This window comes from Gluconacetobacter entanii (assembly GCF_003206495.1).
GTDB classification, from domain to species: domain Bacteria; phylum Pseudomonadota; class Alphaproteobacteria; order Acetobacterales; family Acetobacteraceae; genus Novacetimonas; species Novacetimonas entanii.
This window is the reverse complement of the sequence record NZ_NKUF01000008.1, coordinates 1-107,257: the sequence shown is the minus strand read 5'-3', so window position 1 is coordinate 107,257 and position 107,257 is coordinate 1. Positions and strand designations below refer to the sequence as shown.

Genomic DNA, 107,257 nt, shown 5'->3' with positions numbered 1-107,257 from the left:
AGCGAACCATGTTCGGAAGAGCAGGCTTCGAACTCCTCAGGGCTCGTGTCCTCCAGCCCGCATAATCAAAAACATCATCACGAAAAGTGCGGAAGAACCTTATTTCTTGCGGATCCACCACTTCACGGGTTCGTCTTCATCCTCCTGCGTCTCCACATCCTCTGCGGGCGCAGGGGTGGGCGCGCGGCGTGGCTGTGCCGTCAGGCGGGTCTTGCGTGCGGCGGCGTTTTCTTCCTTCAGGCGCTCGATCTGTGCCTGTGCCGCGTACAGTTCCGTCTTGAGGCCGAGGATTTCCTCGTTCTTCTGCGCAATCGTGTTCTTGGCTTCGCCAAGCATGATCTCCGCATGGCCGATGCGGGTTTCAAGCCCGCGCAGGTTGCCCTGTATTTCCTGACGCTGGCGTTCGGCGGTTTCACGCAGTTTCTGCTCGATCTGGAGCCTGTTGCGTAGCTGTTCTACTTCGCCATTACTGTCGGACTGTATGTGAAGCGTGCGTGTGGAGGTCGGGCGTGTTGAAATGTTCTGGTGTTCGACCCGTACTTCGCCATCCTGTACGAACTTGCGGCGGCGTGCGCCGACTTCGGGCAGGCGCTGCTGGCGCTTGAGTTGGGTGGGGCGCCGGGGCATCGGGGACGCAGACGAAGGCCTGGCCTTCTCCGGTTCCTTGCCAAGGCGGTCAAGCGCCTCACGCGCTTCACTGACTTCGTCGCGGTGGGGGGAAGCGTCCTGATCTTCTTCACCGGGGAAGGACAGGAATTCATTATATGATGACATGGTCAGACTCTTTGATAGATACAAAGCCGAGGATCTGGAGGAAAAACATCAACCACAGGAATAGGAAATTATTCCTAATGGAGATATTCCAAGATTTCGCACCTGAAAATGACTTCGCGACTATGTAGCCTTTATTCTGGCAGGAATGCAAGCATCCATCAGGATATTGCGGCGTATTCATATTTTGTATGGATCATGGTCTTTTTTTTATGAAGGAGGTGCTGCAGTCTCCCAGTTTTCAACTATTCATCCCTGTATGGTCTGTATTTAGGTATATATTCATGTGCGGGAATGAATGTTTCGATCTGGTTACGCCATGTATCCATCACATGTTCTTGCGATGGGACTTTTTGTGGCCTGCTGTATTGAACCCCGCTGTAACTGGGCGATAACATCGCATGTGTTCCTGTATTATGCAGGTTGAGATGAGGTGTGCGCGGTGATGCACACGCAGAAACCGGTGGACCCTCAGGCGGCACCGCAAAGGGGATGGGAAAGTGATATCGGGCAACACGACCATCACGGCAGGGACGCTGGCGCGTCCGTCCTCGGTCCTGAAACGGGCGGGGGTACCGCGCGTCCTGGTGGTGATGGGGGTTTCGGGATGTGGAAAATCCACCTTCGCCCGGATGCTGTCGGAACGTCTGGGATGCCCCCTTGTGGAGGGGGACGACCTGCATCCTGCGACCAATATCGCCAAGATGGCATCGGGCACGCCACTGACGGATGTTGACCGGCAGCCATGGCTGGAACAGATCGGACAGCAGGTGGCGCAATGGATCGGCGCGCGCCAGCAGGGCGTGGTGACCTGTTCCTCCCTGAAGCATGCATATCGCACGACCATTTCGGGACGGCACGAGCAGGTCTGCTTTGTCTACCTGAAGGGCAGTCGTGACGGCGTGGGCGCGCGTCTGCGTGAACGCACGGACCACTTCATGCCGGCAAGCATGCTCGACAGCCAGTTCGCGACGCTTGAAGAACCGCGCGATGACGAGGTCGTGCTTGAACTCGACGCCAGCGCAACGTGCGAGGACCTGCTCGACGCCGCATGCGCCGCATTGCGGGCGCTTGAAAAAGAAGCCGGCGGGGATGAGGCCACGGTGGTGGTCGATTGTGTTCCCGCCGACCGCGCCCCAGGCTGATCAGGTGGAAAAGCTGCCGGGCAGCCACGTGATGTCATCGTGCCCGTCGGCATTGAAATGCCGGCCCAGCACAAAGAAATAATCCGATAGCCGGTTCAGGCAGGCCGGGATGGCCGGGGCGAGGGGGGCCGTGCGATGCAGGCTGATCATCCGGCGTTCCGCGCGACGGATGACCGTGCGTGCCAGATGCGCCTGTGCCGCCGCAGGCGTGCCGCCCGGCAGGACAAAACTGCGCAATGGGGGTTGGTGCGCACGCAGGCGCTCGATCTCGGTTTCCAGGACATCCATTGCCTCTTTCCCGGCGGGAAAGGCGTCGATGCCCCTGTCTGGCTGGCAGACGATGCCGCCGATATCAAACAGCAGTGACTGGATACGGCGCAGGAACCGCGCGTCGTGCGTCTCAGGCGGGCAGGCCGCGCGCAGCACGCCGATGACGGCATTGGCCTCATCCAGCGTGCCCAGCGCCTCGATACGTGGGTCGTCTTTTTCAACACGCGCGCCATTGCCCAGGGAGGTCTGTCCCCTGTCGCCGCCCCGGGTCACGACCCGGTCGATCCGAATGGCCATAAAATCTTTCCCCGGAATCATGCGTCAGGTCTAAGGTAAAGTCCGAAGAAGGCAGGCCTGCCCCCCGGTGGTGGCGGGGCAGGCGATGCGGACGCCGTTCAGTGCGTGGCGGTCGGCTTCTTCGCGCCGAGCTTGAGCGCTTCGTTCAGGTGCGCCTGCGTCGCGTCCGCCGTGGCGGAGGAATAGGCCTTCAGGTCCGGGTCGCTGGCGGATTCGGCTTCGTTCTGGAACATCGCCAGGGCGTCGCTGTGGGCCTGCGCCTCGATGTCGAGGTAGTCGCGGTCGAACTTGTGACCCTTTTCGGTCTTCAGCCGGTCGATGATCTGCTGTTCGTCGGTGCTCATGTCCTTGTTCAGTTCAAGCCCGTGCTGCAGGGCCAGCGCGGAGAGCTTGTTCTGGTTGTCGGTATGCTGCTTGACGAGGTCGGCGGCCATGTCCTTCACCTTCTGGCGCTTTGCCTGCGTGGTGGCCAGCTGGGAAATCTCGATTTCAAACGTGTTCACCTCGGTGGCGTTCTCGGCGAAGGTCGTGTCTGAATCGGTGAAGGGCGGCGGGGCCGGGGGTGCTGCGGTCTTCGGGGCACGGGCGAAGGAAGAGACAGGCAGCGCCGCGACCGAAGCGCAGAGAAACCAGGCAGCGTATTTTTTCATGTATCATTTTCCTAACGAGAAATATGCGAACGACCCGCTGAACGTGTGAAAAAGTCTAGCAGTTTTGCCCCTGCCGACAAACCCGCATTAAGGGGTTTATCCGCTTTTTACCGATCTTCGGGCATGGCCTGCGCTGCGGGGCGGGGGCAGCACATGGCGCGGGTGCGGGGCGCCACAGCATCTGCCTCCATGCGTGCCGGGCATGGAACATGGCGTCATGACCTGTATGGGCCATGTGGCGTTTATAGGCTACATGCTCGGGGGACACACGGGACTTTTTCGCCCGTGGCGTCCGTATTCCCTGTCATGGATGGCCCGATGCCGACTGTTATTCGCTTTTTACTGTCCCTGGCCGCGTTTGCCGCGCTGCTTGGCGTGGTTGCCGGTGCGTTTGTCGCCCACCTGCCGGACCAGTTCTTTGCACAGGGGGGGCGGGACATGGCGCGGCAGGCCATACAGATGGAAATGTGGCACGCGCTGGCGCTGCTGGGCATCGGGGTGCTGATGATGCAGGCCGGGTGCCAGCGGCTCATCTCGCTGGCGGGATGCGCGATGGCGCTGGGGATGTGCCTGTTCTGTGGCGCGGTCTATTTCACGGCCATTACGGGCGTGCATCTCGGGCCGGTGGCGCCGACGGGGGGCAGTATCCTGATGCTGTCATGGCTGCTGCTGGCGGTGGGGATCCTGCGTTCATGACATCCGCGCACACGGGCACGACGCCGGAGGGGATGTCGCCCGCCGACCTGACGGACCTGCAGGTGGGCGCGGCCTATCTTGCCCCGCCGGGGTTCGAGGAAACGCTGGAACACGAACTCGGCCGCCAGGGCGTGGCGGTGCGCTGGCACGGGCGCCTTGCCCTGACGGCGCAGGCACCGGTGCGCAGCGCATGGGCGCTGGAGACATGGACCGCACCGCAGTTGCGCGACATCGCTTCCATCAAGGGCGCGGCGCGCGACCTGCGCGCCATACAGCGCAACTGGGCCGGATACGCGCCGGACCTGCACCGCCGTTCCGCCCTGATCACCCAGAACCTGCCGCCGCTGCGTGCGCGTCCACTGGTGTTTCCCGCCCTTCCGCCGCAGGGGCACCTGGGGGCATGGACGCTGCTGTCGGCGGAGCGGATGCTGCTCTCCCCCACCAAGACGTCGCCCTTCATCAATGGTGAGGTCCATTTCGTCGAAGACCGCGAAGGCCCGCCCTCGCGCGCGTACCTCAAGTTGTGGGAGGCATTCACGCGCCTTGGGCAGTGGCCGCAGGCGGCCCAGACCTGCCTTGACCTCGGGGCGTCGCCGGGGGGATGGACGTGGGTGGCCGCCCGGTGCGGCGCGGATGTGATCGCGATTGACCGCGCCGACCTCGACCAGCGTGTCGCGGCGCTGCCCGGTGTGACGACCCGCCGTGAAAGCGCCTTTGGCCTTGATCCCGAGAGCATGCCGCATGTGGACTGGCTGCTGTCGGACATCATCGCCTATCCCGCGCGCCTGCTGACGCTGGCGCGGCGCTGGATCGACAGCGGGCGCGTGGCGCGCATGGTCCTGACCATCAAATTCCAGGGCGGGACGGACCATGACACGGCGGAGCAGTTCGCCGCCCTGCCCGGCGGGGTGGTGCGCCATCTGTGGCACAACAAGCATGAACTGACATTCTTCTGGATGCGTGAGGGGACGCCGCACGTCGCCTGATGGCGCGCGCGGTTCAGGACCGTTCTGCCCGCCGCCGGCGCAGGCGTTCGAGTCCATACTCCCCGAGTTGCACGATCCCGATGGCAAGCAGGCAGCATACCAGCGCCACGCCCATGATGATGGTGCGTTCGCGGTCGGTTTCATCCGCGGCCCCCGTCAGGCGATAGACCGCAAGCCATGTGTCCGACCCCGCCACATGGTCCACAAGTCCCGCGACCGTCGCACTGTAGCGCAGGCTGGCCATCAGCAGCATCGTGACGATCACGACGCTGCCGGTCTTCACCAGCGTGCGCGTCAGGGAGGTACTGGTTGTTGCGTCGGTGTTCTTCATGTGGATAGGCTACCTTTCCTCAAGGGGCGAGCAGGTCATGTCCGGCTCGTTGCCGGGAAGATGCGTAAGGGGAGTGAACGCAATGTATGGACGTTCCGGGCATATGTCGCGCCTGTGGCGTGCGGGACTGGTGGCGGGTGCGTGCGTTGGCGCGGCCCCCGGCGGGGGGCAGGCCGCGGCCGTGGATACGCCACCCCAGATCGGTGACCTGACACCGGCGGTTCCGGCGGAACCCTATGGCCCGACGGCAGGGGCGCGCGAACAGATCGCCGCCGCATTTGACACCGCGCGGGCCACCGGACGCAAGGTACTGCTGGATTTCGGCGGCAACTGGTGCCCCGACTGCCGCATCCTTGCCGGATTGATGGACGACCCCGCTGTCGCCCCCTGGATCGCGCGGCATTTCGTGGTGGTGATGATCAATGTCGAACGCATGAACACCAACCTCGAGTTCCTTGAACAGCACGGGCTGAAGATCTCGGCGGTGCCGACCGTGCTGATCGTCACGGCGCATGGCAAGGTGCTCAATGCCGATGGGCTGACGGCGCTGGGCAATGCGCGTGCGATGTCGTCGCAGGCGGTGATCGACCTGCTGGCGCAATGGGATGCACGCACCTGATAATCACCAGCGGACAAAAGTTTTTGGGTGCCGCCTTTTTTCAAAAAGGCGGTGTCTTTCGAAGCTTTTTGGAAAAAAGCTTCACCAAAAACGTCTTCTATTTTTCTGATGGCAGGGGAATGTTGAGGTAACGCGCGGCCTCGCGCACCGTGTCCTCAAGTGCGCCGGGCTGGAACGGGGAGGTCAGCCCCGCCTCCAGCACCAGCCCGGTAAAGGGCCGCGATCCCCCCCGTTCGCACAGCGCGACATAATCGTGCAGCGCACGGTCGTAATCGGTGCGGCTACGCTGCCAGAACTGCAATGCGCAGCACAGCGCGAGCGCATAGTCGATGTAGTAGAACGGCGAGCGGTAGATATGCCCCTGCGCCTGCCACCGTCCGCCGGCGGACGGGTGGGCGATGCCGCCATAATCGCGCCACGGCAGGTAGCGGCGCTCCATCTCCCGCCACAGTTCATGGCGTTCGGCGGGCGACATGTCGGGCCGGGCATAGATCTCGTGCTGGAAATGGTCCACGCACACGCCATAGGGCAGGAACGACAGCGACCCGATCAGGTGCATCTGGCGAAAGCGCTCGGCCTCCTCGGGCACGACCATCAGGTCCATGTGTGGCCATGTCAGGAATTCCAGCGCCATGGAATTGATTTCCGCCGCATCCATCGTCGGCCACAGCAGGTCCACCGCAGGCAGGTTGCGGCTTTTCCAGTTCTGGTAGGCATGGCCCATTTCATGGGTAAAGACATTGATGTCGTGCTGCGTGCCGTTGAAGTTGGCAAAGATGAACGGCATGCCCACCGTGGGGAAGGAGGTGCAGAACCCGCCCCCGGCCTTGCCATCGCGGTTGCGCAGGTCAAGGAACCCGCCTTCGCGCATCTGGCGGTAGAACCCGCCAAGGTCGCCGCCCATGCGGTCGAACATCACCTGCGCCTGCGCCACCAGCATGTCATGCCCGCCGATGGGGCGCGGGTTGCCGTGCGGGTCGATCAGGGGTTCGTCCCACGAATACACGCACTCCCACCCCATCGTGGCGCGGCGGCGCTCAAGGATACGCTGCACCAGCGGGACGACATGGGTGCGCACCTCCTCGCGAAAGCGCGCGACTTCGCGCGGGCCGTAATCCACCCTGCGCATCCGGCGGTAGGCCAGCGAGGTATAGGCATCATACCCCAGTGCCGCGGCCATGTCGGCGCGCACATGCACCAGTCGGTCGAACAGCGTGTCGAGTTGCCGCGCATTGTCGGCAAAGAATGCCCAGCGCACGCGCTCCGCCTGTTCGCGTACAGTGCGGTCCGTGCTTTCGGCATAGGGGGCAAGGCCGGACAGGTTGACAGTCCGGTCCTCGATCGACAGCCGGGCGGAGGCGATCAGCGCGGTATATTCACCGCTCAGCCGGGCTTCCTCCTCCAGCGCATCGGCGATTCGCGAATCGAAGGTCGTGATGTCCGTGCGCCACAGTTCCAGCGTATGCGGCGTCAGTGCGGCGCGCACCGCCTGCTGGTCCGGGGCGTTGAGCAGCCGTCGCTTGATCGCGACCTCGAACGCGGTGACATGCGGCGTCAGCGAATCCGCGTAATCGCGTTCCGCCCGGTTGGCGGCCGACGTCGTATCCTGCGAAAACCGCAGGTCCGTCATCGCCGACCAGCTTTCGTAATCGCGGCGGATCGTATCGAACAGGCCCAGCGCCTCAGGAAGCCGGTTCTGGTCCAGCAGGGTGGAAACCTGCCCGAACCGCAGGGACAGCCTTTCGCGGGTCGGGCGCGGGAAATCAAGTTCGCTGAATCGTGGTGCCATGCCCCGAGTCTGCCACCATAGGCGGGCGAGGTCTATTGCCCGATGCAGCCATCCCGGCATGGCCGCCGCCCGGCGCGATGGGCGCCGGAGGGCCGGATATGGCGATTCGCCGCCCTATCGCGCGCGCAGGACATAGCGGGCAAACCACACGCACATTCCTGCAAAAACCATCGCGCCCGCAATGTCCGGCACGGCGGCGGGCACGCCCGCGGGCATGATCGACAGGGCGCTGTCACGTCCGGCGAATCCCGCCACCGCCGACAGCGCGACGCCCATCAGGCTTTCGCCCACGATCATGCCCGACGCCAGCATGGTGCCGATCTGTGCGGCGCGGGCGTCGCTGCCGCGCCGTGCGCAGACCCAACTGACCAGCGCCCCGACCGCCAGCGTGACGGTGACGGCGGCCGGCAGGTAGATGCCGATCCCCACCGCCAGCGGCGGCAGCGCGCGCCCATGGCGGCGCAGCGCAAGGTCGGTCACGATCACCATGACCGCCAGCCCCCCGCCAACCGCCAGCATGTTCCAGTCAAGCTGGTGCAGGAAGATGCCCGATGCGATCATCATCATCAGCGCAGGCTGCGGCGCGGCCAGCGCATGCGTCGGGTCCATGCCCGGATGCGGCAGGTAGCCCACGAAACCATAGGTCTGGTACAGGATGTTGAGCACCGGCGGGATCACCAGTGCCCCCGTCGCGCACCCGATCAGCAGCGCGACCTGCTGGCGCCATGGCGTGGCCCCCACAAGCTGCCCGGTCTTGAGGTCCTGGAGGTTGTCATTGGAAATCGCCGCCGACGCCGTCAGCGCGGACAGGATGTAAAGGCAGAAGGCGATGCCGCCATGGTCGCCCACCGACGCGGGAAACAGCCCCAGCGCGCGCATGCCGACGAACAGCGACGCAATCAGGATCACCGCGACAATGCAGATCCCCGAAATCGGGGAGGATGACGACCCCACGATCCCCGCCATGTAGCCGCATGTCGCGGAGACGAGGAAGCCGATCAGCATGCAGCACAGCATGCCCACCAGCGCCAGCCCGACGGTGCCCGCACTGATGCCGCCAAAGGGGGCAAGGAAGGCGATGAACATGACCGTCAGCACCACGCTGATGCCCCCGGCCAGCAGCCCGACCTGACGCAGCGGCAGGTCACCGCCGTCATTCGCCACACCCCCGGCGGAGGTGCTGCGCAGGCTGGAATGGATGCCACGCACGATCGGCCCCATCATGCGCGCCAGCGTCCACACGGACGCCACGGCGATCATGCCCGCGCCGATGAAGCGCACGTCATGCATCCACACGCTCGCGGCGTGGGCGGCAGGGGCAAGGTGGGCGGGGTCGGCCTCATGCGCAGTCAGGAACGGGACGAATACCCCCCACGCCAGCACCGCGCCCAGCAGCATGGCAAGCCCCCCCTCGATCCCCACGAGGTAGCCCGCCCCCAGCATCGCCAGCGAAAACCCGCATGACCCGCGAAAGACCGCTCCGCCCCATGACAGCGTGACGGAGGCCTCGTCCGCCAGCAGGCGCAACCCGGCGGAGGCGAAGGTGATGACCGCCGCGATCACGCCGCCCCCCGTCAGGGCGCGCAGGGCCGCCGGACTGGTGTCCTTTTCACCTGCCTTGAGGATTTCCGCCGCCGCCACGCCCTCGGGGTAGGGAAGGGCGCTTTCGGTCACCATGGCGCGGCGCAGCGGGATGGTGAACAGCACCCCCGTCATGCCTCCTGCGGCCGAGATGAGCGCGGTTTCGACAAAGGGGAAATGCTGCCAGTAGCCGATCATGATCAGCGCGGGCAGCGAGGCGAAGACGCATGACAGCGTGCCCGCGGCGGAGGCCTGCGTCTGCACGATGTTGTTTTCAAGGATGCTCGCCCCGCCAAGCGCACGCAGCACCGCCATGGAAATGACGGCGGCGGGGATGGAGGACGCAACCGTCAGTCCCACCTTCAGCCCCAGATAGATGTTCGACGCGGTAAAGACGAGGGTGATGAGCGCCCCGAGGACAATGCCGCGTAACGACAGTTCCCGGGGCATGCGCGTCGCTTTCATATGGATCGCTGGCCTTCTGCTGTGAAAAAGGGGGAAGATCCCGCCATGCCGGTGGGGACGGGGCCTGCCGCGGCATCCGGGTGCGCCCGGCGCGCGCGACGCATGGGGGCGTGGCGGATGCCGCCATCCCTGTGCCCGTCACGTGGCATGGCCGGGATCAGAGCTTGTGGAAGGTCGGCATCACGAGATGGGCGCGGTTGAAGTCAAGCTGCCCCTGCGTCAGCTGGAAGCCGACCTCGATATGGTACTGTTCGGAATGGATGCGCCGCGAAATCGGCAGGGTGATGGGGATGTTGCGCGTGCTGGTGGCCTTCTGCAGGTCGCCATTGTCGAATTCGATATGGGCGATGAACTGCTTCTTGCTCTTGATCTCGCCATTGTACACCACCGCCACGAAATACGGGATGTTGACGAAATTGACCTTGGACGCCGGGCCACGCACCACATGCAGGCCGATCTGCATGTTGGTGACGACCGTGCGGTGGGCCCCGTCCTCGCACGAACCGACGACCTCGCGCAGGGCGGCGCGGACCACCAGGTGCGACAGGTCATGCTCGCCGCCGACATACTGGTAGTAGTCGGCGGCCTCGCCCGGGATTTCGACGACCGGGCAGGCCGGGGCGAAAGAGATCGAATCCGACTCATTCTGGCATCCCGTCGCCAGCAGGGGCAGTGCGAGCAGCGGCAGCGCGCGCAGGAAATTCACGCAACGGGACGAAAGGGGCGCGCGGGAGGGGAAAAGGGCAATCATGCGGGGGTTCCGGGCTTTCGTGCTCGACATGGGCTTGACGTGTGGCTGGCTGATAATGGCGGTTGAAACGGACGCTGTGCAATCGGGCATCGCAACGCGGACATGTAAAAGCCCCGTCACGGTGGGGAGGACATATATATGAGAATAGGCTAGAATGAACGGGAAATGGCTTGCGCCATCGCCACGGTTTGCGTAGGGCCGGGTCATTGCATCACGATGCGGGACCGGCAACTGTAACAGATCGCGGCCCGTATCCTATACCGCCCGCCGGATGTTTGGGGAACACCATGCCCGACCAGATGATTCATACTCCCGATGCCCACGCCCCCGTTGACGTATCGCCCCGCCTGCTCAAGGTCCTGCTTGCCGGGCCGCGCGGGTTCTGCGCCGGGGTCGATCGCGCGATCCGCGTGGTCGAGGAAGCGATCCGCCGCTATGGCGCGCCTGTCTATGTGCGGCATGAAATCGTCCATAACCGCACCGTGGTGGAGGCGCTCGAGGCGCAGGGCGCGATCTTCGTGGAGGAACTGGACGAGGTTCCCTCCGACGGTCACGTGGTCTTTTCCGCCCATGGCGTGCCCAAGACCGTCCCGGCAGAGGCCATGCGCCGCAACCTGCTGTACCTGGATGCGACCTGCCCGCTGGTGTCCAAGGTGCACCGCGAGGCGGAGCGCCATTTCGCCGATGGTGGCCCCGAAAGCCGCCATATCCTGATGATCGGCCATGCCGGCCATCCGGAGGTCGTCGGCACGATGGGGCAGCTTCCCGCGGGTGCCGTCACGCTGATCAACGATGCGGAGGAAGCGCGCACGGTCCAGCCGGCCGATCCCTCGCGCCTCGCCTTTATCACGCAGACGACGCTGTCGGTCGATGACACGGCGGAAATCGTCGATATCCTGCGCGACCGCTTCCCCCTGATCGAGGGACCGAAGCGCGAGGACATCTGCTATGCCACCACCAACCGGCAGGAAGCGGTCAAGGCGATCGCGCCGGGCTGTGACCTGGTGATCGTGATCGGCTCGCCCAACTCCTCCAACTCCCAGCGCCTGCGTGAAGTGGCCGAACGCAGTGGCGCGCCGCGCGCCCTGCTGGTGCCGCGCCTGAACGCGCTGGACTGGTCCGCGCTGGACGGGGTGAAGACGCTGGGCATCACGGCGGGGGCCTCCGCGCCGGAATCGCTGGTGCAGGAAATGGTCGCCGCCCTGGCCAAGCGTTTCACGCTGGAGATCGAGGAACGCACGGTCAAGGAAGAGAACGTGACCTTCCGCCTGCCTGCGCCACTCGGCTGATTTTTTCGTAACCGACGATGGCGGTCTATACGGACGTCGCCCCCGAAGAGCTTGGTAAGTTCGTCGGGGGCTATGATATTGGCGAACCTGTCTCGTGCCATGGCATTGCCGAGGGCGTGGAGAACAGCAATTTCCTGCTGCGTACCACGCGCGCGGATTTCATCCTGACGCTGTATGAACGCCGCGTGGACCCGCAGGAACTGCCGTGGTTCCTCGGGCTGATGCAGTATCTGGCGGGACAGGGCCTGTCATGCCCGCGTCCCGTGGCCGACCGCGCGGGTGTCACGCTTGGCACGCTTGCGGGGCGTCCCGCCGCCATCACCACCTTCCTGCAGGGCGCATGGCCGCGCCGGATCGAACCCTCCCACTGCGAGGCGGTGGGTATCGCAATGGCGCGCCTGCACCTTGATGGTGCGGGATATACTGTGGAACGGCGCAACAGCATTGGGCCTGCCGCATGGCCGCCGCTGCTTGAGGCATGCCGGGCGACGGGCGATCAGGTGCAGCATGGACTGATCGCGGAACTGGATGAGGCACTGGCCTTTGTCGTGCCGTCATGGCCGGGGCAGGGGACGCATCCGGCCCTGCCGCGCGGGCAGATCCATGGCGACCTGTTTCCCGATAACGTGTTTTTCATCGACGGACGGCTGTCGGGGCTGATTGATTTCTATTTCGCCTGCACCGACTGGTTTGCCTATGACCTTGCCATTTCGCTCAATGCCTGGTGCTTTGATGAAAATGTGGCCTTCTGCCCCGACCGGGCGCGGGCGATGGTGCGCGGGTATGAAAGCGTGCGTTCCCTGAGTGCGGAGGAACGCACCGCGTTGCCGGTGCTGGCGACGGGGGCGGCGGTACGTTTCCTGCTGACGCGCCTGTATGACTGGATCAATACGCCGCCTGACGCGCTGGTCACGCCCAAGAATCCCCTCGACTATCTCGGGCGGCTGCGCTTTTTCCGCGCAGCCTCCGCCCCGCTGGAGTGGCTGTGATGGACGGGGCGATGGACGCTGTGGAAATGCCCGGCGATGACGTGGTGCGCATCTGGACCGATGGTGGGTGCAAGCCCAATCCCGGACCGGGCGGATGGGCCGCCCTGCTGCAGTTTCGCGGGCAGGAGCGCGAGATCACGGGCGGCGAGGCGGAGACGACCAACAACCGCATGGAACTGACCGCCGTGGCGGAGGCCCTGGCCAGCCTGAAGCGTCCGTGCAAGGTCATCCTGCACAGCGACAGCCAGTATGTGTGCAATGGCATGACGCGCTGGTCCACCGGGTGGGTGCGGCGCAGGTGGCGCAATGCCTCCGGCGATCCGGTGGCGAACATGGACCTGTGGCAGCGCCTGCTGGACCTTGCGAACCGCCATGACATCACATGGCAGTGGGTGCGCGGCCATGCGGGCGATGAAAACAACGAACGTGTTGATGTCCTCGCCACGCAGGCGCGCGATGCGCTGGGGATCGCCTATCCGTCGCGGCGCAAATGATGACGCCCGTGACCGGCCACGCCCCTGCGATCATGCTGCGGGGACTGGGCCTGTCGATGGACGGGCAGCGTATTTTCGAACACCTTGATGGCACGTTTCCCGCCGGGCGCCTGACGGTCCTGCTGGGTGGCAGCGGGATCGGCAAGACGACGCTGCTGCGCCTTGTGGCGGGCCTGATGACGCCCGGTGCCGGGACGATCTCCACCGATGATGGCCTGTCGCTGTCGGGGCGCGTGGCGTGGATGGGGCAGGATGACATGCTCCTGCCGTGGGCGCGGGTGGATGACAATGTCATGCTGGGCAGTCGCCTGCGGGGCGAGGCACCGGACCGTGCCCGCGCGCATGACCTGCTGGACCGGGTGGGGCTGTCGGCGTCGCGCGCCGTCCTGCCGTCCGCCCTGTCGGGGGGGATGCGCCAGCGTGTCGCCCTTGCCCGCGTGCTGTATGAAGGCAGGCCGGTCGTTTTGATGGACGAGCCATTTTCCGCGCTGGACAGCATCACACGACTGCGGATGCACGAACTTGCCGCGCGGATGCTGGCGGGGTGCACGACCCTGCTGATCACCCATGACCCGCTGGAGGCCTGCCGCATGGCGCAGGCGCTGTTCATGATGGGGGGCGACCCGGTCCGTCTGTCGGCCCTGCCCGCACCCGGCGGGATGGAGATCCCGCGCGCCGTGGACGATCCCGCGCTGCTGTCGGCGCAGGCGGACCTGTGGCGCAGGATGCTGGCGTCGTGACGGCTGCCGCGCGAATCCTGCGTCCCGTGGTGACGCTGCTGGGTCTGGTGTGCGTGTGGTGGGCAATCGCGCGCTGGGGGCATGTCCCGCCCTACCTGCTGCCTGCGCCCGGTGCCGTGGCGCGGGCCCTGTGGCGGCAGCGCGCCCTGCTGGGCGACTCCGCGCTGACCACACTGATCGAGACCGTGTGCGGACTGGCGCTTGGCGTGGGGGGCGGGGCCATGCTTGCGCTGCTGATGGCGCTTTCGCCCGTGGTGCGGCGGTGGACCATGCCGCTGGTGCTGCTCAGCCAGGCGGTGCCGGTCTTTGCGCTGGCCCCGCTGCTGGTGCTGTGGTTCGGGTTCGGCATGGCGTCGAAGATCGTGATGGCGGTGCTGGTCATCTTCTTCCCCGTGACCTCATCCTTTGCCGACGGACTGCGCCAGACGCCGGCGGACTGGATCGACCTTGCACGCACCATGGGGGCGTCGCGCTGGCGGATGCTGCTGCATGTGCGCCTGCCTGCCGCCCTGCCGGCGCTGGCCTCGGGCGTGCGGGTCGCCACCGCCATCGCGCCGATCGGTGCCGTGGTGGGCGAATGGGTGGGGGCGTCCTCGGGGTTGGGGTTCCTGATGCAGACGGCCAACACCCGGTTCGAGACGGACCTGATGTTCGCCGCCCTGCTGGTGCTGGCGGTGATGACGGTCGTGCTGTGGTGGGGGATGGACCTTGTGCTGGGCCGGGCATTGTACTGGGTGCCGGTCCGGCATGGGGAATGACGCCCATGATGATAGGTGAGGAATGGGGCGCATGCATGGCAGATGTTGACGTATGCCGCGCAAGAGGCCACCACAGCCCACAGATACTGTTTGTGAACAAGACGGAAGCCGTGACATGACCCGTCCCCTCCTTCTGGACCTGACTGGCGCGCCGCAGGATATGGCGGCACTCGTAATGGCGCTGCAGGTTCCCGACATGCTTGCTCCCCTGCTGGTCACGACCGGCGGGGATGGGGCGCGGCAGGCGCACCGGGCCGCGGAACTTGCGCGTATGGTGCTGCAGAAGGCCGGGCGTGCCGACATTCCTGTCCATGGCGGCAGTGGCCTGCCGCTGTTTGCGGTGGGTGACGCGTGGGTCCCTGCCGGTGCTGCGCCGTCGGGGGAGGCCGCCGGACTGCCCGCCGTGGCGATGATCCGCCATGCCATGGCCCATCCTGCCGGGAGTGTCAGCATCTGCTGCACCGGCACGCTGACCAACCTTGCGCTGGCGCTGCTTCAGGAACCGCGCCTTGCCACGCACCTGCATGGGATCGTGATCCTTGCGGATGCGGGCAGGGGAGAGGGGGCGGGACCGGATGCGAACATCCATGCCGATCCGGAGGCCGCGGCCATTGTGCTTGCCTCCGGCGTGCCGGTGACGGTGCTGCCGCGCGGTTGTGTCGCGCGGGTGACGGCGGACGGAATCTGGATGGAGGAGGTCGAAGCCCTCGCCGGGCGTGGCTGTGCCGGCGGCATGGTCCATGACCTGCTGCGTGGCGCAGGCGCGCAGGCGGTGCCGATGGCCCCTGCGGTGGCCATCATTTCCCTGCTGTGTCCCCAACTGTTCGCGGGATACATGGCGCGGCTGGGCGTGGAATGTCGCGGGGAACTGACCCGTGGGACGCTGGTGCCGGTCGGGAGCGGGGAAAACAATATCGCACCCAATGCCTTTATCCTGCATCGCGTCAATGTCGGGGCCTGCCGGGAGGTGGCGCGCGACCTGCTGCTGCATGCCGCGGGCGTGGTGTGAATGTGGGGCGGGGCACAAGGAAATACGGCCCCCCCGATGCAAAAAGCCGCCTCGCATGGCCCATGACGGTTGCAGGATGGATGGCCGGTCCAGTAATGGTCCCGGCAGGGATCGCACCTGACGGGCGGCAGGCCTGCCGGGGGTGACACAGGTGACACATGGGCATGACGAAGCGCCGGATGCGGCGGGGGTCTTCTGTATGGATCGGTCTATAACATCCTCGGCTTCTTCCCTGACGGGGGGCACGCGCGCACGGGGGGATGCACTTTTCGCCACCATCGTCCGCTGCAGCGCCCTGCTGATCCTGCTGGGGCTGGGCGGGATGATCGCGGTCATGGCGTGGGGCGCGCGCGGGGCGTTCGCCACGTTCGGGCCGGAATTCATCATCGACCCCACATGGAACCCGGTGACGCAGCATTTTGGCGCGGCGGCCCCGGTGTTCGGCACCCTTGTCACCGCGCTCATTTCCATCGTCATCGCCGTGCCGCTGGCGTTCGGGATCGCATTCTGGCTGACGGAAATCGCGTCCGCCCGACTGGCCAGCGTCATCGGCACGGCAATCCAGCTTCTGGCCGCCGTGCCGTCGATCATCTTTGGCATGTGGGGATTTTCGGTCATCGTGCCGCTGATGGCACGGTATGTCGAACCTGCGGCGGCCCATACGCTTGGCCGCCTGCCGGGTATTGGCGTGCTGTTCCGTGGCGCGCCGTACGGCACCGGGTTCCTGACGGGGGGGATCATCCTTGCGGTCATGATCACGCCGTTCATCTCCGCAGTGATGCGTGACGTCTTCACCTCCATGCCCGCCGTGCTGAAGGAAAGCGCCTACGGGCTTGGCATGACGCGATGGGAGGTCATGCGCCGCATCGTGCTGCCATGGTCACGCACGGCGGTGGTCGGCGGGATCATGCTGGGGCTGGGCCGCGCGCTGGGCGAGACGATGGCCATCACCTTTGTCATCGGCAATGCGAACCATATCGGCTGGTCGCTGTTTTCGCCGGGGAACACGATCGCCTCGCTCATCGCGCTGGAATTTCCTGAAAGCGCGATGGGGAGCCTGAAATTCTCCTCCCTGATGGCGGCGGGGTTCCTGCTCATGATCATCTCGTTCGCGACGCTGATGTGTTCGCGCTGGCTGCTGCGTTCCGCGCGGACGGCGAAGTGATGGGCACGCACGAAACCTCCACGCGCGCCGGGGGATCTGGCGCCACGTCGCCATGTTCCGGTCCCGGCTGGCGGCGCGACGGTGCGTTCGACGCGCGCCGGCGCCTTGCCGACCGGGTGGCGACGGGCTTCTGCTATGTTGCCACGGCGCTGGTCCTGCTGATGCTGACCTCCATCCTGTTCGTGCTGCTGCGCAACGGTCTGGCGGGGATTTCGTGGCAGACCTTCACCCATATCACCCTGGCGCCGGGACATGGGGGCGGCCTTGCCAATGCCATCGTCGGCAGCCTGATACAGACGGGTCTTGCGGTGCTGATCGGCGCGCCTGCCGGACTGCTGGCGGGGATCTACCTTGCGGAATTTGCGGCGACAGACGGGCGGTTGCTGGGCGCGGTGCGGTTTGTCTCCGACCTGCTGCTGTCCGCGCCGTCCATCCTTGTCGGTCTGTTCATCTATATGATCATCGTGGTGCCCTCGGGTCATTTCTCCGGCATTGCCGGGGCGCTGGCGCTGGCAATGCTGGTGGTGCCGGTGGTGGTCCGCACGACGGAGGACATGCTGCGCCTCGTGCCCGTCGCCATGCGGGAGGCGGCGTTCGCACTCGGCGCGCCGCGCTGGCGCGTGGTGCTGTTCATCTGCCTGCGTGCCGCGCGCGAAGGGGTGGCGACGGGCATCCTGCTGGCGCTGACGCGCGTGTCGGGGGAAACCGCGCCGCTGCTGTTCACCTCGCTGGGGAACATGAACTGGTCCGTGCGGCCCGATGCGCCGATGGCCAGCCTGCCGATCTCCATTTACCAGTATGCGGGCTCCGCCTATCCCGACTGGACGCAGATGGCATGGACGGGTGCGATGCTGATCACCGCAGGGATACTGATGATAAACATCGCCGTAAGGGTTGGGCTGGGGCGTAACAGGAAATGAACGTGGAAGACACACAGCAGGCAGCGGACGCGACAGGGGTCGCCATTTCGGTTCGCAACCTCGATTTCTATTACGGCGCGCACCATGCGCTGAAGAACATCTCGATCGATTTCCCCGACCGCCAGGTGACCGGCATGATCGGCCCGTCGGGATGTGGCAAGTCCACGCTGCTGCGGGTGCTCAACCGGATGTATGACCTCTATCCGGGGCAGCGCGCGACGGGGGAGGTCTTCTTTGATGGCTGCAACATCATCGGCCCGGGCGTGGACCTCAATGTCCTGCGCGCGCGCGTGGGCATGGTGTTCCAGAAGCCCACACCCTTTCCGATGTCGATCTATGACAACATCGCCTTTGGCGTAAGGCTGCATGAACGGCTGTCGCGCGCGGACATGGACATCCGGGTGGAGGACGTGCTGCGCCGTGTCGCCCTGTGGCCGGAGGTCAAGGACCGGCTTGGCGCATCCGCCGCCGCCCTGTCCGGCGGGCAGCAGCAGCGCCTGTGCATCGCGCGCACCATCGCCACCCGGCCCGAGGTCGTGCTGCTTGACGAACCGACCAGTGCGCTCGATCCCGTCTCCACCGCGCGGATCGAGGAACTGCTCGATGAACTCAAGGCGGATTTCACCATAGCCATCGTGACGCACAACCTGCAGCAGGCCGCGCGCTGCGCCGATCAGGTCGCATTCTTCTATATGGGGGAGGTGGTGGAGGTCGAAACCGCCGACCGCATGTTCACCGCCCCGCGGCAGCGTCGCACGCAGGATTACATTACCGGCCGTTTTGGCTGAGTCCGCCCGCAGGGCGGGGCGGCATCATCTCGTGGCGAAAGATGTCGCGCCTGCGTAACATCTGCGCGCCGTGGTTGCATCCCGTGGCGGCTTCCTTACATTTCGTATCAAGAACATGGGCTTCACCGCCCATGTGATGACCTACGCTGCGGGGATAACCCTTGTCGCGCATCGGGAGTCGGTGCAGGGTAGGGGGACGTGTTATTACAGATTGGAAATTAGCATGATCAAGAAGATGATTCTGGCGGCAACGCTTGTGGGCGGGTTTGCAGGCATCAGCGCGGAAGCCGCCGTCGCGGCACCGCCGCCCCCGCCGCCGTCCTGCCATGGTGCGCCGGGTGGCATGCCGTTCCTTGCACGGGTCAACCTGTCGAAGGCCCAGCGCAAGAAGATCGATGCGATCCTGAAGGCCGATCACCCCGATTTCCATGCCGACATGGAAAAGGAAGCCGGCCTGCACCACCAGATCCAGGACCTGCTGGCAACCCCCGGCAAGGTGGACGAGGCGCAGATCACCTCGCTGCAGCAGCAGATCGCCAGCATCCATCAGGCGCATGAGGCCGAACGCCTGCAGACCGCGATCCGCATCCATGATGTCCTGACCGCCGACCAGCTGACGCAGATCAAGGCCGACCAGGACCAGGCCGACAGCCTGCATGCGCAGCTGCGCGCGCTGATGGCGCCCCCGGCCCCGCCCGCGCACTGATCCCGTCTACAGGGCCGGTGCATCCGCCCGCTGCGGCGTGACGCACCGGGCCGCGCGTTGCGTGTCAGGTAGGTCTTGACACGCAACGCGCGGGACAGATACACCCGACACAACATCAGGCACGTCACTTCGCGAAGGCTCGCGCAGTGGCGCGTATTCTTTTGGGGAAAAACCTTTGTTCGAGACGCTGTCAGGCAAGCTCTCCGGTGTGTTCGATGGCCTCGCCAAGCGCGGGACCCTGTCGGAGGCCGATGTCACCGAAGCCATGCGCGAGGTGCGTCTGGCGATGCTCGACGCCGACGTGGCGCTTCCCGTCGTCAAGGATTTCGTCAACAAGGTGCGCGAACGTGCCGTCGGGCACGAGGTGCTCGACAGCATCTCCCCCGGCCAGGCCGTCGCCAAGGTCGTCAATGACGCACTGATCGACGCGCTTGGCGGCGCGGGCGCGGTGCCACTGAACCTCAACGCCGTCCCCCCCGTGCCCATCCTGATGGTGGGCCTGCAGGGGTCGGGCAAGACGACGACCTCGGGCAAGATCGCGCTGCGCCTCGCCACGCGTGAACGCCGCAAGGTGCTGCTCGCCAGCCTCGATACGCAGCGCCCGGCGGCGCAGTTGCAGTTGCAGCAACTGGCCGAACGCGCGGGTGTCGCCTCCCTCCCGATCATCGCGGGGCAGACCCCGGTGGAGATCGCCCGCCGCGCGATGGAAGTCGGGCGCCGCGAAGGCTATGACATCGTCATCCTCGATACCGCCGGCCGCCTGTCGATCGACGAGGCGCTGATGGACGAGGTGCGGGCCATCCGTGCCGAGACCCAGCCCGCGGAAACACTGCTGGTCGTCGATGCGATGACCGGGCAGGACGCCGTCAACACCGCCAAGGCGTTCAACGAGGCCGTGGGCGTTACCGGCGTGGTCATGACCCGCATGGATGGTGACGCGCGTGGTGGCGCCGCGCTGTCGATGCGCGCGATCACCGGCGCGCCCATCAAGCTGACGGGGTCGGGTGAAAAGCTCGACGCGCTGGAGGAATTCCATCCCGAACGTGTCGCGGGCCGTATCCTTGGCCTTGGCGATATCGCGGGACTGGTCGAGAAGGCCGCCGATACGCTCGACCACGAGGAGAGCGAGAAGATTGCAGCGAAGATGCTGCAGGGCAAGTTCGACCTCGACGACTATGCGGCCCAGATCCGGCAGATCAACAAGATGGGGTCCATTTCGGGCATCCTGAACATGCTGCCGGGCATGGGCAAGCTGAAGGAGGCCATGGGCGACAAGGACATCGACACCTCGGTCCTTGGCCGTCACCAGGCCATCATTTCATCCATGACCAAGGCGGAGCGCAAGACGCCCGCCATCATCAAGGCGTCGCGCAAGAAGCGCATCGCCGCAGGGTCGGGAACAACCGTGCAGGAAGTGAACCGGCTGCTCAAGCAGTACGACACCATGTCCTCGATGATGAAGCGGTTGAACAGGTTGGGAGTGAAGGGACTGATGCGTCAGGGCCTTTCCGCGCTGATGCCCGGCGGGGGACGTCCCCCCGGCGGGGGTGGACGTCCGCCGTTTGGCTGATGCCGCATCGCGTTTCCCTTTTGTGTGTTTTTACAAGTTGTTTTGTGGAGAAGTCTGAATGAGCCTCAAGATCCGCCTTGCACGCGCTGGTGCGAAGAAGCGTCCCTACTACCACATCGTCGTGGCCGACAGCCGTTCGCCCCGCGATGGCCGCTTCATCGAGAAGGTCGGTTCCTACAACCCGATGCTGCCGTCCGACCACGCCGACCGCGTGCGTCTGGTGGGTGAGCGCATCACCCACTGGCTGTCCAACGGCGCGCTGCCGACCGACCGTGTCGCCCGCTTCCTGGGCAATGCCGGCCTGGCGCCGAAGCCGACCTGGAACGAGCAGCCGAAGAAGTCCGCGCCGAAGAAGCGTGCGCAGGAACGCGCTGCTGCCGCTGCCGCCGCGACCGCCGCGGCCTGAGGCACGACGGTAGGCGGGCAGGCACGATAGAAGGCAGGCGATGGATCGCGATCGTATCCTGATGGGCGTGGTGGGACGGCCGCATGGCGTGCGTGGGCTTGTGCATGTGCACAGCTATGCCGCCGTGCCCGAAGACCTTGCCCGTTACGGGGTGCTTCGTGACGAGCACGGGAATGCCTGGCACCTGTCATGGCGTGGGAAGGGGATTGCCGAACTGCGCGATGGCGCGGGGCAGGCGGTCTCCAGCCGCGAGGACGCGCAGAAACTGGTCAACCGCAATCTCTATGTCGGGCGCGCGGACCTGCCGGAACCCGAGGAAGACGAATTCTATGTCGCCGACCTCGTGGGGATGCAGGTGATCGAGCAGGGAAGTGCGCCGTCGCGGGAACTCGGCCATGTGCGTCTGGTCCATGACTATGGCGCGGGTGTCAGCCTGGAGATCACGGGTGGGGAGGAAGGCACGGTCCTGCTGCCGTTCACACGGGCCTGCGTGCCTGTCGTGGACATGGGCGCGCGCCGGATCGAGGTCGTCCTGCCTGACGAGATCGAGGTCCCGGCGGAATACTTCCCCGGCGATGGCACGGCGGAGTCCGTGGCATGACGACGTGGCAGGCCACCGCGCTGACCCTGTTCCCGGAGATGTTTCCCGGTTCGCTGGGATGCTCGCTCGCGGGGCGCGCGCTGCGCGAGGGGATCTGGTCGATGCAAACGCAGGACCTGCGCGCGCATGGGCTTGGCCGTCACCGCACCATCGACGACACGCCGTTCGGTGGCGGGGCGGGCATGGTGATGCGGCCCGATGTCGTGTCGGCGGCGCTTGACGATGTCGTGCCCGACGGACGGCCGGTGATCTATCCCACGCCACGCGGGCGCACGCTGACGCAGGCGGATGTCCGGCGTTACGCGGCGGGGCCGGGGGTTGTCGTGCTGTGTGGCCGTTATGAAGGCGTGGACGAACGCGTGCTTGAGGCGCGCGACATCGAACAGGTCTCCATCGGTGACTATATCCTGTCGGGGGGCGAGGTCGCGGCGCTCGTGCTGCTCGATGCCTGCGTGCGGCTGCTGCCGGGCGTCATGGGGTCGGATGCAAGTGCTGCGGAGGAAAGCTTCGCCGATGGCCTGCTTGAATACCCGCTTTATACCAAGCCGGCGCAGTGGGAGGGACGTGACGTGCCCGATGTCCTGCTGTCCGGTCATCATGGCGCGATCGCCCGGTGGCGTCATGAAATGGCCGAGGCGGCAACGCGGCAGAGACGGCCCGACCTGTGGGCCGCCCATGTGGCGCGTGCCGGTGAAGACACGTCCCGACCTGCTGGCGCGCGCGCCAGTGCGGATCGGCTGAACTGAATACAAACCAATCAACTGAGGACCCGATCATGAACATCATCCAGAAATACGAGGCGGAAGAAATCGCCCGCCTGACCGCGACCCGCGCCGTGCCGGATTTCGCGCCGGGCGACACGGTGCGCGTTGGCGTGCACGTGGTCGAAGGTTCGCGCAAGCGCGTCCAGGCCTATGAAGGCGTGGTGATCGCCCGTTCGAACAAGGGCCTGAACAGCAACTTCACCGTGCGCAAGATTTCCAACGGTGAAGGTGTGGAGCGCGTGTTCCCGCTGTATTCGCCTGCAATTGCCGAAATCACGGTGGTCCGTCGCGGTGTCGTGCGTCGTGCGAAGCTGTATTACCTGCGTGGCCGTCGCGGCAAGTCCGCCCGCATTGCCGAGCGTCCCCGCGACACGACGCCCGCCGCCGCCAAGGCCGCAGCGCCTGCCGCCGCGGAAGCCAAGGCCAACTGATTTGTGCTACTGCCGTCGCCCGCGCCGCCATCCGAAAGGGTGGTGGACCGCGGGGGCGGCTTTTACTTATTGCCGACCGGGATCGTTCGCCCCTGCTGTCACGACAAGGCCGCGAAGGATCAATCCGGTAGTGCCGTATGCTGGGGGATAGGAACTGATGGCTGCACGTACGCTGTTCGACAAGATCTGGGACAGTCATGTCGTGGAACGTCTCCCGGATGGTACGGCCATTCTTTATATCGACCGGCACCTCATCCATGAGGTGACCAGCCCGCAGGCGTTCGAGGGCCTGCGCATGACGGGACGGCGCCTGCGCCACCCCGAGGCGATGATCGCGGTGGTCGATCATAACGTGCCGACCTCTGACCGCACCCTGCCGATCGAGGAACCCGAAAGCCGCAACCAGATCGAGACGCTGGAGCGCAATGTCGCGGAATTCGGCGTGCCGTATTTCCCGCTGCTGTCGGAACGCCAGGGCATCGTCCATGTCGTCGGCCCTGAACAGGGGATTTCCCTGCCGGGCATGACCATCGTGTGCGGCGACAGCCATACCTCCACGCACGGGGCGCTCGGCGCGCTGGCGTTCGGCATCGGCACGTCCGAGGTCGAGCACGTGATGGCCACGCAGACGCTGCTGCAGAAGCCCGCCAAGAACATGAAGGTCGCGGTGGAGGGGCAGGTCGGCCCCGGCGTCAGCGCCAAGGACATCATGCTGGCGATCATCGGCAAACTCGGCACCGCGGGCGGGACGGGCTACATCATCGAATTCACGGGATCGGCCATCCGGGCGCTGGACATGGCGGGTCGCATGACGATCTGCAACATGTCGATCGAGGCCGGTGCGCGCGCCGGGCTTGTCGCCCCGGACGAGACGACGTTCGAATATGTGCGCGGCCGTCCCTTCGCACCGAAGGGCGAGGCGTTCGACCAGGCCGTCGCCTACTGGAAGACGCTGGCCTCTGACGATGGTGCCCATTACGACAAGGTCGTCGAACTGCGCGCCGAGGACATCCCGCCGGTCCTGACATGGGGCACCAGTCCCGAAACCGTCATTCCCGTGACCGGCACCGTCCCCGACCCGGCCGCTGAACCTGATGCCGCGCGACGTGCGCAGATGCAGCGCATGCTGGATTATATGGGCCTGCAGGCGGGGCAGAAGATCGCGGGCACGCCGGTCGATGTCGTGTTCATCGGGTCATGCACCAACAGCCGGATCGAGGACCTGCGTGCAGCCGCCGCCATCGTGTCGGGCCGCCATGTGGCGCAGGACGTGCGCGCGATGATCGTGCCCGGATCGGGCGTCGTGAAGGCGCAGGCGGAGGAGGAGGGGCTGGACCGCATCTTCCTCGACGCCGGGTTTGAATGGCGCGAGGCCGGATGTTCGATGTGCCTGGGCATGAACCCGGACAAGCTGACGCCGGGGCAGCGCTGTGCCTCCACCTCCAACCGTAATTTTGAAGGACGTCAGGGACCGGGCGGACGCACCCACCTGCTGTCGCCCGCCATGGCCGCCGCCGCTGCCGTGACGGGATGCCTGACCGATGTGCGGGAGTTGATCTGACATGGATAAGTTCACGGTCCTGACGGCGATCGCCGCCCCCCTGCCGCAGGAAAACATTGATACCGACAAGATCATTCCGGCGCGCTTCCTCAAGACGACCAAACGTTCGGGCCTTGGCGTGCATGCGTTCGACAGCATGCGCTATAACGCGGACGGGTCGGAAAATCCCGATTTCGTCCTGAACCGGGATCCCTACCGCAAGTCACAGATCCTGATTACCCACGACAACCTTGGCTGCGGTTCGTCGCGTGAACATGCGCCGTGGGCGCTGCTGGATTTCGGCATCCGCTGCGTCATTGCGCCGTCATTTGCGGATATCTTTTTCAATAACTGTTTCAAGAACGGTATCCTGCCCATCGCCCTGCCGCGCGAGGTGTGCGACGAACTGATGGCCGATGCGCGGATGGGCGAAAATTCGCGCATTACCATCGACCTGCCCCGGCAGGTGGTGGTGCGTCCCGACGGAAGTGAAATCCCGTTCGAGGTCGATCCCCTGCGCAAGCGCCTGCTGCTGGAGGGACTCGACGATATCGGCCAGACCCTGCAGCACGAGTCCGCGATCGAGACGTTCGAGGCCCGGCGTCGGCATGATGAGCCGTGGATGCCCTCCATCACCATTGACTGACCCTCACCGGTCGCTTTTTCAGCAGGGAGCTATCATGTCCGAAACCAAGAAACTTCTGATCCTCCCTGGCGATGGCATCGGACCGGAAATCATGCGCGAGGTCGCGCGCATCATGGCGTGGATGAGCCGTGCGCGCGGGATCAATTTCGACATTACCGAGGACCTGGTCGGTGGCGCGTCGCTGGCGGTCCATGGCGTGCCGATCCGTCAGGAAGTGATTGACGAGGCCCGCGCCGCCGATGCCGTGCTGTTCGGTTCGGTGGGGGACCCGAAATGGGCATCCGCCGGGTTCGACCGTCGCCCTGAAATCGCGATCCTGAAATTGCGCCAGGACCTTGGCCTGTTCGCCAACCTGCGCCCGGCCAAGGTGTTCGACGCGCTGGCCGATGCCAGCACGCTGAAGCCCGAAGTGGTGCGCGGGCTTGACATCATGATCGTGCGCGAAACGGTGGGCGGCATCTATTTCGGCAACCCGCGCGGGATCGAGACCCTGCCCGACGGGTCGCGGCGCGGAATCAATACCGAGGTCTATACCACCCCGGAAATCGAGCGCGTCGCCCGCGTGGCCTTTGACCTTGCACGCAAGCGGGACAATCGCGTCTGCTCGGTTGAAAAGTGCAACGTGATGGAAAGCGGTCTGCTGTGGAAGGAGGTCGTGACCGACCTGCATGCGCGTGAATACGCGGATGTGGAACTGACGCACATGCTGGCCGATAACTGCGCGATGCAGTTGGTGCGCAACCCGCGTCAGTTCGATGTGATCGTGACCGGCAATCTGTTTGGCGACCTGCTGTCCGACCTTGCCTCCATGCTGACCGGCAGCCTTGGCATGCTGCCGTCCGCCACGCTGGGGGCCGTGGATGCCAATGGCAAGCGTCCGGCCCTGTATGAGCCGATCCATGGCAGCGCGCCCGACATCGCGGGCAAGTGGCAGGCCAACCCGCTGGCGCAGATCCTGTCGTTTGCGATGCTGCTGCGGTATTCGTTCAACATGCTTGAAGATGCCGCGATGATCGAGACGGCGGTGGCCAACGTGCTGGCCAGTGGCCTGCGCACCCCCGATATCATGAGCCCCGGCATGGCCGTCGTCGGCACCGAGGTGATGGGGGAGGCAGTGGTCCGCGAACTCGACAAGCTCCAGCAGGGCTGAATCTGCGCCCTGCAGGAAAGCCGCATCTGGTCATCAGGTGCGGCTTTTTTTGTGAGGGGCTGCTTCTCAGGGCCCTGCCCTGAAACCCGCCAAAGGGCATTGCCCTTTGGAAACCATGATTTATCCATGAATCCGGGCAGGGGGCTGTGCTCTCCCGGCCCGGAAAATGATTTGAAATCGTAAAGAATTTTTTGGTGAAGCTTTTTTCAAAAAGCTTCAGAAGCCGCTACTTTCCTGAAAAACAGCCGATGTCTGAAAACTTTCAATCGACATCAGGCGTGACCTCACAGGCCGGGCTTGAGCACATACCCCTTGCCCCGCACGGTCTGGAGGAATCGCGGCTCCCTCGGGTCGGGTTCGATCCGGCGGCGCAGGCGCGTGACCTGCACATCGACGGCGCGTTCGCCGATTTCGTCCATTTCCAGCGTCTGCGCGATTTCATGGCGTGACAGGACTTCGTTGGGATGGCGCGCCAGCACGGCGAGCAATGCGGATTCGCCGCCCGTCAGGTGCACGATTCCGTCGCGTCCGCTCAGCAGGCTGCGGGCGGGGTCGAACTCCAGTTCGCCAAGGCGCACGATGCGCAGGTTGTTGGTGGGCGGCGGCGGGGCGAAGCGGCGCAGGTGCGCCTTGAGCCGCAGCAGCAGTTCACGCGGCTCGAAAGGCTTGCCGAGGTAATCGTCGGCCCCGGCTTCCAGACCGATGATCCGGTCTTCCGGCTCCCCGCGCGCGGTCAGCAGCAGGATGGGGAAATCCAGCCCTTCGTTACGCAGTTCCCGTGTCAGTTCCAGCCCGTTTTCGCCCGGCATGGTGATGTCGAGCACAAGCGCGTCAGGCTGCATGAAGCCAAGGACCTGCCGCGCCTCATGCGCGGAGGCTGCGGCACTGACACGGAAGCCCTGTTCGGTCAGGTAGCGTTGCAGCAGGCGGCGCAGGCGCGGATCGTCATCGACCACCACGATATGGGCATCCACGTTCGCCGGGTCGCGTGGCGGCATGGTGGTGGAAGCGGGACGGGGGGACCTGTTCATTCACGACTCCGTTGTGTCTGACCGGGTGCTTGGGCATCGCGATGGCGCGCCATGTTCCGTGATTCCTCTATCAGGCCCCGCATGACCCGGCGGAATCCTTCCACCGCCGGTCCCCCGGCATCGCGATAGACCCGCAGCACGACGTCGCGCTGGCGTTCAAACAGGCGACGTTCCATCTCGTACCCGGCATCGGTCAGGCGCAGCAGGCGCATGCGCCGGTCACGGCTGCTGGTATGCTGGTGGATCAGCCCGCGACGCATGAGGTCATTGAGGGCACGGGCCATGCTTTGCTTGGTAATCGTCAGAATGTCCAGCAGGGCGCCGACGGAAATATCCGGCTCGTTCTTCACGAACTGGAGGATCCGCTGGTGCGCGTGCCCGATCTGCATTTCCTCCAGCAGGGGGTCAAGCAGCCCGGCAAAGCCACGGCAGGCCTGTGTCATCAGCATCTGCGCCTGGCGCATGTCCTCGTCGCGCAGGAACAGCAGTTCGACACCGGCGTGCGGGCGTGCGGGACGGCTTGCCGGTGGTGGGGGACGGCGTTCGGTCAAGGGCAGGGCATGTGGATGCGGCGGGCCAACGGGTCGGTCAGAACGGACGCCCGAGCAGGCGGTTCTTCAGCCGTGTAACCTGCGCGATATTGGCAAGGCGCCGGTCAAGGAATTCCTCCACCGTTGCCATGTTGCCGCCGCGCGCCAGCCAGAACAGCAACGTGGCGACATAGATCCCCGCCAGCGACGCACGCTTGGTCATGTAGGTCACGCCCTGCGAATCGTCACCGGCGGCGGTCCAGATGGCGTTGACGCTGCGCGCGATGCTGCGTGCCAGCAGGCGGGCATGCCCCGGCATCATCAGCACCGACAGGGCATGGCGCACGGCGGGGCGATAGCCTGCGGCCTGCGTCAGGCGGAACATGATCGCGGCACGGACGCGGCGGCTGAGCTTGCGCGAATGGAATCCATGTGCGGCATCCAGCATGTCGCGGTCGGCAAGGTCGAAATACGCCTCCGCCACTTCGGCGATCCCGCCGGGGAACAGCAGGTCGGCATCCTCGCCCGCGACCTGCTTCAGGGTGGCCATGGACCATTCGCGCCGTCCCACGCCCTCCACCATGCGGCGCAGGGCGGCGTCACGAGCGGGGGAATGATCGATGGCGGGGGGCTGCAGGCACGATGTGGCCGATGCCGTGATGAGGGACCCGATCATGCCTGCTGTTCTCCGTAACGTGCCATTTCAGTGTCAAACCCCATCTTTCCCAGATCGTTCATCCGCATCGGATATAATATGCCGTTCAGGTGATCATATTCATGTTGCATGACATTCGCCACAAATCCCGATTCCGTGCCCTCGACCCGCTGCCCCCGTGCATCCAGCCCGTGATAGGCGATGCGGGTGTGGCGCGGGACCCATCCGCGCAGGCCCGGAATCGACAGGCATCCCTCCAGCCGCAGGACCGTTTCATCCCCGACCGGCGTGATATGCGGGTTGATCAGGACCTGCGGGCCACAGGGCAGGTCATCGGGCGCGCCGGTGCTGCGGGCCGCGGGCACGCGATAGACGAACACCCGGCAGGAACGGTGGACCTGTGGCGCGGCAAGGCCCACGCCACCCGCATCCTCCATCGTCTCGATCATGTCGGCCACCAGGCGCGCGATGTCGGCGCTGGTGGGGTCTTCGACGGGGGCCGCGCGGCGCAGCAGCACGGGGTGCCCCATCCGGGCGATCTTGAGCAGGGTCATGGCGGGCGTTGATCCTTTGCATCTGGCATGAAAACGCGTCACCTGCGTCGGGTGCATGGGACGGTCGTGAAATAACCTGTGCGGGCGCGGTGTAAAACCACCGGAAAGATTTGTATTGCCGGATCGGGCTGTGATATAGGTGCGGCCCGTTTGGGAATCGCACGCAGGGAATGGCCTCGGGCGGTCATCCCCCATTACAGATACCCATCGCCGCCGGCGCAAGTGACGGCTTACAGCAGGAGTTGACGACCCAGTGCAGGTTCTCGTTCGTGATAATAACGTCGATCAGGCTCTCAAGGCCCTCAAGAAGAAGATGCAGCGTGAAGGCATCTTCCGGGAAATGAAGCTGCGTCGGCACTATGAAAAGCCGTCTGAACGCAAGGCGCGTGAAGCCGCTGAAGCCGTGCGCCGTGCGCGCAAGATGGAGCGCAAGCGTCTGGAACGCGAAGGGTTCTGATCTGTTTTCAGATACCGGGCTCCGCCCGTGGGAAAAGCCGGCTTCCGTATGGGGTCGGCTTTTTTTATGCCGGGCGGCCCGGGGCGCGCGGGATGATCCATGAGACAGCATGCCGAACCCCCATCACCGGTTGAAAACCGTTCCGCCGTGATGCGCCATCTGGACCGGCTGGTGCGGCGTGTGCTGCCGCGCTCTCTGTTGGGGCGCATGCTGCTGATCGGGTTCATTCCCCTGCTGGTGACGCAGGGGATCTCGCTCGAACTGTTTTACGGCAATTACCTCAAGATCGTCTCGCGGCGGCTGTCGGCGGGCGTGGTGAACAATATCGCCATGACCATCGACATCATGGAACGCTATCCCGCGCCATCGGACCGCGCGTGGATCCTGCGCGACGTGCGCGACCGTGCGCAGTTGCACATGACATGGCGCGAAGGGGAAAGCCTGCAGCGCGTGGGATCGAACCATGTGCTGGGACCGGTGGATGACGACCTCGTGCGTGACCTGCGTGTCGCGATCGGACGGCCAGCCTTCGTGGACTGGAAAAGCGACCGCCATATCGTGTCGGTCTTCATCCAGATGCCCGACGGGGTGCTGCGTGTCGATACACCGCGCAAGCGGCTGGACGTGGCGCCGGTGTGGCTGTTTGTCGCATGGGCGACGGGCAGTGCGCTGCTGCTGTTCTGCATCGCGGCCTTTTTCATGCGCAACCAGGTGCGCGCCATACGGCGGCTGGCGCGGGCGGCGGAACTGTTCGGGCTGGGACGCGACATCGACCCCATCCACCCCGAAGGCGCGCAGGAGATCCGCAAGGCAGCGGTGGCGTTCAACCGCATGCGCGACCGCATCTTCCGCTTTGTGGAACAGAGGACATCGGTGCTGGCCGGGGTCTCGCACGACCTGCGCACGCCACTGACGCGCCTGCGCCTGACGCTGGCGATGGTGCCGCGTCAGGGGACCATCCGGGCGGCGGACCTGCAACCCGATATCGAGGACATGGTGGCCGATGTCGGGGAGATGGAACGCATGATCGAGAGCTACCTGTCCTTTGCGCGGGGGGAGGGGGCGGAAGTTCCGGCAATGGTGGATGTGCGCGAACTGCTTGAGGAGGTCGCAACGGCCGCCCGTCGTGCCGGGGCGCGTGATGTCAGCGTCCTTGTCACGCGCGCGTCGTATATCGTGGTGCGCCCGGCCGCGTTCCGGCGCGTGCTATCGAACATCGTGGACAATGCGCGCCGCCACGCCAGCCACATCCGGCTGAGTGCGCGCAAGAAGCGCAGCAGCACCGTCATCTATGTCGATGATGACGGGTGCGGGATTGATGAATCACGCCGCGAAAGCGTCTTTCGCCCCTTTGAAAGCGGGCGTGACGGCGGCACCGGGCTGGGCCTTGCCATCGCGCGTGACATCATCCATGCGCATGGGGGCGAAATCCGGCTGGACAGCAGCCCGTCGGGCGGCCTGAGCGTCCGGATTGTCATCCCGGACTGAAAGTGATGGAAGTCTTCGGGTGCTGCCTGTTTTCAAAAAAAGCGGCGTTTTCCTGAAGCGTTTTCGATCAAAAGCTTCAGCAGAAACTTCTTTATGATGCCCATGAGTCCGATGCGCCATGCCCGATGACGCGGAACGTCGGGATCAGGGCAGGCTGTTGCCCTGGCCACCATGGCCCGGGCCACCGTTCATGCTGTTCATCGGGCCGGTACTGCCGCCATAGGTGCTGGTCATCTGGCTCATGGGGTTGTAGCGGCCGACATTGCCCAGGATCTGCTGCATGATGTTGATCTTGGTGCCTGGCGTCGGTGTCTTGCCCATCGCCATGCTGACATAGCGCGCATCATCCTTGTGCAGGGTGCGCAGGTTGCGCAGGATGCCGCCCTCGTCAAACGTCAGGACCACGACCTGCTGCTTGTCGATATGGGGAAAGCTGATGGGCGCCAGCGTCTGGCGCATGGAGATGTAGATCCACGTATTGTCGTCGAACGTCGCACGGCTGGTAGGGGAGCCGAGGAGGTCCATGACATCGGAACGTGAACTCGTCCCCGTCTTGAGCTGGTTGTAGTCATCCGCCTGCACGAGGGAGCCGCGCTGGACCACGCTTGGCTTGAACGCGACGCATCCCGACAGCGACAGGCCAACCCCGATGACAGCGCACGAAAACAGGCGTAAGGAACGGGGGCGGGAAAAGATGTGCTGCGCTGGCCTCATGATCGGATAAAGCGTCCTGGTAAGATGCTGCAGATAGACAGTCCGACCTTCCGGGTGCCTTATTGGTCAAATGAAGTCAATCGCAGATCCGATGCAAGGCGGAAAAACACATCCGCCCCTTTCGGTCGCGGTGATGGCTGCCCGGCATGCCCGTTGGCCCGGCATGGTCCCCATGGCCGGGGACATGCCGGAATTGCAGGAGAAGAGACGAGCTATGGATCCAGAATTTTCCCGTCGCGTCCCGGTGGGACGCATCGCGGCCAAGGGCATGGAAACCTCCATCGAGGCCACGCCCGCGGAATGCGCCGCCCTGGCGCGGCGTTTCGGGATCCCCGCGATCCGCGACCTTGCCTGCCGCTACCGCCTTGTGCCCGGCAGGCAGGGGGAGGTGATGGCCGAAGGATGGCTGACGGCGCATGTGACGCAGGAATGTGTCGTCAGCCTCGAGCCGTTCGAGGACGCCGTCGCCGAATCCTTTACCGTGCGCTGCATCCCGGCCGAACGCTTCCGCGAGGACGACGAGGTCGATCCCTTCAGCATCGACGAGGTCCCCTATGAGCGCGAGACGATCGACCTTGGCGAACTCGCGGCGGAGGAACTGTCGCTTGGCCTCGATCCCTATCCGCACAAGCCCGGAAGCGTGATTCCCGTCGAACTGCTCGACGTGGAGGAGGAAGACGATGCCGGGGAGGGCGAGGAGCCAAAGCGCCAGCCTTTCGCCGCCCTTGCGGACCTCAAGAAAAAGCATAACTGAGGCGTCAGGGCACGCCCGGGGGGCGGCTGGCGTCCGGCGGATCGCAAGATCGTCTCTTGCGGAATGTCCGATCGTCTGCTAGAGCGCCCCCCTCAATTGTTGATAACTGACCGGGTGACACCTCGCTGGCGTTACCGGGTTGTGATCCCAGATCGGAGGGGCCCAGGCCCATGGCTGTACCTAAGAGAAAAACCTCGCCGTCCCGTCGTGGCATGCGTCGCAGCCATGCTGCGCTGCCCGTGCAGGCACATGCGGAATGCTCCAACTGCGGCGAACTGAAGCGCCCGCACCATGTCTGCAGCCACTGTGGACATTATGACGGCCGCGAAGTCGCATCCGCGGGCAAGGCGCTGAAGACCGCCGTCCGCGCCTGATACACGTTCGACGCGGTTACCTGTCGGGACGGGAGATGCCATTGACATGGCGCGGGAATGCCACATGCAGGCGTCCCCGCCCGTCCGGATTGCGCAGGAAAATGCTGCATGAAGGGGGTATCCCCTTTCGGCACTTGCGCGTTTTACCTTCACCCGGCACAAGACGAGCATGACCGAGACAGGTTCCTCTTTTTCCGCGACACAGTCCTACACTCTGGCCATTGATGGAATGGGTGGGGATGGTGGCCCGGAAGTCGTGGTGGCCGGACTGGCGATTGCCGCAGACCGGCATCCATCCGCCAGAATTCTTCTGATTGGCGATGAAAGGCGGCTGCAGGCCCTTCTGGCGCAGCATCCGCGTGCGGCGGCGATCTGCACGATCCGTCCAGCCGGTTCCGCCATTTCCATGGAAATGAAACCCACCGCCGCATTGCGGGTGCGCGATTCCTCGCTGCGCCTGTCGATGGACGCCGTCGCCAATGGCGAGGCGATGGGCGTGGTCTCCGCTGGCAACAGCGGCGCGATGCTGGCGCTGGCCAAGATCGTGATCAAGACCCTGCCGGGCATTTCACGTCCCGCGATGGCGGCGATCAGTCCCACGACGAAAGGGGACGTGGTCATGCTCGACCTCGGCGCCAATGTCGCGTGCGACTGGCGCAACCTCGTCGAATTCGCGGTGATGGGCGAAGCCTTCGCCAAGGCGGTGCTGGGCCTGCCCGCGCCGACGATCGGGCTGCTCAATGTCGGGTCGGAGGAACTCAAGGGCGACGAACGCCTGCGCCAGGCGGCCGAAGTGCTGCGTGGCAGTCCGCTGGCACGGCAGTTCCATGGCTTTGTGGAGGGGCACGACATCACCGCCGGCACGACCGACGTGGTGGTGACGGACGGCTTTACCGGCAATGTCGCGCTCAAGACCGGCGAGGGCGCGCTGAAGATGGCCTTTACCCTGCTGCGGCAGGTGTTCAGTTCCGGCCTGCTGGGCCGGATCGGCTATCTGCTGGTGCGTCCCGGGCTGGAACGGATGAAGGAATGGCTCGACCCGCGGCGGTATAATGGCGCGGTGTTCGTCGGGCTTAACGGCGTGGTGGTGAAGTCGCATGGCGGCACCGATGCCGAAGGCTTCGCCTCGGCCGTGGATGTGGCGATCGACATGGTTACCCATGATTTCAATGCCGGTATCCGTGACCAGCTTTCCCGGATGGGAAGCCTGACGGCCAGCAGGTTCAGTAACGAAAAGGAGCCGACACAGGCAGTTTCGGCTTCCTGAGTCGCTGCCGTGGGCAAGGGGACATGCGCACCCGCAGGGCGCGACGTGCATGACCCCGCCCCAACAGGTTTGGACAGACACGCATGAAGGCGAGACGCTCGCTGCTGAAGGGTTTTGGCGGCTACCTGCCGGACAGAATCGTGACCAACGATGAACTGGCCACCAGTGGGCTGGAAACCTCTGACGAGTGGATACGCGCCCGCACCGGCATCGCGCAGCGCCATCGCGCCGGGCCGGAGGATACGGCCGTCAGCATGGCGGCCCATGCCGGCAGGCAGGCCCTTGAATACGCCAGTGCCTCGCCCGATGATGTCGATGCCATCATCGTCGCCACCAGCACGCCGGACCAGGCCTTTCCCTCCACCGCCGTGCGGGTGCAGGGGGAACTTGGCATCACCACCGGCTTTGGCTTTGACGTCGCGGCGGCATGCTCGGGGTTCATTTTCGCCCTGTCCACCGCCGATGCGCTGATCCGCAGCGGGCAGGCCCGTTCCGCGCTGGTGATCGGCAGCGAGGTCTATTCACGCATTCTTGATCCGGACGACCGCTCCACCTTCGTCCTGTTCGGCGACGGGGCGGGCGCGGTCTTCCTGCAGGCGACGGAGGAAGAGGGGGAGCAGGGGATCCTGTCCACCCACCTGCATTCCGACGGGCGTTATGGCGACCTACTGTATGTGGATGGCGCGATTGGGCAGAAGGACAAAAGCGCCTACCTGAAGATGCAGGGGCGCGATGTCTTCCGTCATGCCGTGGCCAAGCTGTCCTCCTCGGTGGATGAGGTGCTGGCGGCCAACGGCCTGAAATATGAAGATGTGGCCTGGCTTGTGCCGCATCAGGCGAACCTGCGGATCATTGATGGTGTCGCGCGAAAGCTGCACCTGCCGCCCGAACGGGTGGTCATCACGGTGGACCGCCATGCCAATACGTCCGCCGCCTCGATTCCGCTGGCGCTGAACGAAGCGGTGCGTGACGGCCGGATTCGCAGCGGTGACCTCGTGCTGATGGAGGCGCTGGGCGGCGGATTGACCTGGGGGGCGGCGCTGGCGCGGATATAGGCGTCGCGTCGGGGCCGTATCCGGCTGCGGGGGCAAGAAAAAAACACACCTGTCAGCACATTGAATTGACGCTGACGGATGGCATGCATAACGTTGCTGCATGAGCACAGTGACCCGCGCCACTCTGGCAGAACAAATCTACAGTCAGGTTGGACTTTCCCGTCATGAGTCCGCCGACATCCTTGAACACGTCCTGGAAAAAGTGGCCCATGCACTCGAAGCCGGGGACACCGTAAAGATCAGCGGATTCGGTACGTTTTCCGTCCGCAGGAAGGGGCGACGCACGGGACGCAACCCCAAGACGGGGGTTGAGGTTCCGATCCTGCCGCGTTCCGTCCTGGTCTTCCGGCCCAGCCAGCTTCTGCGGGCGAATGTGAACGGTAATGCCGGACATATGAATGCAGAGGACGACGAATGAATGTCCATGACCCCGCGCCGGGCGTCGTAAACGCCGCCACCGCCACACCGGCATCAACCGATGATGCCCTGCCGATCTATGAGGTCGCGCGGCAGCTTGGTATTGCCCAGCATGTGCTGCGGACATGGGAAAACCGTTTTCCCCAGTTGCAGCCCATCCGTGGGCCAAGCGGTCGGCGTCTTTACCGGCCCGATGATGTCCAGTTGCTGCGTCGTATTTCCGACATGCTGTATGTCCGCCATCTCTCGCTTGGAGAGGTGCAGCGTATCCTTGCCGGGATGCCGGGGACACGCGACATTGCCGGTGAGGCCACTACGCCTGCCGTCACGCCACAGGTGGCGGAGCCCGGCCCTGCCGCGCGCCCTTCGGTCGTGGAGATCACGGATGTGCAGGTCGAGGAAATCGAGACCGTCACCGTCATCCACCAGCAGGTGAGTGCAGCACCTCCTGCCACGCCTCCTGCGTCGGAAGAAAAGGCGCAGGCGGAGCAGGAAGACATGTCGGCCCCTGCCGCAGGCCCTGCGCCTGTTGCCGTCACGGTTGAGGATGTTGCTCCCGAAGCCGCAGCCCCGGAAGTGCCAGCCCCGCCGGTCGCGAGTTCCCCGGAAGGGGAGGCGCCCGCCACCCTGCCGTCGCAGTTTGAGGCTGCATCCGCGTCATCTGCCGCCGCCCCAGAAGGCAGCGATGCCACGGAATCTGTGGAGGAAGATGGCACCCCTGCGGATGCCGTGCCGGATGCGGCGCCACAGGTGGCTGCACAGGCGGATGGGGCCGAGGAGGAGGAACCGCCGCTCGAACAGCTTGTCATGCTGGAGCTTGAGCGCCTGCGGGCTGAAAATGTGGTGCTGCGCGATCATCTGCGCGGCGTGCTCGTTGAACTTGAGGCCCTGCGGGAGATGGTGCCGGTCTGAGGATTGGTCCTGTCGCAAGGGATCGGAAGGGGCAGGGACCGCGTGTTCCTGCCCCTTCGTTTTTTATGTCCCTATTTTTGCAATTGAATGAAGAAGATGACTTGCGGGCACCGGGCGGGCCTGCTACACGATGCGTCATCGCAGAAAGGCGGGCAGTAGCGCAGCCTGGTAGCGCATCAGTCTGGGGGACTGGGGGTCGTGGGTTCGAATCCCGCCTGCCCGATATCCCTGTCTGCGATAAAAACTCCCTGAAATATGAAAATTTCCTGTGCCCCTGACCGGGGCATGCGCGTCCGTGCGTGCAGGGGGCAGTCCCCAAGGCATAAGGACGTGTTTGGTGAGGCCCCTTGGCCTGAAAACGCCTTGGAAAATGCCGTCTTTCAGGCCGGCAGGCGGCCTCCAGACGGTCCCTTAGTCGCGCACGCGCGTCCAGTTGCGCCATAGCATGTGCAGCACGGCCATGATGGCCGGCCCCATGAACAGGCCCAGCAGGTTCCAGCTTTCCGCCCCGCCCAGGATCCCCGTCAGCACCCATAGGAATGGCAGTTGCGTTGACCCGCCGATCAGGGCCGGACGCACGAGATGATCGGCGAGGAAGATCACCGCCAGTCCGACCAGCATGATGACAATGGCGATCACCGCGCTGCCCTTGATCAGCAGCAGGGTGGCCACGATGCCAATCGCGATCATGGCGCAGAACGGGATCATGGCGGCCACGGCCGTCACGACCCCGAACAGGAACGCATGGGGCGCACCCGCGATCAGGTAGGCAACCCCCATCACCACGCCTTCACCCATGCCCACCAGCACCAGTCCCGCGACCGTGCCGTGGATGGAGGCGATGATCTGCAGCGCGATCCGCTCCCCCCGCTTGCCAAAGGCGCGGCGTGACACGACCAGGCACTGGCGGATGACGCTGTCCCCGTCCTTGAGCAGGAAGAACAGTGTCAGGATGGAAAAGATGAACAGGATGCCACGGTGCGCCAACTGGCTGCCCACCTGCTGCGTCATCTTCACGCTCTGCCCGATGCGCAATGACCCCAGCAGGGCGGAAAAATCATCGGGGTTCTGCAGGTGGCTTTCCCACCATGCCCGCAGGGTCTGCGCGCCAAGCGGCAGGTGATCGATCCATTGCGGCACCGGCATGCCCGACTGCCGCGCGTTGTTCAGCAGGTGCAGCACCCCTTCGGCATCGCGTGCGGCCTCCAGCCCGAACAGGGTGACGGGCACAAGGAAGATCAGCGCGATCCCGAGTGTGAAGGCCGCAGGCAGCAGCAACTGGTGTGTCGCGGCATGCCAGCGCGTGCGCGCCCGGACATAGAGCGGCCATGACGCGATGGCGAAGATGCCGCCCCAGATCAGCGACGGCAGGAAGCCACGGACCGTATACAACGCCATTGCGACAAAAAACAGCGCCAGCAGGCCGCGTGCGATCCGCTGCGTGCGCTGCTTCTCCCGAAAGGAGCGGAATGTCCGCAGCGACTGTCTGTTTTCGTCAAGACCGGGTTCCGGGACATGGGACTCGGCGCCAGCGTTCTTGTGGTCCGGCATGGTCATCCTTGTGATGGGACGCGCCCGGACGGGACCGGGCGGTGGTGCGGTGGAACGGGGTCAGGCGGTTTCAACGGCCCAGATGGCAAAGGCATGTATCAGGGCCGCATCGCGCAGGGAATCGAAACGACCCGTCGCCCCCCGATGTCCCGCCTCCATATTGGTGCGTAACATGACCGGGCGCGAGGACAGCGTGTTTTCACGCAGTCGCGCCACCCATTTCGCGGGCTCCCAGTAGGTCACGCGCGGGTCCGTCAACCCCCCCATCGCCAGGATGGCGGGATAGGCGCGCGGCCGCACCTGTTCATAGGCGGCATAGCTTTCGATCAGGTCGTAGGCCGCCACGTCCTCCAGCGGGTTGCCCCATTCGGGCCATTCCGGCGGCGTCAGCGGCAGGGAGGCATCCGACATGGTGTTGAGTTCATCGACGAACGGCACGACCGCGACGATCCCGGCAAACAGGTCCGGCCGCATGTTCGCGATCGCCCCCATGACCATCCCCCCGGCAGAGCGTCCGTCGGCCACGATTCGTCCCGCCGTGCCGAATCCCTGCGCAACCAGATGTTCGGCGCAGGCGATGAAATCGGTGAAGCTGTTGGGCTTGTTTTTGCCGCGCCCGCCAAGGAACCAGTTCCAGCCCTTTTCCGAACCGCCACGCACATGGGCGATGGCGTAAAACCAGCCCCGGTCCACAAGGCTGAGCACGCGGGTGGAGAAATCAGGCTCGATCGCATGCCCGTAGGAGCCATACCCATACAGCAGCAGCGGCGCGGAACCATCGCACGGCGCGTCATGGCGGCCCAGCACGGTAACGGGCACCTCCTGCCCGTCGGACGCGCGGGCCATCAGCCGCCAGCAGCGATAGTGGGCCGGGTCATGGCCGGAGGGGACATCCTGCTGCTTGAGCAGGGTATGCGTGCGCCGCGCCATGTCATAGGCGAACCACTGCCGCGGCGTTGTGGGCGACTGGTAGATGTAGCGCAGTTCCACCGTGTCATATTCATACCCGCCCGAAAGGGAAAGGTCATAGGCGGCCTCCCGCGGGGCGAGGGCATGGCGCTCCCCGCTGCGGGACTGCATGATGATGCGGCAGTTGGCGTTGTGGCGTTCGCGCCAGACCAGCCAGTCGGCGAAGGTCTGGCATTCGGTGATGTAGCGGCCGGGTTCATGCGCCACCAGTTCGCGCCAGTTCGCGCGTGCGGGGGCATCCTGCGGGGCGAGTTTCAGCGTGAAATCCACTGCGCCACCGGCATTGGTCAGCACGACGAAATCCGTGCCCCAGTGATGCAGCGTGTACATCACGCCAGTGCTGCGCGCCTCCACACAGGCCGGGGCGGCATCGGGGGTGGCGGCCGGGATCAGCCAGGATTCGGACGTATCATGGTTGCCCGCCGTGATGATGATCCACTGGCCCGATCGCGTGGCCTCCACCCCGACAAAGAAACCCGCGTCCTTTTCCTCATAGACGAGGATATCGGTATCGCCACCGACCTTTCGGCGATAGACGCGGGCGGGGCGGCCATGGTCGTCGCGCCAGATCCAGAACAGGTGGCGGCTGTCGGGGGCGAAGGTGAACGCGCCGCTGCAATTGTCGATTGGCGGGCCAAGAGGTTCGCCGGTTGCGATGTCATTGACCCGCACGCGATAGATCTCCGACCCCTGCGTATCCTCGGCATAGGCGAAAAGCCTGTGATCCGGGCTGTGGGCTGCGGTGGCGACGGCGAAATAGTCGTGCGTGGCGGCGCGGGCGTTCATGTCGAGCAGTACCTGCTCGTCCTGCGGCGCATCGGCGCGGTGGCGGGCATAAACGGGATACTGCGCGCCCCCGTCATAGCGTGTGTAATAGGACCATGGCCCGTGCGGCAGGGGGGGATAGGATTCCACTTCCTGCATCCGCCCCTTCATTTCCGCGACCAGGGTGGCCTGCAGGTCCTGCGTGCCGGACAGGATTTCGGCGGTGTAGGTGTTTTCCGCCCGCAGGTGGGTCGCGATGTCCTCGCGCAGCAGGGCGGGGTCGCGCAGGACCTCCTGCCAGTTCTCGTCCTTCATCCACGCATATTCGTCATGCCGCACGCGGCCAAGCTGCTCTATGCGGTTGGGGATCCTGCGCGCGACGGGGGGCTGGGGCAGCGGCCGGGTCATGGGCATCGGTCCTTCATGTCGGTGGCGGGGGACGGCCCCGGCGGGTTGTCCGCCATGGCGGCATGTCCCGCGCGAAATGGCAATAACGAATGGCAGTCAGTGGCGATGCGGGCGACAGCGTCCTGCCGCCCGGGCCGCCATCAGGCCTGCGCCGGGGTGGCAGGGGCGAAGAACCGCCAGCCATCAAGCCCCGCGCGCAGGCGCTGCCCCTCTGGCGAGGTCGCGTCGATCAGGCCCGTGCGCAGGAACAGGTCGATCAGGACAAGGTTGACGTTGAATTTGAAGGCGTCGGTGTCGCGCACCAGCCGGAAGGCCTCGGTCAGGGGAATGAGGGAGAATTCCTCCACTTCCCCATCGGCGGGGCGGGGGATGAAATCCTCGGGCAGGACGATCTCGAAACAGTGCAGGATGTCGCGGCGCAGCCCCTCCGGCCGGTCAAGGGCGTAACGTATGTTCACCGTGGGCGTTGCGTGCGCCAGCAGGCTGGCCGGCAGGCTGGCTTCCTCCGCCGCTTCCTTCAGCAGTGCCTCGGCAGGGGTATGTCCCGCCGGGATCCCGCCCGCCACAAGGTGGTCGAGCTTGCCGGGGTCAAGCCGCTTCGTCATCGACCGGCGCGCGATCCACAGGTGCAGCCCGTCCGCGCGCCGCACCAGCCCGTTGAGGTGCACGCCCTGCGCCATCAGCCCGAACAGCGGCAGCGCGCCGCGGTCGATCCGCGCGACCGGTGGGGCATCGACATCCGTGCGCACATCGAACAGTTCATGGTGGGAGCGGTAGACGCCCTGCCTTGCCATGTCCTCGGCAATCCGTTCCAGCCGTGACGGATCGGACAGCGTCACCACGCCATCCGCATGGGTCATGCCATGTTCCAGCAGGACGGGCAGCAGTTCGGGCGTGACCCATCCGGCAGGCGTCGCGCCAAGGTGGAACGCCAGCCGCCGCCCCGGCAGGGTCGCGGTGTTGCAGGCGGCGATATGGCGGAAAAAGGGATTCAGGTCGGTGGACATGGAACCATCACTTCATATTGGGGCTCCGTTGCCATAACGGCTGCTCCGGGGGCTGACAATCCTTTGCTCAGGCCGCAGCACCTGTCCGGTGGCTACGGAACCGGTGTGGAATATGGCTTGCAAATCGGTGGGGGCATGTCACATCCGAAGGCATGACTGCATCCCGTGCCACCGACCGCCGCGCGCCCGATACCGAAACCTCGGCCATCAAGACCCTGCATGCCCTGCTGCCGTACCTGTGGCCGCCGCATGACCTTGGCGTGCGCCTGCGGGTGGTGGGGGTGTGCGTGCTTCTGGTGCTGGCGAAGGTGGCCACGATCTGCGTGCCCTACCTCTACAGCCGGGTGATCGACGCACTGCATCCGGGGCCGTCGGCGGGGATGCTGCCGCTGCTGCTGGTCGTGGCGTATGGGGGGCTGCGCATGCTGGCCGCGGGGCTTGGCGAACTGCGTGACGCGCTGTTCGCGCCGCTGCGCTTTCGCATCAGCCGCGTCGCCGCCATCCGCAGTTTCGAGCACATGCACCAGCTTTCGCTGCGCTTTCACCTCAACCGGCAGTCCGGCAGCGTCACTCGTGCCATCGCGCGCGGGACGGAGGCGATCGAGACGCTGCTGCGCGTGGGCGTGTTCAACGTGGTGCCGACCCTGATCGAGGCGCTGATGGTCATCATCGTCATCTGGCGGCTGTTCGACTGGCGCTATGCCATCATCATGCTGGTGGCGGTCGCGGCGTATGTCGGCTTTACGGTATCGTTCACCTCATGGCGGATCGGGCTGCGCCGCCGCATGAACGAGATCAACAGCGAGGCAAGCTGGAAGGCGCTCGACAGCCTGCTCAATTACGAGACGGTCAAGTATTTCGGCAACGAGGCGCATGAGCGCGACCGGTACGAGGATGCGCAGGACCGGTATGAAAAGGCGGCGATCCGCACGCAGCTTTCGCTCAACGGGCTGAATTTCGGGCAGGCGGCGATCATCGCCGTGGCCCTGATCGCGGTCATGCTGATGGCCGCGCGCGACGTGGAGGCCGGGCGGCTGAGCGTCGGGCATTTCGTGCTGGTCAACACCTACCTGATGCAACTTTACCTGCCGCTGAACTTCCTGGGCAGCGTCTATTCCTCCCTGCGCAATTCGCTGGTGGACCTTGAACACATGTTCGCGCTGCTTGATGAGCGTTCCGACGTGGTGGACCGTACCGGCGCGCTGACGCTGCCCGCACGCCTTGACGAGGCCCCGGCCGCCGATGTCCGCTTCCGCCATGTGCGCTTTGGCTACCGGCCGGGGCGCGAGATCCTGCATGATGTCAGCTTCCACGTCCGCGCGGGCAGCCGTGTCGCCATCGTCGGGCCGACGGGGGCGGGCAAGTCCACCATCAGCAGGCTGCTGTTCCGCTTCTACGACGTGGATGCGGGGTCGATCGAGGTCGATGGCCACGACATCCGCGACTATGCGCAATCGGCCCTGCGCGCGGCCATCGGCGTCGTGCCGCAGGATACCATCCTGTTCAACGACACCATCGGCTACAACATCGCCTATGGCTGCCTTGGCGCGACACAGGCGCAGGTGGAGCAGGCGGCGCGACTGGCGCGGATCCATGACTTCATCGCCTCGCTGCCCGATGGCTATGCCACGCGCGTGGGCGAACGCGGGCTGAAGCTGTCGGGCGGGGAAAAGCAGCGCGTGGCGATCGCGCGCACCATCCTGAAGAACCCGCGCATCCTGCTGCTGGACGAGGCGACAAGTGCGCTGGATACGCGCACCGAACATGAAATCCAGTCCGCCCTGCGCACGGTGGCCGCGCACCGGACCACCATCATCATCGCCCACAGGCTGTCGACCGTGATCGACGCGGATGAAATCCTCGTGATGGAAAAGGGGGTGATCCGCGAACGTGGCGACCACCGCACGCTGCTCGAACGTGGGGGGCTGTACGCCGGGATGTGGGCCGCGCAGGCGGAGGAGAACGCAAAGGCGCAGGTGGCCCAGGACTGATGCCGTGCCCCCGCCGGTGGCGCGGGACGGACATCGCGCGTCGGCACGCCCTCTGGTCAGCGGCGTGGGCAGGGTCCATATGAAGGACACGAACAGACAAGCCGGAAGGGAGCTTTCCTGAAATGACGGATACGAAGAACACGCCCCATGACGCCGCCGGGGCCGGGCAGGATGGCGGTATCCCCGCCGAACTGAGCCATTGCGGCGCGGTCGTGGACAAGGCGATCGAATACATGCTGGGTGAAAACCTGCCGCCGGTTGCCATCTCCTCCGCGCTGCTGGGTGGCGCGCTGGGCCTGCTGTCGCGCACCATGGGCAAGGACGCCATGCAGGCGATGCTTGAAAATGCCCTGCACAGCGTGCAGGCGGGCGAACTGCACCCCGAACATGACCGCGCGGGCAAGAACTGACGCAGGGGGATGTGTCACATTCCCGCCGAATCAGGAGGGGAGAGGGGCAAAAAACCCTGTTTTCAGACAAAAAACGCCGAATCATGGCATATCCGTCTTGACGGATTGCGGTGGTTTGGCGATAAGCCGCGCCTAATCTAGACGATCCTTAAGCCGGGCATCAGTGCCTCGGCCCCAGTCTTATCCGAGGATGATACTTATGTCTCGCCGTTGCCAGATCACGGGCAAAGGCGTGCTGACCGGAAACAACGTCAGCCACGCCAACAACAAGTCCCGCCGCCGTTTCCTGCCGAACCTGCAGGAAACCTCGCTCCTGTCCGACATTCTCGGCACGCCGGTGCGCCTGCGCCTGAGCACCAACGGGATCCGCACGGTCGAGCATAATGGCGGTCTGGACGCGTTCCTGCTGTCCACGCCCAACCGGAAGCTGACGCCCGAGGCGATGACCGTCAAGCGCCGCATCCTGCGCGTGCAGGGCCGCAAGGCCGCCGCCGCAGCCTGAAGGCGGCCACGACCCGCATCCGCGCCGTGAAGAACGCGCGGATGCGGTGTCGCGCAGAGGCCTGGCCGATGTCAGGTCCGTTATTCCGTCGTGCCGGTCTGCATCGTCCAGCCATCGCGGTTTGGGGCGGGAGCAGCTCACGGTCCCGGCAGGCGCGAAGGGAACCCCGTCCCGTTCGCGCCCACGTTGTCTTGTGGAGGTTCTCCCGTGTCCGACAAGTCTGATCTGTCCCTGATTCGCAATATCGGTATTACCGCGCACATCGATGCGGGTAAGACCACGACGACCGAGCGCATCCTGTATTACACCGGTGTGTCGCACAAGATCGGTGAAGTCCATGAGGGCAACACCACCACCGATTACATGGCGCAGGAACGTGAGCGCGGCATCACCATCACGTCCGCCGCCGTGACGTGCGAATGGGAAGGCCATCGCATCAACATCATCGACACCCCGGGCCACATTGACTTCAACATCGAAGTCAACCGCTCGCTGCGTGTGCTCGATGGCGCGGTGTTCATCATCGAAGGCGTCGCCGGCGTGCAGCCGCAGTCGGAAACCAACTGGCGTCTGGCCGACCGCTACAACGTCCCGCGCATCATCTTCATCAACAAGCTGGACCGCACCGGCGCCGATTTCTATCACGCGTTCGACACGCTGAAGGAAAAGCTCGACATCGTCGCGATTCCGCTGCAGCTGCCGATTGGCGCGGAAGAGAACTTCGTCGGTGTCGTTGACCTGATCGAGATGAAGGCCATCGTCTGGGAAGGCGGCGAACTCGGCGCGAAGTTCCATGACGAGGAAATCCCCGCCGACCTGCTGGAAAAGGCGAAGGAAGCCCGCCAGAACCTGCTCGACACCGCGCTGGCCGTCGATGACGCCGCGATGGAAGAGTATTTCGACAAGGGTGACGTTGATGTCGCGACGCTGAAGCGCTGCATCAAGAAGGGCACCATCTCGGGCGAGTTCCGTCCCGTCCTGTGCGGCACGGCGTTCAAGAACAAGGGCGTTCAGCCGCTGCTCGATGCGGTCATCGACTTCCTGCCCGCGCCGGACGATGTCGAGGGCATCCGCATCGCGCCGCCGGAAGACGAGGAAGTTGACGAGAACAAGCTGCCGATCATCCCGGTCGATCCCGACGGGAAGTTCGCGGGCCTGGCGTTCAAGATCATCAACGACAAGTACGGCACGCTGACGTTCGTGCGTGTCTATCGTGGCGTGCTGCGCACCGGTGACACCGTGCTGAACACCACGAAGGGCCACAAGGAGCGTATCGGCCGCATCTTCCAGATGCACGCGGACAAGCGTGAGGAACTCAAGGAAGTGCATGCCGGTGACATCGCGGCGTTCGTCGGCCTGAAGGACACCCAGACGGGTGATACGCTGGCCGATCCTGCCGATCCGGTGGTTCTGGAACGCATGACCTTCCCGGTTCCCGTCATCGACATCTCCGTCGAGCCGAAGACGAAGGACGCGGTGGAAAAGATGACGCTGGCGCTGCAGAAGCTGTCCGGTGAAGATCCCTCCCTGCGCTTGAAGACCGATCAGGAAACCGGCCAGACCATCCTGTCGGGCATGGGCGAACTGCACCTCGACATCATCATCGACCGCCTGCGTCGTGAATATGGCGTGGATGCGAACATCGGCGCGCCGCAGGTTGCGTATCGCGAGACGATCACCCAGGCGCACACCGAAACCTACACCCACAAGAAGCAGTCGGGTGGTTCGGGCCAGTTCGCGGAAGTGAAGATCGAGTTTGCGCCGGTCGAGCGTAACGAAGGCATCTCCTTCGAGAACAAGGTCGTCGGTGGTTCCGTGCCGCGTGAATACATCCCGGCCGTTGAAAAGGGCATCACCATGCAGGCCTCCACGGGCGTGCTGGCGGGCTTCCCGACGGTGGACTTCAAGTTCACGCTGCTCGACGGTAAGTACCATGACGTCGACTCGTCCGCGCTGGCGTTCGAAATCGCGGCGAAGGCCTGCTTCCGTGAAGGCATGAAGAAGGCCGGTCCGGTCATCCTCGAGCCGATCATGGACGTGGAAATCACCACCCCGAACGACCATGTCGGTGACGTGGTGGGTGACCTGAACCGTCGTCGTGGCATGATCCAGAACCAGGAAAGCTCGGGCTCGACCGTCATGGTCCGTGCGCTGGTGCCGCTGAAGGAAATGTTCGGCTACATCTCGCACCTGCGTTCGATGACGAAGGGCCGTGCGTCCTTCACGATGCAGTTCCATCACTACGATCCGGTGCCGCGCAACGTGGCAGAGGAAATCATGTCCAAGTCCGCCTGATCACGGCAGACAGGACAGACGGGAACAGGGCCAGCCTCCTTCGGGGGCTGGCCTTTTTCTTTGGGAATGTGGGTCTGCCCTGAAACCCGCCAGAGGACATTGCCCTTCGGAAACCATGGCTTTCCAGCGCATGGGGGCCGTCCCGTTCCCGCCAGAACCGGGCAAAGCCCGAAATTTCAAAAGTTTTTGGTGAAGCTTTTTTCAAAAAGCTTCAAAAGACACCGCCCTGTTGAAAAAAGGCGATCCCCCGACCCTTCCATCGTAATTGAAAAAGACTACGCGTGGGCCCAGGTGTCGCCAGCCTGTACCGCCCGCCCGTCATCACGCAGCTTTTCCAGATGCGCCCGCAGGTTCAGCAGTGCCGCCCGCCGCAGACCGGGGCGCAGGCGGTGATATGCCGCATCGACAATCTGTTCCGGCGTGCGGGGGGAAGGCAGCATCAGCGCGGCAATGCTTTCATGTCGCGACAGGCGATGTTCGATCAGGCCGCGCATGCAGGTTTCAGGCTGTTCTATGACCGGCCCATGCGCCGACAGCAGCAGGCGCGGCCTGCATCGCAGCAGGCGTTCCATGCTGTCGAGGAACATCTGCACCGACCCGTGCGGGGCAGTGGGGATCAGCGTGGTGGACCATCCCATCACGTGATCGCCCGTCAGGATCACGCCATCGGTGGTCTGCAGGCAGATATGATCCGTCGCGTGGCCGGGGGTATGGAGCACCCGCAGTCCCGCGACCAGATCGAGGTCATGCAGCCCTACATCGGGTGTAAATGCAGGCTCCGCGCTGCGGTGCCATGCATGGATGGGGGCCCCGGTGCGGCGTGACAGCGGGACGGCCCCGTCAAGGTGGTCGTAATGGGTGTGCGTCAGGATGATGTGCGTCAGGGGCCGGCCATTCAGGGCGCGTTGCACCGCGTCGAGGTGCGCGTCATCCGCGACGCCGGGATCGATGACGGCGCATCCCCCGTCGGCATGATCGACAATCCATGTGTTGGTGCCGTTGCCGGTCATCGGGCCGGGATTGTCGGCCACCACGCGACGGAGGGTGGGCGTGGCCGCGATCGCCACGCCACAGGGGGGCGGTGCCTCCACCACGCGCCAGTCATAACGCGACATGGCTCAGCCAAAGGCCCCGACATGGTGCATCACGCCGGTGCTGATTTCGCGTATCAGCGAGAACAGGCGCTGCATCGGTTCAAAAATCTCCGTGTATTCGCGCATGTAGGTCCCTTCGTCGCGTGGGCCATGCGGTTCATGGAAATCGAGGTCGAAGCTGCGATACGCATGATAGGGGAAGATCTTTTCAAGCTCCTTGAGCACGTCGGGGATCTCGAGGCACAGGACCTTCGCCGTCAGCACGTCGCGGGTAAAGGCGTTGCGCGGCGCGAAATACGGGATGCGGGTGGACAGCATCCAGATCTGTTCGATCACGGCGATGCGGATGGCATGCAGCAGCATCTCGTCGGCCTCCATCCTCGGGGCGCTGGGCCATGCGTTGCGCAACGCCAGGTGATCGGATTGCAGGCGCCGGAACATGGATTGCGTGCAGGCCCAGAAATCCAGCCGCTCCAGCCCATGCATCAGCGTCAGGCAGGCTTCCTGCTGCTTCGGGTCATGGTGGGCCGTCGCGCGCTGCAGCCACATGTCCGGGTCCAGCAGGCGGATGACACCGCGCAGGACGCCGTCGCTGGAATGGGCCAGCGCATGGGCCGCGAAATCCAGCGCCCGGCGGAAGCGCGGACTGTCGCTGAGGTAGCGTTCGAACGTGTCGGGATGGCGCGCGGCGGCGGTCCCCAGTCCCTGCAGCGTGTTGGCGCACCAGCCAAGCTGCTGGAGGATGGCGTTGTTGGGGATGGCGCGCAACTGGCTGGGATGGCGGATGCGCGTGGTGATGGCGGCCGTGTCGCTCTGCCGAGCGGAGGGGCGCGATCCCGTCTTGTCGATCAGCGACGGCCCGAACGCGCCCAGCAGCGCGGCATAGCCCGGATCCTCCACCAGTCCCGTCATGCCGCGCGCGATGGCGGAGAAGAAATCGGCGGAGAAATCAGGTTCGTCGTAAACCGGGTCCTCGTCGATGGAGGTCGCGGCGAACGCATGTTCGGCAATCACGCTGACGGTTGCGTCCGCCAGTGGCTGCGTCCCGAACAGGAGGTAGCCGTCCCCGCCCTGGAACGCCGTCTCCTCGCGCAGGCGGATGCCGGCCTGCAGGAAGCGCATGCGTGCGTGCGGCGGGGAGAGGTAGTCGAAACGGTCCGCCAGGCTGTAGGGATGCGCGCCGCGCCCGATGCTCTCCCCATGGGTGTCGAACAGGATGACCTCCACGAAGGCGAGGTCCCATTGCCGCAGCAGGTCACAGACCTTCAGCCGCAGCCGCTCGATCAGGTAGGTCGCGGCCAACTGCCCCACATAGCGTCCCGAATCCGAAAAGCCGAACTGCAGGCTGAGCTTGCGCGTGCGCTGCAGGTAGGCGCGCCAGTGCGGGGAATGCAGGGCTTCCTCAATCAGGTGCTCGCCCTGTTCCAGCGCGTCCTGCGTCTCGAACAGGGGGGAGATCTCGATCATCTCTTCTACGCCCAGCAGGCGCGCCAGCCACAGCGCCGTCAGCAGGGTGTAGCCGGTTTCCGTCTCCGCGATCAGGAAGCGGATGGGGGTGGTGCGGTCGATATGGCGCAGGATCTGGCGCACCGTCATCATCAGCCGGCCCGCCGTGGACTGTTCCACCAGCAGGGAGCCGAAATCGATGTCGATGGGCTGCGTCGTGTCCAGCGCCTCGTCCATGCGGGCGATCAGGGCGCGGCGCTGTGCATGGATGTCGGGATTGTCGGTAATGCCCAGGCGCTGGCGTGCGACATTGTGCAGTTGCGTGGAGTTGAGCCGCACATGCGTGTGCGCGGCCGACAGGCCATGGGCCATGAAGCCCGCGCGCGCGACCGCCAGCGTCATCTTGTCATCGGGAGTGGCGGCGTCGATGGCCTCGGCAAAGGTGGGGGCGAGGTCGTTGCTGCTGGTCAGGGCCTCGTCACGGCGGCCGATCAGGACGGCGGCGAAATTGGCCACGGCCTGCGGGTCGGCGCCATCGGGGCAGGCGGCGATCTGTGCCTCCACCGCCTGTACGGCGCGGGTTACGCGTTCATGCAGGTCGTTGGGGACGGACGTGACAGGCGCGATCTGCGCACCAAGGCGCGTCAGTTGCATATGCTTCATGCGCAGCCGCAGCCGCAGCGTGTCCCACCAGCCGATATCGGTGCGCCCGTCCGTGTCGTATCCGACCCAGCTTGTCATGATGATCGGGCGTGGCGCCAGCGTCGCCCACAGTTGCGGCCAGTGGGCCCGCGCCTCGGTCAGGAGGATGCGCGTCAGGCGGTCCAGCGCATTGCGCCCGCGCAGGATCGCCTGCGTCGCCAGCATGAACTCCTCGTCCAGTGTCGGCGGCGCCGCGCGTCGATGCGTCAGGAAGGCCGGGACGTCGGTCGGGGACTGCTGCGGGTTCTGCGTCGCCATCTCGGCAAGGCAGTCATAGACCGGGTTGGCCAGCGCGAAGGTCGGGTGGGCTGTGAACACGGCGGCAAAGCGGCTGCGTTCGGTGGCGGCGCGAAAGCGGGCGATGGGCACCGGGCTGTCATTGGGGTCGGGCTGCATGATGCGACGCGCCACGTCGCGCATGCGCTGTTCGATGACCGCGTCGTCCACGCCCCCGACATAGGCGGCGATATGGCACGCACGCCGGGCGAAGGCGGCGTCACGCAGGCGGCGCACCCACGCCTCCAGCGCGTCGATCGACAGGCCATCCCTGTCGATCTGCCGTCCGATGCTGCGTGCCAGCGTCATGACCGGGTTGTCGGAAAGGGCGGGGATCGCCACAAGTTCGCGGGCCTGCTGCTGCAGCATGTCTGTCGCATGAGGGGCAGAGGCCTGTGACATCAGAGGGTCCTGTCGTGAAAATTGCATGATGCCCCCAGCGTCCCATGTTCGTCGTCGCTTCGCAATCGCCACGGGGTTGTGTTCACGTGTATTTGGAGGTTCCCGGCCACGGCGTATTGGGTCCGGGGACACATAATGGTATCAAAAGGTTCATGAACAACATTCCACAAGCCGACAGGGACGCCTGGCGTGTCCTGCAGCGTTACAAATGGTCGGCAACCGGGCTGTTGGTCGGGATGGCGGGCCTGACGGTCGCGGGCTATGCCCTGCCGGCATCGGGGGTGATGGCCGATCATGCGTGGCTTGACGTCCTGCGCTCGGGGGCGAAGGCCGGGGTGGTCGGCGGGCTGGCGGACTGGTTCGCGGTCACGGCCCTGTTCCGCAGGCCCATGGGCCTGCCCATCCCGCATACCGCCATCCTGCCGGCGCAGCAGGAACGCCTGGCCCAGGCGCTGGGGCGGTTCGTCTCCACCAACGTCTTTACCGAACAGGACGTGGCGAAGGCGATGCAGCGCATCGACCTGCCCAGCGTGATCGGCGACATCCTGCGCGATCCCGAAACCGTGTCCACCGTCAACCGCGCGGTCATCGGCGCGGTGCCGCACATGCTGGACCGGCTGGAGGACGGGCGCGCCAGCAACGCGATCTCCCGCCTTGTGCCCAGCCTGCTGGGGGGGGAGGAAATCGCCCCCATCATGATCCGCAGCATGCGCGCCCTGGTCGATGGGGACCGCCACCAGGAGGTGCTGTCGTTCCTGCTGATGCGGCTCAAGGACGGGCTGAAGTCCAAGGAACACTCCCTGCGCCAGATGATCGAGGAGCGCGTGCGCGAACAGGGCGGGCGCATCCTTGGCTGGGCCATTGGCGGCTCCATCGCCACGAAGGTCCTGACCGCCGCGAGCGAGGAACTTGACCGGATCGACCCGCAGAATTCCGAACTGCGCGAAGGATTCACCACCTGGGTCCGCGCGGAAATCGACCGGATCGAGCAGGATGCCGACCGCCGCCGCGACCTGGCCGGCACGATCAAGGGGGTCCTGTCACATGACAGCATCCGCGGATGGAGCGGTGATATCTGGCACCGCCTGCGGCAGGTGATCGAAAGCGACATCGCCAGGGGGGAGGAAGGATGGACCGCATCCATCGTCCGCGACGCGCTGCACCGCCTGTCGGAACAGATGTACCACGATGCGCAGATGCGCCAGCGCGTCAATGACGCGGCCCAGCGCATGGTCAACAGCAGCCTGCCGTTCCTGCGTGACAGCATGTCACGTTTTATTGCTTCGGTCGTGGCCGGGTGGGACGCGAACGCCCTGAGCGACCGGCTGGAACTGCGTGTCGGGCGCGATCTTCAGTATGTACGCTTCAACGGGACGCTGGTCGGTTTTCTGGCCGGATGTGGCCTGTCCGTGCTACTTCAGCTTATATTCGGCACCGGCATCGGATAGGAAAGCATCATGATGTGCCAAATGAACTTGACGAACCGCGACAGGTGTCTCATCTGGAACTGAGTAAATCAGTACCAGTCTGGTCCATTTAATGTTGGACGTGGCGGGTACGGGAGGGCAGAATGCTGAAACTTTCAAAACTGACCGATTACGCCGTCGTGGCCCTGGTCCGTCTTGGACAGAAAGAGGACGTCACGACCTCTCCCGTGCTGTCGCGTTCCACCGGGATCCCGGAACCGACCATCGCCAAGGTGCTCAAGGTGCTGGCCGCGCAGGGGATCGTCATTTCGCAGCGCGGCGCACGTGGCGGCTATCGCCTTGCGCGGCCACTGTCGCAGATCTCGGTCGCGGCGGTGATCCAGGCGATCGACGGGCCGATTTCGCTGACGACCTGTGTCGATGGCGGGGAATGCGACGCGCGTTCGAAATGCGGGCTGGTGGGACAATGGGATGCGGTCAACGGCGCGATCCTGCAGGCGCTGTCGTCCATTTCGTTGTCCGACATGCAGAACCATACAGTGACATCCCGGCGAGGCCCCGATGCCCCGTCCGCGGCCCTCGGCCCAATGGCCACGGCCTGAAGGAGGAGTGAAGACAGATGCCAGCAGTTGCCGAGACCCGCAAGACCGTAGAGACGCTGGGCCAGAACACCTATAAATGGGGGTTCGAGACCGATATCGAGATGGATATCGCGCCAAAGGGCCTGAACGAAGACATCATCCGCCTGATTTCCACCCGCAAAAACGAGCCGGAGTGGATGCTGCAATGGCGCCTGAAGGCCTACCATTCATGGCTGGAGATGAAAGAGCCGACATGGGCGAAGGTGCATCACCCGCCCATCGATTACCAAGACGTGCATTACTACGCCGCGCCGAAGAAGAAGCCGGGCCCGAAATCCCTTGAGGAAGTCGATCCCGAACTGCTGCGCACCTACGAGAAGCTGGGCATCCCCCTGCATGAGCAGGCGCTGCTGGCCGGTGTGGAACTGCCCGAGGGGGAGGAGGCGCGCCCCCCCGTCGCGGTGGACGCCGTGTTCGACAGCGTGTCGGTCGCGACCACCTTCCGCAAGACCCTGTCGGAAGCGGGCGTCATCTTCTGCCCCATTTCGGAGGCCGTGCAGGAATATCCAGAACTGGTGCGGCAGTACCTCGGCAGTGTCGTGCCGGTGACGGACAACTTCTACGCCGCGCTGAACGCCGCCGTCTTTACCGACGGGTCGTTTGTGTTCGTGCCGAAGGGCGTGCGCTGCCCGATGGAGCTTTCGACCTATTTCCGCATCAACGCCCGCAACACCGGGCAGTTCGAGCGCACCCTGATCGTGGTGGAGGACGGGGCCTCCGTCTCCTACCTCGAGGGCTGCACCGCGCCGATGCGTGACGAGAACCAGTTGCACGCCGCCGTGGTCGAGCTTGTGGCGATGGAAGATGCGTCCATCAAGTATTCCACGGTCCAGAACTGGTATCCGGGGGACGAGAACGGGCGCGGCGGCATCTACAACTTCGTGACCAAGCGCGGCGCATGCCGTGGCGCGCGGTCCAAGATTTCGTGGACGCAGGTGGAAACCGGTTCCGCCATCACATGGAAATACCCGTCATGCATCCTTCAGGGCGAAGGATCGGTGGGGGAGTTCTATTCCGTGGCGGTGACGAACAACCACCAGCAGGCCGATACGGGCACGAAGATGATCCATATCGGGCGCAACACGCGTTCGACCATCATCGCCAAGACCATCAGCGCGGGACAGTCCGACAGCACCTATCGCGGACTGGTGCGCATGATGCCCAAGGCATCGGGCGGGCGCAATTTCACGCAGTGCGACAGCCTGCTGATCGGGGATCGCTGCGGGGCGCATACCGTGCCCTATATCGAAAGCCGCAACATGTCCGCCAGCATCGAACATGAAGCAACCACATCCAAGATTTCCGAGGACCAGCTATTTTACTGCCGTCAGCGCGGCCTGTCGGAAGAAGACGCCGTTGGCCTGATCGTCAACGGGTTCTGCAAGGATGTGCTCAAGGAACTGCCGATGGAATTCGCCGTGGAAGCGCAGAAGCTTCTGCAGATCAGCCTTGAAGGCAGCGTCGGTTGAACAGGGATTAGAGACGTGAGTAACGAATTTGTAAGGATCGACGGCCTGTGCGCCCGTATTTCGGATGCCGGGACGCCCAAGGAAATCCTGCGCGGTGTCGATCTGGAAATCCCCGCGGGCGAGGTCCATGCCATCATGGGCCCGAACGGGTCGGGCAAGTCCACCCTGTCCTATGTCCTCGCCGGGCGGGAGGATTACGAGGTCACGGGCGGGAGCGCATCGTTCAAGGGGCAGGACCTGCTGGCGCTCGAGCCGGAGGAGCGCGCGGCCCTTGGCCTGTTCCTCGCGTTCCAGTCGCCGGTGGAACTGCCGGGCGTGAACAACGCCAACTTCCTGCGCACCGCCGTCAACGCCGTGCGCCGCGCCCGCGGGCAGGAGGAGCTTGACGCCGTCGGCTTCCTCAAGGCCGTGCGCAAGGAGACGAAGCACCTGTCCATGTCCGACGACATGCTCAAGCGCAACGTCAATGTCGGCTTTTCCGGCGGGGAGAAGAAGCGCAACGAGGTGCTGCAGATGCGCATGCTCCAGCCGTCCTTCGCCATCCTTGACGAAACCGACAGCGGGCTGGACATCGACGCGCTGCGCATCGTGGCCGAAGGCGTGAACTCCCTGCGTTCGCCCGATTTCTCGGCGCTTGTCATCACCCATCACCAGCGCCTGCTCGACTATATCGTGCCGGACCGCATCCATGTGATGGCCAAGTGGCGCATCATCCACAGCGGCGGCCCCGAACTGGCCCGCGAACTGGAGGCCCAGGGTTACGCCAAGTTCCTTGCGGAGGCGGCGTGAACGCCATCGCCCCGGTCGGGATCAGTGCGAGCGCCTTCCTCGGCCGGGGGAAAGGGGACCTGCCCGAACGCCGTGCGGCGGCAGCGTTCCTGACGCAGGCGGGCCTGCCGCGCGCGGGCGTGGAGGCATGGAAATACACCTCGCTTCGCACGCTGGCCGACGTGCCGTTCGCAACACCACCGGCGCAGGTGGACGCAGGCGAAGTCGCGCGCCTGCTGGCGACGGTGGAAACCGTCTCCGGCCTTGGCGCGGGAACGTCGCGCATCGTGCTGGTCAACGGGCGGCTTGATACGGCGCTGTCCCGCCTGCCGCAGGGCGTGCGGGTGGAGGCATTCGCCGCCCATCCTGCCTTTGCCGACTGGATCGATCCCTGTGGCGACGTGGGCACCGCGCTCAACACCGTCATGGCGGAAGATGGCGCAGTCATCCATGTCGATGCGGGCGTGGATGCCGGCGCGCTGCTGCTGGTCAGCATCGGGATCAGCGCAGAAGGGACACCCATTTCCTTTCATCCGCGCCATCGCATCATCCTCGGTGCGGGCGCGCGCCTTGCGGTGCTGGAGGCGGCGGTCGGGACGGGCAGTTACCTGCATAATCCCGTGTTCGAGGTGCAGGTGGCCGATGGCGCGCGCCTGACCCATGCCCGCCTGCAGGCCGAAGGGCAGGAGGCGTCACAGATTGCCGTGACCCATGCGCAGGTGGCGTCAGACGGGCTGTATGACAGTTTCAACCTGACCCTTGGCGCGGCGCTGAGCCGGCATGAGGTGCATGCCGCCCTGCTGGGCGAGCGGGCCTGCGTGCATGTCAATGGCGCGCAACTGCTCGACGGGAAGCAGCATGGCGACCTGAGCAGCATCATCACCCATGCCGCCCCCAACTGCGTATCGCGCCAGACGGTCAAGAATGTGCTGGCGGGTCATGCGCGCGGCGTGTTCCAGGGTAAGATCCACGTGGAACGCATCGCCCAGAAGACCGACGGCTACCAGATGAACCAGGCGCTCCTGCTGTCGGATACGGCGGAAATCGACGCCAAGCCGGAACTTGAGATCTACGCCGATGACGTCAAGTGCAGCCATGGCGCGACGGTGGGTGCGATCGACCCGGACCAGCTTTTCTACCTGCGCAGCCGTGGCATCGCGCTGGCGGATGCGCGTTCGATGCTGATCCGTGCCTTCCTGCATGATGTGGTGCACCTGCTGGAGGATACGCGCCTGCGCGACAGCCTCGACCTTGCGGTCGAGGCATGGTGGAACCAGAGGAACGCGTGATGGACAAGACCCTCGTACAGGCGGTGGACCCGGCCGACGCCCTGCGGCACCTGCGGGCCGATTTCCCGATCCTGTCGCAGCAGGTGCATGGAAAGCCGCTCGTCTTCCTCGACAGTGCGGCATCGGCGCAGAAACCGCGTCAGGTCATCGACACGATGGCCGATACGATGCGCACGCAGTACGCCAACATCCATCGTGGCCTGTACTGGATGAGCGAACGCACGACCGAGGCGTACGAGGCCGTCCGCGATCAGGTCGCGGCCTTCATCAATGCCGCGGGACGCGAGGAAATCGTGTTCACCCGCAACAGCACGGAGGCCATCAACCTCGTCGCGCAGTCCTATGGCGCGCTGCTGAAGCCGGGGCAGGCGGTCGTGATTTCCGAAATGGAGCATCACGCCAACCTTGTCCCGTGGCAGATGCTGCGTGATCGCGCCGGGATCGAACTGCGCGTCGCCGCCGTGACCGACAGCGGCGAACTGGACATGGACTCGCTATCAAGCCTGCTGGCCGATGGCCGGGTGGCGCTGGTGGCGATCACCCATATGTCCAACGTGCTGGGCACCGTGACCGACGCCCGCGCCATTGCGGACATGGCGCATGCGGCGGGTGCGCGCGTCCTGTTCGATGGCAGCCAGCTTGCGGTGCACCGGCGTGTGGATGTGCAGGCCCTCGATGCCGATTTCTATGTCGTGACCGGGCACAAGCTGTACGGGCCGACCGGGATCGGGTTCCTGTGGGCGCGGCGTGAACTGCTGGAGGCGATGCCGCCCTTTATGGGGGGCGGGGACATGATCTCCTCCGTCACGTTCGAGAAATCGACATGGGCGCCGGTTCCGCACAAGTTCGAGGCCGGAACCCCCGCCATCGTGGAGGTCATCGGCCTTGGCGCGGCGCTGTCCTATATCGAGGCCATCGGCTTTGCTGCGATCGGCGCGCATGAGGCGGCGCTGACGGAGCATGCGCTGGGACGTCTGGGCGAGGTCACGGGCCTGAATTTCGTCGGCACGGCACGGGACCGGGGTGGCGTCATTTCCTTTACGATGGATGACGTCCATCCCCATGACATCGCGACGCTGCTGGACCGTAACGGCATCGCCGTGCGGGCGGGCCATCACTGCGCCGAACCGCTGATGCGCCGGATTGGGCTGAGTGCGACGGCAAGGGCAAGTTTCGGGATCTACACCACGCGGGAGGAAATCGACGTCCTTGCGCGGACCCTTGAACAGATTCGCAAGTTCTTTGTGTGAGGGTGCGATGAGGCAGGGGAGTCAATGACACAGGGGGATCTTTACCGTCGTCTGGTTGTCGAACGCGCCAGCGCGCCCATGTTTGGTGGACAGGTGGCGGATGCGCAGGCACAGGGCGAGGGGACGAATCCGCTCTGTGGTGATCGGGTGCGACTGACGGCGTCGATGACGCCGGAGGGGCGGATTGCCGCCGTGCGCCATGAAACCCGTGGCTGTGCCATATGTGCGGCGTCGGCGGACCTGATGGCCGAACATGTCACCGGGCATGACGCCGCACAGGTGGCGGAACTGGGCACCGTGTTCGAGACCATGCTGAAAACCGGACAGCCTGCCGAGGGGGCAGGGGACCTCGCGGTGTTCGCTCCCCTGCACCAGCATCGTTCGCGCATTCGCTGCGCGACCCTGCCGTGGACCGCACTGAATGCCATGCTGAATGATTTGAAAGACAGGTAAAGCGTCATGGAAGTGAAATCCGACGATACGCGATCCGCCCCGGAACAGCAGGAGGCGAAGGAGCCTGCCTCTTTCTCGCTGGAGGAAGGGCATGCCCCTGCGAAGGAGGGCGACGTCATGTCCGTCTGGACCCCCGATGGCGCGCAGCCTGTCGCCCCTGCAGCCGACGGCATGGTATCGGAAGATGCGGTGATCGAGGCGATCGCGACGGTCTATGACCCGGAAATCCCGGTCAACATCTATGAACTGGGGCTGATTTACGCCATCGACTTGCATGATGACGGCACCGTCAAGATTGAAATGACGCTGACGGCCCCCAACTGTCCCAGTGCGCAGGAACTTCCGGCGCAGGTGAAGGAAGCGGTCGAAAAAATTGACAGGGTCAGCACCGCCACGGTGGAGATCGTGTGGGATCCGCCGTGGGACATGTCGCGCATGAGCGAGGATGCCCGCCTGACCCTGAACATGTTCTGATCCACGTGGAAATACAGCCATGACAACGCATACCGATGCTGCTGCCTCCGCCACGTCGCCCGCGCGCCGTGAACTGCCGCCGCTGATGACCCTGACGGAGCGTGCGGCGAAACGCCTTGCCTCGCTCTACGCCAATGCCCATGCCGGGCAGTTGCTGCGGATCGCCATTTCGACCAAGGGCTGTTCAGGCCATGCCTATGACATGTCTTTCGTGGACGAGGCGGGGCCGGGGGACGAAGTTGTCCGCGACCATGGCGTGACCGTGCTGGTGGACCGCAAGGCGACGCTGTTCCTGATCGGTTCGGTGATGGATTACGAGGTCAAGCAGCTTGAATCCGGCTTTACCTTTTCCAACCCCAATGAAAAGGGGCGTTGTGGCTGCGGCGAGAGCTTCCACGTCTGAATGATCGGGTAAAGAATCGATGTTTTTGAGGCCGCCTTTTTTAAAAGGCGGCGGTTTCTGGTGAAGCTTTTTGGAAAAAGCTTCACCAGAAACTTTTATCTGCTCCGGAAAATATTCCTCAGCGCCGACGTGGCGGGGGCGGACGGGTGAACAGGCAGACGCTTTCCACCTCGGTGGACCACAGGAACTGGTCGATGACCGTGACACGTTCCAGCCTGTATCCTGCCTGCAGCAGGCTCGCCGCGTCGCGCCGCAGGGCCGTGGGGTTGCAACTGACATAGATGACACGCAGCGGCTTGCCGTCGATGATCTGCTGCAACTGCGCACCTGCCCCGGCATGGGGCGGGTCCAGCACGACCGCGCCGGCCTTGGCAAGGGTCGTGCCCATGACCGGCTGGCGGTTGAGGTCATTGTGGAACGCCTGCACCCGCGTGCCGCCACTGGCCTGCTTCAGGCAGGCAAACGCCGCAGCATCCCCTTCATACGCCATGACCCGCGCCCGTTCGGCCAGTGCGAAGGACAGTGTGCCACATCCGGCATAAAGTTCGATGATGTCGCCCCTGATCCGCTTGGTCGGCAGGGCGTCAAGGACCGCCTGACGGATCGCATCCTCGCCCGCCCGACTGGGCTGGAGGAAGGCGCCCGGTGGCGGGGCCGTGCGCACACCACAGAATTCATGCCACACGCCTGCCGTCTGCGCCGCGGTTTCGGGGGTGTCATGGCTGCCAGGGGGGCGCCATGAAATCCTCGGGATACGGTGCGTGCCCGCGAACTGCGCCAGGATCCGGCGGTCGTCGGGACCTGGCGGCCCGTCGGTGGCAAGCAGCAGGTCCGGCCCGCTGTCGAGCATGTTGATCTGCAGGTCGCCCCCACGCCGCACCGCAGGCAGCGAGTGCAGCATCTGCCGCAGCGGGGCAAGCAGCGCGAACAGCGCGGGTTCCAGAACATGGCACTGCGTCATGTCCACGACCGCGCCACGCCTGCGATGCAGTCCGAGTATGATGTCCTGTTCCGCACGGGCGAAGGCAAGGTCCACCCGCCGCCGGGTCATGGGCGCACCCTGCCATGACGTGACGGGCACCGGATCCGCGTACCCTGCGGCGTGCAGGGCGCGCAGGACCGTGTCCGTCTTCCACCGCAGGGACAGGGGCAGGGACATGTACTGGACGGAACACCCGCCGCATTGCCCGAACAGGTCACAGACCGGCGCAACCCGGTCGGCACTGGGATGGATCACCGTTTCCAGTTGCCCCCTGCCGTCACCCGTCGGGACGATGGTGACATCCTCCCCGGGAAGGGCGCCTGTCACGAACAGGGGCGCGCCATCAGGCAGGCGTGCAAGACCGTGCCCTTCCGCGCCAAGGGCATCGATATGAACCTGCATGATTTCAGACACGGGCAAAGTCTTTCGGGTCAGTCCGACCGGTTTTCATCCTCGGGCGCGGGCACGACGGGCGTCGTGCGGCGGGGAAGCAGCATGAAGGCCGGGATGTCGCCACCAAACCCGGTCTGGACCCGGTCGTTGCCGTGATCTTCGCGCGCAGGAGTCGCGGCAGGGGCGGCAGCACGGCGCGCAGGCGGCGGGGCGGCCGGTGTCGCGGCCTTGCGCGATTCGGCTGCGGGCTTGCGCGGGGCAGGGGCGGCTGGTGCGGCCGTGCGCTGTTCCGCCGGTTTGGCCCCACGCTTGCGCCCACGTGGGCGCGGTTCGTCGGACCATTCCGCCTGGTCGATTCCCTTGACCTCCAGCCGCGTGATCGGCTTGCCGGTCAGCTTTTCGATCGCCTCGGCCAGTGGCTGTTCATAGGGCGTGGCAAGGCTGTAGGCATGGCCGGTACGGCCCGCGCGGCCCGTGCGGCCGATGCGGTGGACGTAATCCTCCGCATGGAACGGCAGGTCGAAATTGAAGACATGCGACAGGCCACCGATGTCGATCCCGCGTGCGGCAATGTCGGAGCAGACGAGGATCTTCAGTTCGCCCGACTTGAACGCCTCCAGCGTGGAGAAACGCACCGACTGCGGCAGGTCGCCATGCAGCGCACCGGCGGAGAATCCGTGCTTGATGAGGGATTTGCACAGGACATCGACGTCGCGCTTGCGATTGCAGAAGACGATCGCGTTCTGCATGTCGCTCTCGCGCAGCAGCTTGCGCAGGGCGCGGCGCTTGTCGTCCTCCTCGACGATCACCAGACCAGTCTCGATGGTGGAGGCGACGGAGGAGGGACGGCTGACGGTGATTTCCTTGGGATTGTGCAGGAACATGTCCGCAAGGCGGCGGATTTCCGGGGCCATCGTGGCGGAGAAGAACAGCGTCTGGCGCAGCGGCGAAAGCATGCTGACGATCTTCTCGATATCGGGGATGAACCCCATGTCGAGCATGCGGTCGGCCTCGTCGATGACCAGCAGCTTTGTCTGCGTCAGCAGAAGCCAGCCACGTTCGAACAGGTCGATCAGGCGGCCCGGCGTCGCGATCAGCACATCGACGCCACGGTTGAGGACCTCTTTCTGCTCCGCCATGCTTTCGCCGCCGATCAGCAGCGCATGGGTCAGCTTGAGGTGCTTGCCGTAATTGACGAAATTTTCCGCCACCTGCAGCGCGAGTTCACGCGTCGGCTCCAGGATGAGCGAACGCGGCATGCGGGCGCGGGCGCGTGACCCGGACAGGATTTCCAGCATGGGCAGGGTGAAGGACGCGGTCTTGCCCGTGCCCGTCTGCGCCACGCCAAGGACATCGCGCCCCATCAGGACATAGGGGATCGCCTGCGCCTGGATGGGCGTGGGATGGCGATATCCCATCTCCTCGATCGCCTGCTGGATCGGCGCGGACAGGCCCAGTTCGGAAAACAGCGGCTGTGGCGCGTCTTCCGTTTCCGGGGGAGTAACGATTTCAATATCGGATATCGGCATGATGTCGCCTGCCGTCGCGGCAGCGCGCTGCCCCGCTTTGGCGGAACCGGCCCGAGCGGATGTTGTGTTCTTCTTGGCGCTCAAAATTCTCTCGAACGTGTCAGTGGTGAGGTCCCGTCCGGATTGCTACCATACCGCCTATCAGGTTACCGCGCCTGATCGCCTGCAGCAACGCAGGGGCCTGTGGACCAAGGGCGAATCCCTCGATTCCACACTTCCCCTGCCTATCCGCATCCCGTATGAAAATCAAGGATGTCGGTGCGCCCGTGTATCAGTCACGGGCATTTTCATGACATCAGAACGGATGGGCCAGCGACGCGGCCACGATGGTCAGCACGCCAAGGCCGATATTGATGAGGATCTGCGAACGGATCGAATCGAACATGGCGGGCTGCGGACGCAGTGCGCGGCGCACCTTCTTGTAGGGGCCGAAATAGATCCGCGCGAAGATCAGCGCCATCATCAGGCCAAGTAGCTGCATCAGGTTGATCTGCCACGGGATGGCGGCAAAGCCCCCTTCGTGGAAGATCATCAGCCACCCGGTCACCAGCACCATCGGCATGGTGTGCCAGACGATGCGGAAGAAGCGGTTGAGCGTCTGCAGGTGGACGGATGCACGCGGGGTCGGGTCAAGCAGGCCGAGACTCGGCTTGAGGACGAACACGGCATAGATCATGCCGCCCACCCATGCGGCCATGCCAAGAAGGTGAACGGCGAGCACAAGGCTCCAGATGATGGAGTGGGACATGACGCCTCCGGTTTTGGAAAACGATGGGATGGGCGAATGCGTCTCCGTCATGGCGCCCATCGGGAAAGCATGCACGGTTGTTTCCCGATTTCGCGTTCATAATGCAAGATATTGCATGCCACCGGGCATATTTCCGGCCGCATTTCGGAACCCGTTTCCATCCTGTGGTCCCGGCCCGCGTGCTTTCGCCCCACAGTTCCGCTTCAGGGAGGACCGATCATGAATGACGCCGCTTACCGACTGCTGCTTCCCGATCCGGCGCAGATGGGCCGCGTGGATGCCCTTGCCGCGCGCGAGGTGCCGATTCGCACGTTGATGGAACATGCCGGGCGCGCGGTGGAACGCGCGGTGCGCCGCCATGTACGGCCGTGCCGGGTCCTTGTGCTGTGCGGTCCGGGGAATAACGGGGGCGACGGGTATGTCGCCGCCCGGCGTCTGGCGCAGGCGGGATGGCCCGTCAGCATCGCCTCCCTTGCCCCGCCACGTCCGGGGGGCGATGCCGCCGCGGCCGCCGCGCTGTGGGACGGGCCGGTGGTGCCGTTCGAGGCCGCGCAGGTTGGACATTTCGATCTTGTGATCGACGCGATCTTCGGCGCGGGCCTGTCGCGCCCGGTGGAAGGGAATGTGGCGGACGTGCTGCGCGCGGCACGCCGTGTCGTCGCCATCGACATGCCCACGGGCGTCGATGGGGGCACCGGCGCGGTGCGTGGATACGCCCCGCAGGCGGAACTGACGGTGACGTTCTGCCGGCGCAAGCCGGGGCACCTGCTGCTGCCGGGGCGCGGCCTGTGCGGGCGGTGCGAGGTGGCGGACATCGGTATCCCCGAAAGCGTCGTGGGGCAGGCGGGCGTATGTACATGGCATAATGCGCCGGGCCTGTGGCAGGTGCCGCATTGCGGGGTGGAGAGTTATAAATACAGCCGCGGCGTGGTCAGCATCTGCGGCGGCGCGCAGATGCCTGGTGCGGCGCGGCTTTCGGCTGGGGGTGCGCGCGGCAGCGGCGCGGGGCTTGTCCGGCTTGCGGTGGGGGCGGCGGCGGACCTGTACCGCATGCAGGCCCCGGCGGGGCTGATCGTGGATTCCGCTCCCTTGCCCGAACTGCTGCACGATGCCCGGCGCAGGGTCTGGGTCTGCGGGCCCGGCCTGACGGTGGAGGAGGTGGGCTCCGTCTTTCCCACGCTGGTGGAGGCGAAGCGGCAGGTCGTGGCGGATGCCGGGGCGTTTTCCATGGCGGCGGGCGATCCCGGACGCCTGCGCGGGGCGGCGGTGGTCACCCCCCATGCCGGGGAGTTCGCGCGCGTGTTCGGCCATCCGGGCGAGGACCGCCTGGCCGCCGCCCGTGCTGCGGCAGCCCTGATTGACGCGGTGGTGGTGATGAAGGGGCCGGACACGATCATCGCCGCCCCGGACGGGCGGGTCGCGATCAACGACCATGCGACGCCCGCGCTGGGCACGGCGGGGTCGGGCGATACCCTGACCGGGATCGTCGCCACCATGATGGCGGCGGGCATGCCTGCGTGGGAAGGCGCGTGTGCTGCCGTGTGGCTGCATGGGGAGGCGGCGATGCGCGCGGGGCCGTGGCCCGTGGCGGAACAGTTCGACCTCCATCTGGGGGCCGCACGTGCAAAGGCCGAGGCGGAAGGGCAAAAAAAGCGGGGCTGAGAGGGCGTTATTCGGGTTCGCATCTTGCCCCCATGGCTACTCTGCGCTAAAGCCGCGCGCTTGTAGCTTGGGCAATGTGCGGGCGTGGTGGAATTGGTAGACACGCCAGATTTAGGTTCTGGTGACGCAAGTCGTGGGGGTTCAAGTCCCTTCGCCCGTACCAAAAAACCCCGGCAATTCGCGTTATGCGAGCAGACGTGGTGGCCCAACCGGCCTCTTGCGTTCTTTGATACGTTCTGACCGAGAGGATGGCCTGGCAGATGCAGGTTACTGAAACGCTTTCCGATGGCCTGAAGCGCGGTTTTACCGTCACGGTTCCGGCGCAGGAAATTGAAAGCAAGCGCACGGCGCGCCTGAAAGAAATTGGACAGTCCATGAAGCTGCCCGGGTTCCGTCCCGGCAAGGTGCCGCTGAGCATCGTCAAGCAGCGTTTCGGCACCGAGGTCCAGGGGGAAGTCCTGGAACAGGTCGTCGGCGACGCGACCCGCACGCTGCTTGATGAGCGCGGCCTGCGCCCGGCGATGCAGCCGAAGGTCGATATCGTCTCCGGCGGGGAGCCCGACAGCAAGGCCGACCTCGAATACACGCTTGCGTTCGAGGTGCTGCCCGAAATCCCGGTGCCCGACCTGTCCACCCTGTCGCTGACGCGCCTGAAGTCCGCCGTCAACGCGGAGACGGTCGACAAGGCGCTGAAGGAAATCGCCAGCCGCCAGCGTGAGTTCGAGAAGATCACCGAGGACCGCCCCGCCGCAAAGGGTGACGTCCTGACGGTTGATTTCGTCGGCAAGATCGACGGCGTCGCGTTCGATGGCGGTTCCGCCGACGACGTGAATGTCGAGATCGGTGGCGCGGGCTTCATCCCAGGCTTTGCCGAGCAGCTTGAAGGCATGAAGGCCGGTGACGAAAAGGTGATCCACGTCACGTTCCCGGCCGATTACCAGGCCGAGAACCTTGCCGGCAAGGAAGCCACCTTCGACATCAAGGCGAAGGAACTCAAGCGTCCGGTCGAACCCGCGATCGACGATGAACTGGCCAAGAAGCTGGGCTTCGAGGGGCTGGAGCAGGTCCGTGAACTGATCACCAAGCAGGTGGAACAGGAATACGAGCAGCTTTCGCGCCTGCGCCTGAAGCGCGACCTGCTGGACCAGTTGGCGGAAAAGACCGCGTTTGACGCGCCTCCGGGCATGGTTGACGCCGAATTTACCCAGATCTGGAACCGTATCGAGGAAGACCGCAAGGCCGGCCGTCTCGATGACGAGGACAAGGACAAGGACGAGGACACGCTGCGCGCCGACTATCGCAAGATTGCCGAACGCCGCGTGAAGCTGGGCCTGCTGCTGGCGGAAATCGGCCGTGTCAACAACATCACCGTCACGCAGGACGAGATGATGCAGGCCATCCGCGCCGAAGCCATGCGCTATCCCGGCCAGGAACAGGCCGTGTTCGAGTTCTTCGGCAAGAACCCGCAGGCCGCCGACAGCCTGCGTGGCCCGATCTTCGAGAACAAGGTCATCGACTACATCGTCGAACTGGCGAAGGTCGAGGACAAGGAAGTGACGCCCGAGGAACTGGCCGAAATGCCGGAAGCCAGCGTCTGAGGTCGCGGTTTCAGGTCTTGCGGATGTCGGCAGGACGCGTAAGGATCGGATATGGTTCTTGCGTGTCCAACGACCTTCGTGATGGGGTCAGGCAGGCCGTGTTCGCATCATATTGTCTAAAATGACGGCAATGGGGTGGTATCTGGCGTGTTTGTCTCTATTTTGTCATAAGTAACCGGGAAAGGTCCGGCTGCTCCGTTTTGATGGCGCGCCCATGCACGCCAGAAAATCAGGGCAGGTCGGGCCTTTGCTTTTCAGGATCGGGAATATGGCTATGAGGGATCGCAATCCCGTCGAGATCTTCAATAATGCTCTTGTGCCGATGGTGGTCGAGCAGACCTCTCGCGGGGAGCGGGCATTCGATATCTATTCCCGCCTGCTGCAAGAGCGCATCATCTTTCTGACCGGGCCTGTGTACGACCAGGTGTCCGCCGTTGTGTCCGCGCAGCTTCTGTATCTGGAAAGCGTGAACCCGACCAAGGAAATCTCGTTCTACATCAACAGCCCCGGCGGAGTGGTGTCGGCTGGTCTCGCGATTTATGACACCATGCAGTATATCCGCAGCCCCGTCAGCACCGTGTGCATCGGGCAGGCGGCGTCGATGGGCTCGCTCCTGCTTGCAGGGGGGGAGAAGGGACGCCGTTTCGCGCTGCCCAATTCCCGCGTGATGGTGCACCAGCCGTCCGGCGGCGCGCAGGGGCAGGCCAGCGACATCGAGATCCAGGCGACGGAAATCCTGACCATCCGCAAGCGCCTGAACGAGATCTATGAAACCCACACCGGCCGCACGCTTGAGGAAATCGAGCAGAAGCTGGAACGTGACAGCTACATGTCGGCGGAAGAAGCCCGTGCGTTCGGCATCGTTGACGAAGTCGTGCGCAACCATGCTGCCGAAAAGGCCGCCGACTGATGCCCGGCGGGCATGGGGCATGATGCGCAGGTCGCGCGGGTGCCCGTGCCCGGTGGGCAGGATGAAAGACCCCGGCTGCGTCGCAGGCAACGCATGACGCAGGGGCTGGATCTTGTGATATGCGGGGAAGGGGAGCCAGCGCGCGGCGTGCGTTCCCCATCCTCAGGCGACCAGGCAGGCTGCGGCGTACCGGAAACGGGTGGCAGGTTCCGGTCGTCGGGAATGGACAGGTTCTCCCTTGCGGGGGAATAGGAGCGGTTATGAACAACAAATCCGGCGATTCCAAAAATACCCTTTATTGCTCGTTCTGCGGCAAGTCCCAGCACGAGGTCCGGAAGCTCATCGCCGGTCCCACCGTGTTCATTTGCGATGAATGCGTCGAACTGTGCATGGATATCATCCGTGAGGAGCACAAGACGCACCTGGTGAAGTCGCGTGATGGCGTGCCGACCCCGCGTGAGATCTGCAATATCCTCGACGACTATGTCATCGGGCAGATGCACGCGAAGAAGGTGCTGTCGGTCGCGGTCCACAACCATTACAAGCGCCTGGCCCACAGCCAGAAGAACAACGACGTCGAGATCGCGAAGTCGAACATCATGCTGATCGGCCCGACCGGGTCGGGCAAGACGCTGCTGGCGCAGACGCTGGCGCGGATCCTTGATGTGCCGTTCACCATGGCCGACGCCACCACCCTGACCGAAGCCGGTTATGTGGGCGAGGATGTGGAGAACATCATCCTCAAGCTGCTGCAGGCCGCCGACTACAACGTGGAGAAGGCGCAGCGCGGCATCGTCTATATCGACGAGATCGACAAGATCTCGCGCAAGTCCGACAACCCCTCCATCACCCGTGACGTCAGTGGCGAGGGTGTGCAGCAGGCGCTGCTGAAGATCATGGAAGGGACGGTTGCCTCCGTCCCGCCGCAGGGCGGGCGCAAGCACCCGCAGCAGGAATTCCTGCAGGTGGACACGACCAACATGCTGTTCATCTGCGGCGGCGCGTTCGCGGGCCTCGACAAGATCATCAGCGCGCGTGGCAAGGGATCGGGAATCGGGTTCGGCGCGGATGTGCAGTCCCCCGATGACCGTCGCACGGGTGCGATCCTGCGCGATATCGAGCCTGAGGACCTGCTGAAGTTCGGCCTGATCCCCGAGTTCATCGGCCGCCTGCCGGTCCTTGCGACGCTGGAGGATCTGGACGAGGCCGCGCTGATCGAGATCCTGACCAAGCCCAAGAACGCGCTGGTCAAGCAGTATGCGCGCCTGTTCCAGATGGAAGACGTGAAGCTGACCTTCTCCGAGGATGCGCTGAGCGCGATCGCGCAGCGTGCCATCGCGCGCCGCACCGGTGCGCGCGGCCTGCGCGCGATTCTGGAGAGCATATTGCTGTCGACGATGTTCGACCTTCCGGGCCTGAAGAATGTCGAGGAGGTCGTGGTCAACAAGGACGCGGCGGAAAACAAGGCCCCGCCGGTCTATGTCTATGGCAAGGCCGAACCGGAAGAGCAGTCCGCCTGATTGCGGCGCCGTACGCTCTTGGTAAAGCTTTTTCATCTTTGATGATGCATGTCATTTGCCCTTCGCTCACTTGTGTCAGTGAAGGCAAGTGACAACATGACTCATCAGGTCACCGCATGTGCGGTGTTACGGGTCCGCAGGCCGCGTGTCGGGTGTGGACCCGGGATCGTCCATCAGGAGGTCAAGTTACATGTCTGAATCCGAAAGAGTGGACCAGGTGCCGGGCACCCCCGAAAACACGGAAAAGAAAGTGCCGGTATCGGTGTCGTCCCACGAAGACCAGGACATCACCCCGCGTGAGAAGGACACGATGGCGGTCCTTCCGCTGCGTGATATCGTGGTTTTCCCCCATATGATCGTACCGCTGTTCGTCGGACGGGAAAAATCCGTCCGCGCGCTGGAAGCGGTTACGAAGAATGACAAGCAGATCCTGCTGGTGGCGCAGAAGAATGCCTCGCAGGATGATCCGTCCGTCGATGACATCTACCGCTATGGTACGGTTTCCACGATCCTGCAGTTGCTGAAGCTGCCTGACGGGACGGTCAAGGTGCTGGTGGAAGGTGGCCGTCGCGCGCGCATTTCCACGCTGCACGAGATCGACGGCCATTTCGAGGCCGAGATCGAGGAAGTGGCCGAGGAGGAAACCGACGGCAAGGAAGCCGAGGCGCTGGGCCGCACGATCATCTCCCAGTTCGAGCAGTATATAAAGCTGAACAAGAAGATCGCGCCGGAGGTGCTCGTCTCCCTCAACCAGATCGACAACCTGTCGAAGCTGGCGGACACGATTGCCAGCCACCTGAACCTCAAGATTTCCGAAAAGCAGGAAATCCTTGAAATCCAGGACGTCAATGCGCGTCTGGAGCGGGTCTTTGCCCACATGGAGGCCGAGATCGGTGTCCTGCAGGTGGAAAAGCGCATCCGCAACCGCGTCAAGCGGCAGATGGAAAAGACGCAGCGCGAGTACTACCTGAACGAGCAGCTCAAGGCGATCCAGAAGGAACTTGGTGAAGGCGAGGACGGCAAGGACGAGACCGCCGAGCTTGAGGAAAAGATCGCCAAGACCAAGCTGAGCAAGGAAGCCCGCGACAAGGCCGTGGCGGAACTGAAGAAGCTGCGGACCATGAGCCCGATGTCCGCCGAATCGACGGTGGTGCGCAACTACCTCGACTGGCTGCTGGGTATCCCGTGGAAAAAGCGTTCCAAGGTGCGCCACAACCTGCCCGAGGCGGAAAAGATCCTCGACACCGACCATTACGGGCTGGAGAAGGTCAAGGAACGCATCCTTGAATATCTGGCGGTGCAGAGTCGCGCGCAGAAGCTCAAGGGGCCGATCCTGTGCCTCGTCGGGCCGCCGGGCGTTGGCAAGACCTCGCTTGCGCGTTCGATCGCGAAGGCGACGGGGCGGCAGTATGTCCGCATGTCGCTGGGCGGGATGCGTGACGAGGCGGAAATCCGCGGCCATCGCCGGACCTATATCGGCTCCATGCCCGGCAAGATCATCCAGGGCATGAAGAAGGCGAAGACGTCGAATCCGCTCTTCCTGCTTGATGAGATCGACAAACTCGGCGCGGACTGGCGCGGCGATCCGTCCTCGGCCCTGCTCGAGGTGCTGGATCCGGAGCAGAACGCGACCTTTGGCGATCATTATCTTGAGGTGGATTACGACCTGTCGGACGTGATGTTCATCACCACGGCCAACAGCCTGAACATGCCCCAGCCACTGCTGGACCGCATGGAGATCATCCGCCTGTCAGGCTATACCGAGGACGAAAAGGTCGAGATCGCGAAGCGTCACCTCCTGCCCAAGCAGACCGAGGCCAACAACCTCAAGCTTGATGAATGGTCGGTCAGTGACGATGCGCTGCTTGAACTCGTGCGCAGCTACACCCGTGAAGCCGGCGTGCGTAACCTGGAGCGCGAGATCGCGACCCTTGCACGCAAGGCGGTGACGGAAATCGTGACGGGCAAGGCCAAGAAGGTCGCCATCACGAAGGACAACCTCGAGAAATATGCCGGGGTGAAACGCTTCCGCCATGGCGAGACCGAGGCCGAGGACATGGTCGGTGTTGTCACCGGCCTCGCCTGGACCGAGGTGGGGGGCGAGATCCTGACCATCGAAAGCGTGATGGTGCCGGGCAAGGGCAACATCAAGCTGACGGGCAAGCTTGGCGACGTGATGAAGGAAAGTGTCGCGGCGGCGCTGTCCTATGTCCGCAGCAGGGCGGTGTCGTTCGGCATCAAGCCGACGCTGTTTGAAAAGCGCGACCTGCATGTGCACGTGCCCGAAGGTGCGACACCCAAGGACGGCCCGTCGGCGGGTATCGCCATGGCCACGTCCATCGTCAGCGTGATGACCGGCATCCCGGTGCGTCGCGATGTGGGCATGACGGGGGAGATCACGCTGCGCGGGCGCGTGCTGCCCATCGGCGGCCTGAAGGAAAAGCTGCTGGCGGCGCACCGTGCGGGCATCCGCACGGTCTTCATCCCCAAGGATAATGAAAAGGACCTCGTGGAAATCCCCAAGGTCGTGACCGCGGACCTGAAGGTGATTCCCGTCGCCCACGTGGATGAAGTGATCGCCAAGGCGCTGGTGCATGAACCGGAGCCCATCGAATGGGTGGAACCGCCCGAGGGCGTGCCCGCCAATCCTGCCTCCGAACCGGCGCTGGCGTCGCTACCGCACTGATCGGGCGTCGTGTCAAGCGTAGCAAAATTGTCATGGCAGGGGGGAATGACCGATTTTGTGGGTCATTCCCGCCCATCCCTCGGTTGACGTGAGAGAAAACAGCGGCATAGTGCAGGCAGAAAATGCGACGCGAAAAGCACGCGTGATAAAGCGGTCGCAGTCAGTTACATAGAAAGGCGTAAAATGGAGAAGCCACTTAACAAGCAGGAACTCGTTGCTGCTGTCGCCGAGAACGCCGACCTGGCAAAGGCAAAGGCGGGCGAAGTGGTCGATGCTGTGTTCGGCGCGATCGAAAAGGCCCTGTCCAATGGGCAGGAAGTTCGTCTGGTCGGTTTTGGTACGTTCGTGACCGCGACCCGCAAGGCCGCCAAGGGCCGCAACCCGCGTACGGGTGAAGAGATCGATATCCCGGCTTCGACCTCCGTGCGATTCAAGCCTGGCAAGAACCTGAAGGAAGCTGTAAGCAAATAAGCAGCTTGCGTCAGGTGAGGGGTGCTGGTCCACGACAGTGGATTACCGGCCCCTCGGTTTTGATGCGATTGTTTGATGCGATTACAGGGGCGATTAGCTCAGCGGTAGAGCGTCTCGTTTACACCGAGAGGGTCGGCGGTTCGATCCCGTCATCGCCCACCATGCAGCGCGCTGCATGATATCCAACCCGATCCCGTCATTGCGCCCTGTGGCAATTGTCCTGCGGTCAGGTCACTTTCAGATGTCATCACCTGTTGACGTCATCCGGATGGATCGGTAGAGATCCTTCCACACCCTGCGCGGGTGTAGCTCAGTTGGTTAGAGCGCCGGCCTGTCACGCCGGAGGTCGCGGGTTCGAGCCCCGTCACTCGCGCCATTCCCCCCACACGGAAAATATGTCGTTCCTGACCTGCCCCGGCATGTGGCGCGAGGGTTCGTGTGTGGCCTTTTGGCGTGTGTTTCCGCCGAAAATTCCCGAACACAGAAATATGAAGACAACAAAAAGTTCCCGACAAGTAATGCGGGCGCAATGACTGTATTTCTGCGGTATTTCCTAACATCACGGTAATGTTCCCGCCCGGGTGCAGGGTAACCGTCTGTTCGGCCATGGGAGTTTGTGTCTAACTTCGCCCCAGCCATACAGAAGTCGCTCAAGACACGGATGGTTCAATCAACAAGGTTGGGGACGTGGGCCATGCATTCCGTCATCGCGGATTATTTCCCTGTACTGATATTCGGTGCGATCGCGGTTGTAATCGCGGGCGCCATGCTGGGAAGTTCGCTGCTTTTCGGCTGGCAGAAACCGTATTCGGAAAAGACATCCGCATATGAATGCGGTTTCGAGCCGTTCGATGACACGCGGCGGCGGTTTGACGTGCGTTTTTATCTTGTGGCGATCCTGTTCATTATTTTCGACCTGGAGGTGGCCTTCCTGTTCCCCTGGGCGGTCAGCCTGTCGCGGATCGGATGGTTCGGGTTCCTGTCGATGATGGGCTTCCTGGCGGTCCTCACGGTCGGCTTCATCTACGAATGGTGCAAGGGCGCGCTGGAGTGGGATTGAGGCAGCAGGGAAGGAGACAGGAAGCATGAGCAGCAATTCATCAGGGCAGGGCCGCCCGTCCGACAGCATCGCGTGGAATCGCGACATGCTGCCGCCGGGACCGGAACAGGACGCCGTCATCCGTGGCGTCACGGGCGAGATCACCGAAAAGGGGTTTGTCGTCGCCAGCCTCGACAAGATCGTGAACTGGGGCCGCACCGGCAGCCTGTGGCCGATGTCCTTTGGCCTGGCCTGTTGCGCGGTGGAAATGATCCACGCCTACATGCCGCGTTACGACCTTGACCGCATGGGCATCATCCCGCGCGGGTCGCCACGGCAGTCGGACGTGATGATCGTCGCGGGGACACTGACGAACAAGATGGCCCCGGCCCTGCGCCGTGTGTACGACCAGATGGCCGAACCGCGCTGGGTCATTTCCATGGGATCCTGCGCCAACGGGGGCGGGTATTACCATTATTCCTATTCCGTGGTGCGTGGCTGTGACCGGATCGTGCCGGTGGATGTCTATGTCCCCGGCTGTCCCCCCACGGCGGAGGCGCTGATCTACGGCATCCTCCAGCTTCAGAAGAAAATCCGCAGGACAGGGACGATTCTCCGTGGCTGAATCCTCCAACACCCTGCCTGCGGTGCAGACGCAGGCGCAGGCATCGCTGGGATCGGTGGCGTTCACGCTGTCCACCACCGTGCCGGGCGTCATTTCCGCCGGGATCGAGGGCGGGGAACTCGTGGTGCGCACGACGCGGCCCTACCTGCTGGCGATCATGGGGATGCTGCGCGACGATCCGCGCTACTCGTGCGAGCAGATGATGGACCTGTGCGGCGTGGATTATCCCGACCGGGCGGAACGTTTCGACGTCGTCTACAACCTGCTGTCGGTCACGCATAACCACCGCATCCGCGTCATCGTGACCACGGACGAGACGCAGCCTGTCGCGTCGGTGCATCAGTTGTGGCCATCGGCGACCTGGTGGGAACGTGAATGCTACGACCTGTTCGGCATCCTGTTCTCTGACCAGCCCGACCTGCGGCGTATCCTGACCGATTACGGGTTCGAGGGATATCCACTGCGCAAGGACTTCCCGCTGACCGGCTATGTCGAGACCCGTTACGACGAGGAACGGCGGCAGGTGGTCTATGAGCCGGTGCAGCTTAAGCAGGACTTCCGCAATTTCGACTTTGAATCCCCGTGGGAGGGCATCCTGACCCTGCCCGGCGACGAGAAGGCGCATGCGTTCCGCCAGAACATCAAGCGCCAGGAATAAGGGAAACCGAACGATGAGTGATGTGACCCTGGACCCGAACATTCCTGAGGCGCTGCTGCCGGAGGAAAGCGATGGCGACGTCCGCAAGCATGTTGTGGAAATCGACTCGCACGCGCTGAATTTCGGTCCCCAGCATCCGTCCGCCCATGGCGTGCTGCGCCTGATCCTGGAGATGGAGGGCGAGGTCGTCACCCGCGCCATCCCGCATGTCGGGCTGTTGCACCGTGGCACGGAAAAGCTGATTGAATACAAGACCTATCCCAAGGCGCTGCCGTATTTCGACCGGCTCGACTACGTCTCCCCCATGTGTGAGGAGCAGGCCTTCGCGCTGGCGACGGAAAAGCTGCTGAACATTGAAATCCCGGATCGCGCGAAATGGATTCGCGTCATGTTCGCGGAAATCACGCGCATCCTGAACCATATCCTCAACCTGACCTCCTTTGGTCTGGACTGCGGCGCGCTGACCCCCGCCCTGTGGGGGTATGAGGAACGCGAAAAGCTGCTGGAGTTTTACGAGGCCGCATCGGGCGCGCGCTTCCATGCCAATTACTTCCGCCCCGGTGGCGTCGCGCGCGACCTGCCCGCCGGGCTGGAGGAGCGGATCGCGCAGTGGACGACGGAATTCCCGCGCTGGATCGACGACCTCGAATCCCTGCTGACCAACAACCGCATCTGGAAACAGCGCACGGTCGGCATTGGCGTCTTCACCAGTGAGCAGGCCCTGGCCTGGGGCTTCAGCGGGCCATGCCTGCGTGCGTCGGGCGTGCCGTGGGACCTGCGCCGTTCGCAGCCCTATGACAATTACGACAAGGTCGAGTTCAACGTGCCGGTGGCGCGTCAGGGCGACTGCTATGACCGTTATCTGGTGCGTGTCGCGGAAATGCGCGAAAGCGTGAAGATCGTGGAGCAGTGCCTCGCACAGATGAAGCCCGGCCCGATCAAGGTCCAGGACCGCAAGATCGCCCCCCCGCCACGGCGGGAGATGAAACGCTCGATGGAAGCCCTGATCCATCATTTCAAGCTGTTTACCGAAGGGTACCACGTGCCGCCGGGCGCGACCTATACCGCCGTCGAAAGCCCGAAGGGCGAATTCGGCGTCTATCTGGTCGCTGATGGCAGCAACCGTCCCTACCGGTGCAAGATTCGCCCCACCGGGTTCGCCCACCTGCAGGCCATGGACGTGATGGCGCGGCGGCACATGCTGGCCGACGCGGTTGCGATCATCGGTTCGCTGGATCTGGTGTTTGGTGAAATAGACAGGTGAACGACATGTCCGCGCAATCCAACACACCCCACGACGCGGAGCCTGCCGAATTCGCTTTCGACGCGGAAAGCGAACGGCAGATCGCGCAGATACTTGCCAAGTATCCCCCCGAACGCAAGGCAAGCGGCGTCATACCGCTGCTGTATGTGGTGCAGAAACAGATGGGACGCCAGACCGGCAGCGCCTGGGTTCCCCGTGTCGCGATGGACGCAGTGGCCGAACGGCTGGAGATGGCGCCGATCCGCGTTTACGAGGTCGCGACCTTCTACCTGATGTTCAATACGAAGCCGATCGGGAAATACCACCTGCAGGTCTGCACCACGACGTCGTGCTGGCTGCGCGGGTCGGATGACGTGACGGCGGCGTGCAAGGCCGCGACCGGGATCGGGGCCTTTGGCGAAACCAGCGCGGACGGCATGTTCACGATGACCGAGGTCGAATGTCTTGGCGCGTGTGCGAACGCCCCGATCCTGCAGGTTGACGATGATTATTACGAGGACATGGACGGCCCGCGCACGACCGAACTGATCGCCGCCCTGCGCCGTGGCGAGCGGCCGAAGCCCGGCCCGACCATAGATCGCATGGATTCTGCCCCCGTGTGGGGGCGCAAGACGCTGCTGGATACTGCGGGGCAGGGCACCGGCACGCAGGATAACGGGTAGGAAAGACGGGACATGCTTGAGGACAAGGACCGGATTTTTACCAATCTGTACGGTCAGAACGACTGGCGTCTGGCGGGTGCGCGACAGCGCGGCGACTGGAACGACACGGCCGCCATCCTGGCGCGCGGGCGTGATGCCATCATTGCGGAAATGAAGGCATCAGGACTGCGTGGCCGTGGGGGGGCGGGCTTTCCCACGGGTGTGAAATGGTCGTTCATGCCCAAGACATCGGACGGGCGCCCGCATTACCTGGTGATCAACGGCGATGAATCCGAACCCGGCACCTGCAAGGACCGCGAGATCCTGCGCCACGACCCGCACAAGCTGATCGAAAGCGCGCTGATCGCCTCTTTCGCGATGGGGGCGCACAAATCCTACATCTACATCCGTGGTGAGTTCTTCAACGAGGCGCAGCACCTCCAGCACGCCATCGACGAAGCGTATGAGGCTGGACTGATCGGTCCAAACGCCGCCGGGTCGGGATGGGATTTCGATTTCTACATCCACCGTGGCGCGGGTGCCTATATCTGCGGGGAGGAGACGGCGCTGCTCGAAAGCCTTGAGGGCAAGAAGGGCCAGCCCCGCATGAAGCCGCCATTCCCCGCGGCGATGGGACTGTATGGCTGTCCCACCACGGTCAATAATGTGGAGAGCATCGCCGTCACCTCCACCATCATGCGTCGTGGTGCGGCATGGTTTTCCGGGCTGGGCCGTCCCAACAACGCGGGCACGAAGCTGATGGCCATTTCCGGCCACGTGAATACGCCCTGCGTATTCGAAGAAGAGCTTGGCGTACCGCTCAAGGACATCATCGAAAAGCATGGCGGCGGCGTGCGTGGCGGGTGGGACAACCTGCTTGCGGTCATTCCCGGTGGCTGCTCGGTGCCGATGCTGCCGCGTGAGGTCTGCGACACGGTGCTGATGGATTACGACAGCCTGCGCGCCGAAGGATCAGGCCTTGGCACCGCGTGCATGATCGTCATGGACAAATCCACCGACATCATCCGCGCCATCGCGCGTTTTTCACAGTTCTTCAAGCATGAAAGCTGCGGCCAGTGCACGCCGTGCCGCGATGGCACGGGATGGATGATGCGTGTCATGCAGCGCATGGTCGAAGGCCGTGCGGAGATCGAGGAGATCGACATGCTCGAACAGGTAACACGCCAGGTCGAGGGCCATACGATCTGCGCGCTTGGTGACGCGGCGGCATGGCCCATCCAGGGGCTGATCCGGCGGTTCCGCCCGGTGATGGAGGAACGCATCCATGCCTACAAGGCCGCGCATGGCGGCGGGCGTCTGGTGCAGGTTCCCGCCGACCTGCCGACAGCGGCGGAGTAAGGGACATGGTGAAAGTAACCGTTGACGGCATCCCCGTCGAAGTGCCCGCAGGATCCAGCGCGCTGCAGGCGTGCGAGGCGGCGGGCAAGGAAATCCCGCGCTTCTGCTTCCACGAACGCCTGTCGGTGGCGGGCAACTGCCGCATGTGCCTGGTGCAGGTGGTGCGCGCGCCCAAGCCCGTCGCCTCGTGCGGGTTCCCGGTGGGCGAGGGGATGCAGATCCTGACCGACACCGAGGTCGTGCGCAAGGCGCGCCGCGCGGTGATGGAATTCCTGCTCATCAACCATCCGCTCGACTGCCCGATCTGCGATCAGGGCGGGGAGTGCGACCTGCAGGACCAGGCCTTTGGCTATGGCGCGGACCATTCGCGCTATCTCGAGAACAAGCGCGCGGTGACGGACAAGTATCTCGGCCCGCTGGTCAAGACGGTCATGACGCGCTGCATCCAGTGCACGCGCTGCATCCGTTTCGCGACCGAGGTGGCGGGCGTGCCCGAACTCGGCGCCGTTTCGCGCGGCGAGAACATGGAAGTCACCAATTACGTTGAAAAGGCGCTGACTTCAGAACTGTCGGGCAACCTGATCGACATCTGCCCGGTGGGCGCGCTGACGTCGAAGCCATATGCCTTTACCGCCCGTCCGTGGGAACTCAAGCGCACGGATTCCATCGACGTCTGTGATGCGGTGGGCACCAACATCGTGATGCAGGCCCGCGGGGCCAGCGTCCTGCGGATTGTCCCGCGCACCAATGACGAGGTGAACGAGGAATGGCTGGCGGACAAGGGGCGTTTCGTGGTGGACGGGTTCCGCCACCGTCGCCTCGACCGGCCATGGGTGCGCGTGCATGGCAAGTTGCAGCCTGCGTCATGGCAGGATGTGTTCGTGGCGCTGGCAAAGCGGTTCAAGGGCGTTGCGGGCGATCGGATCGGTGCGATCGCGGGTGACCTGTGCGATGCCGAAAGCATGCTGGCGCTGAAGGACCTGATTGGCGCGCTGGGTTCGACCAGTATCGACTGCCGGCAGGACGGGGCGGATTACGACCTGTCGCATCGTGACTTCTACACCTTCAATACCGGCATCACCGGGATCGAGGAGGCCGATGCGCTGCTGATCATCGGCGCAATCCCCCGGCAGGACGCCCCGGTGCTCAATGCCCGCATCCGCAAGCGGTTCGTGAACGCAGGGCGGGGCAAGTTCCCGATCGCGATGATCGGTGCGCCGCAGGCCGACCCGACCTATGCGGTGCAGGTGCTGGGCGACGGGCCGGATGCGCTGGCGGATCTGGCGGCGGGGCGTTCCGCGTTCCTTGATGTGCTGAAAAAAGCCGGGAAGCCGATGATCATCGTCGGCCATGGCGCGCTGACACGGCCCGATGCCCGCGCGATCCTCAAGGCCGCGTGGGACCTCGCGGGGCAGGTGGGCGCGCTGGATGCGCAGTGGCATGGCTTCAACGTGCTGCACACCGCCGCAAGCCGTGTCGCCGGTCTGGACATGGGCTTTGTCCCGGGCAAGGGCGGTCGCGATGTCGCGGGCATGCTCAATGACGGGGTGGAAATCCTGTGGCTGCTGGGCGCGGATGAATTCCCGGTCGATCGAATCGGCAACGATACGTTCGTCATCTACCAGGGGCATCATGGCGATGCGGGTGCCGCACGGGCGGACGTGATCCTGCCCGGTGCGCTGTATGCGGAAAAGCCGGGCACCTACGTCAATACCGAAGGCCGCGTGCAGCAGGCGTTCCGTTCGGTCATGCCCCCGGGTGACGCGCGCGAGGACTGGCGCATATTGCGGGCATTTTCCGAAGTGGTGGGCCACACGCTCCCCTATGACACGCTCGAGGCGCTGCGTGCGCGTCTGGCGCAGGTCAACCCGGTCTTCGCACGGCAGGGCAATCCCCGCTTTGCCCCGCCGCAGGGCATCAGCCCCGATTGTGGCAAGGTGGCGATCACCACGACCCCCTTTGTCCCGGTCATCGCGGATTATTACCAGACCAGTCCCATCTGTCGCGCCAGCCCGACGATGGAGACCTGTTCGCGGACCTATGTCCATCCCCCGGCCGAGGCAGCGGAGTAAGGTGAGGTGACGCATTTCTTTTTGCATACGCTTGTGGGGCAGGTCCTGCTGGTTGTCCTTGAAACGCTGGCCGTGCTTGTGCCGCTTCTGCTGGGGGTTGCGTACCTGACCCTTGCGGATCGCAAGGTCATGGCCGCGATGCAGTTGCGCAAGGGGCCGAACGTCAACGGTCCGTTCGGCGTGCTGCAGGCCTTTGCCGACGCGATCAAGATGCTGACGAAGGAGACGGTCATCCCGGCGGGTGCGAACCGGATGCTGTTCCTGTTCGCGCCGTTCCTGACCTTCTCACTTGCGATGGTGGCGTGGGCGGTCATCCCGACCGGCAACGGGCTTGCGGTGGCGGACATCAATGTCGGCGTGCTTTACCTGCTGGCGATTTCCTCTCTCGGGGTTTACGGCATCCTGATCGCGGGCTGGGCGTCCAATTCCAAATACGCCTTCCTTGGCGGCCTGCGTTCGGCCGCGCAGATGGTGTCTTACGAAGTCTCGATCGGCCTTGTCATCGTCTCCGTCCTGCTGGCGGTCGGCAGCCTGAACCTCAATGACATCGTGCTGGCGCAGCGCCATGTCTGGTTCTGCCTGCCGATGTTCCCGATGTTCATCGTCTTCTTCATCTCGGCCCTTGCGGAGACCAACCGCGCGCCGTTCGACCTTCCCGAAGGGGAGAGCGAACTGGTGGCCGGGTTCTTCGTGGAATATTCTGCGCTGGCGTTCGGCCTCTTCTTCCTTGGTGAATATGCCAACATGTTCCTGATGTCGGGCATGATCAGCATCCTGTTCCTTGGTGGCTGGCTGCCGCCGCTGGCGATCGCGCCGCTGACATGGATCCCGGGGCCGCTGTGGCTGATCGCCAAGATCCTGTTCTGCCTGTTCGTCTTCATCTGGGTCCGCGCGACGTTCCCGCGCTACCGCTATGACCAGTTGATGCGGCTGGGGTGGAAGGTGTTCCTGCCGTTCTCGCTGGCGTGGATGGTGCTGACGGCCGGTTTTCTGATGGTGACGGGCCTGCTGCCCGGAGGAGCAAGCTGATGGGAAATCTCAGCCGTACTGCCCGCTCGTTCCTGCTGAGCGAACTGGTTTCGGGCATGAGCGTGACACTCAGGGCGTTTTTCAAGCCCAAGGCGACGATCAACTACCCCTATGAAAAGGGGCCGCTGTCGCCGCGTTTCCGGGGCGAGCATGCGCTGCGCCGTTATCCCAACGGGGAGGAACGCTGCATCGCGTGCAAGCTGTGCGAGGCGACATGCCCGGCGGAGGCCATCACCATAGAGGCCGAGCCGCGTGACGACGGATCGCGTCGTACCACCCGGTACGACATCGACATGACGAAGTGCATCTATTGCGGGCTGTGCGAGGAAGCCTGTCCCGTGGATGCGATCGTTGAAGGCCCCAACTACGAATTCGCGACAGAGACGCGCGAAGAACTGATGTACAACAAGGACAAGCTGCTCGCCAATGGCGACCGCTGGGAAAGCGTTCTTGCGCGCCGGCTGGAGCTGGATGCGCCGTATCGTTGACGTGGCGGATCGCATGTCCCCCCGCCACCCGCGCGGTGGCAGGTGGACATGCGGGCAGCAGGAGGAAATATCCATGCGGCAGGAAGGTCACCCATGATGACCCAAATCGTCTTTTACATATTTGCGGCGGTCCTGGTTCTTTCTGCCTCGATGGTGGTCAGCGCCCGTAATCCCGTGCATTCGGTCCTGTTCCTGATACTGGCGTTTTTCAACGCGGCGGGGCTGTTCCTGATCGCGGGGGCCGAATTCCTCGCGATGATCCTGGTCATCGTCTATGTCGGCGCGGTCTCCGTGCTGTTCCTGTTCGTCGTCATGATGCTCGACATCCGTGTGGCGCAGGCGCGCGAGGGGCTGCAGCGTTATGCCCCGTTCGGCGCGGCGCTGGGCGGGGTGCTGCTGGCGGAACTGGTGCTGGCGTTCATGCACTGGCGCGTGGCGTCGAATATCGGCGATGTCGCGCACCTGGTGCCGTCAACCCCCACGCGTTCGAACACGGCGGCGATCGGGGATGTGCTTTATACGCACTACATCTTCCTGTTCCAGGCCTGTGCGCTCGTGCTGCTGGTGGCGATGATCGGGGCGATCGTGCTGACCCTGCGTGACCGGCCCACCGGACGGCGGCAGGACATCGAACGCCAGCATGAACGCCAGCCTGCGGATTCCATGGAAATGCTGTCCCTGCCGCTGGGCCGCAGCGTCGGCGCGATGGGCGGTTTCCTGCGCCCGCGCAGGTCCTATGACATTGCCGCCGTGCCGGGCACCTATGGCACGCAGGCCTATCGCGAGGAGGAGCGGGAGCTTGCGGAAGGCACCGCGCTTGTCGTGGTCGCGGATGTCACGAAAAACGAAAGTCGGGACAATGAATAGTGCAATCGCCACCATTGGCGTCACGCCGTACCTTGTCATCAGCGCGATCCTGCTGGTCCTTGGCGTGTTCGGTATCTTCCTGAACCGCAAGAACGTCATCATCATCCTGATGTCGATCGAACTGATCCTGCTGTCGGCCAATATCAATTTCGTGGCGTTTTCAGCAGCACTTGGCGACCTGTCGGGGCAGGTGTTCACGCTGTTCGTGCTGACCATCGCGGCGGCGGAATCCGCGATCGGCCTTGCCATCGTCACTGTCTATTTCCGTAATCGCGGCTCGATCGAGGTCGATCGCATTACGATGATGAAAGGGTGATCGGGTCATGCAAACGGCATCCTGCCTTTTTGAAATCGCGGTCTTCGCGCCGCTGGTCGGGTTCCTGACCGCCGGGATGGGGGGGCGCATCATCGGCGACGCCCTGTCGCAGGCGCTGACGATCATCCTGATGCTCATCGCCAGTGTCGCCGCCATCGGCGCGCTGCTGATCGAGGGGCAGGGCGGCATGGTGACCGCCCTTGTCCCCGTGGCCGACTGGATCCAGGCGGGCAATTTCCATGTTGCGTGGGGATTGCGCATGGATGCGCTGTCGGTCTCCATCGTCGCCATGGTGTGCGTGGTCTCCACGCTCGTGCATGTCTACAGCACGGGATACATGGCGCATGAGAGCATGCCGCGCTTCCGCTTCTTCTCCTACCTGTCGCTGTTTACGTTCGCGATGCTGATGCTGGTGACGTCGAACGACCTGATCCAGCTATTCTTCGGGTGGGAAGGCGTCGGCCTCGCCAGTTACCTGCTGATCGGCTACTGGTACACGCGCCCGTCCGCCGCCGCCGCCGCGATCAAGGCCTTTGTCGTCAACCGCGTGGCGGACCTGTTCTTTCTGGTCGGCATTGCGCTGCTGTATGTCGAATTCGGCACCGTGACCTATGACGACATCTTTGCGATGGTGCCTGCGCACATGAATGATGTGTATCACCTGTTTGGCGCACACCGCGCCATCGAGGTGATCTGCATGCTGCTGTTCATCGGCGCGATGGGCAAGTCGGCGCAGCTATTCCTGCATACATGGCTGCCGGACGCGATGGAGGGGCCGACCCCGGTGTCCGCCCTGATCCATGCGGCGACGATGGTGACGGCGGGCGTATTCCTGATGGCGCGGATGTCGCCGGTGGTGGAATTCGCCCCGTTCACGCGTGACTTCATCATCCTGATCGGTGCGACGACCTGTTTCTTTGCCGCGACCGTGGGGCTGGTGCAGCCTGACATCAAGCGCACGATCGCCTATTCCACCTGTTCGCAGCTTGGCTACATGTTCGTGGCCGTTGGGGTGGGCGCGTATCAGGCGGCGATGTTCCACCTGACGACGCATGCGTTTTTCAAGGCGCTGCTGTTCCTTGGCGCGGGCTGCGTGATCCATGCCGTCCATGACGAGCAGGACATGTTCCGCATGGGTGGCCTGTGGCGCAAGATCCCGGTGACGTACGTGTGCATGTGGCTCGGCAGCCTTGCGCTGGCGGGGATCTTCCCCTTTGCGGGCTACTGGTCGAAGGATGCGATCCTCGATGCGGCATGGATGTCGCCCGCGACGATGGGCACCTATGGCTGGATCATGGGCTGCATCACCGCGTTCCTGACCGCACTGTATAGCTGGCGGCTGATCTTCCTCGTCTTCCATGGCAAGCCGCGCGATGCGCACCTGCATGAAGGCGCGCATGAAAGCCCGCTCTCCATGACCGGTCCGGTCATCCTGCTGGGCTTTGGCGCGGTCCTTGCCGGCATCCTGCTGGCGCCGCTTTATATCGGCAGGGGGCAGGTGGCGTTCTGGAACGGGGCGATCGCGAACGCGCCGGGCAATGACATCATGGACATGATGGAACACGCCCCGGCGTTCATCTCCCTCGTGCACAGCATCGCCGCCGTGGGGGGCATCCTTGTCGCCTATGTCTGCTACATGCTGCGGCCTGAAATCCCGGGGGCGATGGCGCGTGCGCTGCGTCCGCTTTACCTGTTCCTGCTGAACAAATGGTATTTCGACGAACTGTATGACCTGATCTTCATCCGTCCGTACAGGGCGCTGGCGCGCGTGCTGTGGAAGGATGTCGATGAAGGCGTGGTCGAGGGCATCCCCGAAGGGCTGGCCCGCATGACCGTGGCGTCGGCGGGGCAGGCGGTGAAGATCCAGACCGGTTCGATCGCGGTCTATGCCTTTACGATGCTGATCGGGCTGGTGGTGCTGCTGTCCACCATGCTGCTGACCCACTGAAGCCATGATGACGAGGGTGAACCTATGAACTGGACACTTGCTCTGCCTGAAATCGTGCTGGCGATATCGGGCCTCGCCATCCTGGTGTTCGGCGTGGTGCAGAAACGCGAAAATCCGTTTTTCTCCTGCTCCATGCTGGCGATGGCGGCATTTTTCATCACCGGCCTGCTGGTGTTCTTCACACCTGACGGGGTTGGGTACAACCATATTTTCGTCAATGACGACTTCGCGCGCTTCATGAAGGTCCTGTCGCTGTGTGGCGCGTTCCTCGCGACGATGATGAGTGTGGGCTATGCCCGGGAAATGGAAGTCGCGAAGTTCGAATTCCCGGTGCTGATCCTGTTTTCCACGCTGGGCACGATGATGATGGCGTCGTCGGGCAACCTGATGACGCTGTTTGTCGGGCTGGAACTGTCCTCGCTTGCGATCTACATCCTGTGTGCCTTTGCCCGCGACCAGGTGCGCGCGGCGGAGGCGGGGCTGAAATACTTTGTCCTTGGCTCGCTGGCGTCGGGGCTGCTGCTGTATGGCATCGCACTTGTCTATGGGTTTGCGGGCACGCTGGAATATGGCGGGCTGCAGACGGCGGTGGCGGGGACGGCCGCGTTGCCGACGGGGCTGATGATCGGCATCGTCTTCATGCTGGTCGGCCTGTCGTTCAAGCTGTCGGCGGTGCCGTTCCACATGTGGACGCCTGATGTGTATCAGGGGTCGCCGTCGTCGGTGACGGCGTATATGGCAGGTGCGCCGAAGATCGCGGCCTTTGCCGTGCTGCTGCGGGTGATGATCGGGCCGTTCGGCCACATGACGGAGCAGTGGCGGCTGCTGATCGAACTGGTGTCGGTGGCTTCCATGCTGTTCGGTTCCATCGCCGCGATCGCACAGACGGACATCAAGCGCCTGATGGCCTATTCCTCCATCGGGCATATGGGATACGCCATGATGGGCATGGCCGCCGCCACGCCGGAGGGCACGCGTGGGACGCTGGTTTACCTCGTGACCTACCTGTTCATGAATGTCGGTGCGTTCGCGGGGATTGTCGCGATGCGGCGCAAGGGCTTCGCCATGACGCGCATTTCCGACCTTGCCGGACTGGGCAGGACCGCGCCGGGCATGGCGGCCGCGATGGCCATCTTCATGTTCAGCATGGCGGGTGCGCCGCCGCTGGCTGGATTTTTCGGCAAATTGATGGTTTTCTATGCGGCCATCAACGCGCACCTCTATGCGCTGGCGGCCATCGGCGTCATCAGCAGCATCATCGGTGCCTATTATTATGTCCGGATTGTCAAGGTCATGTTCTTTGATACGGCGGCGGAAGCCTTCGACCGTCCTCCCGTTTCCCTGTCGTTCATCTCCGTGGGCATGGGTCTTGTGACCTGCCTGTTCATCGTGGCCCTGGGGCCGGTTTCGACCGCAGCCCAGGCGGCGGCGCAGGCGTTGCTGAGGTAATGCGGTCGTTTTCTGATGTGACGGTCGTGGAGGTGCCACGGATCCATGCGGGTCCGTGGCATCTTGAAATTCATGGGGAACTGGGCTCTACATCCGACCTGTGCCTGGAGCGTGCGCGTGAAGGCGCGGCGGAGGGACTGGCCATCCTTGCGCTGAGACAGACGCGCGGACGGGGAAGCCGTGGGCGCGGATGGGTCGATCCGGGTGGGAACCTGTCGATGTCGGTCCTGCTGCGTCCGGGCCGGGACGCAACCCCGGTCGGGCTGTGGCCGTTCATCGCCGGACTGGCTTTTTACGACGCGCTGGCCCCATGGGTGGGGCAGGGACATGCGCTCAGCCTGAAATGGCCCAATGACCTGCTGCTCGACGGGCGCAAGGTCGCGGGCATCCTGATCGAGGCCGGGGGCGAGGGCGACGGGCGGTGGCTGTCACTGGGCATGGGGGCCAACCTGTGCGCGGCCCCGGTGATCGAGGGACGCGACCTTGCCTGCATGGCGGATGTCGGCCCCGCGCCGGAGGTGGGAAAGGTGGCGTCCGCCGTGCTGACGATGCTCGATGTCTGGATGGCGCGATATGCGCAGGACGGGTTCGACGCCATCCGCACGGCATGGCTGCATCGCGCCCATCCCGTCGGCACGCCGGTGCGTGTCGTCGCCGCCACGGGGACGGTGTGCGGGACGTTCGAGGGGATTGGCGGCGATGGACTGCTGCTGCTGCGCACGCCCGACGGGGTGCGGGCCATTTCCACCGGCGAGGTCCTGCTGGGCACGGCATGACGGCCGTTGATCATCGTTGATGCCGGGGGAAGGCATAATGGTGAAGGCGGCATGGGAACGGCCGGAATTCATAATGCGTTTGAGCATGGGGGATTACATGTTAATCCCTTATACCCATATAGATGGGTAGAGTTCAGGTCATGCCGACCTGTGTCGAGCCCCCGGTCCCGCTGCTGCGCCGCCACAGGTGGCCATGACGGGGATGCGGGCGCGGCTTCGCAGGGGTGGATGATCGTGGCGCGAAAAGGCGCCGGACAGAAGGTTTTTGTCCCGGGGATACGGGACACGTTGGAACGGAATTCTGGTGGGGGGTGCGCCCCTGCCTGTCTGAAAATGGAAATATGAACAGTGTACAGAAGGGTATCATATGAATGACATGACCGCACTGGAATTTCTCCCGCTGGGGGGAACAGGCGAAATCGGGATGAACCTCAACCTCTACCGCCAGGGCGATAGCTGGCTGGCGGTGGACTGTGGCATCGGCTTCAGCGGCAATGACACGCCGGAGGCCGAGATCCTGCTGCCTGATCCGGTTTTCATCGCCGAACGCCGCAAGGATCTGGTCGGTCTGGTCATCACCCACGCGCATGAGGACCATCTGGGCGCCGTGGCCCACCTGTGGCCGCAACTGGGCTGCCCGGTCTATGCCACGCCGTTTGCCGCCGCCGTGCTGCGGCGCAAGCTGGGGGAGGCGCAACTGCTCCAGCAGGTGCCCATCCACACGATCCCGACTGGTGGCGCGTTCACCGTTGGCGAATTCGACCTGCGCTTCATCCCCGTCACCCATTCCGTGCCGGAGGCGCAGGCCCTTGTCCTGCGCACGCCGCAGGGGATCGTGATCCATACCGGCGACTGGAAATTCGACCCCCATCCGCTGGTGGGACCGCCGACCGACATCGCCGCGTTCGAGGAACTGGGCCGCGAGGGTGTGCTGGCGATGGTGTGCGACAGCACCAACGTCCGCACCGAAGGCCCGTCCGCGTCCGAAGCCGATGTCCGCCGCGAGATGACGAAGCTGGTCGCGACGCTGGAGGGGCGGGTCGCGGTGACCTGTTTCGCCAGTAACGTCGCGCGCGTGGAAACGATTGCAAAGGCCGCGATCGCCGCCAACCGTGTCGTCGCCGTCGTGGGCCGTTCCCTGCGCAACCTTGAGGTTGCGGCGCGTGAGTGCGGCTACCTTTCGGACATTCCTCCGTTCCTGTCGGAGCAGGAGGCCAACTCCGTCCCCGACAACCAGCTCCTGCTGATCGTGACCGGCAGCCAGGGGGAACCGCGTTCCGCCCTGTCGCGCATCGCGGTGGACACGCATCCCAACATCTCGCTGGGCGAGGGGGATAACGTCATCTACAGCAGCCGCATGATTCCGGGGAACGAGCAGGCGGTCATCCAGGTGCAGGACAACCTGACGCGGCGCGGGATCAACGTGATTACCGACCGTGACCATCTGGTGCACGTGTCGGGCCATGCGACGGGGGGCGACGTGCGCCGCCTGTATGAAATGGTGAAGCCGAAATACCTTGTTCCCGTGCATGGCGAATGGCGTCACCTGACGGCCAACGCCGCGATTGCGCAGGAACTCGACATCACGCCGGTCCTGCTGGAAGACGGCGACATCCTGAACATGAAGGATGCCTCCTTCGACGTGGTCGATACCGCGCCGACGGGGCGGCTTGTCCTTGATGGCGGGCGCCTGCTGCAGATGAATGGCGGCGTGCTGTCGGCGCGCCGGCGCATGCTGTTCAACGGCGTTGTGCTGGGCAGTTTCGCGGTGGACGAGGAAGGCTACCTGATCGGTGACCCGAAGGTCAGCGCGCCGGGCCTGCTGGATGCCGAAGACCCCGAGACCGCGCGCGTGACGGAAGAATTCGGCAATGCGCTGGATGAAATCCCTGATGAACTGCGTGAAAATGACGTCACGTTCCGCGATGCGGCCAAGACGGCGCTGCGTCGCGCGCTGGGGCGCAAGCTGCAGAAGCGTCCGCTGGTGGATGTGCACCTGCTGCGGGTCTGATCCCCTTGCATCCCGCCGCGCCTTGCGTGGCGGTGAATTTGAAATGGCAGGAGACAGCGCACCGTCTCCTGCCATTTCTTTTTTATAGGACGTTTTTCCCTAAACCCGGCGGCGTTTTCGACACTCGGATCGTGGCGGTAATGTAGACATGGGCGGCGGGGCGTGTCACCTGCCTCACGCGGATGTTGAACGGCCGGGAGCGGCGTTTCCGATCACGCTTGGGTGTGGTGGTGCAACCCGCCGCCATTGGGCGTGCATATGCCCCATTCCACGCCCGGTCTTATTGGGTTACGGTTCGCGCCGTCTGGATCGGTTCTGAATATAAGGTTGATACGCACATGCGTCTGTCCCGCAGCTTTCTTCCCACACTCAAGGAAAACCCCGCAGAGGCGCAGATCACCTCGCACCGCCTCATGCTGCGGGCTGGCCTGATCCGCCAGACTTCCGCCGGGATCTATGCGTGGCTGCCAGCGGGGCTGAAGGTCCTGCGCAACATCGCCAACATCGTGCGCGCCGAACAGGACGCCATCGGGGCGCAGGAAATGCTGATGCCCACGCTGCAGTCCTCCGAACTGTGGAAGCGTTCGGGCCGCTATGACGCCTATGGCCCGGAAATGCTGCGTATCCGTGACCGCCACGAACGCGACCTGCTGTACGGACCGACGAACGAGGAAATGGTGACCGACCTGTTCGGGCAGGTGGTCAAGTCCTATCGCGAACTGCCGCAGGTGCTGTACCATGTGCAGTGGAAATTCCGTGACGAGGTGCGCCCCCGTTTCGGCGTGATGCGCGGGCGCGAGTTCTATATGAAGGACGCCTACAGCTTCGACGTGGATTATGACGCGGCGGTGGATTCCTATCGCCGCATGATGCTGGCCTACCTGCGCACGTTCCAGCGCCTTGGTGTGAAGGCGATCCCGATGGTGGCCGATACCGGGCCGATCGGTGGCGAACTCAGCCACGAATTCCTTGTCCTTGCGCCGACGGGCGAAAGCGGCGTGTTCTTCGACGGCGCGTTCGAGGAGCAGGACTGGCTGTCCGAAGCAGTGGATATCTCCAGCCGTGAGTCACTGGCGAAATTCTTCGCGCGCATGACCTCGTTCTATGCCGCGACGGACGAAAAGCATGACGAGGCACAGTGGGCGAAGGTGCCGCCCGAGCGTCGCCGCGAAGGGCGCGGGATCGAGGTGGGGCACATCTTCCACTTTGGCCGCAAATACACGGAATCGATGGATATTTCCGTCAGCGGTCCCGATGGCGCGCCCCTGTTCCCCGAAATGGGGTCGTATGGCATCGGCGTCTCGCGCCTTGTCGCAGCCATCATCGAGGCCAGCCATGACGAGCAGGGCATCATCTGGCCGCAGACGGTCGCACCCTTTGCCGCCGTCATCATCAATCTCAAGAACGGGGATGCGCAGTGCGATGAAATCTGCGAACGCCTCTATGCCGCAGCCCCCGAACACCTGCTGTATGACGACCGTGCGGAGCGTGCGGGCGTGAAGTTCGCGGATGCCGACCTGATGGGCCATCCGTGGCAGGTGATCGTCGGCCCGCGCGGTGCGAAGGCCGGGGTCGTGGAAGTGAAGAACCGCGCAAGTGGCGAGCGCAGCGAACTGCCGGTTGACGCGGTGCTGGCGCATATCGGCGTGGGTGCCTGATCCGCATGTTCGGCCCCTTTGAACGTGCCGTCGCCGGGCGTTACCTGCATGCCCGGCGGGGGGAGCGGTTCGTCTCCGTCATCGCGATCTTCTCGCTTGTGGGCATCGCGCTGGGTGTTGCGACGCTGATTATCGTCATGTCGGTCATGAACGGTTTCAAGGCCGACCTGCTGGGGCGGATACTGGGGCTGAACGGGGATCTCAGCGTCTATGGCGTGTCGCGCACGATCACCGACTATGACACGCTGGCAGGGCGGATCCGCAAGGTGGCCGGGGTCGAGGCCGCCAATCCCCTGATCGAGGCGCAGGTGCTCCTCAATTCCGGGGGCTACAACGCGGGCGGCCTTGTGCGCGGGATGACGCAGGACGACCTGCGGGGGCTGAAGGAAATCAGCAATTCCCTCGTGGCGGGATCGCTGGATGAGTTCGGGTCGGACGATACCATTGTCGTCGGCACGACGCTGGCGGAACGCGCGGGCCTGACCGTGGGCGCGCGCCTGACGCTGGTGTCGCCCAACGGGGCGGCGACGGCGTTTGGCACCATGCCACGGGTGCGGGCCTATCGCGTGATCGCGATTTTCGATGCGGGCGTGAATGACTACAACGCCAGCTATGTCTTCCTGCCGCTGCATGCGGCGCAGGTCTATTTCCAGATGCCGCATCAGGTGACGCAGATCCAGGTCATGACCAGTGACGCGGAAAATGTCGGCCCGATCCGCACCAGCATCGAGCAGGCGCTTGGCGGCACGCCGGTGCGCGTCATGGACTGGACACAGAGCAACAATGCCTTCTTCGGCGCGGTGCAGGTGGAACAGAATGTCATGTTCCTGATCCTGACGCTGATCATCCTTGTCGCGGCGTTCAACGTGATCTCCTCGCTCATCATGATGGTCAAGGACAAGACCGCCGACATCGCCGTGCTGCGCACCATTGGCGCGACGCGCGGGGCGATCATGCGCATCTTCCTGATGTGCGGGGCGTCGGTGGGGGTGACGGGCACCATCGCGGGCACGGTGCTGGGGATTGTCTTCTGCCTCAACATCGAACGTATCCGCCAGGGCCTGCAGAAGATTACCGGCACGGACCTGTTCAATGCGGAGGTGTACTATCTTGAACACCTGCCGGCGAAGCTGGTCTGGTCGCAGGTGTTCGAGGTGATCGCCATGGCGCTGGTGCTGTCGCTGCTGGCGACGCTGTATCCGTCATGGCGCGCGGCGCGCACCGACCCGGTGGAGGCCCTGCGCCATGAATGACCACACCACGCCGCCGCTGCAGCTTGAGCAGGTCAGCCGTTCCTACCGCAGCGGGGAGGAGACGCTGCGCGTGCTTGATGGCGCGGACCTCGTGCTGCATCCCGGCGAGATCGTTGCCCTTGTTGCCCCCTCGGGCACGGGCAAATCCACGCTCCTGCACCTTGCGGGGCTTCTGGAACATCCCGATGCGGGGCGCGTGGTGATCGACGGGGTCGATGCCGGGCGGCTCAATGATGCGCAGCGTACGGAAATCCGGCGCGACCGCATTGGCTTCGTCTATCAGTTCCATCACCTGCTGGCGGAATTCACGGCGCGGGAGAACGTCATCCTGCCGCAGATGATCGCGGGTGTGTCGCGCCGCCATGCACGCGCGCGCGCCGATGAACTGCTGGGCGCGTTCGGGCTGTCGCACCGGCTGGACCACCTGCCGGGCAAGCTGTCGGGGGGGGAGAAGCAGCGCGTGGCCATTGCGCGCGCGCTGGCGAACCGCCCGCGCATCCTGCTGGCGGATGAACCGACGGGCAACCTTGATGTGCAGACCTCGGACACGGTGTTCGACGCGCTGATCGCGATGGTGCGTGACCATGGGGTCGCGGCCCTGATCGCCACGCACAACATGGACCTTGCGGTGCGCATGGACCGTATCGTGACCCTGCGTGACGGGCGCCTGCTGGAGGTCGTGCCCACCGACGCCTGAGCGGGTGGATAGGGCGTTGCCGCGTACCTGCGCGCTGCGATAGGATGCGGCCATGTCCCATGCCGATTTCATCCACCTGCGTGTCCACTCCGCCTACTCGCTGAGCCAGGGGGCGATCCGCGTTCCCGAAATCGTCAGCCTTGCGCATGAAATGCGCATGCCCGGTGTCGCGATCACCGATACGGGCAACATGTTCGGCGCGCTGGAATTCTCGCAATACTGCTCCAAGAAGGGGATCCAGCCGATCATCGGCTGCCAGATCGCGCTGCCCGCGCGCTCCGACAAGCCGGGCAGCCCGGCGGAACCGATGGTCCTGCTGGCGCGCAACGAAACCGGCCTGATGAACCTGCAGTACCTGTCCTCGGCCGGGTTCCTGCAGCATGAAACCGATGAACCGACGGTGCCGCTCGACCTTCTGTGCGAACGCGCTGACGGGTTGTTCCTGATGACCGGCGGCACGCGCGGGCCGCTGTTCCGCATGCTGGCCGAAGGGCTGGAGGCCGACGCCGCCCGCCTGCTGGCGCGGCTGCACGAGGCCTTCGGGCGGTATATGGCGGTGGAACTGCATCGTCATGGTCTATCGGCCGAACGTGCGGTGGAACCGGGGATGATCGCGCTGGCCGATCGCATGGGCATCGCGCTGGTGGCGACGAACGAGTGCTTCTTCCCCCGTCCCGACATGTACGAGGCGCATGACGCCCTGCTGTGCATCGCGCAGGGGCGCACCATGGCCGAGCAGGACCGCTGGCGCGTGACGCCCGAACACTGGTTCAAGCCGCCGCACATGATGCGTGAACTGTTCGCGGACCTGCCGGAGGCCTGCGACAACACTCTGGAGATCGCGCGCCTGTGCGCCGTCAAGGTGGAGACGCGCAAGCCGCTGCTGCCGGTCTGCCCCAAGGTGGCGCCGGGTGCGACGGAGGAGGAGACCCTGCGTGGCATGGCGCGCGACGGGCTGGAACGTCGGCTTGCGCGCATGAATGTCGATGATGAGACACGCCGGATTTATGAAGAACGGCTGGCCTTTGAACTCGACATCATCGCCCGCATGGGCTTCCCCGGCTATTTCATGATCGTTGCCGATTTCATCCAGTGGGCGAAGGCGCATGACATCCCGGTCGGGCCGGGGCGTGGTTCGGGTGCGGGGTCGCTGGCCGCATGGGCGCTGACGATTACCGATATCGACCCGATCCCGTTCAACCTGCTGTTCGAACGTTTCCTCAACCCCGAACGCGTGTCGATGCCTGACTTCGATATCGATTTCTGCCAGGACCGGCGTGACGAGGTCATCCGCTACGTCCGGCAGGAATACGGTCCCGACCGCGTGGCGCAGATCATCACGTTCGGAAAGCTGCAGGCCCGCGCGGCGGTGCGCGACGTCGGGCGCGTGCTGGGCCTGTCGTTCGGCATGGTCAACAAAGTCGCCGAACTGATCCCCAACAACCCGGCCAAGCCGGTCACGCTGAAGCAGGCGATCGACGGGGAGCCGCGCCTTCAGGAAATGCGCGACAGTGACGAGACCCTGCGCCGCCTGATGGAAATCGCCCTGCAGCTTGAGGGCCTGTTCCGCCACGCCAGCACCCATGCGGCCGGTGTCGTGATCGGGGACCGCGAACTCGTCGAACTCGTGCCGCTGTATCGCGACCCCAAGAGCGACATGCTGGTGACGCAGTACAACATGAAGTTCGTGGAGCAGGCGGGCCTGGTCAAGTTCGACTTCCTTGGCCTGACGACACTGACGATCCTGCAGCGCGCGGTGCAGTTCCTTGAGCCGCTTGGCGTAAGCGTGGATCTCGCGGCACTGCCGCTTGATGACAAGCTGACCTATGACATGCTGGCGCGTGGCGATACCGGCGGCGTGTTCCAGTTCGAAGGCGCGGGCATGCGCGACGTGCTCAAGCAGATGCGCCCGACACGGCTGGAGGACCTGATTGCGGCGGTGGCGTTGTACCGACCGGGTCCAATGGCCAACATCCCCGATTACTGCCGGCGCAAGCATGGCGAGCCGTGGGAACCCCCGCACGAGGAAATCCGCGATATCCTGTCCGAGACCTATGGCATCATGGTCTATCAGGAACAGGTGATGCAGATCGCGCAGAAGATGGCGGGCTACAGTCTTGGCGGCGCGGACCTGCTGCGGCGCGCGATGGGCAAGAAGATCCGCGCGGAAATGGACAAGCAGCGCGTGATCTTCACAGAAGGGGCGACCAAGCGCGGCATCGACCATGACAAGGCGGTCGAGGTCTTTGACCTGATGGCCAAATTTGCCGACTATGGCTTTAACAAATCCCATGCGGCGGCCTATGCGCTGGTGTCGTACCAGACGGCGTGGATGAAGGCGAACCATCCGGTGGCCTTCCTTGCCGCGTGCATGTCGCTGGCGCGGGAAAAGACCGAAAAGCTTGCCGCCCTGCGGCAGGAGGCGGAACGTCTGGGCATCAAGGTCCTGCCGCCCGACATCAATGCGTCTGGCGCGGATTTCACGGTGGAAAAGCTGCCGGACGGGGAATATGGCATCCGCTACGCCCTTGCGGCGGTCAAGAAGGTCGGGCTGAGCGCGATGCAGGCGCTTGTCGCCGTGCGGGGGGATCGTCCGTTTGCCGACATGGCGGACATTGCCGCGCGCATCGACCCGCGCAATGTCAACAAGATGCAGTTGGAAAACCTGGCGCGCGCGGGGGCGTTCGACACGATCCTGCCCAACCGGGCGCAGGCCTGTGCCTCGGCCGAGACGGTGCTGCGCCGCGCGCAGTCCCATGCGCAGGAAGCGGCCAGCGGGCAGATCGGCCTGTTTGGCGGCGGTGGGGGCGGCGCGCCCACGCGGGAGACGCTGCGCCTGCCATCGGTTCCGGACTGGCCCGAATTCGATCGCCTGAACATGGAGGCCGACGCCATCGGGTTCCACCTGACGGCGCACCCTCTGGATTCCTATGGCCCGCTGATGCGGCGTCTGGGTGTTGTGAAATCCACCGGGCTGGAGGCGGCTGCGGCGGCGGGCATTACGCGGGTGAAGATTGCGGGATGCGTGGTTGACCGCAAGGAACGGCCCACGCGCACCGGCAACAAGATGGCGTGGGTGCGCCTGTCGGATGCCAGCGGCGGGTGCGAGGTCACGTTCTTTTCCGAAGTCCTGTCACGCTCGCGCGAAATCCTCAGCGCGGGGAACGCGGTTGTCGTGACGGCGGACCTGCGCCTTGATGGGGAGGCGTTGCGCATTACCGCGTCCGATGTGATGGAGCTTGAACAGGCCGCCGCCGATGCTGCCGCGGAACTGCGGATCTGGTTTGACCGTGCGGACGCCATCGCACCGATCCGCGACATCCTGCAGGGGCATAGCGGGGGGCGCGGGCGCATCATCCTGCTGCCTTCGGTCGCGGAAACGCGCGATGTGGAGGTGACACTTGGCGAACGCTACCGCGTGACGCCGCGTATCGCGCAGATGATCAAGTCGATCGAGGGCGTGGGCCGGGTCGAACAGTTTTAAGGCAGTGTTCGGGCGCCGCCTTTTTCAAAAGGCGGCGTTCTCTCGAAGCTTTTTGAAAAAAGCTTCACCAAAAACTTTATTCTGTTTTCAGTGAAAATCGACCGACAATTTATTCCTGTTACGAACAAAAGTTTTTTGGTTCTTTTTTCAAAAAGAACAGAACCTCTCCACACCCATCCGCCACACCACGCGGGAGCGTGAACGCCCCATCGGGAAACTCCCGTCCGGGACGTGGCGTTGCGCACAGGTCATCCGATGTAATTCCCAGAAAGGGGAGACACTCAATGACTGAATCGAATTTCTTTACCCGTGCCGGCGATTTCCTGACGGGGGCGACCGGGGACCAGTCCGGCCTGATTACCGTATTGAATGAAATACTCGGCCCCATCACGCGCAAGGACCAGCCAACGCGGCTGGAGGCACGGTCGCGCACCCCTGAAATCATGGACATGGTGTCGCACTGGCAGGTGCAGGACAGGCCCGGCCCCACGACCGAGGCCGTGATCCATTCCCTGTTTTCCCCCGAGGAAATCAGGAGATTTTCGGACGAGACCGGCCTGTCCGCCCCGGCGGCAATGGAAATCCTGAAGGATATCGTGCCGCTATGCGCCCGTGATCGCAAGAAAAGGCAGCTACGGGTGCCTGACGAGGCCCGGTAAAGGCCCCGGAGGAGAGGGGGAGATGAAAATCCCGCCTGTATATCTGGTGTTTCTGCCATGGCTTGCCCCCATTCCCATTGCTGCCGTGGGAATGGGATGGAGCATGGAATAAAGGTGCGCCATCATGGCGGACATGTCCCGATACAGGCAGGCGATGCCATGCGTTGGATATTTATAGCCTGGTGCTGATGTTTTCATGATCATGACGCATGCGGCGGGGGAGGGGTGGACCCAGTTGGGGGAACTCGGCCTTGCTTTCGTGCTGTCGGGACTGGTTGGGCTGGAGCGCGAGATCCGTCAGAAAAGTGCGGGCCTGCGGACCTATACCCTGGTTGGCGTGGCGGCGGCGCTGTTCATGCTGGTGTCCAAATACGGCTTTAACAACGTGCTGGAAAACGGGCGCGTCATCCTTGACCCGTCGCGTGTCGCGGCACAGGTCGTCTCGGGCATTGGCTTCATCGGTGGCGGTGTGATCTTCATGCGCCGCAATGTGGTGCGTGGCCTGACCACAGCGGCTTCGGTCTGGCTGACGGCGGCACTTGGCATGGCGTGCGGGGCGGGGCTGCTGGCGCTGGCGATCGCCACGACCGTGGGACATTTCATCATCATGTTCATATTCCCGCGCCTGTTGCGCCATATCCCGCATGAACATCTGGCCACCACGAATGTCAGCGTCACCTACGTCGATGGCCGGGGCGTGCTGCGCCATATCCTGGTGGAATGTACCCGCCTGCGCTTCGGGGTCGATCATGTGCGCATCGAACGCGACGATACCTTTGCCACCGCGCGGGAGGCCGTGCAGGACCAGGCGGATTATGAGGGAACCGATATCGGAATCCCCGCCGCGGCCTCCGCACCGCGGCGGCAGGTGCGCCTGTCGATGCAGGTCAGTGGGAGCGAGCAGGTGTCGCGTCTGGTCGCCGCCCTGTCGGAACTGCCCGGTATCGTGGCGGTGGGCACGCTGGAGGACGGGCAACTGGACTGAAAAGAGGGGAGAGGACATGAAAAAGCCCCGGCATGCAGATGCGATGCCGGGGCCAGGGTAAGGGGAAAGCCGGGCGTTACTGGAAGCGGATCAGGTGGGCGCGCCGGTCCCGCCCGAGGTCATAGGCGCCACCCTGTTCCAGGATGGCCTGATGGATGCGGTCCACCCGTTCGGTGTGGCGGCGGCCGCGACGTTTCTGCGCAATGCCCCGTGCCTGGAGGTTCCTGCTGCCGGCAGCACGTCCAATTTCGTGTTTAAGCTGCCCCATCAGAATGTTCGTCTTTGCAAAGAGCATGTCCGTGAACTGATACATGTCACTCTCTCCTTGATGGTGGCCGCACTTTAATGGGCGTCCACCATGAGATGAGCATAATGCATCCCTGATATGCAATAAAAAACATACTCGCAGGACGTGTAGTTTTGTTGCGCCTCAGCCCGCGTGGATATCGTCAAGCCGGTCGAGGCGGCGCAGTCCCGGGAACATCCGCATCCACAGCAGGGTCACGACGATGGTGCCCGCCCCACCCAGCGCCACGGCCTCCACCGGGCCGACGAGGGAGGCGAGCATCCCGCTTTCGAATTCCCCCAACTGGTTGGACGACCCGATGAACAGCATGTTGACGGCGGATACCCGCCCGCGCATGGAATCGGGGGTGCGCAACTGCACCAGCGCCCCGCGCACGACCACGCTGATGACATCCGCCGCCCCAAGGACCGCAAGTGCCAGGACGGAGAGCGGCATGGAGGTGGAAAAGGCGAAGACGATGGTCGCCACGCCGAATGTCGCCACGGCGGCGAACATGCACGCGCCCGCACGGTGGTTGAGCGGCTTCCACACAAAGAACAGGGCGCACCCGACCGCGCCAATGGCCGGGGCGGCCCGCAGCAGGCCCAGTCCGGTCGGCCCGGCATGCAGGATGTCGCTGGCATAGACCGGAAGCATGGCCGTCGCCCCGCCAAGCAGCACGGCGAACAGGTCCAGCGAGATTGCGCCCAGCATGTCGGGGCGCTGGCGCATGAACCGCCACACCTCCGCGAACATGGAGACCGAAAGTGGCTGGCGCGCCCGCGCCATGTTGCGCAGCGGCAGCAGGAACGTGCCCACCATGGCGGCCCCGAAGCCCAGCGCGCAGACGATGTAGCACATGCCGGCCCCCACCCCGTACAGCAGCCCCCCCACCGACGGGCCGGTGACGGCCGCCGCCTGGAACAGCGACGACGACACCGCCGCCGCGCGCGGGAACATGTGCGGCGGCACGATGGAGGGCAGGAAGGTCTGCTGGCACGGCATTTCGAACGCCCGCGCCGCGCCGAACACCATGACCATGGCATAGATCATGGCCGGCGTCGTCCATCCCCCGAACGCGGCAATGGCCATGACCAGCGTGGATATGGCCTCGATCGTCTGGCAGGTCATGGCGATGCGGCGACGGTTCATGTGGTCCGCCGCGTGCCCGGCCACCATGGTCAGGCAGATCATGGGCAGGAACTGCGCCAGTCCCACGAAGGCGAGGGCGCGCGCGCTGTGGGTCAGGGCATAGATCTGCCACCCCACGGCCACCGCCTGCACGCATGAGGAAAAGGAGGATGATGTCCGTGCCATCAGGAACGCCAGAAGTCCCGGATGCTGGACAAGCCTGCCCGCCGGTGTGGCGTCGGCTGCGGGGGTGGCGTCCCCATCGGCACCGGCCTGTGGTGCGGTACCGGCCGGTGTGGTGGGAAAATTCTTCGATCGCGTCATGATGCCTTACGCTATAGCAGCCAGGGGGTCGAATTCGACACGAATTCCCTATCGAAAAGGAATGATCGCAGGTTTACAAGATGACGCGAACACAGGCAGAAACATTCCCATGACAGACCTTGCGCAGCCCCCCGTAATGGACGCTTCCGCCAGTGGCGGGATGGACGGGCACCTCGACATCCGGGTTGGCACGATACTGGAGGCCAGCCCGCTTCCGGATACGTATCATGACACCTACCGGCTGCGAATCGATTTCGGGCCGCATCTTGGCGCGCGTACGTCGGCCGTGCGGGTCAATCACCGCTATACGCCATCACGGCTGGCGGGGCGGCAGGTCTGTGCGATTGTCAATGTGCCGCCGCGCCAGATCGGGCCTTTCCGCAGCGAGGTCCTGACCCTGAGCATGCGTGACCAGAAAGGGGAGGCCGTACTGATCCGTCCGGACAGCCGCGTCCCCGACGGAGGAAAACTGTTCTGATGGCAACCAGTTATGCGACTGTTACGTGGGACCAGCTTCATCGCGATGCCCGCCAGCTTGCGGCGGAGCTTATGCCGCGCGGTCCGTTCAGGGGGATCGTGGCGATTACGCGCGGTGGCCTGATCCCGGCTGCGATCATCGCGCGGGAACTGGACTGCCGCCTGATCGAGACGGTCTCCGTCGTGACCTATGATGAGGAAAAGCAGGGCGAGGCCACCGTCATCAAGCGGCCCGAGGCGGCGGGCGATGGCGAAGGGTTCCTGATCATCGACGACCTTGTCGATTCCGGCGTCACGGCGCAGGTCGTGCGCGGACTGCTGCCCAAGGCGCTGTTTGCGTGCCTGTACGCGAAACCGGCGGGGCGTGCGCTGACGGACATGTTCGTGGTGGAGGTGCCGCAGGAAACCTGGGTGCTGTTCCCGTGGGATACGGCGCCGCTGTTCATCCCGCCGCTGGCGCGCAGGGACGACACGCCCCGGTCCTGACGCATCGGGCGCGCAGGCGGGGACGGTTTCGTGGCCCGTTCGTGGCGTTCACGGGAATGCGTTGTCACGGCAGCGTCTTTTCCCGGACGGGCGGGTTGTCATGAGGGCACCTGAAGCGATATTTTTTTCAATAAGGTGCTTGCCAGCGCGTCCAATGACACATAGCTTCCCCCACATGGTGACGGGGCGTGGCGCAGCCTGGTAGCGCGCGTGTTTTGGGTACACGAGGCCCCCGGTTCGAGTCCGGGCGCCCCGACCACCATATGGGAGATCGTTCTGATGCGTGCCCGGATTTATCAGGAATCAAAGACGGCCACACAGTCGGGTCAGGCCAACACCCATACTTGGGTGCTGGAATACGGCCAGACCCAGCCCCGGCATGTCGATGCCCTGATGGGATGGACCGGCAGCCGCGATACACTGTCGCAGCTACGCCTGCAGTTCCCGACACAGGATGCCGCCGTGGCTTATGCCCGGCATAACAATATCGGGTATGATCTGGAACTGCCTGTTCCACGCATCCGCAAACCCAAAGCGTATGCCGATAATTTCCGCTCCGACCGTATCCAGAACTGGACGCACTAGCTTCCATCTGGCACAAGGCAGTGCTCCGCGCCCTTAGCTCAGTTGGATAGAGCAACAGCCTTCTAAGCTGTGGGTCGTTGGTTCGAATCCAACAGGGCGCGCCATTTTTCAACGACTTAGCCGTCAAAAAGTTTGCACGGTTTGCAGATGGTTTGCAGTATGCTGCGGCCCTGACGTGCCATGCCCCTTCACCCGGCTGAAAGCGCCGGGCGATTGTCCGCAAACAACCCACTGATAAAAATGAAAGTTTTTGGTGAAGCTTTTTTCAAAAAGCTTCAGGAAACGTCATGCCTGTTCGCAGCCGATGCGTGTGCCGTAAGAACGCCCGGATCCATAACGGCCACAGTGACTCCGTCCCCCTTGTGGGTCCGACTCCAGCCATAACGCAGCAGCCACCCGCATGGCCTCAGAACGGGGCAACACAGGCCGGTTGCCCCATCGCAGGCCCGCCCCGGATCAGGCGGGCACAGGCACGATGTCCGGAACTTTCTGGGGCATGGGGGCATGCCAGCGTCCCTGATCCACATCCGCGATTTCGCGGTCAATTTCCCCCGCGACCTGTCGCGCAAACGGGCCGAGATGCAGGTAAAGCGCGCTGGTCATGACCACATAAGGCAGCGCCTTCGGGTTATGCAGCGCGCAATCGAGCATCATGCGCCAGAACTGCCTGCCTGTTCCGGGGCCGGAGCGGTGGATGCGGAACAGCAGCCGGAAGAAACTGCGCAGGTCGCCCTTTACCATCCGATGCGCCCGCGTGCGCTTCAGCATCCGGCCCAGACGCCGCACACGGCCGAAATAGGCCACCGGGTCATAGATCGTGCGAAGGACCGTCCGGTAATCGTTCAGCACGTCACGGCGCGGGCGCAGCGTCTCGAAATTCAGGCCGGCCGTGCACTGGTCGCCAGACTGTGTCTGGTCATCGGCGGGGAAGAGGCGTCCTTCGGACAGCAGTCGCCGCGTCAACTGCGTGGTCGGCAGGGCATAAAGCAGCCCGACCATGCAGACCGGGATCGCCGTATCCTCGATACATTCGATCATGCCGCTGGCGACGCTGCCCTTTTCACTGTCGAATCCGACGATGAAGCCGGCATTCACGAAAATGCCCGCCTTGTGGATCGTCTCGATGCTCTGTTGCAGGCTGCGCCGCGTATTCTGTTTTTTCTGCGTCATGACGAGGGTATCGGTATCGGGGCTTTCGATCCCCACGAAGATCGCAAAGAAATTCGTGTCCGACAGGCTGCGCAGCAGGTCGGCATCGTCCGCAAGGTTGATCGATGCCTCGGTCGAGAATTCGAACGGATATTTCCTGTCCGCCTGCCAGCGTTTCAGGTCCGGCAGGAATTTCTTGAGCGCCTTCTTGTTGCCGATCAGGTTGTCATCGACAAAATCCACATGCCCGCGATAGCCAAGGGCATACAGCGCATCGAGTTCCGCAAGCACCTGTTCATTCGTCTTGGTGCGCGGCGTGCGGCCATACAGTTCGATGATGTCGCAGAATTCGCAACTGAACGGGCAGCCACGCGAAAACTGCACGCCGACATGCAGATACTGGTCGAATTTCAGCAGGTCGAAGCGCGGCAGGGGGCTTTTGGTGACATCGGTCTTCCCCATCGGGGCTTCGAAGACGCCCTGCCGGTCGCCCCTGCGCCAGGCGGCGATGAAGTCGCCCATGATCTCCTCGGCCTCGCCAAGGACCTGGAAATTCGCACCGCTATAGAGCGCCGGGCTTGACGTGACATCGGGACCGCCGACCACCACCGGCCTGTTGTGGGCGTGGCTCATCTCGATGATATGCTGCGCGTCGTTGCGCTGCGGCAGCATCCCGCCGGTCATCACCATGTCGGCCCACGCAAAATCCGCGTCGGTCAGGGTTTCGGTATTGCGGTTGACCAGCCTGACATCCCAATGTTTCGGCAGCAGGGCGGCAACGGTAATCAGGCCAAGCGGTGCGGCCGGATAACGGGCACCGGCCAGATCACAGGCTTCCTTGTAATTCCAGAATGAACCCGCGTTGAAACGCGGAAAGACCATCAGGACCTTGCATGTTTCGGTCATTGCGCGGCCACCCCGCATGCCAGCGGCCGTATATGCCGGAAACGACTTTCCGGGCTTGTGGTGCGGGGACTGCGGATGGATGGATCCACATCTGATGAAGAGGCAGTGGTCCGGCGAACAGTCGGCATATGGATCTTCCATCTGGGTGAGGGGTGCTTCTACACCCTCTGCACCACAATGGCGATAGAAGGTACTGATGGCATCAGGTGTCGCCCGGTTTCAGGCGACGGCCTGATGCCGGGTCTCAGGCCATCGCGGAGACCGGGGTATCGTCCCTGACTGGCTGTATTTCAGGGGTATCGTCGCCGTCTGTGGCGGGCGCCTCCGCCGGGGACGGGTCTTCATCGGCAAGTAGGGCCAGCAGTTCCGGCGGTACAGGTTCGTCAAGGATATCAGCGTACTGACGGGCAAGGCTGGCATGGGCCCATTGCGGGATACCGGAGTCCATGATGGGAAAGAGGGGCGGTTCAGGTGACTCGTCTGACATGATCGCGCTCTTTGTCGTTTCACCCATGCCCATGGCACAGGCTGGAACGACAACGCGTACCAGACCGGTCTGGTTATATTCGAGATTCAGGTCTGTCTTATTCTGTTTTGTCGGAAAATCTTCCCTCGGGCGGGGAACCGCAATAGGGCTTTCCCGTAATCGAATTGATCCGCACCCGTTTCGCGCGTGTCGTGGTGTCGGGCACGACATGGCAGTCCAGTCCCTCCGCCCGGCGGGCGGCGGCAAAACGCTGCGCATGTGACAGTTGCGCGGCCTGATACAGCACGCGCGTGCCCAGCATGACCTTATGCTGCTTCATGTCTGTCCTGCTGGGCGACTGGGAGTGAGGGAAGGGGGCGCATGGGATCCTTATGCATGTACCGGTGGCGGGGTCCGTGATGTGGAGGCCGTGCACCATTGTGCCAGTTCCGCAGGCGGCAGCGGGCGTGAAAAGAGGTAGCCCTGGATGACATCACACTGCATGGCCTTGAGAAGCTGGTATTGTGCCTGCGTTTCCACCCCTTCGGCAACCACCGTCATGCCGAGGCTCTGCCCGATATGCACGATGGCGCGCACCACCGAATAGACCTTGCCGGAGGGTTCCTCGAATCCCTTCATGAAGCTCTGGTCGATCTTGACCTCGCTGACGGGCAGGCTGGCAAGGTTCGACAGGCTGGAAAAACCGGTGCCGAAATCATCCATCGACACGCCACAGCCCAGCGCGCGGATGGCGGTGACGATCTCGACCGTCTGTTCGAAATTGTCGATCATGGTGCTTTCGGTCAGTTCGATCGTCAGCCGTTCGGGCGGCATGCCGGTTTCATCCATGATGCGCGCGATGGTGGCGGGCAGGTTGCGGTCACGGAAATGGATGGCCGACAGGTTGACCGACACGATGGGCACGTCGATCCCCTGCGCCATCCATGATGTCATCTGCCGGCATGCGGTGCGCAGCGACCATTCGCCCAGAATCTCGATCTGTCCCGTTTCCTCCGCCAGCGGGATGAAGCGCCCGGGGGAGATGAAGCCCAGTTCCGGGTCGATCCAGCGCGCCAGCGCCTCCACCCCATGCAGCCGTCCGGTGCCGGTCATTACCTGTGGCTGGTAGACAAGGCTCAGCCGGTCTTCCCTGATGGCGCGGCGCGGCGCAGCGCGGCGGCAAGGGTGATGCGGTCTTCCGCCGCGCGGTTCATTTCCGGGCTGAAGAAACGATAGCAGTTGCGGCCCGCTTCCTTGGCCTGTGACAGTGCGGAGTAGGCATGCTTCATCACCGTCTTCATGTCTTCGACCGGGTCGATGGCATCGCTGATACTGATGCCGATACTGGCGTTGGGGCGAAGTTCCACCCCTTCGACCATCAGGGGGGCATCAAGGATCCGCAGCAGCCGTTCCGCCCGGACCGCGGCCTGTTCCGGCGCGGTTTCCGTCATGATGACGAATTCGTCGCCATCGGTGCGGGTCAGGATGTCACCCGCGTGCAGCGTACTGCGCAGGCGGCGCGCGACCTCCATCAGCAACGTATCACCCACGGCGTGGCCCATTGCCTCGTTGATTTTCTGGAAACGGTCCAGGTTCAGCACCATCGTGACCCGTGGCGCGGGATGTGGCCGGGTCTGGGTGCAGTACTGCCGCAGCCAGGCGCGGTTCGGCAGGCCGGTCAGGCCATCGTAATGCGCCAGCCTGTCGATGGACTGCCGGGCATGTTCCTGCACGATCGCCAGCATGCACAGATGCACGCACGCCCCGACAACGCGGCGGCACCATGTGCTGGGATGCCCGGGTTCGGGGGAAAAGAGCGTAAAGGCGCCGGAGACCTGCCCGTCGCGCAGGATGATGGGCCGTGCCCAGCAGGCGTGCAGCCCGTGTTCCAGCGGCACATCGGCCAGCCCTTCCCACAGCGGGGAGGTGGCGATGTCGGGCACGATGACCTCTTCATGCCGGTGGATCGCCGTGCCACAGGATCCGGCGGCGGGACCGATCCGTGCGCCGTCATACTGCGCCACCACGGCCTTGGGCAGGGAGGCGCGGCCGATGGGATGCATGACCTTCCCATCCTCAGTCATCATCACCAGCGCCTGCACGTCGGGGACGATGCGTTCGATGCGGCGGCAGATGAAATCCATCACCTCGCGCAGCGACAGTCCGCTGGCCAGCGCCTCCACCACGTCCTGCTGGAGGTAGCGCAGGTCGCGGTCGCGACTGACGTCGCTGAGGATGACGATGGTCTGTTCCAGTACGCCATGCGCGTCATGGACCGGTGTCGCGGCCGCGCGCAGCCAGATATTGCCACCATCGCGGCGGCGCGCCTGGATGTCTATTTCAAAGCTGCTGCCTTCGCTGACCTGCTGGCGGAACTGCTGCAGGGTGCGGATGTCGCGTCCATGGCCGGAAAACAGGATGGAAAAATCATTGCCGGCAACTTCATCTTCGGAATATCCCGACAGGATGCCGAAAGCCGGATTGACATGGGAAATCCGGCTTTCGGCATCCAGGACGACAATGCCACGATCCGTCTCGTGCACGATGGTCGCGCAGATCCCGTCCGAAAGCACATGCCCTGCGGCAGGCGAGACATCACGCAGCGTAATGACATGCAGGCGGCGATCCCCCACCTGCAGTTGGGAGACCTCGAGTTCAGCATTGAAACACGTGCCGTCATGGCGCGTGACGCTCAGCCTGTGCAGGCCGGCACGCAGCGGACCGGTTGGCTTTTCACCTGTGGAGGAAAGGGAATTATTGGTTTCGGAAGTGTGGATTTCCGGGGGCAGGACCGTGCTGCTGTGATGTCCGATGACGTTGTCGCGGGCATGTCCGGACATGCGTTCGGCCATGTCGTTAAAGACAACGATCGCATTGTCATCATCTACGATCACGATTCCCAAATTTTCTGGAGCCTGCCGGGATTTTCGCAGTTGATGCGGACCTATCGCGGACATTTCTGTTATTCCCCTGTCCCGTGCGGCCGCATCCTTGTCAGACATCAGGCGCATGCCACCGGGGTTATGTGCCGGTTCAGGAAAGACAAAGGTGACCCGTTCTGATCAGGTTCGATTAATATACGATCACATAAGCGTTTTTTCGATCTTGCCCACGAAGGACGAGGTCCTGTTGTCTCCTGTGGCAAACTCGGTCATGAATATGGCGTTAATATGTCAAACATGTCAGGACCATGGAATCGGATGTAATTAGGAAAATATTCCTCCAAATCTATCCGGTTGCCACTCTGTCCCCATTTCAGTGCATCGGTATTTCAGGCGGCCGTCATGATGGCGGGGCGCATGTTCCGGTGGAACGCCCGATGAAGGCAAAGGTTGCCGGTGCGCACAGCAATCCCGCCAGTTCGTGACTGGCCACGATTGATCCCGTGTTTTTATGAAATGAAACCCTGGCATGGCATAAGGGGCGTCGCGCGCCTCATTCGCACCGCACGAACAGGGAAACGACCAGTGGGGATCCCCGCTGACCCGATTCTGGATATCATGCGACGATCACTGATAAATCTTGAATTCATCGACAGGAATTACGAGGAGCATGCCGTTTATGAAATCACCCGGTTGGTGAATACATTTCTGGGGTTTTTATCCATCCTTCATCGTGTATTTTACTGCCAGGCCGCCACCAATAGATGTCAGTTACCAGATAGACGAGTGCGGCCGCATAACAATCCCAATGCAATAAAACAGATAGAATCGATAACCATCTGGAATATCAGGAATGGGCGCAAGGTCCTCAAATGCACGATAGGGACCTGTGACATGAAAAGGCTGCTGCTCGACTTCAGGAACTGTCTGGAGGAAATCCATGGGCAGTGATGGGGGTGTGTCAGGGGAGGGGTTATGCGTATCTTGCCCGGTTTCCGGTTTTCGATTTGGCTGCCTGTCGGCGTGTCGTAGCGCTTTTTTACATGAGGTGCCCTCTGTCGGGTGGCCTGCGAATAAAACACCCGGCTATTGAGCCATGCGGTGAAAGGGACTGACCGTGCAAGCAGATGCAGACGCAAAAGCTTCCGTTCAGCCATGCTATTCCTCGTTTACGTATTCATGTCGAGCCACTCTATATGTGCTCCAATCAGTCGAGCAAGGGACTGCTAGGCTGTCTTGAGGGAAGGGGATAGACCCCTCGTATCAGGCCACTTTGTGATCGCTGTTCTGCAGGGACGGGAAGGGCCGGATCTGTGGAATGGCAGGCGAAGGGGATAGGGCAGCGATCTTCCGCAACTGGGTAAGGCGGATCGACCTCTGGCGCCCATGGTCGGCCTTATGGTGGATCTGATCCCATACCGGTGCCCCGGCGCCGTTATAGACCTCCGAGAAGCCCTTATGTCGATCGAGATGCAGGACAAGCAGGTGATCGCAGGCATAGCTGATGGCGACGGAGTTGCCCTGTGTCAGCTTGATCTGAACGTGACGGCTTTCGGCACCTATCGCGTCATACTGCTTAAACGACGCAGGCAGTAATGTGAGGCCGTAGCTGTATTCCGCGACCGCTTCCCCGATGCTCCCAACCAGATGTCCGTCAGGCGTGAATTTCCGGCCTGGGACGATCTGCTCAAGCCGATCCACGATCTGATAGAGCTGAGCTATGAGGACGGGGATCTCAGCTATGGCAGTCAAAAGGCTTCCTTCTGCATTGTGCAGATCTCTTTGGTAGCGTTCATTTGCGAAGCCGCACCCTCGCCCCCACCACTATTCTTTGCAGGGTATTAATGGAATGCTCCAAGTAGCACTGCCACAATAAACCCGATGATCACCCACCCCAGAAGGCCATTCCACAGTTTGTTTTTCCGGTAATAAGCGCGGTTGTAGGCGGCTTTCCTTGGATTGGTCAGCCACCCCCAGCCGCGCGGGGCCTTAAAGCCGAGATTGTGCCTTATATAGCGCTTATAAGAGCCCGATCCGAAAGTTTTCCAAGCTTGACAATGCCTTGCTGTCCGTCGTGTGAGCATGCGGATCGAGGCGATCAATGTCCATGCGGTTGAGGACGCAATGGACTTTTCCCAATCTTTGGCGAGCCGCCTGCACCGTCCCAGCCAGGCGAATGTCCGTTCCACCACCCAGCGACGCGGCAGGATCTGAAAGCCCTTCGTCGTATCGGACCGCCTGATGATTTCGAGGGTCCATTTTCCCATGGCG

The 107,257-nt window shown here is 63.9% G+C and carries 101 protein-coding genes, 6 tRNA genes and 1 pseudogene; 79 read left to right on the top strand and 29 right to left on the bottom strand.

All coding sequences use genetic code 11. The annotated features are described in order from the left end of the window. Window positions 1-99: 99 nt before the first annotated feature. Window positions 100-774: a hypothetical protein gene (locus CFR72_RS05850; RefSeq protein WP_110913055.1), complete on the bottom strand. Its 675-nt coding sequence runs from the start codon at window positions 772-774 to the stop codon at window positions 100-102. A 590-nt stretch (window positions 775-1,364) separates the two neighbouring features. On the opposite strand from CFR72_RS05850, the gene CFR72_RS05845 reads away from it, so the two are divergent. Continuing rightward, window positions 1,365-1,916: a gluconokinase gene (locus CFR72_RS05845; protein ID WP_244949413.1), complete on the top strand. Its 552-nt coding sequence runs from the start codon at window positions 1,365-1,367 to the stop codon at window positions 1,914-1,916. Here the strand turns inward: CFR72_RS05845 and CFR72_RS05840 are convergent, their stop codons facing one another. Next, on the bottom strand, window positions 1,917-2,483 hold the full coding sequence (locus tag CFR72_RS05840) for a cob(I)yrinic acid a,c-diamide adenosyltransferase (RefSeq protein ID WP_110913054.1): 567 nt from the start codon (window positions 2,481-2,483) through the stop codon (window positions 1,917-1,919). It abuts the gene before it with no gap. A gap of 98 nt (window positions 2,484-2,581) precedes the next feature. Then, entirely contained in the window at window positions 2,582-3,133 is a 552-nt protein-coding gene (locus tag CFR72_RS05835; RefSeq protein ID WP_110913053.1) for a DUF4142 domain-containing protein, read from the bottom strand. A gap of 318 nt (window positions 3,134-3,451) precedes the next feature. On the opposite strand from CFR72_RS05835, the gene CFR72_RS05830 reads away from it, so the two are divergent. Both CFR72_RS05830 and CFR72_RS05825 read left to right on the top strand, forming a co-directional pair. Then, window positions 3,452-3,829 carry a DUF423 domain-containing protein gene (locus CFR72_RS05830; RefSeq protein WP_110913069.1) on the top strand — a complete coding sequence of 126 codons (378 nt, stop codon included), beginning with the start codon at window positions 3,452-3,454 and terminating at the stop codon, window positions 3,827-3,829. A 32-nt stretch (window positions 3,830-3,861) separates the two neighbouring features. After that, window positions 3,862-4,815: an SAM-dependent methyltransferase gene (locus CFR72_RS05825; protein WP_110913068.1), complete on the top strand. Its 954-nt coding sequence runs from the start codon at window positions 3,862-3,864 to the stop codon at window positions 4,813-4,815. A 13-nt stretch (window positions 4,816-4,828) separates the two neighbouring features. Here the strand turns inward: CFR72_RS05825 and CFR72_RS05820 are convergent, their stop codons facing one another. Beyond that, complete coding sequence (locus CFR72_RS05820) at window positions 4,829-5,146, bottom strand: hypothetical protein (RefSeq protein ID WP_110913052.1); 318 nt, start codon at window positions 5,144-5,146, stop codon at window positions 4,829-4,831. Window positions 5,147-5,228: 82 nt separating this feature from the next. Between CFR72_RS05820 and CFR72_RS05815 the strand changes: the two genes are divergently transcribed. After that, window positions 5,229-5,765 (top strand): thioredoxin family protein, encoded by a 537-nt coding sequence (locus CFR72_RS05815; protein WP_110913067.1) that lies wholly within the window; start codon window positions 5,229-5,231, stop codon window positions 5,763-5,765. A 97-nt stretch (window positions 5,766-5,862) separates the two neighbouring features. On the opposite strand, the gene CFR72_RS05810 is transcribed toward CFR72_RS05815, so the two are convergent. The 3 genes from CFR72_RS05810 to CFR72_RS05800 all read right to left on the bottom strand — a co-directional run bounded on the left by CFR72_RS05810 (window position 5,863) and on the right by CFR72_RS05800 (window position 10,351). Then, window positions 5,863-7,554 (bottom strand): M3 family oligoendopeptidase, encoded by a 1,692-nt coding sequence (locus CFR72_RS05810; RefSeq protein WP_110913051.1) that lies wholly within the window; start codon window positions 7,552-7,554, stop codon window positions 5,863-5,865. 114 nt (window positions 7,555-7,668) lie between these two features. Next, the gene (locus CFR72_RS05805; RefSeq protein ID WP_110913050.1) at window positions 7,669-9,600 is read right to left on the bottom strand and encodes an OPT family oligopeptide transporter; all 1,932 of its coding nucleotides are present in this window, start codon (window positions 9,598-9,600) and stop codon (window positions 7,669-7,671) included. Between the two features lie 157 nt (window positions 9,601-9,757). Further along, window positions 9,758-10,351, bottom strand: a complete 594-nt coding sequence (locus CFR72_RS05800) for a hypothetical protein (RefSeq protein WP_110913049.1) — start codon at window positions 10,349-10,351, stop codon at window positions 9,758-9,760. 299 nt (window positions 10,352-10,650) lie between these two features. Here CFR72_RS05800 and ispH point away from each other — a divergent pair, with 299 nt between their 5' ends. The 18 genes from ispH (at window position 10,651) to leuB (ending at window position 26,317) form a co-directional block, all read left to right on the top strand. Continuing rightward, entirely contained in the window at window positions 10,651-11,640 is a 990-nt protein-coding gene (gene ispH, locus CFR72_RS05795; protein WP_227744340.1) for a 4-hydroxy-3-methylbut-2-enyl diphosphate reductase, read from the top strand. Between the two features lie 17 nt (window positions 11,641-11,657). Next, complete coding sequence (locus CFR72_RS05790) at window positions 11,658-12,629, top strand: homoserine kinase (RefSeq protein ID WP_110913047.1); 972 nt, start codon at window positions 11,658-11,660, stop codon at window positions 12,627-12,629. Then, a complete protein-coding gene (gene rnhA / locus CFR72_RS05785; protein WP_110913046.1) occupies window positions 12,629-13,123 on the top strand; it encodes a ribonuclease HI in 495 nt (164 codons plus the stop codon). Before CFR72_RS05790 ends, rnhA begins: the two co-directional genes overlap by 1 nt. Continuing rightward, window positions 13,123-13,863, top strand: a complete 741-nt coding sequence (locus CFR72_RS05780) for an ABC transporter ATP-binding protein (protein ID WP_110913066.1) — start codon at window positions 13,123-13,125, stop codon at window positions 13,861-13,863. The genes rnhA and CFR72_RS05780 overlap by 1 nt, the downstream gene beginning before the upstream one ends. Further along, entirely contained in the window at window positions 13,860-14,621 is a 762-nt protein-coding gene (locus CFR72_RS05775) for an ABC transporter permease (RefSeq protein ID WP_110913045.1), read from the top strand. Before CFR72_RS05780 ends, CFR72_RS05775 begins: the two co-directional genes overlap by 4 nt. A 115-nt stretch (window positions 14,622-14,736) precedes the next feature. Further along, window positions 14,737-15,630 carry a nucleoside hydrolase gene (locus CFR72_RS05770; protein WP_167400308.1) on the top strand — a complete coding sequence of 298 codons (894 nt, stop codon included), beginning with the start codon at window positions 14,737-14,739 and terminating at the stop codon, window positions 15,628-15,630. A 199-nt stretch (window positions 15,631-15,829) separates the two neighbouring features. Beyond that, window positions 15,830-16,795 (top strand): phosphate ABC transporter permease subunit PstC, encoded by a 966-nt coding sequence (pstC, locus tag CFR72_RS05765; protein ID WP_110913064.1) that lies wholly within the window; start codon window positions 15,830-15,832, stop codon window positions 16,793-16,795. Continuing rightward, window positions 16,795-17,715, top strand: a complete 921-nt coding sequence (pstA, locus tag CFR72_RS05760) for a phosphate ABC transporter permease PstA (protein WP_110913065.1) — start codon at window positions 16,795-16,797, stop codon at window positions 17,713-17,715. The genes pstC and pstA overlap by 1 nt, the downstream gene beginning before the upstream one ends. After that, the gene (pstB, locus tag CFR72_RS05755) at window positions 17,712-18,503 is read left to right on the top strand and encodes a phosphate ABC transporter ATP-binding protein PstB (protein ID WP_110913043.1); all 792 of its coding nucleotides are present in this window, start codon (window positions 17,712-17,714) and stop codon (window positions 18,501-18,503) included. The genes pstA and pstB overlap by 4 nt, the downstream gene beginning before the upstream one ends. Window positions 18,504-18,726: 223 nt before the next feature. Continuing rightward, window positions 18,727-19,209, top strand: coding sequence for a Spy/CpxP family protein refolding chaperone (locus tag CFR72_RS05750; RefSeq protein ID WP_110913042.1), 483 nt, complete (start codon window positions 18,727-18,729; stop codon window positions 19,207-19,209). A gap of 175 nt (window positions 19,210-19,384) precedes the next feature. Next, complete coding sequence (gene ffh / locus CFR72_RS05745; RefSeq protein WP_110913041.1) at window positions 19,385-20,779, top strand: signal recognition particle protein; 1,395 nt, start codon at window positions 19,385-19,387, stop codon at window positions 20,777-20,779. A gap of 58 nt (window positions 20,780-20,837) precedes the next feature. Further along, the gene (rpsP, locus tag CFR72_RS05740; protein ID WP_110913040.1) at window positions 20,838-21,185 is read left to right on the top strand and encodes a 30S ribosomal protein S16; all 348 of its coding nucleotides are present in this window, start codon (window positions 20,838-20,840) and stop codon (window positions 21,183-21,185) included. Window positions 21,186-21,225: 40 nt separating this feature from the next. Further along, window positions 21,226-21,786, top strand: coding sequence for a ribosome maturation factor RimM (rimM, locus tag CFR72_RS05735; RefSeq protein ID WP_110913039.1), 561 nt, complete (start codon window positions 21,226-21,228; stop codon window positions 21,784-21,786). Continuing rightward, a complete protein-coding gene (trmD, locus tag CFR72_RS05730) occupies window positions 21,783-22,532 on the top strand; it encodes a tRNA (guanosine(37)-N1)-methyltransferase TrmD (RefSeq protein WP_110913038.1) in 750 nt (249 codons plus the stop codon). The genes rimM and trmD overlap by 4 nt, the downstream gene beginning before the upstream one ends. Window positions 22,533-22,561: 29 nt before the next feature. Beyond that, on the top strand, window positions 22,562-22,981 hold the full coding sequence (rplS, locus tag CFR72_RS05725; RefSeq protein ID WP_110913037.1) for a 50S ribosomal protein L19: 420 nt from the start codon (window positions 22,562-22,564) through the stop codon (window positions 22,979-22,981). A gap of 157 nt (window positions 22,982-23,138) precedes the next feature. Further along, entirely contained in the window at window positions 23,139-24,542 is a 1,404-nt protein-coding gene (gene leuC / locus CFR72_RS05720; protein ID WP_110913036.1) for a 3-isopropylmalate dehydratase large subunit, read from the top strand. Window position 24,543: 1 nt separating this feature from the next. Next, complete coding sequence (leuD, locus tag CFR72_RS05715; RefSeq protein WP_110913035.1) at window positions 24,544-25,167, top strand: 3-isopropylmalate dehydratase small subunit; 624 nt, start codon at window positions 24,544-24,546, stop codon at window positions 25,165-25,167. A 34-nt stretch (window positions 25,168-25,201) separates the two neighbouring features. Beyond that, a complete protein-coding gene (leuB, locus tag CFR72_RS05710; RefSeq protein WP_110913034.1) occupies window positions 25,202-26,317 on the top strand; it encodes a 3-isopropylmalate dehydrogenase in 1,116 nt (371 codons plus the stop codon). A 284-nt stretch (window positions 26,318-26,601) separates the two neighbouring features. Here the strand turns inward: leuB and CFR72_RS05705 are convergent, their stop codons facing one another. Genes CFR72_RS05705 through def form a run of 4 tightly spaced genes read right to left on the bottom strand, consistent with a single transcriptional unit; the run spans window position 26,602 to window position 29,087 of the window. After that, entirely contained in the window at window positions 26,602-27,315 is a 714-nt protein-coding gene (locus CFR72_RS05705) for a response regulator (RefSeq protein ID WP_110913033.1), read from the bottom strand. A 29-nt stretch (window positions 27,316-27,344) separates the two neighbouring features. Further along, entirely contained in the window at window positions 27,345-27,899 is a 555-nt protein-coding gene (locus tag CFR72_RS05700) for a MarR family winged helix-turn-helix transcriptional regulator (RefSeq protein ID WP_110913032.1), read from the bottom strand. 37 nt (window positions 27,900-27,936) lie between these two features. Then, window positions 27,937-28,554, bottom strand: a complete 618-nt coding sequence (locus CFR72_RS05695; protein WP_110913031.1) for a COQ9 family protein — start codon at window positions 28,552-28,554, stop codon at window positions 27,937-27,939. Further along, complete coding sequence (gene def, locus CFR72_RS05690) at window positions 28,551-29,087, bottom strand: peptide deformylase (RefSeq protein ID WP_110913063.1); 537 nt, start codon at window positions 29,085-29,087, stop codon at window positions 28,551-28,553. The genes CFR72_RS05695 and def overlap by 4 nt, the downstream gene beginning before the upstream one ends. A gap of 253 nt (window positions 29,088-29,340) precedes the next feature. Between def and rpsU the strand changes: the two genes are divergently transcribed. Continuing rightward, on the top strand, window positions 29,341-29,544 hold the full coding sequence (rpsU, locus tag CFR72_RS05685) for a 30S ribosomal protein S21 (RefSeq protein WP_010506446.1): 204 nt from the start codon (window positions 29,341-29,343) through the stop codon (window positions 29,542-29,544). Between the two features lie 99 nt (window positions 29,545-29,643). Then, entirely contained in the window at window positions 29,644-31,032 is a 1,389-nt protein-coding gene (locus CFR72_RS05680; protein WP_110913030.1) for an ATP-binding protein, read from the top strand. A gap of 144 nt (window positions 31,033-31,176) precedes the next feature. Here CFR72_RS05680 and CFR72_RS05675 read toward each other — a convergent pair whose 3' ends face one another. After that, window positions 31,177-31,746 carry an outer membrane protein assembly factor BamE gene (locus CFR72_RS05675; RefSeq protein ID WP_110913029.1) on the bottom strand — a complete coding sequence of 190 codons (570 nt, stop codon included), beginning with the start codon at window positions 31,744-31,746 and terminating at the stop codon, window positions 31,177-31,179. 214 nt (window positions 31,747-31,960) lie between these two features. On the opposite strand from CFR72_RS05675, the gene CFR72_RS05670 reads away from it, so the two are divergent. The 7 genes from CFR72_RS05670 (at window position 31,961) to CFR72_RS05640 (ending at window position 36,748) form a co-directional block, all read left to right on the top strand. After that, window positions 31,961-32,500, top strand: coding sequence for a YceD family protein (locus tag CFR72_RS05670; protein WP_110913028.1), 540 nt, complete (start codon window positions 31,961-31,963; stop codon window positions 32,498-32,500). 170 nt (window positions 32,501-32,670) lie between these two features. Next, a complete protein-coding gene (gene rpmF, locus CFR72_RS05665; protein ID WP_003620805.1) occupies window positions 32,671-32,874 on the top strand; it encodes a 50S ribosomal protein L32 in 204 nt (67 codons plus the stop codon). A gap of 169 nt (window positions 32,875-33,043) precedes the next feature. Continuing rightward, window positions 33,044-34,141 carry a phosphate acyltransferase PlsX gene (gene plsX / locus CFR72_RS05660; protein ID WP_110913027.1) on the top strand — a complete coding sequence of 366 codons (1,098 nt, stop codon included), beginning with the start codon at window positions 33,044-33,046 and terminating at the stop codon, window positions 34,139-34,141. A gap of 83 nt (window positions 34,142-34,224) precedes the next feature. Further along, window positions 34,225-35,196, top strand: a complete 972-nt coding sequence (locus CFR72_RS05655; RefSeq protein WP_110913026.1) for a beta-ketoacyl-ACP synthase III — start codon at window positions 34,225-34,227, stop codon at window positions 35,194-35,196. Between the two features lie 100 nt (window positions 35,197-35,296). Beyond that, entirely contained in the window at window positions 35,297-35,614 is a 318-nt protein-coding gene (locus tag CFR72_RS05650; protein ID WP_110913025.1) for an integration host factor subunit alpha, read from the top strand. Further along, window positions 35,611-36,525, top strand: a complete 915-nt coding sequence (locus CFR72_RS05645) for a MerR family transcriptional regulator (RefSeq protein ID WP_110913024.1) — start codon at window positions 35,611-35,613, stop codon at window positions 36,523-36,525. The genes CFR72_RS05650 and CFR72_RS05645 overlap by 4 nt, the downstream gene beginning before the upstream one ends. Before the next feature lie 149 nt (window positions 36,526-36,674). Further along, a tRNA-Pro gene (locus tag CFR72_RS05640) sits at window positions 36,675-36,748 on the top strand. A gap of 188 nt (window positions 36,749-36,936) precedes the next feature. On the opposite strand, the gene CFR72_RS05635 is transcribed toward CFR72_RS05640, so the two are convergent. From CFR72_RS05635 to CFR72_RS05625, 3 genes are all read right to left on the bottom strand, one after another. After that, complete coding sequence (locus CFR72_RS05635) at window positions 36,937-38,082, bottom strand: AI-2E family transporter (protein WP_110913023.1); 1,146 nt, start codon at window positions 38,080-38,082, stop codon at window positions 36,937-36,939. A gap of 54 nt (window positions 38,083-38,136) precedes the next feature. After that, the gene (locus CFR72_RS05630) at window positions 38,137-40,218 is read right to left on the bottom strand and encodes a S9 family peptidase (RefSeq protein ID WP_408869958.1); all 2,082 of its coding nucleotides are present in this window, start codon (window positions 40,216-40,218) and stop codon (window positions 38,137-38,139) included. A gap of 140 nt (window positions 40,219-40,358) precedes the next feature. After that, on the bottom strand, window positions 40,359-41,225 hold the full coding sequence (locus CFR72_RS05625; protein ID WP_110913022.1) for an NUDIX hydrolase: 867 nt from the start codon (window positions 41,223-41,225) through the stop codon (window positions 40,359-40,361). Between the two features lie 152 nt (window positions 41,226-41,377). Here CFR72_RS05625 and CFR72_RS05620 point away from each other — a divergent pair, with 152 nt between their 5' ends. The 4 genes from CFR72_RS05620 (at window position 41,378) to fusA (ending at window position 46,423) form a co-directional block, all read left to right on the top strand. Continuing rightward, window positions 41,378-43,216, top strand: a complete 1,839-nt coding sequence (locus CFR72_RS05620) for an ABCB family ABC transporter ATP-binding protein/permease (protein ID WP_110913021.1) — start codon at window positions 41,378-41,380, stop codon at window positions 43,214-43,216. 122 nt (window positions 43,217-43,338) lie between these two features. Continuing rightward, window positions 43,339-43,626, top strand: a complete 288-nt coding sequence (locus CFR72_RS05615; protein WP_110913020.1) for a hypothetical protein — start codon at window positions 43,339-43,341, stop codon at window positions 43,624-43,626. A 199-nt stretch (window positions 43,627-43,825) separates the two neighbouring features. Next, window positions 43,826-44,128 (top strand): 50S ribosomal protein L28, encoded by a 303-nt coding sequence (gene rpmB / locus CFR72_RS05610; RefSeq protein ID WP_110094223.1) that lies wholly within the window; start codon window positions 43,826-43,828, stop codon window positions 44,126-44,128. 207 nt (window positions 44,129-44,335) lie between these two features. Continuing rightward, the gene (fusA, locus tag CFR72_RS05605) at window positions 44,336-46,423 is read left to right on the top strand and encodes an elongation factor G (RefSeq protein ID WP_110913019.1); all 2,088 of its coding nucleotides are present in this window, start codon (window positions 44,336-44,338) and stop codon (window positions 46,421-46,423) included. A gap of 275 nt (window positions 46,424-46,698) precedes the next feature. Here the strand turns inward: fusA and CFR72_RS05600 are convergent, their stop codons facing one another. Continuing rightward, window positions 46,699-47,538, bottom strand: coding sequence for an MBL fold metallo-hydrolase (locus tag CFR72_RS05600; protein WP_110913018.1), 840 nt, complete (start codon window positions 47,536-47,538; stop codon window positions 46,699-46,701). Between the two features lie 3 nt (window positions 47,539-47,541). Continuing rightward, window positions 47,542-50,343 (bottom strand): phosphoenolpyruvate carboxylase, encoded by a 2,802-nt coding sequence (locus CFR72_RS05595; protein ID WP_110913017.1) that lies wholly within the window; start codon window positions 50,341-50,343, stop codon window positions 47,542-47,544. A gap of 152 nt (window positions 50,344-50,495) precedes the next feature. Here CFR72_RS05595 and CFR72_RS05590 point away from each other — a divergent pair, with 152 nt between their 5' ends. The 9 genes from CFR72_RS05590 to CFR72_RS05550 all read left to right on the top strand — a co-directional run bounded on the left by CFR72_RS05590 (window position 50,496) and on the right by CFR72_RS05550 (window position 58,517). Beyond that, a complete protein-coding gene (locus tag CFR72_RS05590) occupies window positions 50,496-51,791 on the top strand; it encodes a DUF445 domain-containing protein (RefSeq protein WP_110913016.1) in 1,296 nt (431 codons plus the stop codon). A gap of 122 nt (window positions 51,792-51,913) precedes the next feature. After that, the gene (locus CFR72_RS05585; protein WP_110913015.1) at window positions 51,914-52,372 is read left to right on the top strand and encodes an SUF system Fe-S cluster assembly regulator; all 459 of its coding nucleotides are present in this window, start codon (window positions 51,914-51,916) and stop codon (window positions 52,370-52,372) included. 17 nt (window positions 52,373-52,389) lie between these two features. After that, window positions 52,390-53,880: a Fe-S cluster assembly protein SufB gene (gene sufB, locus CFR72_RS05580; protein WP_110913014.1), complete on the top strand. Its 1,491-nt coding sequence runs from the start codon at window positions 52,390-52,392 to the stop codon at window positions 53,878-53,880. 15 nt (window positions 53,881-53,895) lie between these two features. Next, window positions 53,896-54,669 (top strand): Fe-S cluster assembly ATPase SufC, encoded by a 774-nt coding sequence (gene sufC / locus CFR72_RS05575; protein WP_110913013.1) that lies wholly within the window; start codon window positions 53,896-53,898, stop codon window positions 54,667-54,669. Further along, entirely contained in the window at window positions 54,666-55,937 is a 1,272-nt protein-coding gene (gene sufD, locus CFR72_RS05570) for a Fe-S cluster assembly protein SufD (protein WP_110913012.1), read from the top strand. Before sufC ends, sufD begins: the two co-directional genes overlap by 4 nt. Next, entirely contained in the window at window positions 55,937-57,187 is a 1,251-nt protein-coding gene (locus CFR72_RS05565) for an aminotransferase class V-fold PLP-dependent enzyme (RefSeq protein ID WP_110913011.1), read from the top strand. The genes sufD and CFR72_RS05565 overlap by 1 nt, the downstream gene beginning before the upstream one ends. 24 nt (window positions 57,188-57,211) lie before the next feature. Then, window positions 57,212-57,640 carry a Fe-S cluster assembly sulfur transfer protein SufU gene (gene sufU / locus CFR72_RS05560; RefSeq protein WP_110913010.1) on the top strand — a complete coding sequence of 143 codons (429 nt, stop codon included), beginning with the start codon at window positions 57,212-57,214 and terminating at the stop codon, window positions 57,638-57,640. A 6-nt stretch (window positions 57,641-57,646) separates the two neighbouring features. Then, window positions 57,647-58,114, top strand: a complete 468-nt coding sequence (locus CFR72_RS05555; protein WP_110913009.1) for an SUF system Fe-S cluster assembly protein — start codon at window positions 57,647-57,649, stop codon at window positions 58,112-58,114. A 19-nt stretch (window positions 58,115-58,133) separates the two neighbouring features. Beyond that, window positions 58,134-58,517 carry a HesB/IscA family protein gene (locus tag CFR72_RS05550; RefSeq protein ID WP_110913008.1) on the top strand — a complete coding sequence of 128 codons (384 nt, stop codon included), beginning with the start codon at window positions 58,134-58,136 and terminating at the stop codon, window positions 58,515-58,517. 118 nt (window positions 58,518-58,635) lie between these two features. Here CFR72_RS05550 and CFR72_RS05545 read toward each other — a convergent pair whose 3' ends face one another. From CFR72_RS05545 to CFR72_RS05535, 3 genes are all read right to left on the bottom strand, one after another. Next, window positions 58,636-59,901, bottom strand: a complete 1,266-nt coding sequence (locus tag CFR72_RS05545) for a class I SAM-dependent RNA methyltransferase (RefSeq protein WP_110913061.1) — start codon at window positions 59,899-59,901, stop codon at window positions 58,636-58,638. Window positions 59,902-59,930: 29 nt separating this feature from the next. After that, window positions 59,931-61,505 (bottom strand): DEAD/DEAH box helicase, encoded by a 1,575-nt coding sequence (locus CFR72_RS05540; RefSeq protein ID WP_110913007.1) that lies wholly within the window; start codon window positions 61,503-61,505, stop codon window positions 59,931-59,933. Window positions 61,506-61,716: 211 nt separating this feature from the next. Beyond that, window positions 61,717-62,169, bottom strand: coding sequence for a CopD family protein (locus CFR72_RS05535; RefSeq protein WP_110913060.1), 453 nt, complete (start codon window positions 62,167-62,169; stop codon window positions 61,717-61,719). Window positions 62,170-62,388: 219 nt separating this feature from the next. Here CFR72_RS05535 and CFR72_RS05530 point away from each other — a divergent pair, with 219 nt between their 5' ends. From CFR72_RS05530 to CFR72_RS05380, 30 genes are all read left to right on the top strand, one after another. After that, window positions 62,389-63,831: an NAD(P)H-hydrate dehydratase gene (locus CFR72_RS05530; protein WP_110913006.1), complete on the top strand. Its 1,443-nt coding sequence runs from the start codon at window positions 62,389-62,391 to the stop codon at window positions 63,829-63,831. Between the two features lie 78 nt (window positions 63,832-63,909). Next, window positions 63,910-63,994, top strand: a tRNA-Leu gene (locus CFR72_RS05525). Between the two features lie 97 nt (window positions 63,995-64,091). Continuing rightward, window positions 64,092-65,429, top strand: coding sequence for a trigger factor (gene tig, locus CFR72_RS05520; RefSeq protein WP_110913059.1), 1,338 nt, complete (start codon window positions 64,092-64,094; stop codon window positions 65,427-65,429). A 274-nt stretch (window positions 65,430-65,703) separates the two neighbouring features. Next, on the top strand, window positions 65,704-66,339 hold the full coding sequence (locus tag CFR72_RS05515) for an ATP-dependent Clp protease proteolytic subunit (RefSeq protein ID WP_110913005.1): 636 nt from the start codon (window positions 65,704-65,706) through the stop codon (window positions 66,337-66,339). A 260-nt stretch (window positions 66,340-66,599) separates the two neighbouring features. Continuing rightward, the gene (clpX, locus tag CFR72_RS05505; protein WP_110913003.1) at window positions 66,600-67,859 is read left to right on the top strand and encodes an ATP-dependent Clp protease ATP-binding subunit ClpX; all 1,260 of its coding nucleotides are present in this window, start codon (window positions 66,600-66,602) and stop codon (window positions 67,857-67,859) included. Window positions 67,860-68,049: 190 nt separating this feature from the next. Beyond that, window positions 68,050-70,545 carry an endopeptidase La gene (gene lon / locus CFR72_RS05500; RefSeq protein ID WP_110913002.1) on the top strand — a complete coding sequence of 832 codons (2,496 nt, stop codon included), beginning with the start codon at window positions 68,050-68,052 and terminating at the stop codon, window positions 70,543-70,545. Window positions 70,546-70,713: 168 nt separating this feature from the next. Further along, a complete protein-coding gene (locus CFR72_RS05495) occupies window positions 70,714-71,016 on the top strand; it encodes an HU family DNA-binding protein (RefSeq protein WP_265145679.1) in 303 nt (100 codons plus the stop codon). Window positions 71,017-71,103: 87 nt separating this feature from the next. Further along, window positions 71,104-71,178: transfer RNA gene (locus CFR72_RS05490), tRNA-Val, on the top strand. A 137-nt stretch (window positions 71,179-71,315) separates the two neighbouring features. Then, window positions 71,316-71,392 (top strand) — tRNA-Asp (locus tag CFR72_RS05485). A 318-nt stretch (window positions 71,393-71,710) separates the two neighbouring features. Continuing rightward, window positions 71,711-72,076: an NADH-quinone oxidoreductase subunit A gene (locus CFR72_RS05480; RefSeq protein ID WP_110526121.1), complete on the top strand. Its 366-nt coding sequence runs from the start codon at window positions 71,711-71,713 to the stop codon at window positions 72,074-72,076. A gap of 25 nt (window positions 72,077-72,101) precedes the next feature. After that, complete coding sequence (locus tag CFR72_RS05475; RefSeq protein WP_110094243.1) at window positions 72,102-72,680, top strand: NuoB/complex I 20 kDa subunit family protein; 579 nt, start codon at window positions 72,102-72,104, stop codon at window positions 72,678-72,680. Next, window positions 72,673-73,338: an NADH-quinone oxidoreductase subunit C gene (locus tag CFR72_RS05470; protein ID WP_233042992.1), complete on the top strand. Its 666-nt coding sequence runs from the start codon at window positions 72,673-72,675 to the stop codon at window positions 73,336-73,338. The genes CFR72_RS05475 and CFR72_RS05470 overlap by 8 nt, the downstream gene beginning before the upstream one ends. Window positions 73,339-73,351: 13 nt before the next feature. Continuing rightward, a complete protein-coding gene (locus CFR72_RS05465) occupies window positions 73,352-74,602 on the top strand; it encodes an NADH-quinone oxidoreductase subunit D (RefSeq protein WP_110094244.1) in 1,251 nt (416 codons plus the stop codon). A 5-nt stretch (window positions 74,603-74,607) separates the two neighbouring features. Continuing rightward, window positions 74,608-75,264 (top strand): complex I 24 kDa subunit family protein, encoded by a 657-nt coding sequence (locus CFR72_RS05460; protein WP_110913058.1) that lies wholly within the window; start codon window positions 74,608-74,610, stop codon window positions 75,262-75,264. Window positions 75,265-75,276: 12 nt separating this feature from the next. Continuing rightward, window positions 75,277-76,602 carry an NADH-quinone oxidoreductase subunit NuoF gene (gene nuoF, locus CFR72_RS05455; RefSeq protein ID WP_110913001.1) on the top strand — a complete coding sequence of 442 codons (1,326 nt, stop codon included), beginning with the start codon at window positions 75,277-75,279 and terminating at the stop codon, window positions 76,600-76,602. Window positions 76,603-76,607: 5 nt separating this feature from the next. After that, window positions 76,608-78,674 carry an NADH-quinone oxidoreductase subunit NuoG gene (gene nuoG, locus CFR72_RS05450; RefSeq protein ID WP_110913000.1) on the top strand — a complete coding sequence of 689 codons (2,067 nt, stop codon included), beginning with the start codon at window positions 76,608-76,610 and terminating at the stop codon, window positions 78,672-78,674. A gap of 6 nt (window positions 78,675-78,680) precedes the next feature. Then, entirely contained in the window at window positions 78,681-79,703 is a 1,023-nt protein-coding gene (gene nuoH, locus CFR72_RS05445; RefSeq protein WP_110912999.1) for an NADH-quinone oxidoreductase subunit NuoH, read from the top strand. Further along, a complete protein-coding gene (nuoI, locus tag CFR72_RS05440; RefSeq protein ID WP_110912998.1) occupies window positions 79,703-80,191 on the top strand; it encodes an NADH-quinone oxidoreductase subunit NuoI in 489 nt (162 codons plus the stop codon). Before nuoH ends, nuoI begins: the two co-directional genes overlap by 1 nt. Window positions 80,192-80,284: 93 nt before the next feature. Further along, complete coding sequence (locus CFR72_RS05435; protein WP_110912997.1) at window positions 80,285-81,058, top strand: NADH-quinone oxidoreductase subunit J; 774 nt, start codon at window positions 80,285-80,287, stop codon at window positions 81,056-81,058. After that, window positions 81,051-81,374: an NADH-quinone oxidoreductase subunit NuoK gene (gene nuoK, locus CFR72_RS05430; RefSeq protein ID WP_110094251.1), complete on the top strand. Its 324-nt coding sequence runs from the start codon at window positions 81,051-81,053 to the stop codon at window positions 81,372-81,374. Before CFR72_RS05435 ends, nuoK begins: the two co-directional genes overlap by 8 nt. A gap of 7 nt (window positions 81,375-81,381) precedes the next feature. Next, entirely contained in the window at window positions 81,382-83,322 is a 1,941-nt protein-coding gene (gene nuoL / locus CFR72_RS05425; RefSeq protein WP_110912996.1) for an NADH-quinone oxidoreductase subunit L, read from the top strand. A 24-nt stretch (window positions 83,323-83,346) separates the two neighbouring features. Continuing rightward, on the top strand, window positions 83,347-84,771 hold the full coding sequence (nuoN, locus tag CFR72_RS05420; protein WP_110912995.1) for an NADH-quinone oxidoreductase subunit NuoN: 1,425 nt from the start codon (window positions 83,347-83,349) through the stop codon (window positions 84,769-84,771). After that, window positions 84,771-85,547, top strand: a complete 777-nt coding sequence (locus CFR72_RS05415) for a biotin--[acetyl-CoA-carboxylase] ligase (protein ID WP_110912994.1) — start codon at window positions 84,771-84,773, stop codon at window positions 85,545-85,547. The genes nuoN and CFR72_RS05415 overlap by 1 nt, the downstream gene beginning before the upstream one ends. A gap of 367 nt (window positions 85,548-85,914) precedes the next feature. Further along, a complete protein-coding gene (locus CFR72_RS05410; RefSeq protein WP_110912993.1) occupies window positions 85,915-87,558 on the top strand; it encodes a ribonuclease J in 1,644 nt (547 codons plus the stop codon). A 338-nt stretch (window positions 87,559-87,896) separates the two neighbouring features. After that, window positions 87,897-89,216 carry a proline--tRNA ligase gene (gene proS / locus CFR72_RS05405; RefSeq protein ID WP_110912992.1) on the top strand — a complete coding sequence of 440 codons (1,320 nt, stop codon included), beginning with the start codon at window positions 87,897-87,899 and terminating at the stop codon, window positions 89,214-89,216. 5 nt (window positions 89,217-89,221) lie between these two features. Beyond that, the gene (locus tag CFR72_RS05400) at window positions 89,222-90,469 is read left to right on the top strand and encodes a lipoprotein-releasing ABC transporter permease subunit (protein ID WP_110912991.1); all 1,248 of its coding nucleotides are present in this window, start codon (window positions 89,222-89,224) and stop codon (window positions 90,467-90,469) included. Continuing rightward, complete coding sequence (locus CFR72_RS05395) at window positions 90,462-91,166, top strand: ABC transporter ATP-binding protein (protein ID WP_110912990.1); 705 nt, start codon at window positions 90,462-90,464, stop codon at window positions 91,164-91,166. The genes CFR72_RS05400 and CFR72_RS05395 overlap by 8 nt, the downstream gene beginning before the upstream one ends. 52 nt (window positions 91,167-91,218) lie before the next feature. Then, complete coding sequence (dnaE, locus tag CFR72_RS05390; RefSeq protein WP_110912989.1) at window positions 91,219-94,650, top strand: DNA polymerase III subunit alpha; 3,432 nt, start codon at window positions 91,219-91,221, stop codon at window positions 94,648-94,650. Between the two features lie 284 nt (window positions 94,651-94,934). Next, window positions 94,935-95,309: a hypothetical protein gene (locus tag CFR72_RS05385; protein ID WP_110912988.1), complete on the top strand. Its 375-nt coding sequence runs from the start codon at window positions 94,935-94,937 to the stop codon at window positions 95,307-95,309. A 196-nt stretch (window positions 95,310-95,505) separates the two neighbouring features. Beyond that, complete coding sequence (locus tag CFR72_RS05380; RefSeq protein ID WP_110912987.1) at window positions 95,506-96,294, top strand: MgtC/SapB family protein; 789 nt, start codon at window positions 95,506-95,508, stop codon at window positions 96,292-96,294. Window positions 96,295-96,370: 76 nt separating this feature from the next. Here CFR72_RS05380 and CFR72_RS05375 read toward each other — a convergent pair whose 3' ends face one another. Continuing rightward, a complete protein-coding gene (locus tag CFR72_RS05375; protein ID WP_048859340.1) occupies window positions 96,371-96,607 on the bottom strand; it encodes a CsbD family protein in 237 nt (78 codons plus the stop codon). A gap of 117 nt (window positions 96,608-96,724) precedes the next feature. After that, window positions 96,725-98,035, bottom strand: a complete 1,311-nt coding sequence (locus tag CFR72_RS05370) for an MFS transporter (RefSeq protein ID WP_408869957.1) — start codon at window positions 98,033-98,035, stop codon at window positions 96,725-96,727. Between the two features lie 109 nt (window positions 98,036-98,144). On the opposite strand from CFR72_RS05370, the gene CFR72_RS05365 reads away from it, so the two are divergent. The 5 genes from CFR72_RS05365 (at window position 98,145) to CFR72_RS05345 (ending at window position 99,687) form a co-directional block, all read left to right on the top strand. After that, complete coding sequence (locus CFR72_RS05365) at window positions 98,145-98,513, top strand: tRNA-binding protein (protein WP_233042995.1); 369 nt, start codon at window positions 98,145-98,147, stop codon at window positions 98,511-98,513. Further along, on the top strand, window positions 98,513-98,998 hold the full coding sequence (gene gpt, locus CFR72_RS05360; protein ID WP_110912985.1) for a xanthine phosphoribosyltransferase: 486 nt from the start codon (window positions 98,513-98,515) through the stop codon (window positions 98,996-98,998). Before CFR72_RS05365 ends, gpt begins: the two co-directional genes overlap by 1 nt. A gap of 182 nt (window positions 98,999-99,180) precedes the next feature. Next, window positions 99,181-99,257, top strand: a tRNA-Pro gene (locus CFR72_RS05355). Window positions 99,258-99,277: 20 nt separating this feature from the next. Then, window positions 99,278-99,583, top strand: a complete 306-nt coding sequence (locus CFR72_RS05350) for an ETC complex I subunit (protein ID WP_110094263.1) — start codon at window positions 99,278-99,280, stop codon at window positions 99,581-99,583. 27 nt (window positions 99,584-99,610) lie between these two features. Beyond that, window positions 99,611-99,687: transfer RNA gene (locus tag CFR72_RS05345), tRNA-Arg, on the top strand. Window positions 99,688-100,039: 352 nt separating this feature from the next. Here the strand turns inward: CFR72_RS05345 and CFR72_RS05340 are convergent. From CFR72_RS05340 to CFR72_RS05305, 7 genes and pseudogenes are all read right to left on the bottom strand, one after another. Continuing rightward, window positions 100,040-101,638: a B12-binding domain-containing radical SAM protein gene (locus CFR72_RS05340; RefSeq protein ID WP_110913056.1), complete on the bottom strand. Its 1,599-nt coding sequence runs from the start codon at window positions 101,636-101,638 to the stop codon at window positions 100,040-100,042. A gap of 244 nt (window positions 101,639-101,882) precedes the next feature. Continuing rightward, window positions 101,883-102,125 (bottom strand): hypothetical protein, encoded by a 243-nt coding sequence (locus tag CFR72_RS05335; RefSeq protein WP_146220654.1) that lies wholly within the window; start codon window positions 102,123-102,125, stop codon window positions 101,883-101,885. 97 nt (window positions 102,126-102,222) lie between these two features. Then, the gene (locus tag CFR72_RS05330) at window positions 102,223-102,444 is read right to left on the bottom strand and encodes a hypothetical protein (protein WP_110912983.1); all 222 of its coding nucleotides are present in this window, start codon (window positions 102,442-102,444) and stop codon (window positions 102,223-102,225) included. 50 nt (window positions 102,445-102,494) lie between these two features. Next, complete coding sequence (locus tag CFR72_RS05325; RefSeq protein ID WP_244182186.1) at window positions 102,495-103,217, bottom strand: putative bifunctional diguanylate cyclase/phosphodiesterase; 723 nt, start codon at window positions 103,215-103,217, stop codon at window positions 102,495-102,497. A 23-nt stretch (window positions 103,218-103,240) separates the two neighbouring features. Beyond that, window positions 103,241-104,998: a diguanylate cyclase domain-containing protein gene (locus tag CFR72_RS05320; RefSeq protein ID WP_167400307.1), complete on the bottom strand. Its 1,758-nt coding sequence runs from the start codon at window positions 104,996-104,998 to the stop codon at window positions 103,241-103,243. A 1,251-nt stretch (window positions 104,999-106,249) separates the two neighbouring features. Beyond that, a complete protein-coding gene (locus tag CFR72_RS05310) occupies window positions 106,250-106,738 on the bottom strand; it encodes a DUF6998 domain-containing protein (RefSeq protein WP_208629972.1) in 489 nt (162 codons plus the stop codon). A 302-nt stretch (window positions 106,739-107,040) separates the two neighbouring features. After that, a pseudogene (locus CFR72_RS05305) lies at window positions 107,041-107,257 on the bottom strand (transposase); the annotation flags it as partial.

Bases quoted from the DNA above. Each gene is read 5' to 3' on its own strand.
- rpmB (WP_110094223.1), top strand. From the start codon at position 43,826: ATGTCTCGCCGTTGCCAGATCACGGGCAAAGGCGTGCTGACCGGAAAC.
- rpmF (WP_003620805.1), top strand. From the start codon at position 32,671: ATGGCTGTACCTAAGAGAAAAACCTCGCCGTCCCGTCGTGGCATGCGT.
- CFR72_RS05615 (WP_110913020.1), top strand. From the start codon at position 43,339: ATGACGGATACGAAGAACACGCCCCATGACGCCGCCGGGGCCGGGCAG.
- CFR72_RS05385 (WP_110912988.1), top strand. From the start codon at position 94,935: ATGACTGAATCGAATTTCTTTACCCGTGCCGGCGATTTCCTGACGGGG.
- CFR72_RS05750 (WP_110913042.1), top strand. From the start codon at position 18,727: ATGATCAAGAAGATGATTCTGGCGGCAACGCTTGTGGGCGGGTTTGCA.
- CFR72_RS05790 (WP_110913047.1), top strand. From the start codon at position 11,658: ATGGCGGTCTATACGGACGTCGCCCCCGAAGAGCTTGGTAAGTTCGTC.
- CFR72_RS05515 (WP_110913005.1), top strand. From the start codon at position 65,704: ATGAGGGATCGCAATCCCGTCGAGATCTTCAATAATGCTCTTGTGCCG.
- leuB (WP_110913034.1), top strand. From the start codon at position 25,202: ATGTCCGAAACCAAGAAACTTCTGATCCTCCCTGGCGATGGCATCGGA.
- rnhA (WP_110913046.1), top strand. From the start codon at position 12,629: ATGGACGGGGCGATGGACGCTGTGGAAATGCCCGGCGATGACGTGGTG.
- CFR72_RS05465 (WP_110094244.1), top strand. From the start codon at position 73,352: ATGAGTGATGTGACCCTGGACCCGAACATTCCTGAGGCGCTGCTGCCG.
- gpt (WP_110912985.1), top strand. From the start codon at position 98,513: ATGGCAACCAGTTATGCGACTGTTACGTGGGACCAGCTTCATCGCGAT.
- nuoK (WP_110094251.1), top strand. From the start codon at position 81,051: ATGAATAGTGCAATCGCCACCATTGGCGTCACGCCGTACCTTGTCATC.
- pstC (WP_110913064.1), top strand. From the start codon at position 15,830: ATGGATCGGTCTATAACATCCTCGGCTTCTTCCCTGACGGGGGGCACG.
- CFR72_RS05805 (WP_110913050.1), bottom strand. From the start codon at position 9,600: ATGAAAGCGACGCGCATGCCCCGGGAACTGTCGTTACGCGGCATTGTC.
- CFR72_RS05545 (WP_110913061.1), bottom strand. From the start codon at position 59,901: ATGCAGGTTCATATCGATGCCCTTGGCGCGGAAGGGCACGGTCTTGCA.
- CFR72_RS05595 (WP_110913017.1), bottom strand. From the start codon at position 50,343: ATGTCACAGGCCTCTGCCCCTCATGCGACAGACATGCTGCAGCAGCAG.
- CFR72_RS05620 (WP_110913021.1), top strand. From the start codon at position 41,378: ATGACTGCATCCCGTGCCACCGACCGCCGCGCGCCCGATACCGAAACC.
- CFR72_RS05625 (WP_110913022.1), bottom strand. From the start codon at position 41,225: ATGTCCACCGACCTGAATCCCTTTTTCCGCCATATCGCCGCCTGCAAC.
- CFR72_RS05850 (WP_110913055.1), bottom strand. From the start codon at position 774: ATGTCATCATATAATGAATTCCTGTCCTTCCCCGGTGAAGAAGATCAG.
- rimM (WP_110913039.1), top strand. From the start codon at position 21,226: ATGGATCGCGATCGTATCCTGATGGGCGTGGTGGGACGGCCGCATGGC.
- CFR72_RS05780 (WP_110913066.1), top strand. From the start codon at position 13,123: ATGACGCCCGTGACCGGCCACGCCCCTGCGATCATGCTGCGGGGACTG.
- CFR72_RS05535 (WP_110913060.1), bottom strand. From the start codon at position 62,169: ATGTCCCACTCCATCATCTGGAGCCTTGTGCTCGCCGTTCACCTTCTT.
- CFR72_RS05835 (WP_110913053.1), bottom strand. From the start codon at position 3,133: ATGAAAAAATACGCTGCCTGGTTTCTCTGCGCTTCGGTCGCGGCGCTG.
- CFR72_RS05335 (WP_146220654.1), bottom strand. From the start codon at position 102,125: ATGTCAGACGAGTCACCTGAACCGCCCCTCTTTCCCATCATGGACTCC.
- CFR72_RS05460 (WP_110913058.1), top strand. From the start codon at position 74,608: ATGTCCGCGCAATCCAACACACCCCACGACGCGGAGCCTGCCGAATTC.
- CFR72_RS05330 (WP_110912983.1), bottom strand. From the start codon at position 102,444: ATGAAGCAGCATAAGGTCATGCTGGGCACGCGCGTGCTGTATCAGGCC.
- nuoN (WP_110912995.1), top strand. From the start codon at position 83,347: ATGAACTGGACACTTGCTCTGCCTGAAATCGTGCTGGCGATATCGGGC.
- CFR72_RS05395 (WP_110912990.1), top strand. From the start codon at position 90,462: ATGAATGACCACACCACGCCGCCGCTGCAGCTTGAGCAGGTCAGCCGT.
- CFR72_RS05680 (WP_110913030.1), top strand. From the start codon at position 29,644: ATGAGACAGCATGCCGAACCCCCATCACCGGTTGAAAACCGTTCCGCC.
- nuoI (WP_110912998.1), top strand. From the start codon at position 79,703: ATGGGAAATCTCAGCCGTACTGCCCGCTCGTTCCTGCTGAGCGAACTG.
- CFR72_RS05645 (WP_110913024.1), top strand. From the start codon at position 35,611: ATGAATGTCCATGACCCCGCGCCGGGCGTCGTAAACGCCGCCACCGCC.
- pstA (WP_110913065.1), top strand. From the start codon at position 16,795: ATGGGCACGCACGAAACCTCCACGCGCGCCGGGGGATCTGGCGCCACG.
- CFR72_RS05435 (WP_110912997.1), top strand. From the start codon at position 80,285: ATGATGACCCAAATCGTCTTTTACATATTTGCGGCGGTCCTGGTTCTT.
- CFR72_RS05655 (WP_110913026.1), top strand. From the start codon at position 34,225: ATGAAGGCGAGACGCTCGCTGCTGAAGGGTTTTGGCGGCTACCTGCCG.
- CFR72_RS05590 (WP_110913016.1), top strand. From the start codon at position 50,496: ATGAACAACATTCCACAAGCCGACAGGGACGCCTGGCGTGTCCTGCAG.
- CFR72_RS05825 (WP_110913068.1), top strand. From the start codon at position 3,862: ATGTCGCCCGCCGACCTGACGGACCTGCAGGTGGGCGCGGCCTATCTT.
- CFR72_RS05600 (WP_110913018.1), bottom strand. From the start codon at position 47,538: ATGTCGCGTTATGACTGGCGCGTGGTGGAGGCACCGCCCCCCTGTGGC.
- CFR72_RS05770 (WP_167400308.1), top strand. From the start codon at position 14,737: ATGACCCGTCCCCTCCTTCTGGACCTGACTGGCGCGCCGCAGGATATG.
- ispH (WP_227744340.1), top strand. From the start codon at position 10,651: ATGATTCATACTCCCGATGCCCACGCCCCCGTTGACGTATCGCCCCGC.
- CFR72_RS05325 (WP_244182186.1), bottom strand. From the start codon at position 103,217: ATGACCGGCACCGGACGGCTGCATGGGGTGGAGGCGCTGGCGCGCTGG.
- CFR72_RS05340 (WP_110913056.1), bottom strand. From the start codon at position 101,638: ATGACCGAAACATGCAAGGTCCTGATGGTCTTTCCGCGTTTCAACGCG.
- leuD (WP_110913035.1), top strand. From the start codon at position 24,544: ATGGATAAGTTCACGGTCCTGACGGCGATCGCCGCCCCCCTGCCGCAG.
- CFR72_RS05475 (WP_110094243.1), top strand. From the start codon at position 72,102: ATGAGCAGCAATTCATCAGGGCAGGGCCGCCCGTCCGACAGCATCGCG.
- CFR72_RS05845 (WP_244949413.1), top strand. From the start codon at position 1,365: ATGGGGGTTTCGGGATGTGGAAAATCCACCTTCGCCCGGATGCTGTCG.
- clpX (WP_110913003.1), top strand. From the start codon at position 66,600: ATGAACAACAAATCCGGCGATTCCAAAAATACCCTTTATTGCTCGTTC.
- CFR72_RS05585 (WP_110913015.1), top strand. From the start codon at position 51,914: ATGCTGAAACTTTCAAAACTGACCGATTACGCCGTCGTGGCCCTGGTC.
- CFR72_RS05415 (WP_110912994.1), top strand. From the start codon at position 84,771: ATGCGGTCGTTTTCTGATGTGACGGTCGTGGAGGTGCCACGGATCCAT.
- CFR72_RS05635 (WP_110913023.1), bottom strand. From the start codon at position 38,082: ATGACCATGCCGGACCACAAGAACGCTGGCGCCGAGTCCCATGTCCCG.
- CFR72_RS05695 (WP_110913031.1), bottom strand. From the start codon at position 28,554: ATGATCGGGTCCCTCATCACGGCATCGGCCACATCGTGCCTGCAGCCC.
- plsX (WP_110913027.1), top strand. From the start codon at position 33,044: ATGACCGAGACAGGTTCCTCTTTTTCCGCGACACAGTCCTACACTCTG.
- CFR72_RS05650 (WP_110913025.1), top strand. From the start codon at position 35,297: ATGAGCACAGTGACCCGCGCCACTCTGGCAGAACAAATCTACAGTCAG.
- CFR72_RS05830 (WP_110913069.1), top strand. From the start codon at position 3,452: ATGCCGACTGTTATTCGCTTTTTACTGTCCCTGGCCGCGTTTGCCGCG.
- pstB (WP_110913043.1), top strand. From the start codon at position 17,712: ATGAACGTGGAAGACACACAGCAGGCAGCGGACGCGACAGGGGTCGCC.
- CFR72_RS05670 (WP_110913028.1), top strand. From the start codon at position 31,961: ATGGATCCAGAATTTTCCCGTCGCGTCCCGGTGGGACGCATCGCGGCC.
- rplS (WP_110913037.1), top strand. From the start codon at position 22,562: ATGAACATCATCCAGAAATACGAGGCGGAAGAAATCGCCCGCCTGACC.
- proS (WP_110912992.1), top strand. From the start codon at position 87,897: ATGCGTCTGTCCCGCAGCTTTCTTCCCACACTCAAGGAAAACCCCGCA.
- CFR72_RS05550 (WP_110913008.1), top strand. From the start codon at position 58,134: ATGACAACGCATACCGATGCTGCTGCCTCCGCCACGTCGCCCGCGCGC.
- CFR72_RS05675 (WP_110913029.1), bottom strand. From the start codon at position 31,746: ATGAGGCCAGCGCAGCACATCTTTTCCCGCCCCCGTTCCTTACGCCTG.
- leuC (WP_110913036.1), top strand. From the start codon at position 23,139: ATGGCTGCACGTACGCTGTTCGACAAGATCTGGGACAGTCATGTCGTG.
- nuoL (WP_110912996.1), top strand. From the start codon at position 81,382: ATGCAAACGGCATCCTGCCTTTTTGAAATCGCGGTCTTCGCGCCGCTG.
- CFR72_RS05705 (WP_110913033.1), bottom strand. From the start codon at position 27,315: ATGCCGCCACGCGACCCGGCGAACGTGGATGCCCATATCGTGGTGGTC.
- CFR72_RS05480 (WP_110526121.1), top strand. From the start codon at position 71,711: ATGCATTCCGTCATCGCGGATTATTTCCCTGTACTGATATTCGGTGCG.
- lon (WP_110913002.1), top strand. From the start codon at position 68,050: ATGTCTGAATCCGAAAGAGTGGACCAGGTGCCGGGCACCCCCGAAAAC.
- sufB (WP_110913014.1), top strand. From the start codon at position 52,390: ATGCCAGCAGTTGCCGAGACCCGCAAGACCGTAGAGACGCTGGGCCAG.
- CFR72_RS05815 (WP_110913067.1), top strand. From the start codon at position 5,229: ATGTATGGACGTTCCGGGCATATGTCGCGCCTGTGGCGTGCGGGACTG.
- dnaE (WP_110912989.1), top strand. From the start codon at position 91,219: ATGTCCCATGCCGATTTCATCCACCTGCGTGTCCACTCCGCCTACTCG.
- CFR72_RS05555 (WP_110913009.1), top strand. From the start codon at position 57,647: ATGGAAGTGAAATCCGACGATACGCGATCCGCCCCGGAACAGCAGGAG.
- nuoF (WP_110913001.1), top strand. From the start codon at position 75,277: ATGCTTGAGGACAAGGACCGGATTTTTACCAATCTGTACGGTCAGAAC.
- CFR72_RS05380 (WP_110912987.1), top strand. From the start codon at position 95,506: ATGATCATGACGCATGCGGCGGGGGAGGGGTGGACCCAGTTGGGGGAA.
- CFR72_RS05350 (WP_110094263.1), top strand. From the start codon at position 99,278: ATGCGTGCCCGGATTTATCAGGAATCAAAGACGGCCACACAGTCGGGT.
- rpsP (WP_110913040.1), top strand. From the start codon at position 20,838: ATGAGCCTCAAGATCCGCCTTGCACGCGCTGGTGCGAAGAAGCGTCCC.
- CFR72_RS05565 (WP_110913011.1), top strand. From the start codon at position 55,937: ATGGACAAGACCCTCGTACAGGCGGTGGACCCGGCCGACGCCCTGCGG.
- CFR72_RS05800 (WP_110913049.1), bottom strand. From the start codon at position 10,351: ATGATTGCCCTTTTCCCCTCCCGCGCGCCCCTTTCGTCCCGTTGCGTG.
- CFR72_RS05400 (WP_110912991.1), top strand. From the start codon at position 89,222: ATGTTCGGCCCCTTTGAACGTGCCGTCGCCGGGCGTTACCTGCATGCC.
- nuoG (WP_110913000.1), top strand. From the start codon at position 76,608: ATGGTGAAAGTAACCGTTGACGGCATCCCCGTCGAAGTGCCCGCAGGA.
- def (WP_110913063.1), bottom strand. From the start codon at position 29,087: ATGACCCTGCTCAAGATCGCCCGGATGGGGCACCCCGTGCTGCTGCGC.
- sufU (WP_110913010.1), top strand. From the start codon at position 57,212: ATGACACAGGGGGATCTTTACCGTCGTCTGGTTGTCGAACGCGCCAGC.
- CFR72_RS05375 (WP_048859340.1), bottom strand. From the start codon at position 96,607: ATGTATCAGTTCACGGACATGCTCTTTGCAAAGACGAACATTCTGATG.
- CFR72_RS05365 (WP_233042995.1), top strand. From the start codon at position 98,145: ATGACAGACCTTGCGCAGCCCCCCGTAATGGACGCTTCCGCCAGTGGC.
- CFR72_RS05820 (WP_110913052.1), bottom strand. From the start codon at position 5,146: ATGAAGAACACCGACGCAACAACCAGTACCTCCCTGACGCGCACGCTG.
- tig (WP_110913059.1), top strand. From the start codon at position 64,092: ATGCAGGTTACTGAAACGCTTTCCGATGGCCTGAAGCGCGGTTTTACC.
- CFR72_RS05370 (WP_408869957.1), bottom strand. From the start codon at position 98,035: ATGACGCGATCGAAGAATTTTCCCACCACACCGGCCGGTACCGCACCA.
- CFR72_RS05410 (WP_110912993.1), top strand. From the start codon at position 85,915: ATGAATGACATGACCGCACTGGAATTTCTCCCGCTGGGGGGAACAGGC.
- CFR72_RS05810 (WP_110913051.1), bottom strand. From the start codon at position 7,554: ATGGCACCACGATTCAGCGAACTTGATTTCCCGCGCCCGACCCGCGAA.
- CFR72_RS05630 (WP_408869958.1), bottom strand. From the start codon at position 40,218: ATGACCCGGCCGCTGCCCCAGCCCCCCGTCGCGCGCAGGATCCCCAAC.
- CFR72_RS05530 (WP_110913006.1), top strand. From the start codon at position 62,389: ATGAATGACGCCGCTTACCGACTGCTGCTTCCCGATCCGGCGCAGATG.
- trmD (WP_110913038.1), top strand. From the start codon at position 21,783: ATGACGACGTGGCAGGCCACCGCGCTGACCCTGTTCCCGGAGATGTTT.
- CFR72_RS05840 (WP_110913054.1), bottom strand. From the start codon at position 2,483: ATGGCCATTCGGATCGACCGGGTCGTGACCCGGGGCGGCGACAGGGGA.